The sequence below is a fragment of the Burkholderia sp. Bp9099 genome (assembly GCF_003857805.1).
In the GTDB taxonomy this organism is placed as follows: Bacteria; Pseudomonadota; Gammaproteobacteria; order Burkholderiales; family Burkholderiaceae; genus Burkholderia.
This window is the reverse complement of sequence record NZ_QTPU01000014.1, coordinates 1-112636: the sequence shown is the minus strand read 5'-3', so window position 1 is coordinate 112636 and position 112636 is coordinate 1. Positions and strand designations below refer to the sequence as shown.

108 protein-coding genes and 1 tRNA gene (1 of these 109 cut by a window edge) are annotated in these 112636 nt (G+C 67.4%); 65 read left to right on the top strand and 44 right to left on the bottom strand.

Going from position 1 to position 112636, the window contains the following annotated elements; genetic code table 11:
- Together DIE17_RS18040 and DIE17_RS18035 are read left to right on the top strand one after the other, a co-directional pair.
- Nucleotides 1-240 carry the 3' end of a taurine ABC transporter ATP-binding protein gene (locus DIE17_RS18040; RefSeq protein WP_044846750.1) on the top strand. It extends 558 nt beyond the left edge of the window, so only the last 240 of its 798 coding nucleotides appear in the window; the start codon falls outside the window, past its left edge; its stop codon occupies nt 238-240.
- Nucleotides 240-1205 carry an ABC transporter permease subunit gene (locus DIE17_RS18035; protein ID WP_124520764.1) on the top strand — a complete coding sequence of 322 codons (966 nt, stop codon included), beginning with the start codon at nt 240-242 and terminating at the stop codon, nt 1203-1205. The genes DIE17_RS18040 and DIE17_RS18035 overlap by 1 nt, the downstream gene beginning before the upstream one ends.
- Before the next feature lie 38 nt (nt 1206-1243).
- On the opposite strand, the gene DIE17_RS18030 is transcribed toward DIE17_RS18035, so the two are convergent.
- The 3 genes from DIE17_RS18030 to DIE17_RS18020 form a co-directional block, all read right to left on the bottom strand.
- Nucleotides 1244-1879: a LysE family translocator gene (locus DIE17_RS18030; protein WP_124520685.1), complete on the bottom strand. Its 636-nt coding sequence runs from the start codon at nt 1877-1879 to the stop codon at nt 1244-1246.
- A gap of 64 nt (nt 1880-1943) precedes the next feature.
- Complete coding sequence (ggt, locus tag DIE17_RS18025) at nt 1944-3836, bottom strand: gamma-glutamyltransferase (protein WP_124520687.1); 1893 nt, start codon at nt 3834-3836, stop codon at nt 1944-1946.
- Nucleotides 3837-3907: 71 nt separating this feature from the next.
- Nucleotides 3908-4870 (bottom strand): LysR family transcriptional regulator, encoded by a 963-nt coding sequence (locus tag DIE17_RS18020; protein WP_124486547.1) that lies wholly within the window; start codon nt 4868-4870, stop codon nt 3908-3910.
- Between the two features lie 244 nt (nt 4871-5114).
- Here DIE17_RS18020 and DIE17_RS18015 point away from each other — a divergent pair, with 244 nt between their 5' ends.
- From DIE17_RS18015 to DIE17_RS17975, 9 genes are all read left to right on the top strand, one after another.
- The gene (locus DIE17_RS18015; RefSeq protein ID WP_124520689.1) at nt 5115-7250 is read left to right on the top strand and encodes a 3-hydroxyacyl-CoA dehydrogenase NAD-binding domain-containing protein; all 2136 of its coding nucleotides are present in this window, start codon (nt 5115-5117) and stop codon (nt 7248-7250) included.
- 29 nt (nt 7251-7279) lie between these two features.
- On the top strand, nt 7280-8476 hold the full coding sequence (locus tag DIE17_RS18010; RefSeq protein ID WP_124520691.1) for an acyl-CoA dehydrogenase family protein: 1197 nt from the start codon (nt 7280-7282) through the stop codon (nt 8474-8476).
- 14 nt (nt 8477-8490) lie between these two features.
- Nucleotides 8491-9636 carry an acyl-CoA dehydrogenase family protein gene (locus DIE17_RS18005; RefSeq protein WP_124520693.1) on the top strand — a complete coding sequence of 382 codons (1146 nt, stop codon included), beginning with the start codon at nt 8491-8493 and terminating at the stop codon, nt 9634-9636.
- A gap of 30 nt (nt 9637-9666) precedes the next feature.
- Nucleotides 9667-10872 (top strand): CaiB/BaiF CoA-transferase family protein, encoded by a 1206-nt coding sequence (locus DIE17_RS18000; RefSeq protein WP_124520695.1) that lies wholly within the window; start codon nt 9667-9669, stop codon nt 10870-10872.
- A 97-nt stretch (nt 10873-10969) separates the two neighbouring features.
- On the top strand, nt 10970-11275 hold the full coding sequence (locus tag DIE17_RS17995; protein WP_014895931.1) for a DUF485 domain-containing protein: 306 nt from the start codon (nt 10970-10972) through the stop codon (nt 11273-11275).
- 11 nt (nt 11276-11286) lie between these two features.
- Nucleotides 11287-12972 (top strand): cation acetate symporter, encoded by a 1686-nt coding sequence (locus DIE17_RS17990; RefSeq protein ID WP_124520697.1) that lies wholly within the window; start codon nt 11287-11289, stop codon nt 12970-12972.
- Nucleotides 12973-13333: 361 nt separating this feature from the next.
- On the top strand, nt 13334-14623 hold the full coding sequence (locus tag DIE17_RS17985) for a dicarboxylate/amino acid:cation symporter (RefSeq protein WP_044846742.1): 1290 nt from the start codon (nt 13334-13336) through the stop codon (nt 14621-14623).
- Nucleotides 14624-14627: 4 nt separating this feature from the next.
- On the top strand, nt 14628-16652 hold the full coding sequence (locus DIE17_RS17980) for an ATP-binding protein (protein WP_124486543.1): 2025 nt from the start codon (nt 14628-14630) through the stop codon (nt 16650-16652).
- Between the two features lie 72 nt (nt 16653-16724).
- Nucleotides 16725-18080 carry a sigma-54-dependent transcriptional regulator gene (locus DIE17_RS17975; RefSeq protein WP_044846740.1) on the top strand — a complete coding sequence of 452 codons (1356 nt, stop codon included), beginning with the start codon at nt 16725-16727 and terminating at the stop codon, nt 18078-18080.
- A 103-nt stretch (nt 18081-18183) separates the two neighbouring features.
- On the opposite strand, the gene DIE17_RS17970 is transcribed toward DIE17_RS17975, so the two are convergent.
- On the bottom strand, nt 18184-18720 hold the full coding sequence (locus DIE17_RS17970; protein ID WP_044846739.1) for a peroxiredoxin family protein: 537 nt from the start codon (nt 18718-18720) through the stop codon (nt 18184-18186).
- Nucleotides 18721-18883: 163 nt separating this feature from the next.
- On the opposite strand from DIE17_RS17970, the gene DIE17_RS17965 reads away from it, so the two are divergent.
- Entirely contained in the window at nt 18884-19456 is a 573-nt protein-coding gene (locus DIE17_RS17965) for a hypothetical protein (protein WP_124921197.1), read from the top strand.
- 334 nt (nt 19457-19790) lie between these two features.
- Here DIE17_RS17965 and DIE17_RS17960 read toward each other — a convergent pair whose 3' ends face one another.
- A complete protein-coding gene (locus tag DIE17_RS17960) occupies nt 19791-21455 on the bottom strand; it encodes a YifB family Mg chelatase-like AAA ATPase (RefSeq protein ID WP_124520702.1) in 1665 nt (554 codons plus the stop codon).
- Between the two features lie 288 nt (nt 21456-21743).
- Nucleotides 21744-21995, bottom strand: a complete 252-nt coding sequence (locus tag DIE17_RS17955; protein ID WP_006398174.1) for an accessory factor UbiK family protein — start codon at nt 21993-21995, stop codon at nt 21744-21746.
- Between the two features lie 365 nt (nt 21996-22360).
- On the opposite strand from DIE17_RS17955, the gene DIE17_RS17950 reads away from it, so the two are divergent.
- The 7 genes from DIE17_RS17950 to ptsP (DIE17_RS17920) all read left to right on the top strand — a co-directional run bounded on the left by DIE17_RS17950 (nt 22361) and on the right by ptsP (DIE17_RS17920) (nt 29789).
- A complete protein-coding gene (locus tag DIE17_RS17950; RefSeq protein WP_006398175.1) occupies nt 22361-22699 on the top strand; it encodes a P-II family nitrogen regulator in 339 nt (112 codons plus the stop codon).
- A 33-nt stretch (nt 22700-22732) separates the two neighbouring features.
- The gene (locus tag DIE17_RS17945; RefSeq protein WP_124486541.1) at nt 22733-24250 is read left to right on the top strand and encodes an ammonium transporter; all 1518 of its coding nucleotides are present in this window, start codon (nt 22733-22735) and stop codon (nt 24248-24250) included.
- Between the two features lie 241 nt (nt 24251-24491).
- Nucleotides 24492-25781: a glutamate--cysteine ligase gene (gene gshA / locus DIE17_RS17940; protein ID WP_044848231.1), complete on the top strand. Its 1290-nt coding sequence runs from the start codon at nt 24492-24494 to the stop codon at nt 25779-25781.
- Between the two features lie 25 nt (nt 25782-25806).
- Nucleotides 25807-26763, top strand: coding sequence for a glutathione synthase (gshB, locus tag DIE17_RS17935; protein ID WP_124520704.1), 957 nt, complete (start codon nt 25807-25809; stop codon nt 26761-26763).
- 231 nt (nt 26764-26994) lie between these two features.
- Entirely contained in the window at nt 26995-27465 is a 471-nt protein-coding gene (locus tag DIE17_RS17930; protein ID WP_044848229.1) for a PTS sugar transporter subunit IIA, read from the top strand.
- A 74-nt stretch (nt 27466-27539) separates the two neighbouring features.
- Nucleotides 27540-27809 (top strand): HPr family phosphocarrier protein, encoded by a 270-nt coding sequence (locus DIE17_RS17925; RefSeq protein ID WP_006752075.1) that lies wholly within the window; start codon nt 27540-27542, stop codon nt 27807-27809.
- Between the two features lie 207 nt (nt 27810-28016).
- Nucleotides 28017-29789, top strand: a complete 1773-nt coding sequence (gene ptsP / locus DIE17_RS17920; RefSeq protein WP_044848237.1) for a phosphoenolpyruvate--protein phosphotransferase — start codon at nt 28017-28019, stop codon at nt 29787-29789.
- Between the two features lie 100 nt (nt 29790-29889).
- On the opposite strand, the gene DIE17_RS17915 is transcribed toward ptsP (DIE17_RS17920), so the two are convergent.
- The 3 genes from DIE17_RS17915 to gpmA form a co-directional block, all read right to left on the bottom strand.
- On the bottom strand, nt 29890-30642 hold the full coding sequence (locus DIE17_RS17915; RefSeq protein ID WP_124520706.1) for a HesA/MoeB/ThiF family protein: 753 nt from the start codon (nt 30640-30642) through the stop codon (nt 29890-29892).
- Nucleotides 30643-30774: 132 nt separating this feature from the next.
- Entirely contained in the window at nt 30775-32316 is a 1542-nt protein-coding gene (locus tag DIE17_RS17910) for a S41 family peptidase (protein WP_124486538.1), read from the bottom strand.
- 246 nt (nt 32317-32562) lie between these two features.
- Nucleotides 32563-33309: a 2,3-diphosphoglycerate-dependent phosphoglycerate mutase gene (gpmA, locus tag DIE17_RS17905; protein ID WP_044848226.1), complete on the bottom strand. Its 747-nt coding sequence runs from the start codon at nt 33307-33309 to the stop codon at nt 32563-32565.
- Nucleotides 33310-33445: 136 nt separating this feature from the next.
- Here gpmA and DIE17_RS17900 point away from each other — a divergent pair, with 136 nt between their 5' ends.
- The 5 genes from DIE17_RS17900 (at nt 33446) to DIE17_RS17880 (ending at nt 36371) form a co-directional block, all read left to right on the top strand.
- Nucleotides 33446-33868: a rhodanese-like domain-containing protein gene (locus DIE17_RS17900; RefSeq protein ID WP_050014781.1), complete on the top strand. Its 423-nt coding sequence runs from the start codon at nt 33446-33448 to the stop codon at nt 33866-33868.
- Nucleotides 33865-34125, top strand: a complete 261-nt coding sequence (gene grxC / locus DIE17_RS17895) for a glutaredoxin 3 (protein WP_044848224.1) — start codon at nt 33865-33867, stop codon at nt 34123-34125. The genes DIE17_RS17900 and grxC overlap by 4 nt, the downstream gene beginning before the upstream one ends.
- 107 nt (nt 34126-34232) lie before the next feature.
- Nucleotides 34233-34715 (top strand): protein-export chaperone SecB, encoded by a 483-nt coding sequence (secB, locus tag DIE17_RS17890; protein WP_014895954.1) that lies wholly within the window; start codon nt 34233-34235, stop codon nt 34713-34715.
- Between the two features lie 26 nt (nt 34716-34741).
- Nucleotides 34742-35740, top strand: a complete 999-nt coding sequence (locus tag DIE17_RS17885) for an NAD(P)H-dependent glycerol-3-phosphate dehydrogenase (RefSeq protein WP_044848223.1) — start codon at nt 34742-34744, stop codon at nt 35738-35740.
- A gap of 106 nt (nt 35741-35846) precedes the next feature.
- Nucleotides 35847-36371, top strand: a complete 525-nt coding sequence (locus DIE17_RS17880; protein ID WP_124486536.1) for an O-acetyl-ADP-ribose deacetylase — start codon at nt 35847-35849, stop codon at nt 36369-36371.
- A 24-nt stretch (nt 36372-36395) separates the two neighbouring features.
- Here the strand turns inward: DIE17_RS17880 and trmL are convergent, their stop codons facing one another.
- On the bottom strand, nt 36396-36866 hold the full coding sequence (gene trmL, locus DIE17_RS17875) for a tRNA (uridine(34)/cytosine(34)/5-carboxymethylaminomethyluridine(34)-2'-O)-methyltransferase TrmL (RefSeq protein WP_044848221.1): 471 nt from the start codon (nt 36864-36866) through the stop codon (nt 36396-36398).
- Between the two features lie 106 nt (nt 36867-36972).
- A complete protein-coding gene (locus DIE17_RS17870) occupies nt 36973-37785 on the bottom strand; it encodes a ComF family protein (RefSeq protein ID WP_124520708.1) in 813 nt (270 codons plus the stop codon).
- An 83-nt stretch (nt 37786-37868) separates the two neighbouring features.
- Between DIE17_RS17870 and DIE17_RS17865 the strand changes: the two genes are divergently transcribed.
- The 8 genes from DIE17_RS17865 (at nt 37869) to DIE17_RS17835 (ending at nt 44945) form a co-directional block, all read left to right on the top strand.
- Nucleotides 37869-38834, top strand: coding sequence for a methyltransferase domain-containing protein (locus DIE17_RS17865; protein WP_124520710.1), 966 nt, complete (start codon nt 37869-37871; stop codon nt 38832-38834).
- Nucleotides 38835-39029: 195 nt separating this feature from the next.
- On the top strand, nt 39030-39551 hold the full coding sequence (locus DIE17_RS17860; protein WP_044848219.1) for a DUF2244 domain-containing protein: 522 nt from the start codon (nt 39030-39032) through the stop codon (nt 39549-39551).
- Between the two features lie 56 nt (nt 39552-39607).
- The gene (coxB, locus tag DIE17_RS17855) at nt 39608-41203 is read left to right on the top strand and encodes a cytochrome c oxidase subunit II (RefSeq protein WP_124520712.1); all 1596 of its coding nucleotides are present in this window, start codon (nt 39608-39610) and stop codon (nt 41201-41203) included.
- A gap of 43 nt (nt 41204-41246) precedes the next feature.
- On the top strand, nt 41247-42854 hold the full coding sequence (gene ctaD, locus DIE17_RS17850) for a cytochrome c oxidase subunit I (protein WP_044848217.1): 1608 nt from the start codon (nt 41247-41249) through the stop codon (nt 42852-42854).
- Between the two features lie 91 nt (nt 42855-42945).
- Nucleotides 42946-43086, top strand: a complete 141-nt coding sequence (locus tag DIE17_RS37470) for a cytochrome oxidase small assembly protein (RefSeq protein WP_027789063.1) — start codon at nt 42946-42948, stop codon at nt 43084-43086.
- 37 nt (nt 43087-43123) lie between these two features.
- Nucleotides 43124-43732 (top strand): cytochrome c oxidase assembly protein, encoded by a 609-nt coding sequence (locus DIE17_RS17845; RefSeq protein WP_044848216.1) that lies wholly within the window; start codon nt 43124-43126, stop codon nt 43730-43732.
- Between the two features lie 16 nt (nt 43733-43748).
- Nucleotides 43749-43949 (top strand): DUF2970 domain-containing protein, encoded by a 201-nt coding sequence (locus DIE17_RS17840; RefSeq protein WP_006760730.1) that lies wholly within the window; start codon nt 43749-43751, stop codon nt 43947-43949.
- Nucleotides 43950-44087: 138 nt separating this feature from the next.
- Nucleotides 44088-44945 (top strand): cytochrome c oxidase subunit 3, encoded by an 858-nt coding sequence (locus DIE17_RS17835; protein ID WP_044848214.1) that lies wholly within the window; start codon nt 44088-44090, stop codon nt 44943-44945.
- A 186-nt stretch (nt 44946-45131) separates the two neighbouring features.
- Here the strand turns inward: DIE17_RS17835 and DIE17_RS17830 are convergent, their stop codons facing one another.
- The gene (locus tag DIE17_RS17830) at nt 45132-45341 is read right to left on the bottom strand and encodes a twin transmembrane helix small protein (RefSeq protein ID WP_044848213.1); all 210 of its coding nucleotides are present in this window, start codon (nt 45339-45341) and stop codon (nt 45132-45134) included.
- An 84-nt stretch (nt 45342-45425) separates the two neighbouring features.
- Between DIE17_RS17830 and DIE17_RS17825 the strand changes: the two genes are divergently transcribed.
- The 5 genes from DIE17_RS17825 (at nt 45426) to DIE17_RS17805 (ending at nt 49510) form a co-directional block, all read left to right on the top strand.
- Nucleotides 45426-46136: an SURF1 family protein gene (locus tag DIE17_RS17825; RefSeq protein WP_260426278.1), complete on the top strand. Its 711-nt coding sequence runs from the start codon at nt 45426-45428 to the stop codon at nt 46134-46136.
- A 62-nt stretch (nt 46137-46198) separates the two neighbouring features.
- Nucleotides 46199-46825, top strand: a complete 627-nt coding sequence (locus DIE17_RS17820) for an SCO family protein (protein WP_124486530.1) — start codon at nt 46199-46201, stop codon at nt 46823-46825.
- A gap of 25 nt (nt 46826-46850) precedes the next feature.
- Nucleotides 46851-47963, top strand: coding sequence for a heme A synthase (locus tag DIE17_RS17815; RefSeq protein ID WP_124486529.1), 1113 nt, complete (start codon nt 46851-46853; stop codon nt 47961-47963).
- 8 nt (nt 47964-47971) lie between these two features.
- On the top strand, nt 47972-48874 hold the full coding sequence (gene cyoE, locus DIE17_RS17810) for a heme o synthase (protein ID WP_124520716.1): 903 nt from the start codon (nt 47972-47974) through the stop codon (nt 48872-48874).
- A gap of 18 nt (nt 48875-48892) precedes the next feature.
- Complete coding sequence (locus DIE17_RS17805) at nt 48893-49510, top strand: SCO family protein (RefSeq protein WP_124486528.1); 618 nt, start codon at nt 48893-48895, stop codon at nt 49508-49510.
- A gap of 158 nt (nt 49511-49668) precedes the next feature.
- Here the strand turns inward: DIE17_RS17805 and DIE17_RS17800 are convergent, their stop codons facing one another.
- Entirely contained in the window at nt 49669-49959 is a 291-nt protein-coding gene (locus DIE17_RS17800; protein ID WP_044848209.1) for a YciI family protein, read from the bottom strand.
- A gap of 245 nt (nt 49960-50204) precedes the next feature.
- Between DIE17_RS17800 and DIE17_RS17795 the strand changes: the two genes are divergently transcribed.
- From DIE17_RS17795 to DIE17_RS17785, 3 genes are all read left to right on the top strand, one after another.
- On the top strand, nt 50205-51020 hold the full coding sequence (locus tag DIE17_RS17795; RefSeq protein WP_044848208.1) for a MetQ/NlpA family ABC transporter substrate-binding protein: 816 nt from the start codon (nt 50205-50207) through the stop codon (nt 51018-51020).
- Nucleotides 51021-51457: 437 nt separating this feature from the next.
- Nucleotides 51458-51913, top strand: a complete 456-nt coding sequence (locus DIE17_RS17790) for an STM2901 family protein (RefSeq protein WP_124520718.1) — start codon at nt 51458-51460, stop codon at nt 51911-51913.
- Nucleotides 51907-52239 carry a DUF1493 family protein gene (locus DIE17_RS17785; RefSeq protein ID WP_124520720.1) on the top strand — a complete coding sequence of 111 codons (333 nt, stop codon included), beginning with the start codon at nt 51907-51909 and terminating at the stop codon, nt 52237-52239. Before DIE17_RS17790 ends, DIE17_RS17785 begins: the two co-directional genes overlap by 7 nt.
- Before the next feature lie 100 nt (nt 52240-52339).
- Here the strand turns inward: DIE17_RS17785 and DIE17_RS17780 are convergent, their stop codons facing one another.
- A complete protein-coding gene (locus DIE17_RS17780) occupies nt 52340-52648 on the bottom strand; it encodes a VF_A0006 family four-cysteine protein (protein ID WP_124520722.1) in 309 nt (102 codons plus the stop codon).
- A gap of 318 nt (nt 52649-52966) precedes the next feature.
- Between DIE17_RS17780 and imuA the strand changes: the two genes are divergently transcribed.
- The 8 genes from imuA (at nt 52967) to nagE (ending at nt 66016) form a co-directional block, all read left to right on the top strand.
- Nucleotides 52967-53674, top strand: coding sequence for a translesion DNA synthesis-associated protein ImuA (gene imuA / locus DIE17_RS17775; RefSeq protein ID WP_124486526.1), 708 nt, complete (start codon nt 52967-52969; stop codon nt 53672-53674).
- Complete coding sequence (locus DIE17_RS17770) at nt 53607-55103, top strand: Y-family DNA polymerase (RefSeq protein ID WP_124520724.1); 1497 nt, start codon at nt 53607-53609, stop codon at nt 55101-55103. Before imuA ends, DIE17_RS17770 begins: the two co-directional genes overlap by 68 nt.
- A gap of 6 nt (nt 55104-55109) precedes the next feature.
- Nucleotides 55110-58325: an error-prone DNA polymerase gene (locus DIE17_RS17765; protein WP_124520726.1), complete on the top strand. Its 3216-nt coding sequence runs from the start codon at nt 55110-55112 to the stop codon at nt 58323-58325.
- A gap of 306 nt (nt 58326-58631) precedes the next feature.
- On the top strand, nt 58632-59366 hold the full coding sequence (locus tag DIE17_RS17760; protein WP_124486523.1) for a GntR family transcriptional regulator: 735 nt from the start codon (nt 58632-58634) through the stop codon (nt 59364-59366).
- A 97-nt stretch (nt 59367-59463) separates the two neighbouring features.
- Entirely contained in the window at nt 59464-60567 is a 1104-nt protein-coding gene (nagA, locus tag DIE17_RS17755; protein WP_124486522.1) for an N-acetylglucosamine-6-phosphate deacetylase, read from the top strand.
- Nucleotides 60560-61567 carry an SIS domain-containing protein gene (locus DIE17_RS17750; RefSeq protein ID WP_124520766.1) on the top strand — a complete coding sequence of 336 codons (1008 nt, stop codon included), beginning with the start codon at nt 60560-60562 and terminating at the stop codon, nt 61565-61567. Before nagA ends, DIE17_RS17750 begins: the two co-directional genes overlap by 8 nt.
- 15 nt (nt 61568-61582) lie before the next feature.
- The gene (gene ptsP / locus DIE17_RS17745) at nt 61583-64165 is read left to right on the top strand and encodes a phosphoenolpyruvate--protein phosphotransferase (protein WP_124520728.1); all 2583 of its coding nucleotides are present in this window, start codon (nt 61583-61585) and stop codon (nt 64163-64165) included.
- An 87-nt stretch (nt 64166-64252) separates the two neighbouring features.
- On the top strand, nt 64253-66016 hold the full coding sequence (nagE, locus tag DIE17_RS17740; protein ID WP_124520730.1) for an N-acetylglucosamine-specific PTS transporter subunit IIBC: 1764 nt from the start codon (nt 64253-64255) through the stop codon (nt 66014-66016).
- 259 nt (nt 66017-66275) lie between these two features.
- On the opposite strand, the gene cydX is transcribed toward nagE, so the two are convergent.
- The 5 genes from cydX to rpoH all read right to left on the bottom strand — a co-directional run bounded on the left by cydX (nt 66276) and on the right by rpoH (nt 70732).
- Nucleotides 66276-66398, bottom strand: coding sequence for a cytochrome bd-I oxidase subunit CydX (gene cydX, locus DIE17_RS17735; RefSeq protein ID WP_006483737.1), 123 nt, complete (start codon nt 66396-66398; stop codon nt 66276-66278).
- A 54-nt stretch (nt 66399-66452) separates the two neighbouring features.
- A complete protein-coding gene (gene cydB / locus DIE17_RS17730; protein ID WP_044847487.1) occupies nt 66453-67589 on the bottom strand; it encodes a cytochrome d ubiquinol oxidase subunit II in 1137 nt (378 codons plus the stop codon).
- 31 nt (nt 67590-67620) lie between these two features.
- Nucleotides 67621-69201 carry a cytochrome ubiquinol oxidase subunit I gene (locus DIE17_RS17725; RefSeq protein ID WP_044847486.1) on the bottom strand — a complete coding sequence of 527 codons (1581 nt, stop codon included), beginning with the start codon at nt 69199-69201 and terminating at the stop codon, nt 67621-67623.
- Entirely contained in the window at nt 69191-69466 is a 276-nt protein-coding gene (gene cydP, locus DIE17_RS17720; RefSeq protein WP_124486518.1) for a cytochrome oxidase putative small subunit CydP, read from the bottom strand. Before cydP ends, DIE17_RS17725 begins: the two co-directional genes overlap by 11 nt.
- A 330-nt stretch (nt 69467-69796) precedes the next feature.
- Entirely contained in the window at nt 69797-70732 is a 936-nt protein-coding gene (rpoH, locus tag DIE17_RS17715) for an RNA polymerase sigma factor RpoH (RefSeq protein WP_044847484.1), read from the bottom strand.
- Between the two features lie 361 nt (nt 70733-71093).
- Between rpoH and DIE17_RS17710 the strand changes: the two genes are divergently transcribed.
- Together DIE17_RS17710 and DIE17_RS17705 are read left to right on the top strand one after the other, a co-directional pair.
- Entirely contained in the window at nt 71094-71663 is a 570-nt protein-coding gene (locus DIE17_RS17710; RefSeq protein ID WP_124520732.1) for an acyloxyacyl hydrolase, read from the top strand.
- A 45-nt stretch (nt 71664-71708) separates the two neighbouring features.
- On the top strand, nt 71709-72092 hold the full coding sequence (locus tag DIE17_RS17705) for a nuclear transport factor 2 family protein (protein ID WP_124520734.1): 384 nt from the start codon (nt 71709-71711) through the stop codon (nt 72090-72092).
- A 142-nt stretch (nt 72093-72234) separates the two neighbouring features.
- Here the strand turns inward: DIE17_RS17705 and leuA are convergent, their stop codons facing one another.
- Both leuA and ybiB read right to left on the bottom strand, forming a co-directional pair.
- Entirely contained in the window at nt 72235-73881 is a 1647-nt protein-coding gene (leuA, locus tag DIE17_RS17700; protein WP_124486516.1) for a 2-isopropylmalate synthase, read from the bottom strand.
- Nucleotides 73882-74276: 395 nt separating this feature from the next.
- Complete coding sequence (gene ybiB / locus DIE17_RS17695) at nt 74277-75251, bottom strand: DNA-binding protein YbiB (RefSeq protein WP_124520736.1); 975 nt, start codon at nt 75249-75251, stop codon at nt 74277-74279.
- A gap of 197 nt (nt 75252-75448) precedes the next feature.
- Here ybiB and maiA point away from each other — a divergent pair, with 197 nt between their 5' ends.
- Entirely contained in the window at nt 75449-76093 is a 645-nt protein-coding gene (maiA, locus tag DIE17_RS17690) for a maleylacetoacetate isomerase (RefSeq protein WP_044847479.1), read from the top strand.
- A gap of 104 nt (nt 76094-76197) precedes the next feature.
- Here maiA and ftsY read toward each other — a convergent pair whose 3' ends face one another.
- Nucleotides 76198-77364 (bottom strand): signal recognition particle-docking protein FtsY, encoded by a 1167-nt coding sequence (ftsY, locus tag DIE17_RS17685; protein WP_124520738.1) that lies wholly within the window; start codon nt 77362-77364, stop codon nt 76198-76200.
- A gap of 202 nt (nt 77365-77566) precedes the next feature.
- Here ftsY and rsmD point away from each other — a divergent pair, with 202 nt between their 5' ends.
- The 3 genes from rsmD (at nt 77567) to DIE17_RS17670 (ending at nt 79116) form a co-directional block, all read left to right on the top strand.
- A complete protein-coding gene (gene rsmD / locus DIE17_RS17680; protein ID WP_124520740.1) occupies nt 77567-78181 on the top strand; it encodes a 16S rRNA (guanine(966)-N(2))-methyltransferase RsmD in 615 nt (204 codons plus the stop codon).
- A 111-nt stretch (nt 78182-78292) separates the two neighbouring features.
- Nucleotides 78293-78790 carry a pantetheine-phosphate adenylyltransferase gene (coaD, locus tag DIE17_RS17675; RefSeq protein ID WP_044847476.1) on the top strand — a complete coding sequence of 166 codons (498 nt, stop codon included), beginning with the start codon at nt 78293-78295 and terminating at the stop codon, nt 78788-78790.
- 59 nt (nt 78791-78849) lie between these two features.
- Nucleotides 78850-79116 (top strand): YfhL family 4Fe-4S dicluster ferredoxin, encoded by a 267-nt coding sequence (locus DIE17_RS17670; RefSeq protein ID WP_124520742.1) that lies wholly within the window; start codon nt 78850-78852, stop codon nt 79114-79116.
- 88 nt (nt 79117-79204) lie between these two features.
- Here the strand turns inward: DIE17_RS17670 and hisC are convergent, their stop codons facing one another.
- From hisC to DIE17_RS17630, 8 genes are all read right to left on the bottom strand, one after another.
- Nucleotides 79205-80272: a histidinol-phosphate transaminase gene (gene hisC, locus DIE17_RS17665; RefSeq protein WP_124520744.1), complete on the bottom strand. Its 1068-nt coding sequence runs from the start codon at nt 80270-80272 to the stop codon at nt 79205-79207.
- Nucleotides 80273-80402: 130 nt separating this feature from the next.
- Nucleotides 80403-81002 carry an aminoacyl-tRNA hydrolase gene (pth, locus tag DIE17_RS17660; protein WP_044847473.1) on the bottom strand — a complete coding sequence of 200 codons (600 nt, stop codon included), beginning with the start codon at nt 81000-81002 and terminating at the stop codon, nt 80403-80405.
- Nucleotides 81003-81121: 119 nt separating this feature from the next.
- On the bottom strand, nt 81122-81730 hold the full coding sequence (locus DIE17_RS17655) for a 50S ribosomal protein L25/general stress protein Ctc (protein WP_044847489.1): 609 nt from the start codon (nt 81728-81730) through the stop codon (nt 81122-81124).
- 162 nt (nt 81731-81892) lie between these two features.
- Entirely contained in the window at nt 81893-82855 is a 963-nt protein-coding gene (locus DIE17_RS17650) for a ribose-phosphate pyrophosphokinase (protein ID WP_044847472.1), read from the bottom strand.
- A 44-nt stretch (nt 82856-82899) separates the two neighbouring features.
- A tRNA-Gln gene (locus tag DIE17_RS17645) sits at nt 82900-82976 on the bottom strand.
- 53 nt (nt 82977-83029) lie between these two features.
- Nucleotides 83030-83911, bottom strand: coding sequence for a 4-(cytidine 5'-diphospho)-2-C-methyl-D-erythritol kinase (ispE, locus tag DIE17_RS17640; protein WP_124520746.1), 882 nt, complete (start codon nt 83909-83911; stop codon nt 83030-83032).
- Nucleotides 83912-83938: 27 nt separating this feature from the next.
- Nucleotides 83939-84559, bottom strand: a complete 621-nt coding sequence (gene lolB, locus DIE17_RS17635; protein WP_124486509.1) for a lipoprotein insertase outer membrane protein LolB — start codon at nt 84557-84559, stop codon at nt 83939-83941.
- A complete protein-coding gene (locus DIE17_RS17630; RefSeq protein ID WP_124486508.1) occupies nt 84559-86382 on the bottom strand; it encodes a tetratricopeptide repeat protein in 1824 nt (607 codons plus the stop codon). Before DIE17_RS17630 ends, lolB begins: the two co-directional genes overlap by 1 nt.
- 86 nt (nt 86383-86468) lie before the next feature.
- Here DIE17_RS17630 and mutM point away from each other — a divergent pair, with 86 nt between their 5' ends.
- Both mutM and mutY read left to right on the top strand, forming a co-directional pair.
- The gene (mutM, locus tag DIE17_RS17625; protein ID WP_044847468.1) at nt 86469-87296 is read left to right on the top strand and encodes a bifunctional DNA-formamidopyrimidine glycosylase/DNA-(apurinic or apyrimidinic site) lyase; all 828 of its coding nucleotides are present in this window, start codon (nt 86469-86471) and stop codon (nt 87294-87296) included.
- 37 nt (nt 87297-87333) lie between these two features.
- On the top strand, nt 87334-88440 hold the full coding sequence (gene mutY / locus DIE17_RS17620; protein WP_124486507.1) for an A/G-specific adenine glycosylase: 1107 nt from the start codon (nt 87334-87336) through the stop codon (nt 88438-88440).
- Nucleotides 88441-88560: 120 nt separating this feature from the next.
- Here the strand turns inward: mutY and DIE17_RS17615 are convergent, their stop codons facing one another.
- The 11 genes from DIE17_RS17615 to kdsD all read right to left on the bottom strand — a co-directional run bounded on the left by DIE17_RS17615 (nt 88561) and on the right by kdsD (nt 97792).
- On the bottom strand, nt 88561-89196 hold the full coding sequence (locus tag DIE17_RS17615; RefSeq protein ID WP_124486506.1) for an LON peptidase substrate-binding domain-containing protein: 636 nt from the start codon (nt 89194-89196) through the stop codon (nt 88561-88563).
- A gap of 26 nt (nt 89197-89222) precedes the next feature.
- Nucleotides 89223-90131 (bottom strand): RNase adapter RapZ, encoded by a 909-nt coding sequence (gene rapZ, locus DIE17_RS17610; protein WP_124520748.1) that lies wholly within the window; start codon nt 90129-90131, stop codon nt 89223-89225.
- Nucleotides 90132-90206: 75 nt separating this feature from the next.
- Nucleotides 90207-91175: an HPr(Ser) kinase/phosphatase gene (hprK, locus tag DIE17_RS17605; protein WP_006483133.1), complete on the bottom strand. Its 969-nt coding sequence runs from the start codon at nt 91173-91175 to the stop codon at nt 90207-90209.
- A gap of 129 nt (nt 91176-91304) precedes the next feature.
- Nucleotides 91305-91844: a PTS sugar transporter subunit IIA gene (locus DIE17_RS17600; protein WP_044847464.1), complete on the bottom strand. Its 540-nt coding sequence runs from the start codon at nt 91842-91844 to the stop codon at nt 91305-91307.
- 169 nt (nt 91845-92013) lie between these two features.
- On the bottom strand, nt 92014-92373 hold the full coding sequence (hpf, locus tag DIE17_RS17595) for a ribosome hibernation-promoting factor, HPF/YfiA family (RefSeq protein WP_006477786.1): 360 nt from the start codon (nt 92371-92373) through the stop codon (nt 92014-92016).
- 159 nt (nt 92374-92532) lie between these two features.
- Nucleotides 92533-94038, bottom strand: a complete 1506-nt coding sequence (locus DIE17_RS17590) for an RNA polymerase factor sigma-54 (protein WP_124921196.1) — start codon at nt 94036-94038, stop codon at nt 92533-92535.
- 157 nt (nt 94039-94195) lie between these two features.
- The gene (gene lptB, locus DIE17_RS17585; RefSeq protein ID WP_124486505.1) at nt 94196-94972 is read right to left on the bottom strand and encodes an LPS export ABC transporter ATP-binding protein; all 777 of its coding nucleotides are present in this window, start codon (nt 94970-94972) and stop codon (nt 94196-94198) included.
- Nucleotides 94969-95634 (bottom strand): lipopolysaccharide transport periplasmic protein LptA, encoded by a 666-nt coding sequence (gene lptA / locus DIE17_RS17580; RefSeq protein WP_044847461.1) that lies wholly within the window; start codon nt 95632-95634, stop codon nt 94969-94971. Before lptA ends, lptB begins: the two co-directional genes overlap by 4 nt.
- Nucleotides 95635-95654: 20 nt before the next feature.
- On the bottom strand, nt 95655-96269 hold the full coding sequence (gene lptC, locus DIE17_RS17575; RefSeq protein ID WP_044847460.1) for an LPS export ABC transporter periplasmic protein LptC: 615 nt from the start codon (nt 96267-96269) through the stop codon (nt 95655-95657).
- A gap of 3 nt (nt 96270-96272) precedes the next feature.
- Nucleotides 96273-96809: a KdsC family phosphatase gene (locus DIE17_RS17570; protein ID WP_044847459.1), complete on the bottom strand. Its 537-nt coding sequence runs from the start codon at nt 96807-96809 to the stop codon at nt 96273-96275.
- Complete coding sequence (gene kdsD / locus DIE17_RS17565) at nt 96809-97792, bottom strand: arabinose 5-phosphate isomerase KdsD (RefSeq protein ID WP_124520750.1); 984 nt, start codon at nt 97790-97792, stop codon at nt 96809-96811. The genes DIE17_RS17570 and kdsD overlap by 1 nt, the downstream gene beginning before the upstream one ends.
- A gap of 125 nt (nt 97793-97917) precedes the next feature.
- Between kdsD and DIE17_RS17560 the strand changes: the two genes are divergently transcribed.
- The 5 genes from DIE17_RS17560 to purU all read left to right on the top strand — a co-directional run bounded on the left by DIE17_RS17560 (nt 97918) and on the right by purU (nt 103066).
- Nucleotides 97918-99924, top strand: a complete 2007-nt coding sequence (locus DIE17_RS17560) for a monovalent cation:proton antiporter family protein (protein WP_124520752.1) — start codon at nt 97918-97920, stop codon at nt 99922-99924.
- Nucleotides 99925-100002: 78 nt separating this feature from the next.
- Nucleotides 100003-100569 carry an adenine phosphoribosyltransferase gene (locus DIE17_RS17555; protein ID WP_124486502.1) on the top strand — a complete coding sequence of 189 codons (567 nt, stop codon included), beginning with the start codon at nt 100003-100005 and terminating at the stop codon, nt 100567-100569.
- Between the two features lie 33 nt (nt 100570-100602).
- Nucleotides 100603-101217, top strand: a complete 615-nt coding sequence (locus tag DIE17_RS17550) for a LysE family translocator (RefSeq protein WP_044847456.1) — start codon at nt 100603-100605, stop codon at nt 101215-101217.
- Nucleotides 101218-101222: 5 nt separating this feature from the next.
- Complete coding sequence (locus DIE17_RS17545) at nt 101223-102080, top strand: NUDIX hydrolase family protein (RefSeq protein ID WP_124520754.1); 858 nt, start codon at nt 101223-101225, stop codon at nt 102078-102080.
- Nucleotides 102081-102181: 101 nt separating this feature from the next.
- Nucleotides 102182-103066, top strand: coding sequence for a formyltetrahydrofolate deformylase (gene purU, locus DIE17_RS17540; protein WP_124520756.1), 885 nt, complete (start codon nt 102182-102184; stop codon nt 103064-103066).
- Between the two features lie 138 nt (nt 103067-103204).
- Here purU and DIE17_RS17535 read toward each other — a convergent pair whose 3' ends face one another.
- Together DIE17_RS17535 and uvrA are read right to left on the bottom strand one after the other, a co-directional pair.
- The gene (locus DIE17_RS17535; RefSeq protein ID WP_044847453.1) at nt 103205-104287 is read right to left on the bottom strand and encodes an AI-2E family transporter; all 1083 of its coding nucleotides are present in this window, start codon (nt 104285-104287) and stop codon (nt 103205-103207) included.
- Nucleotides 104288-104542: 255 nt separating this feature from the next.
- Entirely contained in the window at nt 104543-107428 is a 2886-nt protein-coding gene (uvrA, locus tag DIE17_RS17530; RefSeq protein ID WP_044847452.1) for an excinuclease ABC subunit UvrA, read from the bottom strand.
- Nucleotides 107429-107706: 278 nt separating this feature from the next.
- On the opposite strand from uvrA, the gene DIE17_RS17520 reads away from it, so the two are divergent.
- Nucleotides 107707-108894: an MFS transporter gene (locus tag DIE17_RS17520; protein WP_044847451.1), complete on the top strand. Its 1188-nt coding sequence runs from the start codon at nt 107707-107709 to the stop codon at nt 108892-108894.
- A 103-nt stretch (nt 108895-108997) separates the two neighbouring features.
- Nucleotides 108998-109546 (top strand): single-stranded DNA-binding protein, encoded by a 549-nt coding sequence (locus DIE17_RS17515; RefSeq protein WP_124486498.1) that lies wholly within the window; start codon nt 108998-109000, stop codon nt 109544-109546.
- 458 nt (nt 109547-110004) lie between these two features.
- Here the strand turns inward: DIE17_RS17515 and DIE17_RS17510 are convergent, their stop codons facing one another.
- Nucleotides 110005-110229 carry a hypothetical protein gene (locus DIE17_RS17510; RefSeq protein WP_044847449.1) on the bottom strand — a complete coding sequence of 75 codons (225 nt, stop codon included), beginning with the start codon at nt 110227-110229 and terminating at the stop codon, nt 110005-110007.
- Between the two features lie 240 nt (nt 110230-110469).
- Between DIE17_RS17510 and DIE17_RS17505 the strand changes: the two genes are divergently transcribed.
- The gene (locus tag DIE17_RS17505) at nt 110470-111234 is read left to right on the top strand and encodes a ParA family protein (protein WP_044847448.1); all 765 of its coding nucleotides are present in this window, start codon (nt 110470-110472) and stop codon (nt 111232-111234) included.
- A gap of 460 nt (nt 111235-111694) precedes the next feature.
- A complete protein-coding gene (phaP, locus tag DIE17_RS17500; RefSeq protein WP_124486497.1) occupies nt 111695-112276 on the top strand; it encodes a TIGR01841 family phasin in 582 nt (193 codons plus the stop codon).
- Nucleotides 112277-112636 lie beyond the last annotated feature (360 nt).

Genomic DNA, 112636 nt, shown 5'->3' with positions numbered 1-112636 from the left:
GGCAAGACGGTGTTCTTCATCACGCACGACGTCGAGGAGGCGCTGTTCCTCGCGACGCGTCTCGTCGTGATGACGCCCGGCCCCGGCCGGATCGCGGAGACGTTCGAGCTGCCGTTCGCGCGGCGCTACGTCGAATCGCGCGATGCGCGCGCGGTGAAGTCGTCGCCGGAATTCATCGCGTGGCGCGAGCGGCTGATCGCGTATCTGCATCGCGACGAGGCGGTGGCGGAGCGCGCGTGATGCATGAGTTCGCGCGACGGGGCGCGTCCGTCGGGCGCGGCCGGATCAGTACTTTGCACAGGCAGGTCGACATGAGCACGCAGGAATCGTTGGCAGCCGATCGAGCAGCCTCGGAGTTCGGGCAGGATCAACGCGCGACGCGACAGCGTCACGCGGTGCGTCCGGCTCGCGCATCGCATCGCTACCGGTTGCCGGGGCAGGGGCGGACGGCCGCGCTCAGCGCGGCGACGGTCGCGGCGCTGGCCGTGCTGTGGTGGGTCGCGACGCACCGGCAGTGGTTGCCGCCGTTGTTCCTGCCCGCACCGGAAGCGGTGTGGGCCGCGTTCGTCGACGCGTGGCATGGCCGCATCCAGGGCGGCCTGCCGTTGTCGGAGCATTTGTTGTGGAGCGCCGCGCGCGTGTTCGGCGCCTTCGTGTTCGCCACTGCGATCGGCGTGCCGGCCGGCATCCTGATGGGCGTGAGCCGCATCGCGCGCGGCGTGCTCGATCCGCTGCTGGAGTTCTACCGGCCGCTGCCGCCGCTCGCGTATCTGCCGCTCGTCGTGATCTGGTTCGGCATCGACGAGACGGCGAAGCTCGTCGTGATCTTCCTCGCATGCTTCGCGCCGATCGCGATGGCCGCCCGTGCCGGCGTGCGCGCGGCAACCGTCGAGCAGATCAACGCCGCGTATTCGCTCGGCGGCAGCTTCCCGCAGATCGTGCGCCATGTCGTGCTGCCGGCCGCGCTGCCGGAAATCCTCACCGGCTTGCGGATCGCGATCGGGTTCGGCTGGACGACGCTGGTCGCGGCCGAGATGGTCGCCGCGACGGCCGGGCTCGGGCAGATGGTGCTCAACGCATCGAGCTTCCTGCGCACGGACATCGTTGTGATGGGGATTCTGATCATCGGCGCGATCGCGTGGCTGTTCGATCTCGCGATGCGATGGGTCGAGCGGCGGGTGGTGCCGTGGAAGGGGCGGGGGTGAGCGGAGGGGTGTTGCGACGCGGCGAGGTCGTCGTCGCATCAGGTCGCGGTGCCGCGTCGATAGAGGCTGAGGGCGACCGCCAGCCCGGCCAGCATGCCGGCGCAGCCGCGATTGAGCCATTTCAGGGCTTTGCCGGACATGACCTTCATCGCGTGATAGCCACTTGCCGCGTAAATTCCCATCAACAGGACGTCGATCATGGCCGTCAGGATCGCCAGCGTTGCGTACTGGGCCGAGACGTTCGATTGGGGCTGGATGAACTGCGGCAGGAATGCCGAAAAGAACAGCAAGCCCTTTGGATTTGACAGTGCAACAAGCAGCGAGCGCTTGAATGCGGAGCGGCCGTCGCGTGCGCCGTCCGCTTGCACGGCGTCGGCCGACGGCAGGGACATAGGGGCACGCCAGAGCACCCAGGCGAGGTAGAGCAGGTACGCGGCGCCCGCCCACTTCAGCATGACGAACAGGTGTTCCGACGCTTGCATGAGTGCGCCGAGCCCACATCCGACCGCGCCGATCAGAATCAGGTCGGACAGCGCGGCGCCAGCGATGCCGTAAGCCGCGATGCGCATGCCGCGTGTGGCGCCGTTGTTCAGCGCCAGCAGCATCGTCGGGCCGGGCGTGACCGTGACGGCGGATACGGTGATGACATACAGCAAGAGTGTCGTCGAATTCACGTCGCGGCTCCTCGAGGGCAGAGGGTGCCAGTCTACGCGAGATCGAGGCGCCAGCCTGCCGGCGTCATTCGCCCATCGCGACGCCTTCCCGCCGCGGGTCGGCCCCGCCGAACCACACCGTCTGCCCCTGCACGTTCAGCCGCTGGATCCCCTGCAGTCCCGAATTCATCTCGACGACCCGCACGTCGTGCCCGCGCCCTTTCAACCCGTCGACGAGCGCGTCCGACACGCGGCCGCGTTCGAGCTGCGTCGGCCCGTTCATCGACCCGACGTTCGGCAGCGCGATCGCCTGCTGCATCGTCATCCCCCAGTCCATCACGCCGATCATCGTCTTCGCGACGTGGTTGATGATCGCGGGGCCGCCGGCCGAGCCGACGATCATCGTCACCTGCTTCGTCTTCTGGTCGAACACGAGCTCGGGCGACATCGACGAGCGCGGCCGCTTGCCTGGCTGCACGCGGTTCGCGACCGGCCGCCCGTTCTCGTTCGACACGAACGAGAAATCGGTCAACTGGTTGTTCAACATGAACCCGCGCACCATCAGCCGCGAACCGAACGCGTCCTCGACGCTGGTCGTCATCGACAGCGCCTGGCCGTAGCGGTCGACGATCGCGATGTCGGACGTCGACGGCAATTCGGGGCTGCGGTCGTCGGCCAGCGCGAGCGTCGCGCCCTGCGGCGTGCCGGCCTGCGCGACGCCCATGCTGGTGTCGCCGATCAGGCGCGCGCGCTGCGCGAGATAGGTCCGGTCGACGAGGCTCGCCCAGCTGCCGCCCGGCAGCGGCGCGAAATCCGGATCGGCGACGTAGCGCGCACGGTCCGCATACGCGAGGCGTCCCGCTTCGCTGAACAGGTGCGCGGCGAACGGCGTCGGCTCGTAGCCGACTTCGTTGCGCACCGGCTTCTGCGCGCCGATTTGCTGCCAGTCGGGCATCGCCTCGAGGATGCCGAGCATCTGCGCGATCGCGAGGCCGCCCGACGACGGCGGCGGCATCCCGCACACCACCGAGCGCCGGTAGTCGGTGCACAGCGGCGCCCGCACCTTCGCCTTGTAGCGCGCGAGATCCTGCAGCGACAGCAGGCCCGGATTGGTCGGGTGCTTGCGCACCTTCGTGACGATGTCGCGCGCGATCGCGCCGGTGTAGAACGCATTCGCGCCGCGATCGGCAACCTGGCGCAGCACGGTCGCGAGCGCGGGGTTTTTCAGCACCGTGCCGGCCCCCTTCGGCGTGCCGTCCTTGTTGTAGAAGTACGCACGCGCGGCCGGGTCGTTCATCAGGTACTTGTCGTTCGCGATCAGCATCGCGAGGCGCGGGCTGATCGTGAAGCCGTGCTCGGCGAGCCGGATCGCGGGCTGGAACAGCCGGCGCCACGGCAGCTTGCCGTGCGCGCGGTGCGCGGCGTCGAGCATCCGCAGCACGCCCGGCGTGCCGACCGAACGGCCGCCCACGACACCTTCGTAGAAGCCCATCGGCTGGCCGGTCGGGCCGTAGAACAGCCGGTCGGTCGCGGCGGCCGGCGCGGTCTCGCGGCCGTCGTACGCCTGCGTCGCACGGCCGTCGAAGTACAGCATGAACGCGCCGCCACCGAGCCCCGACGATTGCGGCTCGACGAGCGCGAGCACCATCTGCGTGGCGATCGCCGCGTCGATCGCGGTGCCGCCGGCCTTCAGCATCTCGTAGCCGGCCTGCGTGGCGAGCGGGTTCGCGGCCGCGATCATGAAGCGCTGCGAGGTCCAGCCCGGCTTGTCGGTCCAGCCGGACGCCAGTTCGGGCGCGTGAACGCCGGGCAGCGGCACCGCGGCGCCGGACGCGGCAGCGACCGGGACGACGGCGCCCGACGGCGCGGACGGCGCGGACGGCGATGTGCAGCCGGCGCCGAACGTGACGAGCGCGACGAGCGCGAGCGTGGCGACGAGCGTCCGGGGACGCGAATGCGGACGGATCCGGTCGAACATTGAAACCCTCGGCGACAGTGAATTCGAAGGAGGCGGCGTGTGCGCGGCACGCGCTCCGCACGGACGGCGCGCTATTGTCGCCGTGCGGCCGGCGGATTGTCATCCGACAGGAAACCCTGACGCATCCCGCCGGGCCCGCCCCGGCCGGCCTTTCCGGCCTGTTCGAGGATGAACTCTATGAACGTCGCGGTCGCACGCGTGTGGTGCCGGTTCGGCATGTAGAGCATGTACATGTGCGTGCCGAAGATGCTGAGACGATACGCGTCGAGCGACGTGACGACCGTGCCGCGCCGCATGTCGTCCTGCATCACGTAGTCGGGCACGATGCCGACGCCGATTCCGGCGAGGATCGCCTGGCGCAGGAACAGGAAGTTCTCCGAAATCAGCGTGGGCTCGAGCAGCACCTCGTGGCGCTCGTCGCCGAGGTACGCGGCGATCCGCAGCTGCCGCCCCAGCACCGTCGCGGTGACGACCGGCGCGGCGGCCAGCGCGCCGAGGCTCGCGGGCATGCCGTGCGCGGCCGCGAACGCGGGCGACGCGCACGCGACGTAGCGCACCGCGCCCATGTCGCGCGCGACGAGGTTCTGCGGCGGCTCGGACATCACGCGAATCGCGATGTCGACTTCGTCGCGCATCAGGTCCTCCACGCGATTCTCGAACACCACGTCGAGCACGATGCCCGGATGCAGCCGCTTGAACGCGAGCAGCCAGTCGGACATCACCATCTGCCCGTAGCCGCTCGGCACCGACAGCCGCACGCGGCCCTGCAGGTCCTGGCCGAGCGTCGTCACCGATTCCTGCGCGGCGAGCAGCTCGTTGCGGATGCGCCGGCCGTGCTCGTACAGCTTCAGCCCGATTTCGGTCGGCTCGATGCGGCGCGTCGTGCGGCGCACGAGCTGCTGGCCGATCGAGCGCTCGAGCTGGTTCAGCCGATAGCTGACGTTCGCGCGGCTCATCTTGAGCCGCTGCGCGGCCTTGCTCAGGTTGCCCGCGTCGAGGATCTCGACGAGCAGCGTCAGCGCGTTCAGGTCCATGCCCGGTGTCTCCTGATCCGTCCCGCTTAAGGACCCGAAGCGGTCCGAAAGCATTCAATGTCAAGCCAGACTTGACAGCTTGTAAAGCCGGGCGGGAATTGTCAATGAATCTCGATCAATCGAGAATCGAGTCATGCCCGGCACATGCGCCGGATCGTTTCCCGCCGCGCGGGATCGGGAAGCGGCGCCGCTCGCCGGCCTGGCGACCGGTCCCGCCCGCATGGCGCACCGCAATGGAGACACGATGAATTCAACCGCTTCCCCCGAACCCGCCCAGACCGGCGCCGTCACGCGCGAACGGCGCGACAAGGTGCTCGTCGTCACGATCGACCATCCGCCCGTCAACGCGCTGTCCGCCGATGTGCGGCGCGGCCTTGCCGACGCGCTCGACGCCGCGCAGGCCGACGCCGCGATCCGCGCGGTGCTGATCGTCGGCGCCGGCCGCAACTTCATCGCGGGCGCCGACATCCGCGAATTCGGCAAGCCGCCCGTGCCGCCGTCGCTGCCCGACGTCTGCGAGCGGATCGAGTCGAGTGCGAAGCCGGTCGTGGTGGCGCTGCACGGCGCGACGCTCGGCGGCGGCCTCGAAGTCGCGCTCGCCGCGCATTACCGGCTCGCGGTGCCCGGCGCGAAGCTCGGGTTGCCCGAAGTCACGCTCGGCCTGCTGCCCGGCGCGGGCGGCACGCAGCGCGCGCCGCGCCTGATCGGCGCCCAGGCCGCGCTCGACCTGATGCTGACGGGGCGTCACGCGAGCGCCGACGAAGCGCTCGCGCTCGGCCTCGTCGATCGCGTCGCGCACAGCGACGACACGCTCGCCGAAGGCCTCGCCTATGCGCAGGAACTCGTGTCGCTCGGCGCGCCGGCTCGGCGCACGCGCGATGCGCAGGGCCTCGCCGACCGCGCGGCCGCGCAGGCCGCGATCGACGCGGCGCGCGCCGAGTTGCCGAAGAAGTCGCGCGGCCTGTTCTCGCCGGCGAAGATCGTCGACGCGGTCGAGGCCGCGCTCACGCTGTCGTTCGACGCGGGGATGAAGCTCGAACGCAGCCTGTTCCTGCAGTGCCTCGACAGCCCGCAGCGCGCGGGCCTCGTGCACGCGTTCTTCGCGGAACGCGAGGCCGCGAAGGCGCCCGAGGCGCGCCGCGCGAGCGCGCGCCCGGTCGAGCGGATCGGCGTGGTCGGCGGCGGCACGATGGGCGCGGGCATCGCGGTCGCGGCACTCGACGCCGGGTTGCCGGTGACGATGATCGAACGCGACGAAGCGTCGCTCGCGCGCGGCCGCGCGCATGTCGAGAAGGTATACGACGGGCTCGTCGCGAAGGGGCGGATGACGCCGGCCGCGCACGCGGCGCGCCTCGCGCGCTTCAAGGGCAGCACGTCGTACGACGCGCTCGCGCAGGCCGACGTCGTGATCGAGGCGGTGTTCGAGGACATGGCCGTGAAAAAGGCAGTGTTCGCCGAGCTCGCGCGCGCGTGCAAGCCGGGCGCGATGCTCGCGACCAACACGTCGTATCTCGACATCGACGAGCTGGCCGCCGGCACCGACCGGCCGGCCGACGTGATCGGCCTGCATTTCTTCTCGCCGGCGAACGTGATGAAGCTGCTCGAGATCGTCGTGCCGGCGCGCGTCGCCGATGACGTCGTCGCGACCGCGTTCGCGCTGGCCAAACAGCTGAAAAAGACGCCGGTGCGCGCCGGCGTGTGCGACGGCTTCATCGGCAACCGGATCCTCGCCGTCTATCGCACCGCGGCCGACTACCTGATGGAGGACGGCGCATCGCCGTACCAGATCGATCGCGTAGTGCGCGAATTCGGCTTCCCGATGGGGCCGTTCCAGGTCGTCGACCTCGCGGGCGGCGACATCGGCTGGGCGACCCGCAAGCGCCGCGCGGCCACGCGCGACCCGCGCGCGCGCTACGTGGAGATTTCCGACCGGCTGTGCGAGCGCGGCTGGTTCGGCCAGAAGACGGGGCGCGGCTACTACCTGTATCCGGACGGCGCGCGCGTCGGCACGCCGGACCCCGAAGTCGAGGCAATCGTCGCCGACGAACGCGCGAAGAAGGGCATCGCACCGCGCACGTTCACCGACGACGAGATCCTGCGCCGCTACCTTGCCGCGATGATCAACGAAGGCGCGAACGTCGTGCACGAGAAGATCGCGCTGCGCCCGCTCGACGTCGACGCGGTGTTCCTGTACGGCTACGGCTTCCCGCGCCATCGCGGCGGCCCGATGCACTACGCGGACACGGTCGGCCTCGCGAACGTGCTCGCCGACATCCGCGCGTTCGCGCAGGAGGATCCGCTGTTCTGGAAACCGTCGCCGCTGCTCGTCGAGCTGGTCGGGCGCGGCGCGGATTTCGCGAGTCTGAACCGTATCGACTGAACGCCCACCGCATTCGCAACGGACCCACGATGGACCTCAATTTCACTCCCGAAGAGGAAGCGTTCCGCACCGAAGTGCAGCGCTTCCTCGCCGCCGAACTGCCCGCGCGCACCGCGCGCAAGGTGAAGGGCGGCCTGCACCTGACGCGCGACGACATGCGCGAATGGCACGCAATCCTGAACGCCCGCGGCTGGCTCGCGAGCCACTGGCCGCGCGAATACGGCGGCCCCGGCTGGAGCGTCGCGCAGAAGTTCCTGTTCGACAACGAATGCGCGCTCGCCGGTGCGCCGCGCATCGTGCCGTTCGGCGTCAACATGCTTGGGCCCGTGCTGATCAGGTACGGCAGCGAAGCGCAGCAGCGCCACTGGCTGCCGCGCATTCTCGACGGCACCGACTGGTGGTGCCAGGGCTATTCGGAGCCGGGCGCCGGTTCCGACCTCGCATCGGTGAAGACGAGCGCGGTGCGCGATGGCGATCACTACGTCGTGAACGGCCAGAAGACTTGGACCACGCTCGGCCACTACGCGAACATGATCTTCTGCCTCGTGCGCACCGCGACCGACGTGCGCAAGCAGGAGGGCATCAGCTTCCTGCTGATCGACATGAACACGCCGGGCGTCGAGGTGCGCCCGATCATCACGCTCGACGGCGAGCACGAAGTGAACGAAGTGTTCTTCACCGACGTGCGCGTGCCCGTGGCGAACCTCGTCGGCGAAGAAAACCGCGGCTGGACCTGCGCGAAATACCTGCTCACGTACGAGCGCACCAACATCGCCGGGATCGGCTTCTCGACGGCCGCGCTCGAGCGGCTGCGCGCGGTGGCCGCGAAGGTCACGAAGAACGGCCGGCCGCTCGCCGACGATCCGTTCTTCGCGGCGCGCATCGCGCGCGTCGAGATCGAACTCGAGAACATGCGCACGACCAACCTGCGCGTGCTCGCCGCGGTCGCGGGCGGCGGCGTGCCGGGCGCGGAAAGCTCGATGCTGAAGATCCGCGGCACGCAGATCCGCCAGGAGATCACCGCGCTGATGCGCCGCGCGATGGGGCCGTACGCGCAGCCGTTCGTCGACGCAGCGCTCGATGCCGATTACGACGGCGAGCCGGTCGGCCCGGATGAGGCCGCGAGCGCCGCGCAGCAGTACTTCAACAATCGCAAGCTGTCGATCTTCGGCGGCTCGAACGAGATCCAGAAGAACATCATCGCGAAGATGATGCTCGGGCTGTAACGAGGGACGCGACGATGGATTTCCAGCACACAGAAGACCGCCGGATGCTGGCGGACACGTTGAACCGCTTCATCGCCGAACGGTATGCGTTCCCGGTGCGCGACCGCATCGCGCAGTCGGTCGAAGGCTTCGATCGCGCGATGTGGCGGCGCTTCGCCGAACTCGGCGCGGTCGGCGCGCTGTTTGCCGAAGCCGACGGCGGCTTCGGCGGCGCGGGTTTCGACATCGCCGTGGTGTTCGAATGCCTCGGCCGCGGGCTCGTGGTCGAGCCGTTCCTCGGCACGCTGCTCGCGGGTCGCGCGCTGGCGCTGGCCGGCGGCGACGCGCATCGCGCGCGGCTGGCCGCGCTGATCGACGGCAGCGCGAGCGCCGCGTTCGCGCACGACGAGCCGGGCTCGCACTACGAACTGACGACCGTGCGCACGCGCGCCGAGCGTGCCGGCGACGGCTGGGTGCTGACGGGCGCGAAAGGCGTCGTCGACCAGGCCGCGCAGGCGGCGTTCTTCGTCGTCAGCGCGCGCGTGTCCGGTCAGGACGACGACGCGGCCGGCATCGGCCTGTTCGTCGTGCCGGCCGACGCGCCGGGCGTGTCGCTGCGGGACTACAAGAAGATCGACGGCGGCCGCGCGGCCGAGATGCGCTTCGAGCGCGTCGTGCTGCCGGGCGATGCGGCGCTCGGCGTGCCGGAAACGCAAGACGACGAAGCAGGCGCCGCATTGCTCGAACGCGTGCTCGGCTACGGGCTGCTCGCGCTGTCGGCGGAGGCGCTCGGCGCGATGGACGTCGCGAAGGAAGCGACGCTCGACTACCTGCGCACGCGCAAGCAGTTCGGCATGCCGATCGGCAGCTTCCAGGCGCTGCAGCACCGGATGGCCGACCTGCTGCTCGAAGTCGAGCAGGCGCGCTCGGCGGTGATCAACGCGGCCGCGCAGCTCGATGCGCCGCGCGCGGTGCGCGAACGCGCGCTCGCGGCGGCCAAGTACACCATCGGCCGGATCGGCACGCTGGTCGCCGAGGAGAGCATCCAGTTGCACGGCGGGATCGGGATGACGTGGGAGCTGCCGCTGTCGCATTACGCGAAGCGGCTCGTGATGATCGATCACCAGCTCGGCGACGAGGATCACCATCTCGCGCGCTACATCGCGCTGTCGAAACAATAAAGACGAACGACGCGAATGGAGGAGACAAGGATGACGAACGAATCGCGCGCGTTGCCCCTGGCCGGCGTGAAGGTGCTCGATTTCTCGCGCGTGCTGGCAGGCCCGTGGTGCGCGATGGTGCTTGCCGATTTCGGCGCGGAAGTGATCAAGGTCGAGCATCCGGCGCGCGGCGACGACACGCGCGACTGGGGCTTGCGGATCGGCGACACCGAAACGACCTACTTCAACAGCGTGAACCGAAGCAAGCGCTCGATCTGTCTCGACCTGCAGACCGACGAAGGGCGGCGGCTCGCGCGCGAGCTGGCCGCGCAGGCCGACGTGGTGCTGCACAACTTCAAGTTCGGCGGCGCGGAAAAACTCGGGCTCGGCTACGACGCGCTGGCCGCGCTCAATCCCCGGCTCGTGCATTGCGCGATTTCCGGCTACGACCGCTCGGGCCCGGAAGCCGCGCGGCCCGGCTACGACCTCGTCGTGCAGGGCGAGGCCGGGCTGATGGCGCTGAACGGCGAGGCCGGCCAGCCACCGCTGAAATTCGGTGTCGCGGCGGTCGACTTGTTCACCGGCATGTATTCGGCGCAGGCGGTCCTCGCCGCGCTGTACGAGCGTCATGCGACGGGGCGCGGGCGGCGCATCGAGATGGCGCTGTTCGACTGCGGGCTGATGATCACCGCGTACTACGGGCTCGATGCGCTGCTGATGGGCGAGGATCCGCCGCGCTACGGCAATGCGCATCCGTCGATCGTGCCGTATGGCGTGTTCGACGCGGCCGACGGCCCGCTCGTGATCACGGTCGGCAACAACACGCAGTTCGCGCGTTTCTGCGATGCGATCGAGCGGCCCGACCTCGCCGCGGACGAACGCTACAAGACCAATCTCGGCCGCTCGGAGAACCGCGCCGCGCTGCTGCCGGAGATTCGCGGCGAACTTGCGCGGCGGCCGCGCGCGACGCTGCTCGCGGCGCTCGCCGCCGGCGGCATTCCGTGCGGCGAAGTGCTCGGGCTGCACGAGGCGCTGACCTCCGAGCGCGCGACCCGGGCGGGGCTCGTCACGCGGCAGCCGCACCCGGTCGCGGGCGGCGTCGACGTGCTGGCGCCGCCGTATCGCTTCGACGGTGCGCGGCTGCCGGTGCGCGGCGCGCCGCCGGTGCTCGGCGCGGATACGGAAGACGTGCTCGGCGGCTGGCTCGGGATGTCGGCGGACGAGGTCGCGCGACTGCGCGCGGATCGCGTCGTGTAACGCATTGACGTGCCGCCACGGCGCGGGCGGATCGATGGGCGCGCCGGCCATCCACAAGACACTTCTCGCGAAACGACGAGGAGACATTGGAGACACCATGGAGCTTTCCGTCATCGAATCGGTCACGGCGCGCCGTGACTACCAGCAGCTCGTGCGCGCACGGCGCCGCTTCAGCTTCACGCTCACGGCACTGATGATCGCCACGTACTACGGCTTCATCCTGCTCGTCGCGCTCGCGCCGCACGTGCTTGCGGCGCCGCTGTACCGCGGCGCGACGACCACGGTCGGGATCGCCGCGGGCGTCGCGATCATCCTGGTCGCGATCGGGCTGACCGCGTGCTACGTGCTGCGCGCGAACCGTGCGTTCGACCGCCGCGTCGACGCGATCCTGCAGCGTTCGTGACGGAGGCCGACATGCGACGCACTTCGAGCGCGCTCGGCGCGCTGGCCGTTCTCGTTTCCTCCACCGCGCACGCGACCGGCGTCGCGGGCCCGATGCCCGACAAGGTCGAGCTGAACCCGGTGGCGATCGCGATGTTCTTCGCGTTCGTGTTCGCGACGCTCGCGCTCACGCGCTGGGCCGCGCGCCGCACGCGTTCGACGCGCGACTTCTACACGGCCGGCGGCGGTATCACCGGGCTGCAGAACGGGCTCGCGATCGCGGGCGACTACATGTCGGCCGCGTCGTTCCTCGGGCTCTCCGGGATGGTGTTCATGTTCGGCTTCGACGGGCTGATCTACTCGATCGGCTTCCTGGTCGGCTGGCCGTTCGTGATGTTCCTGATCGCCGAGCCGCTGCGCAATCTCGGCAAGTTCACGTTCGTCGACGTGGTCGCGTACCGCTTCGCACAGCGGCCGATCCGGCTCCTGACGTCCGCGAACGCGCTGACGATCGTCGTGCTGTACCTGGTCGTGCAGATGGTCGGCGCGGGCAAGCTGATCCAGCTGCTGTTCGGGCTATCGTACGGCACGGCCGAGCTGATCGTCGGCGTGCTGATGGTCGTCTACGTGTTCTTCGGCGGGATGACCGCGACCACCTGGGTGCAGGTGATCAAGGCCGTGCTGCTGCTGTGCGGCGCGACGCTGCTCGTCCTGCTCGCGCTCGCCGAATTCGGCTTCAGCGTCGATGAGATGTTCCGTCGCGCGGTGGCCGTGCATCCGGGCGCGCTGTCGATCATGGGGCCCGGCAAGCTGATCCGCGATCCGGCCAACGCGCTGTCGCTCGGCATCGCGCTGATGTTCGGCACGGCCGGCTTCCCGCACATCCTGATGCGCTTCTTCACGGTGCCGAACGCGAAGGAAGCGCGCAAGTCGGTGCTCTACGCGACCGGCTTCATCGGCTATTTCTATCTGCTGACGTTTGTGATCGGTTTCTCGGCGATCGTGCTGCTCGCGCAGCATCCGGAATTCTTCCGGCTCGGCGCGAACGGCACGTTCAACCTGACGCACGACCTGCTCGGCGGCTCGAACATGGTCGCGGTGAAGCTCGCGCAGGCGGTCGGCGGCAACTGGTTCTACGGCTTCATCGCGGCCGTCACGTTCGCGACGATCCTCGCGGTGGTCGCCGGGCTGACGCTCGCCGGCGCGACCACGATCTCGCACGACCTGTATGCGCAGATGTGGGCGCGCGGCAAGCCCGACGAGCGGCTGGAAATGCGCATCTCGCGCGCGGCGACGATCGGCTTGTCCGCGGTCGCGATCGCGCTGTCGATCCTGTTCGAGCACGTCAACGTCGCGTTCATGGTCGGCCTCGTCGCGGCGGTGGCCGCCAGCGCCAATTTCCCGGTGCTCGCGATGTCGATCTTCTGGCGCGGGATGACGACGCGCGGCGCGGTGCTCGGCGGCGGCCTCGGCCTCGCGTCGGCGGTGGCGCTGACGGTGCTGTCGAAGTCGGTGTGGGTCGACGTGCTGCACCACGCGCACGCGCCGGTGTTTCTCGACAACCCGGCGCTCGTGTCGGTGCCGCTCGCGTTCGTCGGGATCGTCGTCGGCTCGTTCGCGGACCGCGGCGAGCGCGCGCGTCGCGAGCGCGACGCGTTCGCGCAGCAGGAGTTCTATGCGCAGACGGGCGTGCTGGCCGGTGAAGCCGTGCAGCATTGATTCGTCATATGAAACAATCGCTCCGTCCGGATCGCCGGACGGATATTTTCCGGAAATCCGGAATCCCGGATTTCCTTGCCTGCCGCATTATGAGAAATACAATGAAAACAACGGCTTGAGGGGCTCCGGAAACCTGGCATCGACCTTGCGATATAAAGCGCACGGCCATCCCCCGGCCGAACTACTACAGCAAGCAAGGAGACAACCGATGACCAATGCCTTCCTCCCCCTCCGGATGTCCTGAGGCATCGCTTGTTGCGGCACGGCAGCCGCGCGGGCGAATGCCTCCTCCCCTGAGACATTCGCCTGCGCGCGTGACGCCGTTTCCACCGGCTCATCATCTACTTCAGCAGGAACCATCGTGAAGAAGAAACCCTTCTACAAAGTGCTCTATGTGCAGGTGATCTTCGCCATCATCGTCGGCGTGATCCTCGGCCACTTCTATCCGTCGCTCGCCACCGAGATGAAACCGCTCGGCGACGGCTTCATCAAGCTGATCAAGATGGTGATCGGACCGATCATCTTCTGTACGGTCGTCACCGGCATCGCCGGCATGGAGGACATGAAGAAGGTCGGCCGCGTCGGCGGCAAGGCGCTGCTGTACTTCGAGATCGTGTCGACCTTCGCGCTGCTGCTCGGCCTCGCGGCCACGCACATCCTGCGTCCCGGCGTCGGCTTCAACATCGATCCGGCGACGCTGAACGGCAAGGAAGTCGCGTCGTACGCGGCGAAGGCGCACGGGCAGTCGACGGTCGACTTCCTGATGCACATCATCCCGAACACGATGGTCGACGCGTTCGCGCAGGGTGAAATCCTGCAGATCCTGCTGATCGCGCTGCTGTTCGGCAGCGTGCTCGCGCACCTCGGCGAACGAGGCAAGGTCGTGACCGACTTCATCGACGGCCTCACGCGCGTGCTGTTCGGCATCGTGCACATCGTCACGAAGCTGGCGCCGATCGGCGCGTTCGGCGCGATGGCGTTCACGATCGGCAAGTACGGCGTCGGCTCGCTGGTGCCGCTGCTCAAGCTGATCGGCACGTTCTACCTGACGTCGGTCGTGTTCGTGCTGGTCGTGCTCGGCGCGATCGCGCGCTTCACGGGCTTCTCGATCATCCGCTTCGTGTCGTACATCAAGGAAGAGCTGCTGATCGTGCTCGGCACGAGCTCGTCGGAAGCCGCGCTGCCGCAACTGATGGAAAAGCTCGAGAAGGCCGGCTGCTCGCGTTCGGTCGTCGGCCTCGTCGTGCCGACCGGCTATTCGTTCAACCTCGACGGCACCAACATCTACATGACGATGGCCGTGCTGTTCATCGCGCAGGCGACGAACATCGAACTGACGTGGATGCAGCAGCTCACGCTGCTCGCGGTCGCGATGCTGACGTCGAAGGGCGCGAGCGGCGTCACGGGCGCGGGCTTCATCACGCTCGCCGCGACGCTCGCCGTCGTGCCGACGATCCCGCTGTCGGGCATGGTGCTGATCCTCGGCATCGACCGCTTCATGAGCGAATGCCGCGCGCTGACCAACATCGTCGGCAATGGCGTCGCGACGGTCGTCGTGTCGGCCTGGGAGAAGGAACTCGACCGCAACAAGCTGCGCCAGGCGCTGAAGGGCGGCGGCGAGGTCACGCCGACCGAGACGGCCGGCGTCTGACGTCATGAAGGAGCAGGCGGCGGCACCGCCCGCGGGCGGTGCGCCGCGCGGCGGCCGGGGCAGCGACGAGGCGCCCTATGACACAATAGGCGATCCGCATCGCCAGGAAGTCACGTCCGTGAAGCGCCGCCTGCTCATCCTCGTCGTGCTTGCCGCCGCGCTCGCGGCGGCGTGCGCGCTGACGTGGACCATCACGTGGCAGCGCGGCGTCGCCGAGCTGCAGCGCAACGCTGCGGTGCGGGTCGACCGCACCACCAACGCGCTCAAGAGCACGCTCGACCGCTACGAATCGCTGCCTTATCTGCTCGGCAGCCATCCGTACGTGCTGGACCTGCTCGCCGAGCCGAAGCGCGCCGATTTCACCGCGCGCGCGAACCGCTATCTCGAAGACCTCAACGAACACGCGCACGCAACCGTCACCTACGTGATCGGCGCGGACGGCCTGTGCGTCGCCGCCAGCAACTGGCGCGCGCCGGACAGCTTCGTCGGGACCGGCTACCAGTTTCGTCCATATTTCATCGACGCGATGAACGGCCGGGTCGGCCGCTTCTTCGCGATCGGCACGATCTCCCGCGACCCCGGCTACTACATCTCGCAGCCGGTGTGGCGCGACGGCAGGATCGCGGGCGTCGTCGTCGTGAAGCTCAATCTCGAATGGTTCCAGGGCGCCGACGCGTCCGAGCCGCTCGTCGTCGCGGACGATCACGGCGTCGTGTTCCTGTCGTCCGTGCCCGCCTGGAAGTACCACACGCTGCATCCGCTGACGGGGCCCGTCGCCGCGTCGATCTACGAGACGCGCCAGTACGCGCAGCAGCCCGTCACGCCGCTGCCGCTGCGCGTCGAGCAGGTGCTCGGCGCCGATGCGGAGATCGTGCGCCTCGGTGCGGCCGGCGTAGGCCCCGGCCTGCGCGCGCCGCGTTTCCTCGCCAGCAAGCGGCGGATCGGCGAGCCCGACTGGCTGCTCGTCACGCTCGCGCCGATCGCGCCCATCGACGCCGACGCGCGCAACGCGACGATCGTCACGGGCTTCGGCTTCGTGTCGGTCGCGTTGCTCGCGTTCTACTGGCGCATGCGCCGCGCGCGCGTGCGCGAGATGATCCGCGGCCGCGCGCTGCTGCAGCAGGCGTATGCGGAGCTGAACCGGCGCGTCGAGGAACGCACGGCCGACCTGTCGGAAGCGAACGAGCAATTGCAGAAGGAAGTCGGCGACCGGATCCGCGCGGAGCAGGAATTGCGCGCCGCGCACGACGAACTGATCCAGGCGAGCAAGCTCGCCGCGCTCGGCCAGATGGCGGCCGGCATCACGCATGAACTGAACCAGCCGCTCGCGGCGTTGCGCAGCTTCTCGGACAACACGCGCGTGCTGCTCGATCGCGGCGAGCAGGCGGCCGCGCGCGAGAACCTCGAGGCGATCGCCGCGCTGACCGAGCGGATGGGCAAGATCACCAACCAGCTGAAGCTGTTCGTCGGCCGCGCGAAGCCGCGCAACGAACAGGCGCTCGTCGTGCGCGCGCTGCGCAGCGTGCTGTCGCTGCTCGGCGACCGGCTGCGCGGCGTCGCGCTCACGCTGACGCTGCAGGATGCGACGGTGTCGCCCGCGCAGGATGCGCCGCTCGACCTGGCGCGCGACTATCCGGAACTCGTCGCCCGCTGCGAGGACCTGCGCCTCGAGCAGGTGCTGATCAACCTGCTCGGCAACGCGCTCGACGCGGTCGCGGGCGTCGCCGCGCCGGCGATCGAAGTGACGATCGCGGTGTCGGTCGCGACGCTCGCGGTCGAGGTGCGCGACAACGGCTCCGGCATCGCGCCCGAGCTGCTGCCGCGACTGTTCGAACCGTTCTTCACGACCAAGGAAATGGGGCGCGGGCTCGGGCTCGGGCTCGCGATCTCGTCGTCGATCGCGAGCGACGCGGGCGGCGCGCTGACCGCGCGCAATGCGCCGTCCGGCGGCGCGCTGTTCGTCTTGACGCTGCGGCGCGCGCGCACGCATCATCCGGACGCCGTGTCCGAGCCGGCGGGCTCGCGCTAGGCACCGCACGACCGCATCAACGAGAGCCGCGCGCACCACCGCCGCGCGGTCTGTCAGGAGCAAGTGACTACGATGGCCAACCGGCTGCAAGTGATCTATATCGAAGACGATGCGCTCGTTCGCCGGGCGAGCGTGCAGAGCCTCCAGCTCGCCGGGTTCGACGTCGTCGGGTTCGAATCGGCCGAGGCGGCCGACAAGGCGATCGTCGCGGAAACCGCGGGCGCGATCGTCAGCGACATCCGGCTGCCCGGCGCAAGCGGGCTCGACCTGCTCGCGCAGTGCCGCGAGCGCGTACCCGACGTGCCCGTGATCCTCGTCACCGGCCACGGCGACATCTCGATGGCCGTGCAGGCGATGCGCGACGGCGCGTACGACTTCATCGAAAAGCCGTTCGCGGCCGAGCGGCTGATCGAGACGGTCCGCCGCGCGCTCGAGCGGCGCGAGCTCGTGCTCGAGAACCATGCGCTGCGGCGCGAGCTGGCCGGCCAGAACATCGTCGCGCCGCGCATCATCGGCCGCAGTCCGGCGATCGAACAGGTGCGCAAGCTGATCGCGAATGTCGCGCCCACCGACGCATCGGTGCTGATCAACGGCGACACGGGCGCCGGCAAGGAACTGATCGCGCGCAGCCTGCACGAGCTGTCGCCGCGCCGCGACAAGCCGTTCATCGCGGTGAACTGCGGCGCGCTGCCCGAGCCGATGTTCGAGTCGGAGATGTTCGGCTACGAGCCCGGCGCGTTCACCGGCGCCGCGAAGCGCCGCGTCGGCAAGCTCGAATATGCGTCCGGCGGCACGCTGTTCCTCGACGAAATCGAAAGCATGCCGCTCGCGCTGCAGGTGAAGCTCCTGCGCGTGCTGCAGGACGGCGTGCTCGAGCGGCTCGGCTCGAATCAGCCGATCCGCGTGAACTGCCGCGTCGTCGCGGCCGCGAAAGGCGACATGAGCGAACTCGTCGCGGCCGGCACGTTCCGGCGCGACCTGCTGTACCGGCTCAACGTCGTGACGATCGCGCTGCCGCCGCTCGCCGAGCGCCGCGAGGACATCGTGCCGCTGTTCGAGCACTTCATGCTCGACGCGGCCGTGCGCTACGGGCGGCCGGCCCCCGTGCTGACCGACCGGCAGCGCGCGAGCCTGATGCAGCGCGACTGGCCCGGCAACGTGCGCGAGCTGCGCAACGCGGCCGACCGCTTCGTGCTCGGCGTCGCCGACATGCCGCAGGAAGCCGGTGCGAGCGGCGACGATGCCGAGAGCGACCAGACGCTGAAGGAGCGCATCGAGCAGTTCGAGCGCGCGGTGATCGCCGAGGCGCTGAACCAGACGGGCGGTGCGGTCGCCGCGACGGCCGACCGGCTGCATGTCGGCAAGGCGACGCTGTACGAGAAGATGAAGCGCTACGGGCTGTCGGCGAAAGGCGAAACCGAGCGCTGAAAAAGAGACGGACCGCGGAACCGGGCTGGCCGGTCGTGCGATCCGTCATGTGGAGCAGGGCGCGGCGGGCGGCCCTGCGCGTCGTGTCGTGCGGAGGCGGCGCTCAGGCCGCGTTGCCGTCGAGCGCCTTCTTGAGCAGCGCGTCGAGTTCCGCGAATTGCGGGGCGCCGACGTAGCGCTTCAGGATCTTGCCGTCCTTGTCGACGACGAAGGTTGTCGGCGTAAGCTGCACGTTGCCGAACTGCTTCGCGACGCTGCCGTCGTCGAGTGCGACCTTGAACGGCAGCTGGCGCGTCTGCGCATAGTTCGCGACGTACATCGGCGGATCGTAGTTCATCGCGACCGCGACGAACTCCAGCCCCTGACCCTTGAAGCGATTGTAGGTATCGACCATCTGCGGCATTTCCTGCATGCAGGTCGCGCAGCTCGTCGCCCAGAAGTTCACGAGGTAGACCTTGCCCTTCAGGTCGCCGGCCGTCGACACCTTCTGACCGGACAGCAGCGTGAACGTGGCGTCCGGCACGGTGGACTTGCCGTTGAACGCGAAGAAGCCGGCAACGGCGATGGCCGCGACGACGACGGCCGCGACGATATAGCGGGCGGGGCCGGTGCGGCGCTGGGCGGGAGGCGTGGTGTTCATCTGCGGTGCTCTCGGAGTCGGTCGATGACGCGGATCGATGCAAAGGACGTCGAAATTCGGCGATTATTTTAGCGCGAATGCGGCGCACGCACCGGCGGCCGCCACACATCCCGGGTGTCGGCTTCGTCGGATAATGGGCCTTTTGCCTGTCCCCATCACTGCCATGCCGAAGGAAGTCATCGATTCGTTGTGCCCCCTTTTTCGTCCGCTGCGACACTTCGCCGCGCTCGCGTGCGTGAGCGCGGCGCTGGCCGCGTGCTCGCCGTCATATTACTGGCGTACGCTGCACAACGACGCCGGCTACACGATCGACCTGCCGGCGAAGCCGACCGTCGAGAACCAGCCGGTGGCGGTCGGCGGCGCGTCGATGCCGATGCGGATGCAGGCCGCGCACGTCGACGGCGCGGTGTTCGCGGTCGGCACGCTGACGCTGCCCGACGACCGCGACGACACGCGCCGCGCGGCGCTCGAGTTCCTGCGTTCCGGGCTGTCGCGCAATCTCGAAGGCGTGCCGCAGACGGCCTCGGTGCCGGTGCCGCTCGCGGCCGGCGGCGCGGTGAACGGGCTCGAGCTGCGCATCGCGGGTGCGGCGAGCGGCGGCGACCGCTCGCGCAAGACGATCGTCGCGCGGCTCGTGGCGCGCGGCCGGCACGCGTACCAGGCCGTTGCGATCGCCGACGGGCCGCTCGCGCAGGAGCAACTGGACCAGTTTTTCGGCTCGTTCAAGCTCGACTGAACAGCGGCCGGCGAGGGCGCTCAGACACTTCATGACAATTGAAAGTTCATTCGCAGCTTTCGACGCTAATCGCCGGATTTTGCGGGGATTTTTCGGCTATCCACAGCGCATGTGGATAACTTTGTTGAAAAGTTGACCGAATCGCCCGCAAAGCCGCGCCGGACGGCCTTCCGGCGCATTTGACGGTTGGCCATTCATTTCGGAAAAATCAATAAAAACAAAGGGATACGAATCTCGCGACGAAGAGGTGCCCGCGCCGGGTGATCAGGGGCCGGATTCGTGAAATTGTGCATAAGTCAAGTCTTGACAGTCATATTTTGTCCTCCGCGAGCATTCACAGCGCCGTGAGCGCACGCCGGTAGCGGATCGCCTCGGCGATCTGCGCGGCCGTCGGCAATGGGTCACCGGCCAGGTCGGCGATCGTCCGTGCGACCTTCAACACGCGGAAATACGCGCGTGCCGACCAGCCGAAGCGCTCGCCGGCCTCGCGCAGCAGCCGCTCACCATCGTCGGTCGGCCGAGACAGGTCGTCGGTCTCGCGCCCGCTCAGCATGTGATTGGTCTTGCCCTGCCGGTCGAGCTGCAGCGCACGCGCCCGGGCGACCCGCGCGGCGACCGCGGTGCTCGGCTCGCCGGGCGCCGTCGCGCGCGACGCGAGTTCGGCCGGCGATAGCGCGGGCAGGTCGATCTGGATGTCGATGCGGTCGAGCAACGGCCCCGACAGCTTGCGCAGATAGCGCGTGGCGAGCTCCGGGGTGCAGCGGCAGCGCCCGGACGGATCGCCGTGCCAGCCGCACGGGCACGGATTCATCGCGGCGATCAGCTGGCACGCGGCGGGGAAGTCGGCCTGCTGCGCCGCGCGCGAGATCGTGATGCGGCCGACTTCCAGCGGCTCGCGCAGCATCTCCAGCACGTGCCGGTCGAATTCGGGCAACTCGTCGAGAAACAGTACGCCGAGGTGCGCGAGCGTGATCTCGCCCGGCTGCGGCGGGTTGCGGCCGCCAACCAGCGCGGCGGCGCTCGACGAGTGGTGCGGCGCGCGGAACGGGCGCCGCCGCCAGTGCGCGGGCGAGAAGCCGATGCGGCTCGCGGAAAGGAGCGCGGCCGACGCCAGCGCCTCGTCGTCGGTCAGCGGCGGCAGGAGGCCGGGCAGGCGCGCGGCGAGCATCGACTTGCCGGCGCCGGGCGGCCCGATCATCAGCATGTGGTGCCCGCCCGCGGCGGCGACTTCGAGCGCGCGCCGGGCGCCGCGCTGGCCGACGACGTCCGCGAGATCGGGGGCGGCAGGCGCCGGCACGCCGTCGAGGCCGGGCGCCTCGACCGGCGCGAGCCGGGCATCCGGCGCACCGGCCAGGTGCGCGCACAGCGCGGGCAGGTCGGGCGCGCCGAACACGGTGACACCCGGCACCAGCGCGGCCTCGGCCGCGCTGTCGAGCGGCAGGTACAGCTCGGGCGGACGGGCTGCGGCCGCCGGCCCGCACGGCGCGACGGCCGCGGCGCGAGACCCGAAGCCCGCGCCGGTCCCCGCGGCGGCGGGCCCGAAGCCGGATCCGGTCTCCGTGGCGCAGGACTCGAAGCCCGCTCCAGTCGCCGCGGCGCGCCAGTCCCGTGCCGCGCCGCACGCCATCGCGAACGCGCCCCGCATCGGCCGCAGCGCGCCGGTCAGCGACAGTTCGCCCGCGAATTCGCGGCCGGCCAGCGCGTCGGCCGGGAGCTGGCCGTTCGCGGCGAGGATGCCGAGCGCGATCGGCAGGTCGAAGCGGCCGGACTCCTTCGGCAGGTCGGCCGGCGCGAGATTGACGGTGATGCGCCTGACGGGGAAGTCGAATCCGCAGTTCTGCAGCGCGGCGCGCACGCGCTCGCGGCTTTCGCGGACTTCGAGATCGGGCAGGCCGACGATCGAGAACGACGGCAATCCGTTGGCAAGATGGACTTCGACGGTGACGTCCGGCGCGCGGCCGGCCGCCGGCGCGCGACTGCGCACCACGGCGAGCGACATGGCGAGGCTCCTTTAAATGAATCGGACGGGCAGCGGCCATTCGGGCCGCATGCCTCGGGAATCGGAGGAATCGGTGCGCGCTTGCCGGCGTGGCGCGGAAAAGAACGAGGAACGACGAACAGCGAAGCGCTACAAACAGCGAAGAGCGAAGAGCGAAGAGCGAAGAGCGAAGAACAGCGAAGAGCGGGAATTGCGAGGAACGACGGAACGACTGACCGGCCGACTTCGGATGTCAGGCGCGGGCCGCACGAGGCGGCCCGCGCCCGGACCTGTCGGTCGGGTTGGGCGTCAGGCCTGGGACGCTGCGAGCTTCTGCTCGAGTTCCGCGACGCGCTTCTCGAGTTCCTCGAGACGCACGCGGGTGCGGGCGAGCACCTGTGCCTGCGTGTCGAACTCCTCGCGCGTGACGAGATCGAGCTTCGAGAAGCCTTGCGACAGCATGGCCTTCACGTTGCGCTCGACATCCTTGGCCGGCGAGTTTTTCAGCAGGTCGCTGACGCGCGACTGCAGGTCGTTGAAAACATCGCTGGGTTGCTTCATGAGATTTCCTTCCTTGCACAAAAAGTGTGCATCTTCAGTTGCGTACGTGCCCATGATGCACGCATGACCGGAAATGGTGCGCGCGTGGCGCGAATTCCGGGCATGGCGCCCGCATGGGTGAATGGCCCGGAGATCCGGGACGTGCGTGCACTCTAGCAATGATCCTTTCGGCGCGCCAGCAAACCTGGGCCACGTTGGCCATTCGGCCGGGCTTCCGCATCTTTCCGTACCTTTCAGCACCCGATGCAACCCCGTTTCGGAGCCATTCGAGGCGGTGCTCGCGCGAACATGGCATGCGAGTTGCTGAGGAGAGACGGTCACACCATTCCAACCAATTCGACGGGATCAACCTGCGAGAGGACTCCATGAAACTGATTACCGCAATCATCAAGCCGTTCAAGCTCGATGAGACGCGCGAAGCGCTCTCCGCGCTCGGCGTCTCGGGCATCACGGTCACTGAGGTGAAAGGGTTCGGGCGCCAGAAGGGGCACACCGAGCTGTACCGGGGCGCCGAGTACGTGGTCGATTTCCTGCCGAAGATGAAGATCGAGGCGGCCGTGTCCGACGATCTCGTCGACCAGGCGGTCGAGGCGATCGAGCGTGCAGCCCGCACCGGCAAGATCGGCGACGGAAAGATCTTCGTCACGCCGATCGAGCAAGTGATCCGGATCCGGACCGGGGAGACCGGCGCAGACGCGCTGTAACAGACCAAGACAAGCGACAAGAGGAAACCCGAGATGCGCAAACTTCTGATGTCCCTGCTGATGGCTGGCTCGCTGATCGCGGCTGGCGTCGGTCCCGCGCTCGCCGACGACGCGGCCTCCGCCGCGGCAGCGTCCGCGCCCGCCGCCACGGCGTCCGATGCATCGGCAGCCGCGGCTCCCGCCGCTTCGGCGCCGGCCGCCACCGACGCATCGGCACCTGCCGCTGCCGCCGCACCCGCTTCGGGCGCCGCCTCCGACGCATCGGCCGCCGCCGCCGCGTCCGCGCCGGCCGCACCCGCCGCGCCGACCGAGCCGTTCTCCGTCGATTCGTCGAAGATCAGTGCCGGCGACACCGCGTGGATGCTGACGTCCACCGCGCTCGTGCTGTTCATGACGATCCCCGGCCTCGCACTGTTCTACGCGGGCATGGTCCGCAAGAAGAACGTGCTCGCGACCGTGATGCAGAGCTTCGCGATCACCGCCGCGATCACGGTGCTGTGGACGGTGGTGGGCTACAGCCTCGCGTTCACGCCGGGCAACGGCTTCATCGGCGGCCTGTCGCGCGTGTTCCTGCACGGCATGAACTACATCAAGGGCGACAAGGCGACCACGCTGACCGTCAGCCATCTCGCGACGACGATTCCGGAATCGGTCTACTTCGTCTACCAGATGACGTTCGCGATCATCACGCCGGCGCTGATCTGCGGCGCGTTCGCCGATCGCATGAAGTTCTCGGCGATGCTCGTGTTCATGACGCTCTGGTCGCTGATCGTCTATGTGCCGATCGCGCACATGGTGTGGGAGCCGACCGGCTGGCTGTCGGCCGACGGCGTGCTCGACTTCGCGGGCGGCACGGTGGTGCACATCAACGCCGGTATCGCGGGCCTCGTGTCGTGCCTCGTGCTCGGCAAGCGCGTCGGCTACGGCCGCGAATCGATGGCGCCGCACAACCTGGTGCTGACGATGATCGGCGGCTCGATGCTGTGGGTCGGCTGGTTCGGCTTCAACGCGGGCTCCGCGGTCGCGGCCGACGGCCGTGCCGGCTTCGCGATGCTGACCACGCAAGTGGCGACCGCCTGCGCGGCGCTCGGCTGGATGTTTGCGGAATGGGTCGCGAAGGGCAAGCCGTCGGTGCTCGGCATCGTGTCGGGCGCGGTCGCGGGTCTCGTGGCGATCACGCCGGCTGCCGGCTTCGTCGGCGTCGCCGGTGCGCTCGTGATCGGCATCGCGGCGGGCGTGATCTGCTTCTGGTCGGCCACGTGGCTCAAGTCGAAGCTCGGCTACGACGATTCGCTCGACGCGTTCGGCGTGCACGGCATTGGCGGGATTCTCGGCGCGCTGCTGACGGGCGTGTTCGCGGTCAAGGACATCGGCGGCGCCGACGGCAGCCTGCTGCTGCAGGCGAAGGGCGTGCTGATCACGCTGGTCTACAGCGGCGTGCTGAGCTTCGTGCTGCTGAAGCTGATCGACCTGACGATTGGCCTGCGCGTGTCCGAAGAGGAAGAGCGCGAGGGCCTCGACGTGATCCTGCACGGCGAACATGTCGAATAAGTCACAAGGATGACGGCGGGCCGCCGCGCAGACGGCGCCCGCCACGAATGAGCGCAGCGACTTCGGCCCGCCACCCGGCGGGCTTTTTTTCTCCTGCCGCGTGCTGCCGTAGCGCATAACCCTTCAGGCTATCGGGTCAATAGCCGAAAACTTCCTCCATATCCTTGTGAAGCCGGGAACAATCCCCAAATGGGCAAGGCAATTGCTCTACAATCTTCATTCTCCCGCTCGCGAGTGATTCATGGTTCCCCACCTCGTTACCGCGTTGAACGGTCCGCTGCTCGAGCTCGAGCAGAAGATCCTCGACGCGACGCCTGCGATCGAACGCTGGTTCAGGCTCGAATGGCAGGAACACACCCCGCCGTTCTATTGTTCGGTGGACCTGCGCAACGCCGGTTTCAAGCTGGCGCCCGTCGACGCGAACCTGTTCCCCGGCGCGTTCAATAATCTGCCGTCCGAAGTGCTGCCGCTCGCCGTCCAGGCCGCGATGGCGGCGATCGAGAAGATCTGCCCGGACGCGAAGAACCTGCTCGTGATTCCCGAGCTGCCGACCCGCAACGCGTTCTACCTGGAAAACGTCGCGCGGCTCGCGACGATCATGCGCCAGGCCGGCCTGAACGTGCGCTTCGGCTCGCTCGACCCGAGCATCACCGACATGACGCCGATCACGCTGGCCGACGGCCAGAAGATCGTGCTCGAACCGCTCGAGCGTTCGCAGCGCCGCCTCGGCCTGAAGAATTTCGATCCGTGCTCGATCCTGCTGAACAACGACCTGTCGGCCGGGATTCCCGCCGTGCTGGAGAACCTGCACGAGCAGTACCTGCTGCCGCCGCTGCACGCGGGCTGGGCCGTGCGCCGCAAGTCGACGCACTTCTCGTGCTACGACGACGTCGCGAAGAAGTTCGCGAAGATGGTCGGCGTCGATCCGTGGATGGTGAATCCGTATTTCGCGCACGTCGAAGGCGTCGACTGGCAGGCGCATGAAGGCGAGCAGGCGCTCGCCGACGCGATCGACGGCGTGCTGAAGAAGATCGCGCGCAAGTATCGCGAATACGGCATCAGCGAAAAGCCGTACGTCGTCGTGAAGGCCGACGCGGGCACCGCCGGGCGCGGCGTGATGACCGTGCACGACGCGGCCGAGATCGGCCGCATGTCGAAGGCCGAGCGCGCGCAGATGGCCGAGTCGAAGGCCGGCCTCGCGGTGCGCGACGTGATCGTCCAGGAAGGCGTGTACACGTTCGAGCGCGTCGGCGACGAAGTGGCCGAGCCGGTCGTGTACATGATCGACCGCTACGTGGTCGGCGGTTTCTACCGCACGCACGGCGGCCGCGAGCGCGACCAGAACCTGAACGCGCCCGGCATGCACTACGTGCCGCTCGGCTTCGAGCACACCGCGCTGCCGGATGCCGGCGCGAAGCCGGGCGCCGCGCCGCCGAACCGTTTCTACATGTACGGCGTCGTCGCGCGCCTGTCGCTGATCGCGTCGTCGATCGAACTGGAAAAGACCGATCCCGAAGCCATCCAGGTGTAACGGCTTCGCTACGTACAGGACCCGCATGGACATTCTCTTTATCGCCGACCCGCTCGAGCGCTTCAAGATCTACAAGGATTCGACCTACGCGATGATGGCGGAGGCCGCGCGGCGCGGGCATGCGGTGTACGCGTGCCAGCCGCACCAGCTCGCATGGACGGGCTCGGGCGTCGAGGCTGACGTGCAGCGCGTGACGATCGTCGGCGACACGGCCGACCTGCATCGCCATCCGTGGTTCGAGGCGGCCGCGCACGAATCGCGTCAGCTGACGTCGTTCGGCGCGGTGCTGATGCGCAAGGATCCGCCGTTCGACATGGAATACGTGACGGCCACCTGGATGCTCGAGCTTGCCGAACGGGCGGGCGCGCGCGTGTTCAACAAGCCCCAGTCGATCCGCGATCACTCGGAGAAGCTCGCGATCGGCGAGTTTCCGCAGTTCGTCGCGCCGACGCTCGTCACGCGCGACGCCGCGCGCCTGCGAGCGTTCCATGCCGAGCATGGCGACGTGATCGTGAAGCCGCTCGACGGCATGGGCGGGATGGGCGTATTCCGCGTGAAGGCCGACGGGATGAATCTCGGCGCGATCATCGAGATGCTCGGCCACGACGGCACGCGCTCGCTGATGATCCAGAAGTTCATTCCCGAGATCACGGCGGGCGACAAGCGCATTCTGCTGATCGCCGGCGAGCCGGTGCCGTATTCGCTCGCGCGGATTCCGCAGGGCAGCGAGGTGCGCGGCAATCTCGCCGCGGGCGGGCTCGGCGTCGCGCAGCCGCTGACGCCGCGCGACCGCGAGATCGCCGCGACGCTCGGGCCGGTGCTCGCCGCGCGCGGGCTGCTGCTGGTCGGGCTCGACGCGATCGGCGACTGGCTGACCGAGGTGAACGTGACGAGCCCGACGTGCTTCCGCGAAATCATGGAGCAGACGGGTTTCGACGTCGCCGCGATGTTCATCGACGCGCTGGAGCGGGCGGCCGCGTAGCCCGCTTTCCGCGCAAGCCCGGCGGCGGCCGCGCAGGCCCCCCGTCGCCGGAGCGGTTCGACCGGCCTGCTACAATGCCCGCTTGCCCGGTGCCGCGACCAGCGCGCCGAAGGCCCGGCGGTCGGGCCGAAACCGTTGCAAGGCTGAACATGAAACGTTTCCCATACTCGCTATGCTCGTTGCCCCGCTGCGGGGCGTCGGCCCGCCAAGGGCGGCCGGGGGCAGTCTGACATGGCCGGGATTCTGATCATCGCGCACGCGCCGCTCGCCACCGCGCTGCGGGACTGCATCGCGCACATCTACGGCGGCGTGCCCGCGCGCATCGGCTGCATCGACGTGCTGGCGGACAGCGACCCGACCCAGGTGATGGCGTTCGCGCACGCGGAGCTCGCGCGGCTCAGGGAAGAGAACGGCGTCGTCGTGCTGACCGACATGTACGGCGCGACGCCCGCGAACATCGCGGGCCAGCTCGCGAAGCTCGACAACGTGCGCGTGCTGGCGGGCGTGAACCTGCCGATGCTGGTGCGCGCCGTCTGCTACCGTACCGTGCCGCTCGACAAGCTCGTCGACAAGGCGCTGTCCGGCGGCGCGAAGGGCGTCCACGAGGTGTCTGCCGGCACGCCGCCGCCGCCTTCGGAAACCGGCTGCGGCCAGTGCGCGCCGATTCCGCCCGAGCCGCAACCGCGCACCGAATCGCACTGACCGTCCCGTTTTCCGTTTTAGACCGACCCGCCGACGCACGTCGCCGGCGGCCTCGACCGACCCGACCGAGAACCATGCTTCAACAAGAAACCACCATCGTCAACAAATTGGGGCTCCATGCGCGCGCATCGGCCAAGCTTACGCAACTGGCCGGCAACTTCCAGTCGGAAGTCTGGATGACGCGCAACGGACGCAAGATCAACGCGAAAAGCATCATGGGCGTGATGATGCTCGCGGCGGGCATCGGCAGCAGCGTGACGATCGAGACCGAAGGTCCGGACGAGCGCGAGGCGATGGACGCGTTGCTCAAGCTGATCGCGGACAAGTTCGGCGAAGGTCAGTGATCCGGGGCCTGCCCCGCGATCGTTGCCGTTTCGAAGCAGAATGCCGCGTATGTCGCGGCATTTTTTTCGTCCGTAGCATTGATGCGGAAATCGCAATGCTGCGCTGCATGCAGCCAGCACGGAGGTGCGGAATTTATAATCGCTAACCGGGGTCATAAGCGCATCGCAGCAGTGTGCCGCGGCTTTACATGTACAGAGGAGGTGCGCGTGTCCTTCACGCTGCATGGCATTCCCGTCTCACGTGGTATCGCGATCGGGCGAGCGTATCTGATCGCGCCGGCGGCGCTCGACGTCGCCCATTACCTGGTCGAGGCGAACCAGATCGACGCCGAGGTCGAGCGTTTCAGCACGGCGCGCGAGGTCGTGCATCGCGAACTCGAGGCGCTGCGCGCCGACCTGACCGACGACACCCCGACCGAAGTGGGCGCGTTCATCGACGTCCACGCGATGATCCTGAGCGACGCGATGCTCGTGCAGGAAACCATCGACCTGGTCCGCACGCGACGCTACAACGTCGAATGGGCGCTGACCGAGCAGCTCGAGCTGCTCACGCGCCACTTCGACGATATCGAGGATGAATACCTGCGCGAGCGCAAGGCCGACATCGAGCAGGTGGTCGAGCGCGTGCTGAAGGCGCTCGCCGGTGCGCCGTCGGCGTCGCAGGCGCTCGATCGCGCGGCCAAGAACGGTACGAACGAGATGATCGTCGTCGCGCACGACATCGCGCCGGCCGACATGATGCAGTTCAAGACGCAGTCGTTCCAGGCGTTCGTCACCGACCTCGGCGGCCGCACGTCGCACACGGCGATCGTCGCGCGCAGCCTCGGCATTCCGGCCGCGGTCGGCGTCCAGCATGCGAGTTCGCTGATCCGCCAGGACGACCTGATCATCGTCGACGGCGACCAGGGGATCGTGATCGTCGATCCCGCGCCGATCGTCCTCGAGGAATATTCGTACCGCCAGTCCGAGAAGCTGCTCGAACAGCGCAAGCTGCAGCGCCTGAAGTTCTCGCCGACGCAAACCCTGTGCGGCACGAAGATCGACCTCTACGCGAACATCGAGCTGCCCGACGACGCGAAGGCGGCGGTCGAGGCCGGCGCGGTCGGCGTCGGGCTGTTCCGCTCCGAGTTCCTGTTCATGCATCAGAAGGAGATGCCCGAGGAGGAGGAGCAGTTCGCCGCGTACAAGCGCGCGGTCGAGTGGATGAAGGGCATGCCGGTGACGATCCGCACGATCGACGTCGGCGCGGACAAGCCGCTCGAGGCGCTCGACGAAGGCTACGAGACGGCGCCGAACCCGGCGCTCGGCCTGCGTGCGATCCGCTGGAGCCTGTCCGAGCCGCAGATGTTCCTCACGCAGCTGCGCGCGATCCTGCGCGCGTCCGCGTTCGGGCAGGTGAAGATACTGATCCCGATGCTCGCGCACGCGCAGGAGATCGACCAGACGCTCGACCTGATCCGCGAGGCGAAGCGCCAGCTCGACGACGCGGGGCTCGCATACGATCCGAACGTGCGCGTCGGCGCGATGATCGAGATCCCGGCCGCGGCGATCGCGCTGCCGCTGTTCCTGAAGCGCTTCGATTTCCTGTCGATCGGCACGAACGACCTGATCCAGTACACGCTCGCGATCGACCGCGCGGACAACGCGGTCGCCCACCTGTACGACCCGCTGCATCCGGCGGTGCTGCACCTGATCGCCTATACGCTGCGCGAAGCGAAGCGTGCAGGCGTGTCGGTGTCGGTGTGCGGGGAGATGGCGGGCGATCCGGCGCTCACGCGCCTGCTGCTCGGGATGGGGCTCACCGAGTTCTCGATGCACCCGAGCCAGTTGCTGGTCGTGAAGCAGGAGATCCTGCGCGCGCACCTGAAGGCGCTCGAGAAGCCGACGGCCGACGTGCTGGCCGCGTTCGAGCCGGAGGAAGTGCAGGCGGCGCTCAAGCGCCTGTCGGTCGCGGAACCGCGCGCGGACGCGGCCGCCTAGGCGGCGCGGACTGCGCGGCGAAACCGTCGCGCGCGTCGCGAAGGTAGCGAAACGTCGCGCATGCGCCGCCCGGCGCATGCGTTTATGCATCCCGCGCGCGTCAGTGCCGGCCCTGGCACACGGGGCAGTCGGCCTGGCGCGCGATCTTCATCGTCGCCCATTCCATCCGCAGCGAATCGAGCATCATCAGCCGCCCGTTGAGCGTCGTGCCGATCGCGCCGATCACGCGCAGCGCTTCGGCGGCCTGCATCGCGCCGATGATCCCGACCGTCGGCGCGAACACGCCCATCGTCGCGCACGCGACTTCCTCGAACGGCTGGTCCTCCGGAAACACGCACGCGTAACAGGGCGCGGCCGGGTCGCGGAAGTCGAAGGTGCTGATCTGGCCGTCGAAGCGCAGCGCGGCGCCCGACACGAGCGGCACGCCGTGCGCGACGCACGCGCGGTTGATCGCATGCCGCGTCGCGAAGTTGTCGGTGCAGTCGAGCACGACGGTCGCCTGCGGCACGTGCGCGTCGAGCCATGCATCGTCGACGCGCGCCGCGACCGCATGCACGGTCACTTCCGGGTTCAGCTGCCCGAGCGTGTCGCGCCCCGATTCGACCTTGCTGCGGCCGACCGAGGCCGTCACGTGCAGGATCTGTCGCTGCAGGTTCGTGAGGTCGACCGTGTCGGCGTCGACGAGCGTGATCGTGCCGACCCCGGACGCCGCGAGATACATCGCGGCCGGCGAGCCGAGACCGCCGGCACCGACGACGATCGCATGCGCGTCGAGGAAGCGCTGCTGCGCCTCGATGCCGATTTCGTCGACGAGGATGTGGCGGGAGTAGCGGAGGAGTTGATCGTCGTTCATGGGAGAGGTCGGGTGAGGCATGCCGCCGGCGGCGGCGCGGACGCCTCTGCGTCCATCTGCGTATTCTAGGCGCACATGAAAAACGGGCCATCGCGGTCTTCCCGCGATGGCCCGTCGGATGCCGGCCGGCGCTTACTGCGGCGCCGACGCGGGCTTCGGTGCGGCGGCCTTCGTGCCCGACGCCTTCGCGGGGGACGCGGCCTTGGTCGCAGGGCTCTTCGTCGTGCTCTCGGCGAGCAGCGACTTCGATTCCTGCACCGCCTTGCCCTCGAGCTTGTTGAGCGCCTGCTGCATCATGAAGTCGTCGGCGCTGCCGAACTCGATCGGCTTGCGATCGCGGTCCTTCTGGCGTTGCTCCGGCGTCTTCTTGTCGTTCTGCTCCTCGAGGACGCGCAGCTGATCCATCCGGCGCTGCTCGCGCTCTTCCTGTTCCTTCTTCTCATTCGGATCCTGCGTGTTCGCGAGGTGGTTCGTGTAGTCGACCTCGCGCGTCACGAGCACGTCGTCCGGATCGCCGTCCGCATACTGATCGACCGGCACGTCGGGCGTGATGCCCTTGTTCTGGATCGAACGGCCGCTCGGCGTGTAGTAGTAGGCGGTCGTCAGGCGCAGCGCGGTGTCGGCCGTCATCGGACGGACCGTCTGCACCGAGCCCTTGCCGAACGTCGTCTTGCCCATGATCTGCGCGCGCTTCGAATCCTGCAGCGCGCCGGCGACGATCTCCGACGCGGACGCCGAGTAAGCGTTCGTCAGCACGACCATCGGCACGGTCTTGAAGATCGGCGGCAGGCTCTTCAGCGGATCGCCGTCGAAGGACGGCAGGCGGTAGTTGTCGTAGGTGTCGCGGTAGACCTGCTTCGAATCCGGGATCTGGCCGTTGGTCGACACGACGACGGAGTCGGGCGGCAGGAACGCGCCGGCGACGCCGACCGCGCTCTGCAGCAGGCCGCCGCCGTTGTTGCGCAGGTCGACGATCAGGCCCTTCAGGTTCGGCTGCTGGCGCGCGATGTCCTGCAGCTTCGCGGCGAGATCGGGCGTCGTGCGCTCCTGGAAGCTCGTGATCCGGATATATGCGTAGCCCGGGTCGAGCAGCTTCATCTTCACGCTCTGGACCCTGATGATCGCGCGCGTGACCGTGATCGGGAACGTGCGGTCGTCGCTCTTGCGGAAGATCGTCAGCGTGACCTTGGTGCCCGGCTCGCCGCGCATCTGCTTGACGGCCTTGTCGAGCGTCATGCCGCGCACCGGCTTGTCGTTGATGCGCGTGATCAGGTCGCCCGGACGGATGCCGGCGCGGAACGCGGGCGTATCTTCGATCGGCGAGATCACCTTGACGAGGCCGTCTTCCTGCGAGATCTCGATGCCGAGGCCCGCGAAGCGGCCCTTGGTCTGCTCCTGCAGCTCGTCGTAGTCGGTCTTGTCGAGGAACGACGAGTGCGGGTCGAGGCTCGACACCATGCCCTTGATCGCCGCCGTCAGCAGCTTCTTGTCGTCGACCGGCTCGACGTACTCGCGCTTGATCTGGCCGAACACTTCCGCGAACAGGCGGAGCTGGTCGAGGGGAAGCGGTGCCGTGGCGGTCTGCTCGGCCGATGCCGAAACCTGCAGCGTGGCGAATACGCCCGTGGCGAGGCCCGCGGCAATCAGGCCGATGTTCTTCAATTTCATTCGCATAGAGAGTCTGGTGCGGTCGGGAAGCGCGTGGCGGTAGCGGGGATGTAGCGGACAAGTATAACTGTTCGCCCGATTGCTCAGTGGACCGGTGCGAAATGGTCCGGGAGCCCGGTCCCGGCGGGGGCGCCGGATGCGCAGCGGATTCGAAAGCGGGTTCGACAGCACCGGGGCCGCGAAGGTTCGCGCCCGCGCGCCGGAGCGGCCGGGCAGGCCGCGCGCGAGGCGGCCCGCCCGGCACGACGGGTATCAGCCCGCCTTGCCCTGCTTCGCGACGGCGGCCTGCGCCTTCGCGATCGCGTCCTGGTCGCCCAGGTAGTAGTGCGTGATCGGCTTCAGGTTCTCGTCGAGCTCATACACGAGCGGCACGCCGTTCGGGATGTTCAGGCCGACGATGTCGCTGTCCGAGATGCCGTCGAGGTACTTGATCAGCGCGCGCAGCGAGTTGCCGTGCGCGGCGATCAGCACCTGCTTGCCCGCACGGACGGCCGGCGCGATCGACTCGTTCCACAGCGGCAGCACGCGCGCGACCGTGTCCTTCAGGCATTCGGTGAGCGGCAGCTGCTCGCGCGGCACCTTCGCGTAGCGCGGGTCGTCGAACGGCGCGCGCTCGTCGGTCGGCTCGAGCGCCGGCGGCGGCGTGTCGTAGCTGCGGCGCCACACGAGCACCTGCTCGTCGCCGAACTTGGCGGCCGTTTCCGCCTTGTTCAGGCCCGACAGCGCGCCGTAGTGGCGCTCGTTCAGGCGCCACGAGTGGACGACCGGCAGGTACATCAGGTCCATCTTGTCCTGCACGTGCCACAGCGTGCGGATCGCGCGCTTGAGCACCGACGTGTAGGCGATGTCGAACGTGTAGCCGGCCTCCTTGAGCAATTCGCCGGCCTGGTAGGCCTCGTTGCGACCCTGTTCGGTCAGGTCGACGTCGACCCAGCCGGTGAAGCGGTTTTCCTTGTTCCACGTCGATTCGCCGTGGCGGATGAGAACGAGTTTGTACATGGATCTTGCGGTCGGTAGTGATAGGGAAGCGGGGCGCGTCGCGCGGTACCCGGCCCGGGTCCGCCATCGCGCAAGGCGGTTATTTTATAATGGCGCGATTGTCCTCATCCGATTTCTCTTTTTCCGGCGGCATTCCGTGACGTTCTTTACCAATTACACGAACCTGGCCCTTATCGCGATCCTTCTGGTTTCCGGCGGCCTGCTCGCATGGCCGGCCCTGCGCCGCGGCCGCGGCGGCCTGTCGGCCGCGGAGGCGACGCAGCTCATCAATCGCCGCAACGCGGTCGTGATCGACCTGCGTACCGCGTCCGACTTCGCCGCCGGCCACCTGCCGTCGGCGCGCCAGGTCGCCGCCGGCGAGATCGGCGCGAAAATTGCGCAGGTCGCGAAAAACAAGAGCACCCCCGTGCTGCTCGTCTGCCAGAACGGCCAGCAGTCGCAGAAGGCGGCGCGCGAGGTCGAGGCGGCAGGCTATGCCGAGGTACACGTGCTCGAGGGCGGCGTCGCCGCCTGGCAGCAGGCCGGGATGCCGGTCGTCAAACAAGGAGTGGCGAAGTGAGCAAGGTTTTGATGTACAGCACGCAGGTGTGTCCGTATTGCATTCAGGCCGAGCGCCTGCTGAAGCTGCGCGGCGTGGAGCAGATCGAAAAGGTGCTGATCGACCGCGATCCGGCCCGCCGTGAGGAAATGATGACGCGCACCGGCCGTCGCACGGTCCCGCAAATCTACATAGGCGACACGCACGTCGGCGGCTACGACGATCTGTCGAAGCTCGACCGCGAAGGCGGGCTCGTGCCGCTTCTGCAAGCGGCCTGATTAGGGCAGAATGGCCGCCGGCCGCGCCGCGGCATGAGCGCGCAGGATTCAACCGAGGCGGCCGGCGTGAAGCCGGGCCGCCGCGTCACCACTTTTAGGGAAACACCATGTCCGACGTCGAAAACCAACCGTTCTTCAACATCCAGCGCGTCTACCTGAAGGATATGTCGCTCGAGCAGCCGAATTCGCCGGCGATCTTCCTCGAGCAGGACATGCCGTCGGTTGAAGTCGAAGTCGACGTCAAGGCCGAACGTCTCGCGGAAAGCGTCTTCGAAGTCGTCGTGTCGGGCACCGTCACCGCGAAGGTGAAGGACAAGGTCGCGTTCCTGATCGAAGCGAAGCAGGCCGGCATTTTCGACATTCGCAACATTCCCGACGAACAGCTCGACCCGCTCGTCGGCATCGCCTGCCCGACGATCCTGTTCCCGTACCTGCGCTCGAACATCGCCGACGCGATCACGCGTGCGGGCTTCCCGCCGATCCACCTGGCGGAAATCAACTTCCAGGCGCTGTACGAGCAGCGTCTCGCTCAGCTTCAGCAGCAGCAGGCCGGTGCGGCAGGCGCGCCGAACGGCACGACGCTGAACTGACGTTTCACTCCGGACCGGTGCTGGGTATGAAAGTAGCCGTTCTCGGCGCCGGTGCCTGGGGCACCGCGCTCGCGGGCCATCTGGCCGCGCGGCACGATACGCTTCTCTGGGCGCGCGACGCCGCGCTGATCGCCGGGCTGCAGGCCCGGCACGAAAATTCCCGCTATCTGGACGGCATCGCGCTGCCCGATGCGCTGCGCTACGACGCCGATCTCGGCGCGGCGCTCGCGCACGGCGCCGCGGACGACGCACTGTGCGTGATCGCAGCACCCGTGGCCGGGCTGCGCACGCTGTTCGGCGCGATGCGCGACGCGGGCTGCGTGCCCGCGCATGTCGTGTGGGTCTGCAAGGGCTTCGAGGCCGACACGCATCTGCTGCCGCACCAGGTGATCGCGGCCGAGCTGCCGGGGCAGCACAGCAACGGCGTGCTGTCGGGGCCGAGCTTCGCCCGCGAGGTCGGGCTCGCGCTGCCCGTCGCGCTGACGGTCGCGAGCACGTCCGCCGAATGCCGCGAGCGCACGCTGGCCGCGTTCCATCACGGCGCGATGCGGATCTATACGGGTGACGACGTGGTCGGCGTCGAGGTCGGCGGCGCGGTGAAGAACGTGCTGGCGATCGCGACCGGCATCGCCGACGGCCTCGGCCTCGGGCTGAACGCGCGCGCCGCGCTGGTCACGCGCGGTCTCGCCGAAATGTCGCGGCTCGGCGTCGCGCTCGGCGGCCGCGCGGAGACCTTCACGGGCCTCACGGGCCTCGGCGACCTGATCCTCACCGCGACGGGCGACCTGTCGCGCAATCGCACGGTCGGCCTGCAGCTGGCGGCCGGCCGCTCGCTGAACGACATCCTCGGCGCGCTCGGCCATGTGGCCGAAGGCGTGCGCTGCGCACAGGCCGTGCTCGCGCTCGCGCGCGCGCAGGCGATCGAAATGCCGATCACCGAAGCCGTGTGCGGTGTGCTGTTCGACGGCGTCGCACCGCGCGATGCGGTCAGCGGCCTGCTGCGGCGCGACGCGCGCGCCGAATAACGCCGACGAATCACACCGATTTTTTGCGGCCGGGCCCGCTCGCGCAAAGCGGGCGGCGCCAAAGCGCACTACGCTTGAACCGTCTCCGGCGTTTCGGGAGGGTGTCATGCTGCAGATCGGTTCCACCACGCTCGACGCGCAACGCGTCGACATCACGACGCTCGACGTCGACGTGATCGTCAATGCTGCGAACGGTTCGCTGCTCGGCGGCGGCGGGGTCGACGGCGCGATCCATCGCGCGGCCGGCCCGGGCCTGCTCGCCGAGTGCCGCACGCTCGGCGGCTGCGAGACCGGCGACGCGAAGCTCACGCGTGGCCACGGGCTGCCGGCCCGGTACGTGATTCATGCGGTCGGCCCGGTGTGGCACGGCGGCGGGCGCGGCGAGCCCGAGTTGCTCGCGGCATGCTACCGGCGTGCGATCGAGCTGGCCGAGGAGGTTGCGGCAACCTCGATCGCATTCCCGGCGATCAGCTGCGGCGTGTACCGCTATCCGGCCGAGGAGGCCGTCGACATCGCGGTCGGCACGGTCGCCGAAATGCTGCCGCAGGCGCCGAACCTCGCACGCGTGGTGTTTGCGTGCTTTTCATCCGACATCTACGACCTGTATCGCGCGCGGCTCGCGCGTATCTAGCGCGTGAGCGGATCCGGCCGCGCGTCAGGCGCCGCCTTCGAAGCCGGCCTGGCGCCACGCCTCGAACACGACCACCGCCACCGTGTTCGACAGGTTCAGGCTGCGGTTGCCCGGCCGCATCGGCAGGCGTACGCGCTGTTCGTTCGCGAAGCGTTCGAGCACCTCGGCCGGCAGGCCGCGTGTTTCCGAGCCGAACACGAACCAGTCGCCCGGCACGAATGCATGGTCATGGAAGCGGCCCGAGCCACGGGTCGTGAACGCGAACATCCGCGCGGGATCGGGTGCTTCGGTCGCGACGAACGCGTCCCAGTCGCGATGCACGCGCATTTCCGCGTACTCGTGATAGTCGAGGCCCGCGCGGCGCATCTTCGCGTCGTCGAGCGGAAAGCCGAGCGGCTCGATCAAATGCAGGCGCGCGCCGGTATTGGCACACAGGCGGATCACGTTGCCGGTGTTCGGCGGAATTTCGGGGGCGACGAGGACGACGTTGAACATGGTTGGGTCTGGCTGGGCCGGCCGGGACGGAGCGACGTGCACTCGTCCTGGCCGGCCGGTTCGTGACGGCCGGCGCCGCGCGCGGGCGGCCGGCCTCTCTATCTAATTAATCCCTGGCGGTGCGCAGCGCAACCAGATTCGTCACGCGTGCGGCGCCCGCCGCCTTCAATGCCTGCGCGGCCGCCGCGAGCGTCGCGCCGGACGTCATCACGTCGTCGACGAGTGCCACGTGGCGGCCGGTGAGGTCGCCCGCCACCGCGAACGCCGCGCGCACGTTGTCGCGCCGCGCGCGCCGGTCGAGCCGCGACTGCGGCGCGGTTTCGGCCACGCGTGCCAGCAGCGCCGCGTCGGCGCGCACGCCGAGCCGGCGCGCGAGCGGCCGCGCGATCGCCCACGCCTGGTTGTAGCCGCGCGCGACGAGCCGACCGTGCGACACCGGCACCGGTGCGATCACGTCGAAGCCGCCGGTGGCGCGCAGCGCGTCCGTGTCGTCGATCCGCTGTGCGAGCCGGGCCGCGAATTCCGCGCCGAGCGCGAGCCGCGCATGAAACTTCAGGCCGCGCGCGAGCCCGTCGAGCGGGGCGCGGTAATCGGCGAGCGCGAGCGTCGCATCGAACGGCGGCGGCGTCGCGCGGCATGCTTCGCACCGGTACGCGGACGCGGAACCGGCGCCGCCGTGCCCGCCGCGGGCTGCGCGCGGCCGCGGCCGCCCGACGCCCAGCGGCACGGCGCAGACGTCGCAGCGCAGCCGCGCTTCGTTCCAGTACGCGGCGTCGCAGGCGCTGCAAATCACCGGATGTGACAAATTGCCGCACAGCGCGCACCGATTCGGCAAGGCGAGTGCGACGACGCGCACGGCCAGCGCGCGAACCTGCGACAAAACGACGCGCATCGGGCGCGGGGCGGAACTGCGATCCATCGCGAACACTCCTGGCGGCCCCGCCTCGATGAAGGCTGCGAGGCGAGCGAGTATACTTCGGGCTCTTCGCCAGTGTGCCCGACATGTCCCCAGCTTCGACTTCAACCGGCCGTCCGGCCAATGACGCCCGGCGTCTGCGGCGGATCTTCGATCGCCGCGCCGCCACGTTCGACGCGGTCGCGTTCCTGCCGCGCGAGATCGCGCAGCGGATGAACGAGCGCCTCGAATACATCAAGGTGAGCCCCGCGGCCGTGCTCGACGCAGGCTGCGGCCCGGGCGACGACCTGCCGGCGCTGCGCGCGCGCTTTCCCGAAGCCCCGGTGTTCGGCGTCGACCTGTCCGGCGCGATGCTCGCACGGGCGGGCCAGCGCGAGGTCGAGCAGGCGAGCTGGCGCCGCTGGCTGCCCGCGTCGCTCGGCCGGGCGCTGGGCCAGCGCGGCCCGCGCGTCGCGCAGGCCGACTTCTCGGTGCTGCCGTTCGCGGCCGGCGCGTTCGACCTGATCTGGTCGAATCTCGCGCTGCACTGGCATTCGCGTCCCGATACGGTGTTCCCTGAATGGCAGCGCGTGCTGCGCGTGAACGGCCTGCTGATGTTCAGCACGCTCGGCCCCGACACGCTGCGCGAGCTGCGCGCGGCCTGCGCGGACGCCGAAGCGGCGCTCGGCATCGCGCCGCCGGCCGCGCGCGTCGTCGATTTCGTCGACATGCACGACCTCGGCGACATGCTCGTCGAGAGCGGCTTCGAGATTCCGGTGATGGACCAGGAAGTGCTGACCGTCACGTACAAGACCCCCGATTCCCTGCTGGCCGACGTGCGCCGCTGGGGCGCCTATCCGTTCGACCGCGCGGTGCCGCAGCATGCGGCGCGGCGCTTTCGCGCGGCGCTCGGCGACGCGCTGGAAGCGCGCCGGCGCGCGGACGGCACGATTGCCCTGACGTTCGAGGTGATCTACGGCCACGCATGGAAGGCCGTGCCGCGCACGACCCCCGAGGGGCACGGCATCGTGCGCATCGAAGATATCGGCAAGGGGCGTCCGAAGAATCGGTAAAGCGGTAAAGAGGGGTTTTGTTATGTCTGAAATTAGCGGCGCAAAGCGGGGTCGAATAGACGCCAAAAACGGCCGGGAAGCTTGTGGCGCTTGGCTCGCGGGCCGATAGCCGCTTGCTTGTGGATGCCATTGAACCCGCCTATAATGCGTCAGCTTGTCGTCCCGGGGTCCCCGCAATACGGGCCGACGAGTCCGATGCAGGCATGCATCGCATGCCATTCGCGTGAGGCGGCGATGGAAGCAGCAAGGGTGTCGGCGGAGACGAACGATGAACCGGTCCTCGAAGACTGGCTCATGAAACGCAACTGTTCGGTGTCGCCGCGCCAGTTCGTGCTGTTTTACGCGTCGCTCGCGGGCTTCTCGCTGGTGATCGCGGCAGTGCTGATGTGGCGGGGGGCCTGGCTCGTCATGCCCTTCACGGGAATCGAATTGCTGGCGGTCGGCGTCGCGTTTGCGATCCATGCCCGTCATGCGGTCGATTACGAGCGCATCAGGCTGTTTCCGCACCGGCTCGTGATCGAGCGGATGGATGCGGAGCGGCTCACGCAGATCGAATTCAATCCGCGCTGGGTGCGGGTCGAGCCGGGTGCGACGCCACGCGATCCGATTCGACTGGTATCGCGCGGGCAGACCGTCGTAATCGGGCAGCATCTCGCGCAGCACAAGCGTGCGCAGTTCGCCGACGAACTGCGCGTGTCGCTCAGGCGCTGCGGCTGACGAGGCGCGGGCACCGGCCGGAACAGGCCGGCGCCTTGCGACGGGGGAGGGTTTGAATGGAAATTTTGGGTAAGGATGCTATGAAAACAATCAAGCGAGCCCTCACGGGCGTGCTGGCATGCAGCGGATTGCTCTTTGCCGGCGCGGCTCTGGCGGTCGGTGATAGCCCGGGCGGCCCCCGCGTCAACGAGATCAACTTTCAGCCGCCTGTCACGAAGATCGCCGAGGAGCTCTACGATCTCCACACGATGATGCTGATCCTGTGTACGGTGATCTTCGTCGGCGTGTTCGGCGTGATGTTCTATTCGATCTTCGCGCACCGCAAATCCAAAGGCCACAAGGCCGCCAATTTCCATGAAAGCACGACCGTCGAAATCATCTGGACGATCGTGCCGTTCATCATCGTCGTGCTGATGGCGCTGCCGGCCACGAAGGCCGTCGTCGCGATGAAGGACACGACCAACGCCGATCTCACGATCAAGGTCACCGGCTACCAGTGGAAGTGGGGCTACGACTACGTGAAGGGTCCGGGCGAGGGCATCAGCTTCCTGTCGACGCTCAGCACCCCGCGTGACGAAGTGATGGGCAAGAAGCCGATCACCGAGACCTACCTGCAGGAAGTCGACAACCCGCTCGTCGTGCCGGTCAACAAGAAGATCCGCATCATCACGACCGCGAACGACGTCGTTCACTCGTGGTACGTGCCGGCGTTCGGCGTGAAGCAGGATGCGATCCCCGGCTTCGTGCGCGATACGTGGTTCAAGGCCGACAAGGTCGGCACGTTCCGCGGCTTCTGTACCGAACTGTGCGGCAAGGAACACGCGTTCATGCCGGTCGTGGTCGTGGTGCTGTCGGACGACGACTACGCGAAGTGGGTGAGCGCGCAGAAGGCCAAGCTGGCCGGCGCATCGGTCGATCCGAACAAGGTTTACACGATGGCCGAACTCGTCGCGCACGGCGAGGAAGTCTACAAGGCGAACTGCGCGGCCTGCCACCAGGTGAACGGCAAGGGCCTCGGCGCCTTCCCGGCGATGGACGGCAGCCCGATCGTGAACGGCCCGATCGCCGGCCACGTCGAGCGCGTGCTGCACGGCAAGGGTGCGATGCCGTCGTGGGCGTCGCTGTCGGACCTCGACATCGCATCGGTCATCACGTACGAGCGCAACTCGTGGGGCAACCACAAGAACGACCTGCTGCAGCCGAAGCAAGTGACCGACGCGCGCAACGGCAAGATGCCGGAAGACGTGGCGGGCGCCGCGGCGCCGGCCGAAGCGGCCTCGGCACCGGCGCAAGCCGCGTCGGGTGCGGCCGAGCAACCGGCGGCAGCGTCGGCATCGGCGGCTGTGTCGACGATCTACTTCGAAACGGGCAAGAGCGTGCTGCCGGCCGACGCGAAGGCGGCGATCGCCGCAGCGGCCGACTATGCGAAGGCACATCCGGACGCGAAGCTCGCGCTGTCGGGTTTCACCGACAAGACGGGCTCGGCCGACGCGAACGCCGAACTGGCCAAGCATCGTGCACAGGCCGTGCGCGACGCGCTGAAGGCAGCAGGCGTGGCGGAAGACCACATTATTCTCAAAAAGCCGGAAACGATCACGGGCGGGGCTGACGCGAAGGAAGCCCGGCGGGTCGAGATCGGGCCGGCGGCTTGACGTGTCGCTGAGTTAGTCGACGTATTCGCATTAGGAGATTCTCATGTCTAGCATCGGGCACGACGTAGCCGCGGACCACGCGCACGACGACCACGCGCACGAAATGCCGCACGGCTGGCGGCGCTGGCTGTTCGCCACCAACCACAAGGACATCGGTACGCTGTACCTGCTGTTCTCGTTCATCATGTTCCTGTCGGGCGGCGTGATGGCACTCGGCATCCGTGCCGAGCTGTTCGAGCCGGGCCTGCAGATCATGCGTCCGGAGTTCTTCAACGAACTCACGACGATGCACGGCCTGATCATGGTGTTCGGCGCGATCATGCCGGCGTTCGTCGGCTTCGCGAACTGGATGATTCCGCTGCAGATCGGCGCGTCCGACATGGCGTTCGCGCGGATGAACAACTTCAGCTTCTGGCTGCTGCCGGTCGCGGCCGTGCTGCTGGTCGGTTCGTTCTTCGCGCCGGGCGGCGCGACGGCCGCCGGCTGGACGCTGTACGCACCGCTGTCGACGCAGATGGGCCCGGGCATGGACTTCGCGATCTTCGCGGTCCACATCATGGGCGCGTCGTCGATCATGGGCGGGATCAACATCGTCGTGACGATCCTGAACATGCGCGCACCGGGCATGACGCTGATGAAGATGCCGATGTTCGCATGGACCTGGCTGATCACCGCGTACCTGCTGATCGCCGTGATGCCGGTTCTGGCAGGCGCGATCACGATGGTGCTGTTCGACCGCCACTTCGGCACGTCGTTCTTCAACGCGGCAGGCGGCGGCGACCCGGTGATGTACCAGCACATCTTCTGGTTCTTCGGCCACCCCGAGGTGTACATCATGATTCTGCCGGCGTTCGGGATCGTGTCGCAGGTGATCCCGGCGTTCGCACGCAAGACGCTGTTCGGCTATAGCTCGATGGTGTACGCGACGGCGTCGATCGCGATCCTGTCGTTCATGGTCTGGGCGCACCACATGTTCGCGACGGGCATGCCGGTCACCGGTCAGCTGTTCTTCATGTACGCGACGATGCTGATCGCGGTGCCGACGGGCGTGAAGGTGTTCAACTGGCTCGCGACGATGTGGCGCGGCTCGATGACGTTCGAGACCCCGATGCTGTTCGCGATCGGCTTCCTGTTCGTGTTCACGTTCGGCGGCCTGACGGGCCTGATGCTGGCGATGGCGCCGCTCGACATCCAGTACCACGGCACCTACTTCGTGGTGGCGCACTTCCACTACGTGCTGGTGGCAGGCTCCCTGTTCGCGCTGTTCTCGGGCTGGTACTACTGGGCGCCGAAGTGGACGGGCTGGATGTACAACGAGACGCGCGGCAAGATCCACTTCTGGTCGTCGATGATCTTCTTCAACCTGACGTTCTTCCCGATGCACTTCGTCGGTCTCGCGGGCATGCCGCGTCGTTATGCGGACTACCCGGCGCAGTTCACGGACTTCAACCAGGTGGCGACGATCGGCGCATTCGGCTTCGGCCTCGCGCAGGTGTACTTCCTGTTCGCGGTCGCGCTGCCGGCCTACCGTGGCGGCGGCGACCTGGAAAAGGCGTCGGACAAGCCGTGGGATGGCGCGACGGGCCTCGAGTGGACGGTGCCGAGCCCGGCTCCCTTCCACACGTTCGAGCAACCGCCGCACGTCGAATAAGTTTCACCCGGCGTTCCGCCGCTGCCTGCCGCGCAGGCAGGCGCGGCGGGCGCCGAATCGATGTTTCAGCGAAGTTTCAGCGAAGTTTCAGATGAACCGGAATCCACAACAAAGACGAACGCCCGAGCAGATTCGCGCGGGCAACAAGCGGCTCGGCCTCATCCTGCTCGTCATCGCCGCCGTTTTTTTTGTGGGTGTCGTGATCAAGCAGTGGTGGCTGTCCACTCACTGATATGCAGTAACTGACGCAGTAGCGAGGAAGTCGTCGTATGTCGAAGCCGGAAGAGGGCGCCGTCGATCGCGCATTCAATCGTTCGATGCTGGTGAAGCTCTTCGTCGTGGCCGGACTGATGTTCGGCTTCGGCTTCGCGCTGATTCCGATGTATCGCGCGATCTGCCAGATCACCGGCATCAACAACCTGGTGCAGCGCGATGTCAGCGAACGCGAGGTGAAGAACTCGCAGGTCGACATGAGCCGCACGGTGTCGGTCGAGTTCGATGCGAATGCGCGCGGCCCGCTCGGTTTCAAGCCGGAGCGCAACAGCCTCGACGTGCATCCGGGCGAACTGACGACGATCGTATACGACGTGACCAACGGGCAGGGCCGGCCGGTGGTGGCGCAGGCGATTCCGAGCTACGCGCCGAAGCAGGCGACGGAGTTCTTCAAGAAGATCGAGTGTTTTTGCTTCACGCAGCAGACGCTGGCTGCGAACGAGTCGCGCAAGATGCAGGTGGTGTTCGTGATCGATCCGAAGCTGCCGAAGGACGTGAAGACGATCACGCTGTCGTACACGTTCTTCGAGCTGAACACGCCGGCCGCGCCGGCGCCGGCACCGCGCAAGACGGCGGCGCAGGGCGACGCGAAGCCGGACGCATGACGACGGAGACGGGGCAGTGACAGAGACCAAGCGGAGCGGGTCGTTCGGCCAGGCGTTGCGAGCGGTGTTGTGGTCGTTCTTCGGGGTGCGCAAGCGGCGCGACCTGGAGGCCGACGCGACGCAGCTCAATCCGCTGCACGTGCTGATCGTCGCGTTGATCGCGGCCGGTGTGTTCATCGGCGTGCTGATCCTGATCGTGCGTGCGGTCGTGGGCTGAGGCTCGCGGCCACGAAAGAATGCAGTGCGTAGCGCCCGGGCGCTGCGTGCGGGAAAGAGCGGCGGCGGTCGTGCCGTGCAAGAAATAAAGCCGGAGCGGTTTCCGGTACACAAATTGGACTGAAGTGGAGAATCAAGCATGAGCGGTCAAAACCAGACCCCGTACTATTTCGTGCCGCATCCGTCGCAGCATCCGATCAGCGCGGCCTGCGGCCTGCTGGTCATGCTCGCGTCGGTGGCGCTGTGGATCAACGGTCACGACTGGGCTCCGTACACGGCGCTGCTTGGCCTGCTGTGGTTGCTCTTCACGCTGTACCACTGGTTCGGCGATTCGATCGCCGAGTCGGAAGGCGGTCATTACGGCAAGAACGTCGACAAGTCGTACCGCTGGAGCATGAGCTGGTTCATCTTCTCCGAAGTCATGTTCTTCGGCGCATTCTTCGGCGCGCTGTTCTACGCGCGTGAAATCGCGCTGCACCAGCTCGGCAGCCTCGACTACAAGCTGATCTGGCCGGATTTCTCCGCCGTGTGGCCGAACGAAGGCCCGGCCGCGCTCGCCGGTCACTTCAAGACGATGGGCCCGTGGCCGATCCCGACGCTGAACACGGCGCTGCTGCTGTCGTCGGGCGCGACGCTGACGGTGTCGCACCACGCGCTGCGCGACAATCATCGCAACAAGGCGATCGCGTGGCTGGCCGCGACGCTCGTGCTCGGCGTCTGCTTCCTGTTCACGCAGGGCTTCGAGTACTACCACGCGTACAACGAACTGAACCTGACGCTGAACTCGGGCGTGTACGGCTCGACGTTCTTCCTGCTGACGGGCTTCCACGGCTTCCACGTGTTCCTCGGCGGCACGATGCTCGCGGTGGTGCTGGTGCGGATGATCCGCGGCCACTTCAAGCCTGATCACCACTTCGCATTCGAAGGCGCCGCGTGGTACTGGCACTTCGTCGACGTCGTCTGGCTCGGCCTGTACGTCGTCGTCTACTGGCTGTAAATGCAACAACGGCCCGCGCAGCGATGCGCGGGCCGTTTTCATTGGCGGGGACGGGGCAGCGGCCGGCTGCTTGCGCTCAACGCCAATCCGGCGCCGCCGCGACTCAGTCAGGCGGCGCTTTTGCTTGGTAGCTCCGCTGTGCGGCGAAATGTCACAGCGATTACAGAGGCCGGCGCGGTGAAGGCATCAACGCCCGATCGGCAGGCCGGTCGAATGGATCCAGCCCATCCAGTTCGCGAACAGGATGAACAGGAACAGCGAGATCGACAGCCCGACACGGGTGGCAAGCGACCACACCATGCGTTTCGTATGGCCGCGGTCTTGCATCATGAAGTAGAGCGCCGAGCCCATGCTGGCGACGATGAGGACGAAGGCGATGGGAACGAGGATGTGCATGACACGAACCGGACGACGGCAATTCGAAAGGAAGAGGATAATTATCGCACTTCGCTTTCGCGAATGCGCCTCGCGGGTGGCCCGATGAAGATCCGCTGGCTGCCTGCGCTGCTGATTCTCGTCGTCGTCGCGGTCACGATTCGCCTCGGGTTCTGGCAGCGCGACCGCGCGCACCAGAAGGAAGCGCTGCAGGCGAACGTCGTGCGTTACGAGCACGCGGTGCCCGTCGACGTCGGTGCGCAGCCGATTCCGCTCGCGTCGATCGAGTTCCACCGCGTGCGGGCGAAGGGCCGCTTCCTGCCGGAGCAGGCGGTGTTCCTCGACAATCGGCCGTATAACGACCAGCCGGGTTTTTACGTCGTGATGCCGTTTAAACTCACGGGCGGCGGCGTCGTGCTGGTGAACCGCGGCTGGCTGCCGCGCAACATCGCCGATCGCACGGCGATCGAGCCGTTCCCGACGCCCGGCGGCGAGATCGAGATCGAAGGCATCGCGCGCGCCGACGCGTCGCGCGCGTTCGAACTCGGCGAAGGCGGCTCGGCCGCGCACCAGAAGATCCGGCAGAACCTGGACGTCGCCGCGTATGCGAAGGAAACGGGGCTGCCGCTGCAGCCGTTCGTGATCCAGCAGACGAGCGACGACGGCGACAAGCTCGTGCGCGACTGGCCGGCGGCGACGACCGGCGTCGAGCGCAATTACGGTTACATGTTTCAGTGGTGGGCTATGGCGGCGGTCGCGCTCGGCTTTGGCCTGTACGCCGCGCGGCGTGCGGCGAAGAAGTCGGCCGGCGCGTGAGCGCCATGGCAGGACGCGGCGCACGCGCGCCGCGGGTTCGTTTCGAGAGGTCTGATTTGTCCATGCAATCTTCCCGTCAGGGTCCGGCCGCCGCGCCGATCTCGCCCGCCGCCCGCAAGCGCGGCCGCTGGATGCTCGTGCTGCTGGGTCTCGTGTGCGCGGCGCCGATCATCGCGTCGTACTTCACCTATTACGTGATCAAGCCGAAGGGCGGCTCGACCAACTACGGCACGCTGATCGAGCCGCAGCGGCCGATCCCGGCCGACCTGCAGGTCACCGACGAAACCGGCAAGACGGTGCCGCTGTCGTCGCTGCGCGGCGTGTGGCTGTTCGTGATGACCGACCGCAGCGCGTGCGACGATGCATGCGCGCAAAAGCTCTACTTCATGCGCCAGATCCGCGTCACGCAGGCGGGCGAGCGGCACCGGATCACGATGGTGTGGCTGCGCAGCGATGCGGGCGCGATTCCGCAGAAGGTTCTGGAAGCCTATCCGGACACGCGCCGGCTGGTCGCCGATCCGGCCGCGGTGGCTGCATGGCTGCCGGCCGACGCCGGCACGAAGGACAGCGACCACCTCTACATGGTCGATCCGAACGGCAACCTGATGATGCGTTTCCCGAAGGACCCGAATCCCAGCAAGATCAAGTCGGACGTGACCAAGCTGCTGAAGTGGTCGAGCATCGGCTAAGGCGAGACGACGAGGCAACCATTCGATGTCGTATCTACTGCAACTCGGCCTGATCGGCCTCTGCATCGCGCTGCTGCCGCTGTCGTACGTGTGGGTGAAGGCCGACGACGACAAGTTCCGCAAGCTGGTGTGGATCACCACGTTCCTGACCCTCGACCTGGTGATGTTCGGCGGCTTCACGCGGCTGACCGATTCGGGCCTCGGCTGCCCCGACTGGCCCGGCTGCTACGGCACGTCGTCGCCGTTCATCGCGCACGCCGCGATCACGGCCGCGCACCAGGCAATGCCGACCGGCCCCGTCAGCATGACGAAGGCATGGATCGAGATGATCCACCGCTATTTCGCGATGGCGATCGGCGTGCTGATCATCGCGCAGGTCGTGATCGCCTGGTCCGCGCGGCTGCGCCGCCGCCCGCTGCACGTGTCGCCGTGGTGGCCGACGAGCCTCTTGCTGCTGATCGTCGTGCAGGGCGTGTTCGGCGCGTGGACGGTCACGATGAAGCTGCAGCCGGTGATCGTCACGACCCACCTGCTGCTCGGCCTCATGCTACTCGGCACGCTCGGCTGGCTCGCGGCGCGGCAGACGCCGCTGCCGTCGCATGACCCGGAGGCCGGCCGCTACCGCGCGGCCGCGCTCGCGGCGCTGGTGCTGCTGGTCGTGCAGATCGCGCTCGGCGGCTGGGTGAGCACCAACTACGCGGTGCTCGCGTGTACCGACTTCCCGACCTGCAACGGCCAGTGGATTCCGCCGATGAACTTCGGCCAGGGCTTCCATCTGTGGCGCGCGCTCGGCATGACGAAGGACGGCGACGCGATCACGCAGGACGCGCTGGTCGCGATCCACTGGACCCACCGCACGTTCGCGTTCGTCGTCGTCGCATACCTGGTCGCGTTCGCGCTGAGGATGCGCCGCTTCGAGTCGCTGCGCCGGCCCGCGAACGGCGTGCTGCTGGTGGTCCTGCTGCAGTTCCTGACGGGCCTGACCAACATCGTGCTGCAGTGGCCGCTGCCGGTCGCCGTCGCGCACAACGGCGGTGCCGCGATCCTGCTGCTGCTCGTCGTCATGTTAAACTTTCGCATCCTTTCAAGCCGCCCCGGCCGTGTCGTGCAGCCCGCGCGCGACGCCGCCCCGGCGTGACCGTCCCCATGCAAAGCACCCTTTCCCAATCGCCCGGTAGCCGGTTCTCGCAGTACATGGCGCTGACGAAGCCGCGTGTCACGCAGCTCGCGGTGTTCTGCGCGGTGATCGGCATGTTTCTCGCGACGCCGGGCATGGTGCCGTGGCATGTGCTGATCGGCGGCACGGTCGGCATCTGGCTGCTGGCCGGCGCCGCGTTCGCGATCAACTGCCTCGTCGAGCAGAAGATCGACGCGATGATGCGCCGTACCGCGTGGCGTCCGTCCGCGCGCGGCGAGATCACGACTCCGCAGATCCTGCTGTTCTCGGCCGTGCTGGGCAGCGTCGGCGCATGGACGCTCTATACCTTCACGAACCCGCTGACGATGTGGCTGACGATCGCGACGTTCGTCGGCTACGCGGTGATCTACACGCTGCTGCTCAAGCCGATGACGCCGCAGAACATCGTGATCGGCGGCGCATCGGGCGCGATGCCGCCGGCGCTCGGCTGGGCCGCGGTCACCGGCGCGGTGCCCGGCGACGCGTGGATCCTCGTGCTGATCATCTTCGTGTGGACGCCGCCGCATTTCTGGGTGCTGGCGCTCTATCGCCGCAAGGACTACGAAAACGCGGGCCTGCCGATGCTGCCCGTCACGCACGGCGAGAAGTTCACGCGGCTGCACATCCTGCTGTACACGGTGATCCTGTTCGCGGTCACGCTGATGCCGTTCATCTCCGCGATGAGCGGCGCCGTCTACCTGACGAGCGCGGTGCTGCTCGGCGCGGTGTTCCTCGCGTATGCGTGGAAGATCCATCGCGACTATTCGGACGAACTCGCCCGCAAGGCTTTCCGTTACTCGATCGTCTACCTGTCGCTGCTGTTCGCCGCGCTGCTCGTCGATCACTATGCGCGCCCGCTGCTCGGCGTGTAACCGCACGGTTTGAACGCAATGCTCCATTCATGGTTCGGGCGCCGCGCGCGCCAAGGCTGGATGCTCGCGTGCGCATTCGCGGCAGCCACGCTGCTCGCCGGCTGCGACAACGCGCCGAAATTCCAGAATCTCGACATCACCGGCAACACGCAGTTCGGCAGCGATTTCTCGCTGCCGGATACGGCGGGCAAGGTGCGCACGCTCGGCGACTTCAAGGGCCGGGCGGTCGTGGTGTTCTTCGGCTATACGCACTGCCCGGACGTATGTCCGACGACGATGGCCGAACTGTCCGAAGCGCTGAAGCAGCTCGGCCCCGATGCCGCGAAGCGTGTGCAGGTGCTGTTCGTCACCATCGATCCGGAGCGTGACACGCCCGCGCTGCTCGGCCAGTACGTGCCTGCGTTCGATCCGTCGTTCATCGGCCTGCGGCCGGCCGACGAGGCGCAGCTCAAGAAGGTTACAAAGGATTTCCGCGTGTACTACGCGAAGGTGCCCGGCAAGACGCCCGGCAGCTACACGATGGATCACACCGCCGCGAGCTACGTGTTCGATCGCGACGGCAAGCTGCGCCTGTTCGTGCGCGACGGCCAGGGCCCCGGCCCGTGGGTCCACGACCTGAAGCTGCTGGTCGACTGAACGGCGTACGCCGCAGGTTCGCCCGGGCGCTCGCCTGGCGCTACGCGTGACGGCCGCGACGCGCCGTCACGCATTCCTCCTTCTCCCCCTCGATCTGCATGCGCCGCCTCGCGGGGCGGCTGCGTATGAACATTCGGGCGCTGATGCGCTTGCGCGCGTTACGGCAGCGCCGGCACGTTGAAGCCTTGCGCGGCACGCGTGATCCGGAATTCCGTCACGCGATACGTCGCGAGCCCTTCGGTCACGAACGGATCGGTCTCGAGGATCGCGTCCAGTTCGTCGCGGTCGATGCGGGCAGCGAGGATCACGCCGCCTTCGCGCGGTACCTTCGGCCCCGCCGCGATGAAGATGCCGCGCTCGAACAGCGGCTGAAGATACGCGCGGTGGCGTTCGAGTGCATCGTCGATGCGCTCGAGCGATGCGTTGTAATGGATGTCGATGACGTACATGGATCGCCCTGGAATTGTCGCCGGCGCGTGGTGTGCCGGTCGGCCGGTCTTTTTAGCACAGCGGCCGTTCCCTGTCGTGCCGGCCGTCGTCGCGCATCGTCCACCAGCACCGCCGCGGTGCATACCCATATGAGCGGGATGTATTTCACTTCCGGCCGATCCTGTGACACCATTTGCCCCTTCCTGCGAGTCCGGGGATACCCGTATCGCGCCCCATTTTCAGTTAGCAAGAAAGCGAGAAACAGATGAAGCGTCGCAGTCTCCTGAAGGTATTTTCCGTGCTGGCCACCGGTGCCGCGCTGACGCTGTCGGCGGGCGCGCACGCCGAGGACAAGGTCATCAAGGTCGGCACGGTGGCCGGCCCGGATGCGGAAGTTTGGCAGGTCGTGCAGAAGGTCGCGAAGGAGAAGGAAGGCCTGAACGTGAAGGTCATCGAGTTCAACGACTACGTGCAGCCGAACGCGGCGCTCGACTCGGGCGACCTCGACGCGAACAGCTTCCAGCACCAGCCCTACCTCGACAGCCAGGTGAAGCAGCGCGGCTACAAGATCGTCAGCGCGGGCCTGACCTACATCTCGCCGATCGGCGTGTACTCGAAGAAGTTCAAGGCGCTGAAGGACCTGCCGCAAGGCGCGAAGCTCGCGGTGCCGAACGATCCGTCGAACGAGAACCGCGCGCTGCTGCTGCTGCAGACGCAAGGCGTGATCAAGCTGAAGACGGGCGCCGGCACGGGCGGCAACAACGCGACGGTGCTCGACATCGCCGAGAACCCGAAGAAGCTGAAGATTTCCGAGCTCGACGCCGCGCAACTGCCGCGCGTGCTGTCGGACGTCGACGCCGCCGTGATCAACACGAACTACGCGCTCGCCGCGAACCTGCAGCCGACCAAGGACGCGATCGCGCTCGAATCGCTGACGAGCCCGTATGCGAACCTGATCGCCGTGCGCGCGAAGGACAAGGATCAGCCGTGGGTGAAGAAGCTGGTCAAGGCGTACCAGTCGGCGGAAGTGCGGGAGTTCATCAAGAAGCAGTTCAAGGGCTCGATGGTCGCGTCGTTCTGAACGCGATCGATTGACCGAACGAAGGCCTGCATGTGCGCAGGCCTTTTTTGTTTGTGCGGTGAGGGATGTTCTATTGACGCTGCGCAGGCGCCGCCTCGCTGGCTTTAACATGCCCGAGATTCGCCAGCGCAGGGAAGATCACACAACGCAATTGCTGCGTACTCGCTGGTAAGCGCCGTCTGGTAACGGTCTGTTACGTTGCCATCGAGCCGGTGCGTCGTTGCTCGAGTGCGGAACCGGTATGCCTTTTCTCGAGCCGGTATCCCGCTGTGCCCCGTCATTGCTCACGTCGAGCCGCATGACAAAAGTTTCGCGGGATATTCCACCGTCGTTGCATAGAGAGCGGCCGGAAGATCGGCAGGAATTTGTCCGCTCGGTAGCCATATGTCTTCGTTAGACTGAAAAACAGTTCTGGAAATTACACGCGAGGATATTGAATGGGGGCGGCCGAAAAGTTGGGCGGCGTTTACTATTATTATGGAATGGATAATCTGACTGCCGGGGAATTGTTCTTCTGGATAATGGTCGACGAATCCATGAATCAGTTGGGTGTCGACGATGCGGTGTCGGTTGGCATGCTTCTGCTTGGTAAAAACAATTTATCGACCCGTGTGAAACCCGGCGGAGCAATAAAAGGGACCTCGCGTGCAAGCCAGTTTTCGAGAAGGGTTTTTCAGAAGGCGCAGTTTCCGTTTGGTCTTAAGTTGCCCACCCTGGTGGGCGGGCCGGTGAAGGATCTGAAAGTCAGGATGGTGAGGAACATCGGCACTTTTGTGGGGAGAACGATACCCGTCGCAGGCTGGGTAATTCTCGCGAGTGACATTTGTATTATCGCTCATAAGGCAGCTAATCATTACAATAGGGTCGCGAGGGAGGGTGACAGGTTATGGTAGACATTGAGGATGAAGTAGTTGACTTCGTGAAGAAGAGGATTGGCTTCTCCATGTTGTCGAGGAATGTGGATATAACCGAAAATACCGATCTGGATGTTGACCTGGGCTTTGATGTTGCTGAAGTCGGAGAAATGATGAAGGAGTATTCGGAGGAGTTTGGTGTCGATATGAGTAGATTCGACATTAAAAAATATTACCCCGAAGAGGACTCTTCATTTCTTGACTTGATCAATCCGTTCAAGAAAAGAGTCGTTCATCATGTTCCGGACCTGAACGTCCGAATGTTGATTGCATCGGCCAAGGCTGGGCACTGGCTCTACAACTGACTGCTCACCGCTTTGCATTTGTCTGCGTCCGGGCGGCGGCATCGCGCCGACTCCTTTAGATGCGCTGCAGGCCCAGCGCCGGCTGACGCGCGCTACTCCCTCACATCTCGCCGCGCCGCGAGCAGATCGCCATGATCTGCTGGATCGCGTAGTTGTCGCGCACGCCCGGCAGCGACTGCACGACGCACTCGTGGAAGCGCCGCTCGCGCGGCAGCAGCATCGCGTTGTTGCGGTACAGCGCGTCGCACGAGCGCTGGATCAGCTGCGCGGCCACGCCGTTGCGGCTCTCACGCAGCGCGCCCAGCATGCAGTCGTCGTATTGCGCGTAGCCGTCGGTCAGTGCGAATGCCGCACCCGGCAGCGCCAGCGCGATGGCCGCGCATGCGATCGCACGGATCCCCCGTTTCATAGGCCCTCCGATGGTGTGGATCGGGTCGGCGGACAGCATAACGTAAAGCGGAAAGGGCGGCTGACGCGGTGCGGCGGGATCGGCGCGCCGGCGTCGCTTCGGAGCCGAGTTGCGGCGGGCGGTCGTTCCGCCCCGTCGGGTCGCGCGGTGGAAGCGGGCGACACGCGCCCGCCACGCCCGGGGCGGCTCGCCGTCACATGACGGGGGCGCCGGCTTTTCCTGCGCTTTTCATCTGACAAAACCCCCGTTTCGTACTAGTACTGTGCGACATGAACGCATTGCCATATACTGTATATCCATACAGTTGTGGGTGGCGTCATGCTCGCATCCTCCATTTCTCCCGAATCCCTTCATCCATCGCTCTGGCGCGGCTCGCAACTCGCGCGCGGCGGTGCGCGCACGATCGACACGGGTTTCGCGTCGCTGTCCGCCGAGCTGCCGGGCGGCGGCTGGCCGGTCGGCGGGCTCGTCGAACTGCTGGCCGCCCAGCCGGGCTGCGGCGAGATGCGGCTGCTCGCGCCGGCGCTCGCGCGCACCGTCAGCGCGCGGCGGCCGCTCGCGCTCGTCGCGCCGCCGCAGTCGCCGCATGCGACCGCGCTGGCCGCGCTCGGCGTGCCGGCCGACGCGCTGCTGTGGCTGCGCGCCGGCAGCCGTACCGATGCGTTGTGGGCCGCCGAGCAGGCGCTCAGGACCGGCTGCTGCGGTGCGCTGCTGCTCTGGCAGGACGCGCGGCCCGATGCGCTGCGCCGCCTGCATCTCGCTGCCGCGCGCACCGGCGACACGCTGTTCGTGATGCTGCGCCCGCTGTCGGCGGCCAAACAGCCGTCGCCGGCCGTGCTGCGCGTCGCGCTGCATCCGGTGCCGGGCGGCGTGTCGCTCGACATCGTCAAGCGTCGCGGGCCCGCGCGCGGCGAGCCGCTCGCGCTCGATTTGCCGTCGCCCATCGTGGAGAGCCGCTATGCGCGTCTTGCTCGGCATCCATCTGCCGCGCCTGCCGCTCGACGTGTGCGCCCCGCCGCCGTCTGACGGCGCGACGGACGACGCAAACGACGCAGGCTGCGCGGTGCTCGAGCAGGGTGTCGTGCTGATTGCCGACCCGCCCGCGCGCCGGCAGGGCGTGCGCGCGGGCATGAAGCGCGGCGGCGTGCTGACGCTTTCGCCCGACACGCGGCTCGTCGAACGCGATCCCGCCCGCGAGGCCGATGCGCTGCGCGCGGTCGCGCTCGCGTTGCTGCGCTTCTCGCCGTGCGTCGCGCTCGACGACGAAGCGACGCTGATCGTCGACGTCGGTCCGAGCCTGCGCCTGTTCGGCGGCCTGCCGTCGCTGTGCCGCCAGGTGCGCGCGACGCTCGCGGCGCTCGGCTATGCGGCGCGCCTGTCCGCCGCGCCGACCGGGCGCGGCGCGTGGCTGCTCGCGCGCACGTCGGCGCGTGCGCGCAGCCGGCGCCGCGTGGCCGGGCCGGCTTCGCTCGTTCGTACGCTCGATCGCTTGCCGTGCGTGCTGCTGCCCGACGCGCGCCCGTATGCGGGCTGGTTCGACGGCCTCGGCTGCCGCACGCTCGCCGATCTGCGCCGCCTGCCGCGCGCGGGGCTGCAGCGGCGCTGCGGTCCCGCGCTGCTGGCCGCGCTCGATCGTGCGTACGGCGATGCGGTCGAGCCGCTCGCGTGGATGGCGGTGCCGCCCGTGTTCGACGTGCGGCTCGAATTGCCGGAGCGCGTCGAATACGCGGAAGCCGTGCTGTTCGCCGCGCGGCGGCTCGTCGTGCAGCTCTGCGGGTGGCTGGCCGCGCGGCAGCTGTCGCTGGCCGCGATGACGCTCGATCTCGAGCACGAGCGCGGCCGCCAGGCGGTGCCGCCGACGCCGCTCGAACTCGCGTTCGCCGCGCCCGTGCGCGACGAGACGCACTTCATGCGGCTGCTCGGCGAGCGGCTCGCACGCGTCGAGTTGCCGGCCGCGGTGATCGCGGTGCGGCTGAAGGCCACGCGCGTCGAATCGGTCGCACCGCCGGCCGACGATCTCTTCCCCGAGCCGGGCGGCACGCGCGAGACGCGCGCGCGGCTGTTCGAACTGCTGGTCGCGCGGCTCGGCGCGGATAACGTGCTGCGCGCGGCGCCGGTGGCCGACTATCGGCCCGAGGCCGCGAACCGCTGGCTGCCGCTCGATGCACCGGCGGGCAAGCCGGCTGACGGACTGCCGGCTGCGCCGCCGCGTCCCGCGTGGCTGCTGGCCGAGCCGCTGCCGCTGCTGATGCGCGGGGAACGGCCGGTATTTCATACGCCGCTGAGAATGATGTCGTCACCCGAACGGATCGAGGCAGGGTGGTTCGACGGTCAGCACGTGGCGCGCGATTATTGCGTCGCGCAGGACGAAGAGGGCGCGTGCTATTGGGTGTTCAGGGAGCGGACGGGGAGCGAGGCCGAACCGCACTGGTTCCTGCACGGCCTGTTCGGGTGAGCGGCGATGGTTGCGGAATTCGGTTTGCTGCCCGATTACGCGGAGTTGTTCTGCCGCTCGAACTTCTCGTTTCTGCATGGCGCGTCGCATGCGGAGGAACTGGTCGAGCGCGCGGTGGAACTCGGCTATCGAGGGATCGCGATCACCGACGAATGCTCGCTCGCCGGCGCGCCGCGCATGCATGTCGCGGCAAAAGCGCAAGGGCTGCCGCTCGTCATCGGTTCGTATTTCGACGTCACGCCGGATGAAGTCGCCCCGGGTCACGATCCGGGCCCCGGTGCGTTCGGACTCGTGTTGCTGGCGCAGAACCGCGAGGGCTACGGCAACCTGTCCGAGCTGATTTCATGGCGGCGGATGGAGGCGCCGAAGGGAACCTACCGGCTGACGTCGAGGATGTTGTCGAGGCCGCCGGAGGCTTTCGCTCATCTGCGCGGCATGCCCGACTGTTTCGCGATTCTCGTGCCCGCGTATCCGGTGCGTGCGGAGGTACTCGATGCGCAGGTCGCATGGTTTCGCGCGACCTTCGGCGAGCGTGCGCGGCTCGGGCTCGTGCAGTTGCAGCGCGCGCTGGACGGCCCGCAGCGCGACGAGATTCGGGACGCAGGCGAGCGGCGCGGCGTACCTGTCGTCGCGCTCGGCGACGTGACGATGCATCGGCGCTCATGCAAGCCGCTGCAGGACGTGATGACGGCGATCCGCGTCGGGATGCCGGTGTCGGAATGCGGCTATGCGCTCGCGCCGAATGCGGAGCAGCATCTGCGTGCGCGCGGGCGGATTGCGAAACTGTTTGCGCCGGACGAGATCGCGGAGACCTGCGCGATTCTCGATGCGTGCGATTTCGAACTCGACTCGCTGCGCTACGAGTATCCGGACGAGATCGTGCCTGAAGGTCATACGCCGACGAGCTATCTGGAACAGGAAACCCTGGCGGGCGCGCGCCGTCGCTATGCCGGGGAGCCGCCGGCTCATGTCATGGAGCGGATCGGCTACGAGTTGACGCTGATCGCGAAGCTGAGCTACGAACCGTTCTTCCTGACGGTGTACGACATCGTCAAGTTCGCACGTAGCCAGAACATCCTGTGCCAGGGGCGCGGCTCTGCGGCGAACTCGGTCGTCTGCTATTGCCTCGGCATCACCGAAGTCGATCCCGACCAGAGCACGATGCTGTTCGAGCGCTTCATCAGCGAGAAACGTGGCGAGCCGCCCGATATCGACGTCGACTTCGAGCATCAGCGCCGGGAAGAAGTCATTCAGCATATCTACGAAAAATACGGCAAGCATCGCGCCGCACTCGCGGCGGCCGTTTCGACGTATCGCCCGCGCGGCGTGCTGCGGGAAATCGGCAAGGCGCTCGGCGTCGATCCGATGCTGGTCGATCGCGTCGCGAAGGGGCATCGCTGGTTCGACGGCAGCCGCGACCTGCTGCAGCAATTCGCGTCGACCGGGCTCGATCCGGCCACGCCGATCATTCGCGCATGGGCCGAACTCGCGGGGCGCTTGCTCAACTTTCCGCGCCACCTGTCGCAGCATTCGGGCGGCTTCGTGATCAGCCGCGGCAAGCTCACGCGGCTCGTGCCGGTAGAAAACGCGGCGATGGACGGGCGGCGCGTCATTCAGTGGGACAAGGATGATCTCGAATCGCTCAAGCTGATGAAGGTCGACGTGCTCGCGCTCGGCATGCTGTCGGCGCTGCATCGCGCGTTCGACATGCGCACCGCATGGCGCGGGCCAGAGGAGGACGGCGAGCCATTCACGCTGAAGCATATTCCGCAGGATGACGAAGCAACTTACGACATGATCTGCCGTGCCGATACGGTCGGCGTGTTCCAGATCGAATCGCGTGCGCAGATGTCGATGCTGCCGCGGCTGAAGCCGCGCAACTACTACGACCTCGTCGTGCAGGTGTCGATCGTGCGGCCGGGGCCGATCCAGGGCGGCGCCGTGCATCCGTATCTGAAGCGGCGCAGGATCGTGGCCGGCGAAGAGGAGGGGGAAGTCACGTATCCGAGCGAGGCGCTCAAGGAAGTGCTCGTTCGCACGCTCGGCGTGCCGATCTTCCAGGAACAGGTGATGCAGATCGCGATGGTCGCGGCCGGATTCACGCCAGGCGAGGCCGACCAGTTGCGTCGCGCGATGGCGGCGTGGAAGCGCAGGGGCGATCTCGACCCGTATCACGACAAGATCGTCGACGGAATGCTCGAACGCGGCTACACGCGCGAATTCGCCGAGCAGATCTTCGAGCAGATCAAGGGCTTCGGCGAATACGGCTTCCCCGAGAGCCACGCGGCCAGCTTCGCGAAACTCGCGTACGCGAGCAGCTGGCTCAAATGCCACGAACCCGCGATCTTCGTCGCGTCGTTGCTGAACAGCCAGCCGATGGGGTTCTACGCGCCCGCGCAGCTCGTGCAGGACGCGAAGCGCCACGGCGTGAAGGTGTTTCCGGCCGACGTCACGCGCAGCGGCTGGGAAGCGTCGCTCGAAGCGCTGCCCGGCCAGCCGCCGCCGCACGGCCAGCCCGCGGTGCGGCTCGGCCTGTCGCTGGTGCGCGGTCTCGGCGAGGCCGCCGCGCGGCGCATCGAGGCCGCGCGCGCGGCCGGCCCGTTCGAGAACGTCGACGCGCTCGCGGGCCGCGCGCAGCTCGAACGGCGCGATCTCGAAGCGCTCGCCGCCGCGAACGCGCTCGCGACGCTCGCCGGCCATCGCCGCGATGCATTATGGCAAGCCGTCGCCGCAGCCCCCGAACGCGACCTGCTCGCCGCCGCGCCGATCGACGAAACGGAGCAGCCCGTGCTCGGCGCGCCGTCGGAAGCCGACGACATCCTCGCCGACTATCACACCACCGGCCTCACGCTGAACCGCCACCCGGTCGCGCTGCTGCGGCCCGCGTTGCGCGCGCAGCGGCTGTCGTCCGCGGCCGAGTTGCGCGACCGTCCCGACGGCCGGCTCGCGCGCGCGTGCGGGCTCGTGATCGCGCGGCAGATGCCGGGCACCGCGAAGGGCGTGATGTTCATGACGCTCGAGGACGAGACGGGCTGCGTGAACGTGATCGTGCGGCCCGAACTGCTCGCGCGGCAGCGCCGCGAAACGCTCGATTCGCGGCTGCTCGCGGCGTCGGGCGTGTGGCAGGTCGTCAGCGACGTGCGGCACCTCGTCGCGCAGCATTTCGAGGACCTGACGCCGCTGCTCGGCGGCCTGCGCACGTCGAGCCGCGAGTTCCACTGACGCGGCGCGCCGGCACGCCGCCGGATGCATACCAGTCGACCGAACTGGTTCTATTCAGGTATCGATTCCAGCGCCCAAAACCCGTCAAATCTGGCACCGGAACTGTCCCCTTGCATACCAATCCGGGTAAATCCCTATTCTGCATCATGTTGTAAACAAAGGATTTCCCGCTACTAAACCGCTTGCCTGGCAAGGCTTCCGGCGATTTTCACCTCTCTAATACCAGTTCGTTGACTGGTATTATGGTGGTTATATAATGCGTTCACTTTCGACGGTCCGAGATCGTCGTCCGACACCCGGAGGCACATGGAAACCGGCTGGTCCGAACTGGCGCCCGATCCCCTCGACGACACGCCGCTGTATCTGCAGCTCGCCCGCAACCTGGCGCGCGCGATTCACGCCGGCGCGTGGCGCGCCGGCGAGGCGCTGCCGTCGGAGCGGCTGCTGTCGGGGTCGGTCGGCGTGTCGCGGATCACGGCCCGCCGCGCGCTCGCGCTGCTGGTGGAGCAGGGGCTGATCAAGCGGGTGCGCGGGGCGGGCAGCTTCATCACGCCGCGCGTCGCCGATCCGCTGTCGCGTCTCGTCGGCTTCACCGCGAAGATGCAGCAGCGCGGTTTCGTGCCCGATTCGGTGTGGCTGTCGCGCACGCTGCGCGCCGCGCGCCGCGACGAGATCACGCGTCTCGGCCTCGCGCCGGGCGCGACGGTCGCGCGGCTGGAGCGGTTGCGCCGCGCGGACGGCATCGTGATGGCCGTCGAGCATTCGACGCTGCCGGCCGCGGCGGTGCCGGATCCGCAGGCGCTCGGCGCGTCGCTGTACGAATACCTCGACGCCCGCGGGATGACCGTCGTGCGCGCGCTGCAGCACTTTCGCGCGTCGAACGCGACGCACGACATCGCGAAGTGGATGGCGGTGAAGCCGGGCTCGGCCCTGCTCGTGATCACGCGCATCGGCTACGGCGTCGACCAGCGCGCGATCGAAGTGACCGAAACGTATTGCCGCGACGACTATTACGACTTCGTCGCCGAACTGAAACGCTGACGCGCGAGACTGCCCGCGCGCCACGTGCAATGAAGCACAACGCATTTGCAAATCGCGACGCGGATGTCCGCGTCACCAGATCATCAAGAGAAACGTCATGCTGACTGGAAACATCCTCACCCCCGACGGCTGGATTCACGGCTCGCTCGACAGCGAGAACGGCCGCATCACCACGCTCGACGGCACGCCCGCCGATCCCGCGAAGAACGACGCGCCGTACATCCTGCCCGGCTTCATCGACCTGCACGTGCACGGCGGCGGCGGCGCCGACGTGATGGAAGGCGGCGACGCGATCGAGACGATCGCGCGCACGCACGCGCAGTTCGGCACGACGAGCCTGCTCGCGACGACGATGACCGCGCCGCGCGACGAACTGATGCAGGTCGTCGCGAACCTCGGCACCGTCGCCCGCACCCGCACGCAGGGTGGCGCGCGCGTGCTCGGCGTGCACCTCGAAGGGCCGTACATCAACCCCGGCAAGCTCGGCGCGCAGCCGGACGCGGCCGTGTCGGCCGTGCTCGACGAAGTGCTGACGTACCTGTCGATCGCGCCGATCCGCGTCGTCACGCTCGCGCCGGAAATCGCCGGCCACATCGAGATCATCGGCGAGATGGCCGCGCGCGGCGTGCGCGTGCAGCTCGGCCACTCGCTCGCGACCTACGACGACGCCGTCGCCGCGCTCAAGCACGGCGCGTGTGGTTTCACGCACCTGTTCAACGCGATGTCGCCGCTGCATCACCGCAACCCGGGCCTCGTCGGCGCCGCGCTCGCGCATGCCGAGTACGCGGAAATCATCCCCGACCTGCTGCACGTGCATCCGGGCGCGATTCGTGCCGCGCTGCGCGCGATTCCGCGCCTGTACGTCGTGACCGACAGCACGTCCGCCACCGGCATGCCCGACGGCGAATACCGGCTCGGCAGCCAGCACGTGACCAAGTGCCTCGGCGGCGTGCGGCTCGCCGACGGCACGCTCGCCGGCTCCACACTGACGATGGACCAGGCGCTGCGCAACCTCGTGTCGCTCGGCCTGCCGATCGCCGACGTGTCGAACCGGATGTCGCGCTATGCGGCCGACTACCTCGGCGTCACCGATCGCGGCCGCCTCGAGCGCGGCGCATGGGCCGACCTCGTCGTGTTCGATCGCGACCTGAACCTCACCGCGACCTACGTCGAAGGAGAATCGATTGTCGAATATGCTTAAGGAAGCGCGCGAGTCCGCCCAGGTCGTCGCCGCGCAACTCGCCGACACCACGCGCGTCGAAACGCTCGCCGCGCAACTGCTCGATCACCCGCCGGCCGTCGCGCTGACGGTCGCGCGCGGCAGCTCGGATCACGCCGCCAGCTATTTCGCGAGCCTGACGATGAGCCGCCTCGGCGTGCCCGTCGCGTCGCTGCCGATGTCGGTCGCGACGCTGCAGCAGGCGCCGCTGAAGGTGCAGGACCAGCTCGCGCTCGCATTCTCCCAGTCGGGCAAGAGCCCCGATCTCGTCAACACGATGGCCGCGCTGCGCGAAGCCGGCGCGCGCACCGTCGCCGCCGTCAACGTGCTGCCGTCGCCGCTCGCCGACGCGTGCGAGCACCAGCTGCCGCTCCTGGCCGGCCCCGAGCTGTCGGTCGCCGCGACCAAGAGCTACATCGCGATGCTGTCGCTGTCCGCGCAGATCGTCGCGTACTGGCAGCGCGACGCCGCGCTGATGATGGCATTGCGCGGCCTGCCCGACGTGCTCGCGCAGGCCGGCCGCCTCGACTGGTCGCCGGCCGTCGCCGCGCTCGCGGGCATCGAGCGGATGATCGTGATCGGCCGCGGCCTCGGGCTTGCGATCGCGCAGGAAGCCGCGCTGAAGCTGAAGGAAACCTCCGGCATCCAGGCCGAGGCATTCTCGAGCGCCGAAGTCCGGCACGGCCCGATGGAGCTGATCGACCGCGACTATCCGCTGCTCGTGTTCGCGCCGCCGGGGCCCGAGCAGGCCGGGCTGCTGCAGCTCGCGCAGGACATGCGCGCACGCGGCGCGGCCGTGCTGCTCGCGGCGCCCGCCGGCACGCCCGGCGCGACCTTGCCGCTCGCGCAGTCCGCCCATTCGGCGCTCGACCCGATCGCCGCCATTCTTTCGTTCTACGTGATGGCGGCGGATCTCGCCGTCGCGCGCGGCCGCAATCCCGACACGCCGCGCCACCTGAACAAAGTCACCGAAACGCACTGATAGCCGAGACAGCCGATGAGACGCGCCGAGGAGTCCCAGTTGAAGAGTTCCACCCATGATCAGATCGTCCTGCTCAGCCCCCTGACCGGGCCGATCGTCGCGCTGGCCGATGTGCCCGATCCGGTGTTCTCCGGCGGGATGTTCGGCGACGGCATCGGCATCGACCCGCTCGCGGGCCAGCTCGTCGCCCCGTGCGCCGGCGTCGTGTCGCATCTCGCGCGCACCGGCCATGCGGTGACGATCACGACGCCGCAAGGCGCGGAAGTGCTGCTGCATATCGGCATCGACACCGTCGAGCTGAACGGGCAGGGCTTCACCGCCCACGTCGAAGCCGGCGCACGCGTCGACGCGGGCGACCTGCTGATCGAGTTCGACCAGGACGCGGTCGCGCGCAGCGCGCATTCGCTGGTTTCGGTGATCGCGATCGCGAACTCCGACGCGTTCGACGTCGTCGAGCGCGCGAGCGGTTTCGCGACGGCCGGCGAGACGCCGATCCTGACGCTGCGCGGCAAGGGCGAAGCGGCCGCGCAGGCGGCGCAGGCCGGCGCCGCGGCGATGAACGAAGTGCGTCGCGAACTCGTGCTGACGCAGCCGGGCGGCCTGCATGCCCGGCCGGCCGCACGCGCACGCGAATCCGTGCGCGGCTTCGACGCGACGGTCGACGTGCAGTTCGACGGCCGCAAGGCGTCGATCGCGAGCGTCGTGGGCCTGCTCGCCCTTGGTGCCGGCGAAGGCGCGACGATCGAGCTGATCGGCCGCGGCGCGCACGCGCAGCAGGCCGTCGACGCGGTCGAGCACGAGCTGCTGCGCGAAGCGCACGGCGAAGTCGAGGAGAAGCCGGCGCGGCTGCGTTCGCCCGCACCGCAGCCGATCGTGCACGACACCGGCGCGACACTCGACCCGAACACGCTCGCGGGCGTGTGCGCGGCGCCCGGCATCGCGGTCGGCACGCTGGTGCGTCTCGACGATGTGGAGATCGTGCCGCCCGAACAGGCGAGCGGCACGCCCGCATCGGAAAGCCGCCGGCTCGACCAGGCGCTGACGGCGGTCGACGCCGAACTCGACGAAACGGTGCGCAACGCATCGGCGCGCGGCGCGGTCGGCGAGGCGGGGATCTTCGCGGTGCATCGCGTGCTGCTCGAAGACCCGACGCTGGTCGACGCGGCGCGCGACCAGATCAGCCTCGGCAAGAGCGCGGGCTTCGCGTGGCGCGCGACGATCCGCGCGCAGATCGACACGCTGTCGAAGCTCGACGATGCGCTGCTTGCCGAGCGCGCGGCCGACCTGCGCGACATCGAGAAGCGCGTGCTGCGCGCGCTCGGCCACACGAGCGGCGCGACCCGCACGCTGCCCGCCGAGGCCGTGCTCGCCGCCGAGGAATTCACGCCGTCGGACCTGTCGTCGCTCGATCGCCAGCGCGTGACCGCGCTCGTGATGGCGCGCGGCGGCGCGACGTCGCATGCGGCGATCATCGCGCGCCAGCTCGGCATTCCGGCGCTCGTCGCGGTCGGCGACGCGCTGTATGCGATTCCCGACGGCACGCAGGTCGTCGTCGATGCGAGCGCGGGCCGTCTCGAACATGCACCGACCGCACTCGACGTCGAACGCGCGCGCCACGAGCGCCAGCGCCTGGACGGCGTGCGCGAGGCGAACCGGAAGCTGGCCGGCGCCGCCGCCGCGACGGTCGACGGCCGCGCCATCGAGGTCGCCGCGAACATCGCGACGCTCGACGACGCGAACACCGCGGTCGACAACGGCGCGGACGCGGTCGGCCTGCTGCGCACCGAGCTGATGTTCATCCATCGCCAGGCCGCGCCGAGCGTCGTCGAGCACCAGCAGAGCTACCAGTCGATCGTCGATGCGCTGCAGGGCCGCACGGCGATCATCCGCACGCTCGACGTCGGCGCCGACAAGGAAGTCGACTACCTGACGCTGCCGCCCGAGCCGAACCCGGCGCTTGGCCTGCGCGGCATCCGCCTCGCGCAGGTGCGCCCCGATCTGCTCGACGATCAGCTGCAGGGCCTGCTCGCGGTGAAGCCGTTCGGCGCGGTGCGCATCCTGCTGCCGATGGTGACGGATGCCGGGGAACTCGTGCGGCTGCGCCAGCGCATCGACGAATTCGCGCGGGCGCAGGGCCGCACCGAGCCGATCGAGGTCGGCGTGATGATCGAGGTGCCGTCGGCGGCGCTGCTCGCCGACCAGCTCGCGCAGCACGCGGATTTCCTGTCGATCGGCACCAACGACCTGACGCAGTACACGCTCGCGATGGACCGCTGCCAGGCCGATCTGGCCGCGCAGTCCGACGGCCTGCATCCGGCCGTGCTGCGCCTGATCGACATCGCGGTGCGCGGCGCCGCGAAGCACGGCAAATGGGTCGGCGTGTGCGGCGCGCTGGGCGGCGATCCGCTCGCGGTGCCGATTCTCGTCGGCCTCGGCGTGACCGAACTGTCGGTCGACCCGGTGTCGGTGCCGGGCATCAAGGCGCGCGTGCGCCGTCTCGATTACCAGCTGTGTCGCCAGCGTGCGCAGGATCTGCTCGCACTCGACTCGGCACAGGCGGTAAGGGCAGCAAGCCGCGAGGTCTGGCCGCTCGACTGAACGTCGACGGCGGGCGCGCGACCCGTTTCACTACGCAAGCAATTAGGTCAACGACGCTTAATGACGAGACATGGATTGGAGGATTGAATGGACGGGAATCCGTTTCTGAAGATACAGGGCCTGGGCCGGGCGCTGATGCTGCCGATCGCGGTGTTGCCGGTCGCCGGCATCCTGCTGCGGCTCGGGCAGCCGGACGTGTTCAACATCAAGATGATCGCCGACGCCGGCGGCGCGATCTTCGACAACCTGCCGCTCCTGTTCGCGATCGGCGTGGCGGTCGGTTTCGCGAAGGACAACAACGGCGTGGCGGCACTCGCGGGCGCGATCGGCTACCTGATCGAAACCGCGATCATGAAGGACATCGATCCCAAGCTGAACATGGGCGTGCTGTCCGGGATCATCGCGGGTGTCGTTGCGGGCCTGCTGTACAACCGCTACAAGGACATCAAGCTGCCCGACTACCTCGCGTTCTTCGGCGGCAAGCGGTTCGTGCCGATCATCACCGGGCTCGTGTGCGTGGTACTCGGCATCGTGTTCGGATACGTGTGGCAGCCGGTCCAGCATCTGATCGACGCGGCCGGCCAGTGGCTGACGACGGCGGGCGCGATCGGTGCGTTCGTGTTCGGCTTCCTGAACCGCCTGCTGCTCGTCACGGGCCTGCACCACATCATCAACTCGCTCGCATGGTTCGTGTTCGGCAACTTCACGCCGCCGGCCGGCGGCGAGCTCGTGCACGGCGACCTGCACCGCTTCTTCGCGGGCGATCCGACCGCGGGCACCTTCATGGCCGGCTTCTTCCCGATCATGATGTTCGGCCTGCCGGCCGCGTGTCTCGCGATGCTGCACGAAGCGCCGAAGGAGCGCCGCGCGATGGTCGGCGGCCTGCTGTTCTCGATGGCGCTCACGTCGTTCCTGACCGGCGTGACCGAGCCGATCGAATTCAGCTTCATGTTCCTCGCGCCGGTGCTGTACGTGATCCACGCGGTACTCACCGGGCTGTCGCTCGCGATCTGCCAGATCCTCGGCGTGAAGCTCGGCTTCACGTTCTCGGCCGGCGCGATCGACTACGTGCTGAACTACGGGCTGTCGACGAAGGGCTGGATCGCGGTGCCGCTCGGCATTGCGTACGGCGTCGCGTACTACGGGCTGTTCCGTTTCTTCATCCGCAAGTTCAACATGGCGACGCCCGGTCGCGAGCCGGCCTCGGCCGACTCGGCAACCGAGTCGTTCGCGTCGGGCGGTTTCGTCGCACCGGCGGCCGGTGCCGCGGCGGCAGCGCCGCGTGCGCAGCGCTACATCGCCGCGCTCGGCGGCGCGGGCAACCTGACGGTCGTCGACGCCTGCACGACGCGCCTGCGCCTGAGCGTCGTCGATCCGGAGAAGGTGTCGGAGCCGGAACTGAAGTCGATCGGCGCGCGCGGCGTGCTCAAGCGCGGCGGCAACAGCGTGCAGGTGATCATCGGGCCGGAGGCGGACATCATCGCCGACGAGATGCGTTCGGCGATCGGCAGCGGTGCGGCCGGTGCCGCGGCGGCGGCGGCGGTCGCGCCCGCGCAGCCGGTCATGGGCGCTGCGGCCGGTCCGCTCGATCCCGATCCGCTGCGTTGGCTTGCGGTGTTCGGCGGCGCGACCAACGTCGCATCGCTCGACGCGATCGCGACCACGCGCCTGCGCGTCGTCGTGCGCGACGCAGCGGCGGTCGATCGCGATCGGCTCGGCGCGCTCGATGTCGCATGGGTGGCGCCGGACACGTTCCACATCGTCTGCGGCAACGCGGCGGCGCGCTATGCGGAACAGCTCGGCGCGCGCCTGCCGTCGACGGGCGGTGGTGCGGCCGTGCAACCGGCATGATCTGACGAGACCGGCCCGATCCGCCTCGCGGATGCGGGCCGCCGGTCGGTAAAACGAAAACGGCTTGCGACGCGTGTGTCGCAAGCCGTTTTTCTTTGTCGGCGCGCGGGCGCGATGCGTGCATCGGCATCGCGCTCAATTGGCTTCGACGTGCCGCGCGTGCCGAACGAATGTCCGGACGAAAAAAAACCTCGCACGTAGCGAGGTTCGTTCCCGACGGCGGGCGGCGGGGCGATCAGCCGCCGCCGCGCCGGAGCGGTCAGTCGCGGCGTGCGCGCACCGGCGCTTCCTGCGGCTTCTGCCGCGCTTCGAGCCACATCGCGTTGACGATGCCGAACGACAGCGCGACGCCGATACCGAGAATCCAGCTGAAGTACCACATGATCCGACTCCTTGCGAAACGGTGGGCGAGGGCGCGTGCGCGCCCCGGCCGGGTTCAATACATCGAGTGCTTGTTCTCTTCGAGCGACTGGTGCGTGACCTTGCCGCGCATCACGCGGTACACCCAGCTCGTATAGAGCAGGACGATCGGCAGGAACACGATCACCGCGAACAGCATCACCTGCAGCGTCATGTGGCTCGACGTCGAATCCCACACGGTCAGGCTGCTGCGCGGGTCGAGCGACGACGGCATGATGAACGGGAACATCGAGAAACCCGCGGTCAGGATCACGCCGGCGATCATCAGGCCGGTGCAGAAGAACGCCGTCTTTTCCTGCTTCGAGCCGGCGAGCAGCAGTGCGAGCAGGCCGCCCGCGATCCCGACGACCGGCGCCGCGATCATCCACGGATACTCGCCGTAATTCGCGAGCCACAGGCCCGAGCCGGCCGCCACGTCCTTCAGCAGCGGGTTCGCGACCGTGTCGGTCGGCGCGGCGTGCGTGATGTGGAAGCCGCCGATGGTCGACGCGATCAGCACGCCGGCCAGCACGAACAGCACGACCGCGACGAGCGCCGACACCCGCAGCGCGATCGACGCGCGGCGTGCGATCACGCCGTCGGTCTTCATCTTGATGAATGCCGCACCGTGCGCGACCAGCATCGTGAGGCTGACGAGCCCGCAGAGCAGCGCGAACGGGTTCAGCAGCGCCCAGAAGCCGCCGTAGTAGGTGACGCGCAGGTCGCTGTCGAACTTGAACGGCACGCCCTGCAGCAGGTTGCCGAACGCGACGCCGAACACCAGCGCGGGCACGAAACCGCCGACGAACAGGCCCCAGTCCCAGCCCGCGCGCCAGCGCGGGTCGGGCCGCTTGCTGCGATAGTCGAAGCCGACCGGCCGGAAGAACAGCGCGAACAGCACGAGCAGCATCGCGAAGTAGAAGCCGGAGAACGACGCGGCATAGACGAGCGGCCAGGCGGCGAACATCGCGCCGCCGGCCGTGATCAGCCACACCTGGTTGCCTTCCCACGTCGCACCGACCGTGTTGACGATGATGCGGCGCTCCTCGTCGGTCTTGCCGAGGAACGGCAGCAGCGCGGTCGCGCCCATGTCGAAGCCGTCGGTGACGGCGAAGCCGATCAGCAGCACGCCGACGAGCAGCCACCAGATCAGCTTGAGAGTTGCATAGTCCATAGCGATTCCTTGTTCCGTTGCGGGGGCGTGCTCAAACCGCGGCACGCTCGCCGGCTGCGGCGAGTTCGTGGTGATAGCGGCCGGTATGCAGCGACGACGGGCCGAGCCGCGCGTACTTGAACATCAGCTTGATCTCGATGACGAACAGTGCCGTGTAGAACGCGATGAAACCGGCGAGGCTCAGGTACAGGTCCGTCGACGTCAGGCTGGACGCGGACAGATGCGTCGGCAGGATGCCCGCGATCGTCCACGGCTGGCGACCGAGCTCGGCGACGACCCAGCCGAATTCCGCGGCGAGCCACGGCAGCGGGATCGCCCACACCGCATAGCGCAGGAACCAGCGGCGGTTGTCCTGCAGCAGCTCGCGGCGCGCGCAGAACCAGAACGCGGCGACGAAGGTCGCGAGGAACAGGAAGCCGAGGAACACCATGATCCGGAACGAGAAGAACACGGGCGCGACCGGCGGAATGGTCTTCTTCGCGGCGGCCTTGATCTGATCCGGCGTCGCATCGGTCACGTTCGGCGTGAACTGCTTGAGCATCAACCCGTAGCCGAGATACTGCTTGTGCTGGTCGAACAATGCGCGGGTCGCGTCGCTCGTGTCGCCCTGCTTGATCTTCTGCAATGCGCCGTACGCGACCATCCCGCTCTGGATGTGCTCCTCGCTGCGCTTCGCGAGCTCGCGCAGGCCGATCACCGGCTCGTCGATCGAGCGCGTCGCGATCAGGCCGAGCGCGTACGGGATCTTGATCGCGTAGTCGGTGCGCTCTTCCTTCTGGTTCGGAATGCCGATCAGCGTGAACGACGCCGGCGCCGGCTGGGTTTCCCATTCCGATTCGATCGCGGCGAGCTTCATCTTCTGTACTTCGCCGGTCGTATAGCCCGACTCGTCGCCAAGCACGATCACGCAAAGCGTCGACGCGAGACCGAAGCCGGCCGCGACCGCGAACGAGCGCAGCGCGAAGTCGGTGTCGCGCTTCTTCAGCAGGTACCACGACGAGATACCGAGCACGAACATCGCGGCCGTCACGTAGCCGGCCGACACGGTGTGCACGAACTTCACCTGCGCGACCGGGTTGAACAGCACGTCGAACAGGTTCGTCAACTCCATGCGCATCGTCTGATAGTTGAACTCGGCGCCGACCGGGTTGTTCATCCAGCCGTTCGCGACGAGGATCCACAGCGCGGACAGGTTCGAGCCCAGCGCGACGAGGAACGTGACCATCAGGTGCTTGACCTTCGACAGACGGTTCCAGCCGAAGAAGAACAGGCCGACGAACGTCGATTCGAGGAAGAACGCCATCAGGCCCTCGACCGCGAGCGGCACGCCGAAGATGTCGCCGACATAGTGCGAGTAGTACGACCAGTTCGTGCCGAACTGGAATTCGAGCGTGATGCCGGTCGTCACGCCCATCGCGAAGTTGATCCCGAACAACTTGCCCCAGAACTGCGTCATGTCCTTGTAGACCTGTTTGCCGGTCATCACGTAGACGGCTTCCATGATGACGAGCAGCCAGGACAGGCCGAGCGTCAGCGGCACGAACAGGAAGTGGTAGAGCGCCGTGATGCCGAACTGCAGACGCGACAGATCGACGACTTCGCTACTTATCATGGTGGTCTCCCTCGGTAGATGCAGGCGCCGGCACCGAGAGCAGCTTCTCGGCGACGACGGCAGGCGGCAGCGACATGTGCTCGGCCTGCGGATGATTGAAGAATGCGTATTTGAGCGACATCAGGAGGATCAGCTTGACGATCAGCACCAGCGTGATGTCGCGCATGAGGGTCGGCCCGCGCGCCCACGCGGCGATGCGTGCGCGCCAGCCGCTGCCTGTGGCCTGCGGGGGACGCGGCGCAGGCGCTTTATTGATCGAGATCAAGGTGATTATCCTGAATCGATTTACATCGGTTTTGGGGCGACTTTACGTCGGATTTATGACGGCAGTTAAGCTGTTTTAATCCTTTTGAGCCGACATGCCAATTTTAAAATGCCGGCTTTCCGATGCCGAGTGCGGCGATGCGGCAGACCGTCGCGAAGCGCGTGCCGAAACTTGAGGCAGATCAAGGTTATGCGGAAGGGGCCGGAATTCGCCCGATACCCGATCAACAAGGTCGATTAATCAGACACGATCGAGGCTAAAAACGACAGACGAAAAAAAACCGCTGCCGGGCGGGCAGCGGTTTTGGGTGAAGCGCTCTAAATTGCGGATTCAGGCGTATTCGGCAAGTGCGGTGCGCATCTTCTTCATGGCGCTCGCTTCGATCTGGCGGATGCGTTCCGCCGATACGCCGAACTCGGCCGCGAGATCGTGCAGCGTCGAGCCGCCCGAGCCGTCGTCGTCGACGTTCAGCCAGCGCGCCTCGATGATCCGGCGGCTGCGGGCGTCGAGCGCCTCGAGCGCCTGCGCGATGCCGTCCGTCTGCAGCATGTCGCGCTGACGCGCGGCGAGCACGGCGGTTGGCTCGTTGTGCGAATCGGCCAGGTAGGCGATCGGCGCGTACGACTCCTCGCCGTCTTCCACTTGGCCCTCGAGTGCGATGTCGCCGCCCGACAGGCGCGTTTCCATTTCGGTCACGTCTTCGCGCTTGACGTTGAGCTCCTGCGCGAGGCCGTCGATTTCCTCGGGCGTCATCGCCTGCATGCTCTTCTTGTGGCTGCGCAGGTTGAAGAACAGCTTGCGCTGCGCCTTCGTCGTCGCGACCTTCACCATCCGCCAGTTGCGCAGGATGTACTCGTGGATCTCGGCCTTGATCCAGTGGATCGCGTACGACACCAGACGCACGTTTTGCGCCGGGTCGAAACGCTTCACCGCCTTCATCAGGCCGATGTTGCCTTCCTGGATCAGGTCGCCGTGCGGCAGGCCGTAGCCGAGATAGTTGCGCGCGATCGACACGACGAGCCGCAGGTGCGACAGCACGAGGCGGCGTGCCGAGTCGAGGTTGTTGTCTTCGCGGAATTCGGTCGCGTACTGGCGTTCCTCTTCGGCGCTCAGCAGCGGGATCCGGTTGACGGCCTGGATATACGCGTCGATGTTGCCAAGCTGGCCCGGCAACATCGATTGAGTCGCGAGCGCCAGCGAGCCTGCCGATTCGGCCTTGGCCGGCGTCGGGCTCAGGGTATTCGGAAGGGTCAGGGCGTGGCTCACTAAAAAACTCCTTTGGAATCAGGGACAAACCCCTGGTCTCGGATGAGATTCCGGGGCCCATCTTAGCACTCCCGTAATCCGAGTGCTAATTCCTTAGAGGGCACGGGGGCATCCGAGTTCCCAGTTTTCTATCGAACTTGTCGAGTCGATAGTCTAATTTGCGACCGGGCTGGCGGAGGGAAGTTCCGTAAGCCATTGTTTCTGATGGTAATCAGTAGACGATTTCGATTTTTGTAGTTTTGGAAGCAAACAATTTCGCTTCGCGATGCCGATCCGAAAAGTCCTTTACCATACCATTCAGTTCGCTCGGGCCCGGCCGCTGCGGCAAGGCTCCATTCAACCCACAAAGTTGGAGTGTCAGATGAACAATAAGAAGAATCGCCGGCCCCATAGTCGGCTTGCGCTGCACGCGTTGCTGGCGGCGTCGCTGCTGGGCGGATCGGGTGCCGCGTTCGCGGATCGATGGGGAATCCAGGCCGGCGGCGGGTTTTCCGATCGCCACGGGATCGACAAGGGCGATCTCGGCGTCGTATGGGATCCGGGCTGGAACTGGTGGGAAATCGGCGGCTGGCACTTCGCGTTCGTGGTGGAAGGGCACGCCGGCTACTGGCATACGGGCGGCAATGTTCATGGCAGCATCGGCGAATTCGGCGCGCAGCCGATGTTCCGCTTCATCAAGAGCGCGGGCCAGGTGCGTCCGTTCATCGAGGCCGGTGCCGGCATCCGCTTCCTGACTTCCCCGACGATCTCCAACAATCTGTCGCTGGCGACGTCGTTCCAGTTCGTGGACGTCGCCGGCGTTGGCGCCCAGTTCGGAGAACGGCAACAGTATCAGGTCGGTTACCGTTTTCAACATGTGTCTAACGCGGGTATCAAAGAGCCGAATCCTGGTATAAATTTCCACCAGTTCTACGTGCAGTACAACTTCTGATCCGCACGCCGGCGCACGGCGGGCGCGTTGCCGAGGAGTCAGGCGATGGCGAAGGTGGTCGATGCGGTTCGCGCGCTCGAGCGCGATCGGTTCCGGGCGATGGTCGACGGAGACGGCGAGGCGCTCGACGCGCAATTGTCGGACAAGGTGTTCTTCGTGCACACCAACGGCAAACGCGAAACCAAGCAGCAGTTCATCGACGCCATCGTCGCCGGCCGCCGCCGCTATCGCCAGATCGAAATCCAGTCGCAGGACCTGCTGCCCGTCGGCGACGCGACCTGCGTCGTCACCGGGCGCGCGTTGATCGAGATGGAAACGAACAACGGCGGGCTGGTGTTTCCGATCGCCTATACGGCCGTCCACACGCATGAGCAGGGCCACTGGCGCCTGCTCGCGTGGCAGGCGACGCGGTGCGCGACCGAGACATGAGCGCGCCTGGCGCTCCTTTTCATGTCCCGACCGAAGCGGCCTTCTGGGCCGCTTTTCATTGGCCCGTGCGGCGCGGATCGCGCGGCGCACGGGCGGTCACGCACCGCTCGCTGACGTTCGAACCCTGAAGCGAAGCCTGCCGTCAGGCCGCCGCACGGCGGTCGGCGCAATGCCAGGCCGAGCGGTTGATCGCGCTGACGACCGCATCGAGCGCGGCGCTCGCCGCGTCGTCGTGCACCCCGACACCATGCCGCAGCGGCGCGTCGCCGACCCGGCAGCCGACCGATACCGCGATCCGGCCGTCCGTCGTGCGCGCGTGCTCGCACGAGGCGACGTCGATCGTCGCGCCGGCTGCCGTCGCGAAGGCCGCGGCCATGCGCTGCACGGCGTCTTCGGGCGTCGCATCGGCCGGCGGCGCGCTCGCGATGTCGCGGTTCTGCCAGCGCGCCCCGTTGCCGTGGCGCGCGGCCGGGCCGTCGGTCTCGAAGAATTCGCGCGCGAACAGCGCACAGATCGCGTCGCCGGTCACTTCCTCGCCGGATGCGTCGGCGAGCGTCTGCACCGCGTGGCTGAATTCGATCTGCACGCGGCGCGTCGGCGTGAAGCCCATCCCGCGTTCGAGCAGGAACGTCGCGCCGCCCTTGCCGGACTGGCTGTTCACGCGGATCACCGCGTCATAGCTGCGGCCGAGGTCGGCCGGGTCGATCGGCAGGTACGGCACTTCCCACACCGCGTCCGGGCGCTGCTGCGCGAAGCCCTTGCGGATCGCGTCCTGGTGCGAGCCGGAGAACGCGGTGAACACGAGGTCGCCCGCGTACGGATGGCGCGGATGCACCGGAATCTGGTTGCAGCGCTCGACCACGCGGCGCACCGCGTCGATGTCGGAGAAATCGAGGCCCGGGTCGATACCCTGCGTATAGAGGTTCAGCGCGAGCGTGACGAGGTCGACGTTGCCGGTGCGCTCGCCGTTGCCGAACAGGCAGCCCTCGATGCGGTCGGCGCCCGCGAGCAGCGCGAGTTCGGCGGCGGCGACCGCGGTGCCGCGATCGTTGTGCGGATGCACGGACAGCACGATGCTGTCGCGATACGCGAGGTTGCGGTCCATCCACTCGATCTGGTCGGCGAACACGTTCGGGCTCGCGGCTTCGACGGTCGCCGGCAGGTTGACGATCATCTTGTGATCGCGGGTCGGACGCCACGCCTGCGCGACCGCGTCGCATACTTCGCGCGCGAACGTCAGCTCGGTCATGCTGAAGGTTTCAGGAGAGTACTGATAGGTCCAGTGCGTGTCCCGGCGGGCCGCCGCGTGTTCCTTGATGAGTCGCGTGCCCTCGACCGCGAGCGCCTTCACGTCGTCCTTCGACATCCCGAACACGATGCGCCGGAACGACGGGCAGATCGCGTTGTACAGGTGCACGATCGCGCGCGGCACGCCGTCGAGCGCGTCGAAGGTGCGCGCGATCAGGTCTTCGCGCGACTGCACGAGCACTTCGATCGTCACGTCGTCGGGGATCCGCTTCTCGTCGATCAGCTTGCGGACGAAATCGAAGTCGGTCTGCGACGCCGACGGAAACCCGACTTCGATCTCCTTGAAACCGATCGCGACCAGCATGTCGAAGAACTCCAGCTTCTGTTCGATGCTCATCGGCTCGATCAGCGACTGGTTGCCGTCGCGCAGGTCGGTGCTCATCCAGACCGGCGCACGCTCGATGGTGCGGGTCGGCCAGCGGCGGCCATTGATGCGGACGGGTTCGAACGGACGATACTTGTCTTGCGGGTTGCGCTTCATCTTCTGGACCTCGGGTCTCAAGTCGCGAGCGAAGACGGGCGGCATGGGCGACGGTAGGCGCTGCCTCGCACCGTGGCGCCGGAAACGCGCTGCGGATGCGGATGATCTTCGCGAATCGACCGACGGATAGACGGACGAATGCTGACGACTTCGGGTTGTAAAAACTGCGAGAAGGGTGCTGCGAGGAACTGCAGGGAGGGACCGTGCGGACAGCACACGGCGCTAAGACAGCCTTAGGCTAGTCGTAGCGATAGCGACCGCGCTAGGCGGCCGGAGGTAATTCGGAGGGTGTTCGGAAAGGAACGCATGGCGACAACTCTATGCCAGGATGCGGGTGCGTGTCAAATGGTCGGTTGAAAAGGCCGGCGCGACAGCACGCCGGCCCGGGATGCCGGTCAGGGTGCGATCCGGGCGATCCGCACGATCGTGTCGACCTGCCGCGCAAGCGCGTCCGGCACCGGAACTTCGCCGCGCAGCACGGCGTCCGTCCACGCGGCCGTGGTCGCCGCGTCGCGCGATTCGGGCAGCGCGACGGGCGGTGCGTCGCTCGACGAGCGCTCGGGCTCGATCAGCGTGTCGCACATGCCGTCGTGCAGCCAGTCGACCTGCACCTGGCGCCGCGTGTCGGCCACCGCTTCGCCTTCGGTGCCGCGCGCGAGCAGCGCACCGCCGCGCGCGGCGTCCGGATGATCGCGGAACAGTTGCGCGAGGCTGTCGCGGTACGGCGGATGCGTGTAGTTGACGAGCCGCAGCCCGGCCGGCGCGAACGGCTGCAGGATCTTCACGAGCGTGTGCGTGGAGTTGCGCACGCCGAGCACGCCGCGCAGCGCCAGCAGACGCGCGATGCGCGGCGCCAGCGCGTCGATCGGCGCAAACGCGACGCGGCGCTCCGCGAGCATGTCCTCGATCGCGTCGTGCGACTTCGACGGCGCGATCGACAGCGCCGAGAAGATCTCCCCGCTCGTCACGCGGCCCGGATCGCGTTCGACGCCGTGCACGAGCACCGGCACGCCTTCGCGCGCGAGCAGCAGCGCGAGCAGCGGCACCAGGTTCGGCTGCTTGCGCGCGCCGTTGTAGCTCGGGATCGACACCGGGCGGAAGGCGGCGTCCTGCACGTGCACCGGTTCGAACGACGCCTGCGCGGCGGCGAGCATCGCGGACAGTTCGTCGGCGCTTTCGCCCTTCAGGCGATACGCGATCAGGATCGCGCCGAGTTCGACGTCCGACACGCGCGCGTCGAGCATCGCGCGATAGAGCTCGAACGTGTCTTCGGCGGACAGCGCGCGTGCGCCGTTCGGGCCGCGGCCGATTTCCTTGATGAAGCGGGCGCAGGGGAACGGCGAGGCGGCGGAGTCGTGGGGAGCGGTCATCGGGGCGTGGGGCGGGCGGCCGGCATCGGGCCGCGCGGTGAGCGGTAAGGAATGCCCCGAGTATCGCATGGGCGCGGCTCGCCCAAGCGCGGCTGCGCGCCACCGCCGCGCGGCGCGCTAAACTCGGGTTCCCGGCGGTGCCGTGCGTGCGCTGCAGGCGCCGTTACCGGCCGAATACGACCAACAGAGAGACACCCATGAAGCTTTACAGCTATTTCCGCAGTTCCGCGTCGTACCGCGTGCGGATCGCCCTGAACCTGAAGCAGCTGCCGTTCGACACGGTCCCCGTGCACATGCTGCGCGACGGCGGCGAGCAACTGAAGGACGCGTATCGCGCGGTGAATCCGGATGCCGTCGTGCCGACGCTGATCGACGGCGATGCCACGCTGCAGCAATCGCTCGCGATCATCGAATATCTCGAGGAAACGCATCCCGAACCCGCGCTGCTGCCGAAGGCGCCGGTCGACCGCGCGTATGTGCGGGCGATCGCGCTGCAGGTCGCGTGCGAGATCCATCCGCTGAACAACCTGCGCGTGCTGAAATACCTGAAGCACACGCTGAAGGTGCCGGAGGAAGCGAAGAACGAATGGTACCGGCACTGGATCGAGGCGGGTTTCGCGTCGCTCGAGACGCGCCTCGCGAGCGATCCGCGCACCGGCAAGCTGTGCTTCGGCGACACGCCGACGCTCGCCGATATCTGCATCGTGCCGCAGGTGTTCAACGCGAACCGTTTCTCGATCGACACGACGCGCTTTCCGACGATCCAGCGGATCGCAGATCATGCGTCGACGCTCGATGCGTTCAAGGCCGCCGAGCCTGGCGTGCAGCCCGACGCCGAATGACATCGAATGACGTCGCGGGGCCGCCGGCTTCCGGCTGACGGCTTCCGGCCGCGCATGTAAAAAGGGCGCCCGAAGGCGCCCCGTGCGATGCGGGCCGGCGGCGTTCAGCCGAGCAGCGCGTCCGCGAATTCCACTGCGTTGAACGGCTGCAGGTCCTCGACCTTCTCGCCGACGCCGATGAAGTAGACGGGCACCGGGCGCTGCCGCGCGATCGCGGCGAGGATCCCGCCCTTGGCGGTGCCGTCGAGCTTCGTGACGATCAGGCCCGTGAGGCCGAGCGCTTCGTCGAAGGCCTTCACCTGCGTGAGCGCGTTCTGGCCCGTGTTCGCGTCGATCACGAGCAGCACCTCGTGCGGCGCGCCGTCGTGCGCCTTCGAGATCACGCGCTTCACCTTCTTCAGCTCTTCCATCAGGTGCAGCTGCGTCGGCAGGCGGCCGGCCGTGTCGGCCATCATCACGTCGATCTTGCGGGCGCGCGCGGCGCTGACCGCGTCGAAGATCACCGCGGCCGGATCGCCGCTTTCCTGCTGGACGACCGTCACGTTGTTGCGCTCGCCCCAGACCGCCAGCTGTTCGCGCGCGGCCGCGCGGAACGTGTCGCCCGCGGCCAGCAGCACCGACTGGTCGAAGCTCTGCAGGTGCTTCGCGAGCTTGCCGATGCTGGTGGTCTTGCCCGCGCCGTTCACGCCCGTGATCATCATCACGAGCGGTTGCGCGCGACCGAGCATCAGCGACTTCTCGAGCGGCGTCAGCAGTTCGACGAGCAGGTCGTGCAGCGCGCCCTTCACCTGCTGCGGATCGGTCAGCCGGCCCGCGCGCACCTTCTCGCGCAGCGCGCCGAGCAGGTACTCGGTCGCGTCGACGCCGGCGTCGGACATCAGCAGCGCGGCTTCGAGCTCCTCGTACAGATCCTCGTCGATCTTCGTGTTGACGAACACGCCGGTGATGCTCGAGCCCGTCTTCGCGAGCCCCGACTTCAGGCGCGCGAGCCACGACTTCTTCGCGGACGCGTCCTGCGTCGGCGGCGGCACGATCTCGACCGCCTCGACGACTTCGTCGCTGCCGTCGTTGGTCGGCGTGACCGTCATCACGACGGCCGGCGCGGCCTGTCGCGGTTGCGCGGGCGCTTGCGGTGCTTCGACCGCCCGGCGGGGCTCGGGGGCGGGCGCGGGCGCGTCGGACGGCTCGTCCGGTTGCGGCGCGTCGGCTGATTGCGATTCCGCGGAGTCGGGCTCCTGCGTTTTCTTGAATCGTTTGAAGAAGCTGAACATGGTCTGACGTCGGGAAGAGGGCGGGGCGCCGCCAGGGCGGAGCGCCGGAGAGGCCGGCGCGCGTGCGCACGACGGCCGAAACCGTGCATTTTATCAGTGCGGCGAGGCACTCGCGTCAGTCGGTGCCGCCGCTGTGGTAACGTGCGCCTGTTTGGCGGTGCGCCCGCGTGCGCACCCGTTCCCTCCGTTGTCGATATTCCGTATGTCCCGTTCCTCTTCCGGCCGCCCGGCGGCCCCCGCCGGCCGCGGCAAGCCGCACACGATCCGCATCATCGGCGGTGACTGGAAACGCACGCCGCTCGCCGTGCTCGATCTCGACGGCCTGCGGCCGACGCCCGATCGCGTGCGCGAGACCCTGTTCAACTGGCTCGGCCAGGATCTCGAAGGCCGGCGCTGCCTCGACCTGTTCGCGGGCACCGGCGCGCTCGGCTTCGAGGCCGCGTCGCGCGGCGCGACGAGCGTCGTGATGGTCGAGCGCCACCCGCGCGCGGCGCAGCAGCTGCGCGCGATCAAGGACAAGCTCGGCGCACGCTCGGTCGAGGTCGCGGAAGCCGACGCGCTGCGGCTCGCGGCCGGGCTGACCCCGGGCGCGTTCGACGTCGTGTTCCTCGATCCGCCGTTCGGCGAGCCGGCCGTGCTCGACCGCTCGATCGCGCTGGCGGCGCCGCTCGTCTCGCCGGATGGTGCGCTGTACGTCGAAACGGGGGCGGAGCTCGACCCGGCCGCGCACGACGCACTGGCCGGCTGGCAGATGGTGAAGCACGGCAAGGCCGGTGCGGTTCACTATCATTTGCTGCGGCGCGAAAATGATGAATAATGCGCGTTCCATACGAGGCGGCGCGCGGCAAAGGCGACGCATGCCCATCTCGGCAGTGGCGTGCGCGTCGCACGGCTGCCACCCCGTTTGCGTGATGACAGGAGGAGCGACATGGTAGTCGCCGTGTATCCCGGTACGTTCGATCCGCTGACGCGCGGGCACGAAGACCTCGTGCGGCGTGCGTCGAGCATTTTTGATACGCTGGTGGTGGGTGTCGCCGACAGCCGCGCGAAGAAGCCGTTCTTCTCGCTGGAAGAACGTCTGACGATTGCGAACGAGGTGCTCGGTCATTATCCGAACGTGAAGGTCATGAGTTTCACGGGCCTCCTGAAGGATTTCGTCCGCATCAACAACGCGCGCGTGATCGTGCGCGGCCTGCGTGCCGTGTCCGATTTCGAATACGAGTTCCAGATGGCGGGGATGAACCGCTATCTGTTGCCCGACGTCGAGACGATGTTCATGACGCCGTCCGATCAGTACCAGTTCATCTCGGGGACGATCGTGCGCGAAATCGCGCAGTTGGGCGGCGATGTCAGCAAGTTCGTGTTCCCGTCCGTCGAGAAGTGGCTGACCGAGAAAGTCACTGCGATGGGAGGCCCGGCCGCGTGACGCGGCGCCGGCCGGTTTCGTCGTGAAGCCGGCCGCCGGCCTGAAGAAGTGAGATCAGTATGTCTTTGATGATTACCGACGAGTGCATCAATTGCGACGTGTGCGAGCCCGAGTGCCCGAACGGCGCGATTTCGATGGGCCCGGATATCTACGTGATCGACCCGAACAAGTGCACCGAGTGCGTCGGCCATTTCGACGAGCCGCAGTGCCAGCAGGTGTGTCCGGTCGAATGCATTCCGCGCGATCCGCAGCACGACGAATCGCACGCGCAGTTGATGGCGAAGTATCACGCGTTGACCGCCGCGAAGGGCGACGACGTGCGGTGACGCCCTGCTGACGTCGCGCGTCTCGACGTCACGATTTCCTCGGCCGGCGCCGTTCGGCGCCGGTTCCGTTTCAGCTTCCGCTACCGTTTCAGCCGATCAGCTCGCGCAATGCCGCGACGAGCGCGTCGCATTCGGCGTCGGTACCGACGGTGATGCGCAAGTGCTGGTCGATGCGCGGCGCCCGGAAGTGCCGCACGAAAATTTCCCGATCCTTTAGCTGTGCCGCGATCGTGCCCGCATCGTGCGCGGGATGGCGCGCGAACACGAAGTTCGCGGCCGACGGCACGACGTCGAAACCGAGCGCCTCGAGCGCGTGCGTGAGCCGCGTGCGGCTGTCGATCACGCGCCGGCAGGTCGCGCCGAAATAGTCGGTATCTTCGTATGCCGCCTGCGCCGCGGCCTGCGCGAGCCGGTCGAGCGGATAGGAATTGAAGCTGTCCTTCACGCGGTTCAGTGCGTCGATCAACGCGGCATCGCCAAACGCGAAGCCGACGCGCATGCCCGCGAGCGAGCGCGCCTTCGACGTCGTGTGCACGACGAGCAGGTTCGGATGGCGGTCGATCAGCGTGATCGCGGATTGCGCGCCGAAATCGACATACGCCTCGTCTATCAGCACGACAGACGACGGGTTCGCGGCCGCGATCCGCTCGATGTCCGCGAGCGGCAGCGCGCGCCCGGTCGGCGCGTTCGGGTTCGGGAACAGCACGCCGCCCGCGTCGTCGAGATAGTCTTCGACCCGGATCGAGAAGTCGTCCGCGAGCGGCACGATCGCAGTCTCTACGCCATACAGGCGCGCGTAGGTCGGGTAGAAGCTGTACGAGATGTCGGGAAAGCGCAGCGGCCGGTCATGCTTGAGCAGGGCCTGGAATGCGTGCGCGAGCACTTCGTCGGAGCCGTTGCCGACGAAGACCTGTTCGGGCTTGATGCGGTGATGGGCCGCTACCGTCTCGCGCAGTGCGCGCGCGAGCGGATCGGGGTAGCGGCGCAGTGTGTCGCCGGTATCGCCGAGTTCGCGTGCGATCGCCGCGACGACGCGCGGCGAAGGCGGATAGGGATTCTCGTTGGTGTTCAGCTTGACGGGGTGTGCGAGCGCGGGCTGTTCGCCCGGCACGTAAGGCACGAGTTGCTGAACGACGTCGCTCCAGTAACGGCTCACCGCTTGGCTCCTGACGGGCAAAAACGACCAGATTACCGCATGTGGGCGTTGCAGTGCGCAATTGCGCGGCAGGACGGGGCTGCCCGGCGCAACCGGGCGGCACATTGCACCGCACCGGTGCAGCGCGGGTTCAGTTGCGATGCAGCTGCATCGTCGCGCGGTCGAGTTCGCCCTTGACGACCATCGGCATCACGGCGAGCGCGCGTTCGATCGATGCGTCGATCACGTCCTGCTCCTCGCGGCGCGGCGGCTTCAGCACGAAGTTCGCGACGTCGGGTTTCGCGCCGGCGCGCGCGCCTTCCGGAATCAGGTCGCGCGGATGGCCGATGCCGATGCGCAGGCGCCAGTACTGTTGCGACGACAGATGCGCGGAGATGTCCTTCAGGCCGTTGTGGCCGCCGCTGCCGCCGCCGAGCTTCAGCTTCACGGTGCCGGGCGGCAGATCGAGTTCGTCGTGGGCGACGAGGATCTGGTCGGGCAGGATCTTGAAGAAATTCGCGAGCGCGACGACTGACTGGCCGGAGCGGTTCATGTAGGTTTGCGGCTCCAGCAGGTGGACTTCCTCGCCGTGCAGGCGCGCTTTTGCGTAGAAGCCGTGAAAGCGGCGCTCGTCGCGCAGCGTCGTGCCGGCTTCGCGGGCGAGCTGGTCGATCAGCCAGAAGCCGGCGTTGTGGCGCGTCGCGGTGTATTCCGCCCCGGGATTGCCGAGGCCGACGATCAGTTTGATCATGACGTTTCGTAGGCGGCAGCGCCCGCCTGGGCGCAGAAAAAGAAAAACCCGCCGGGCAAGCCGCGGCGGGTTGCATCGACCGTTTCGCGAAACGGATCGAATGGCGCGTGGGCAGCCGCTTAGGCAGCCGGCGTTTCGCCTTCGCCTGCTGCGTCCGACACGGCACCAGCCGGGACCGTCGCCGATGCGACAACCGGGTTTTCCGCGTCGACGTGCGCGACCAGCGTCACGCCCTTCGGCAGTGCGATGTCCTTCGCGTGCAGCGACTGACCTGCTTCGATCTTCGACAGATCGACTTCGAGGAATTCCGGCAGAGCCGACGGCAGGCACTCGACTTCGATTTCCGTCGCGACGTGCGAGACGATTGCGCTCGACAGCTTCACTGCCGGGCTGACTTCAGCGTTCAGGAAGTGCAGCGGCACCTTCGTGTGCAGCTTCTTCTTCGCGTCGACGCGCTGGAAGTCCACGTGCAGCACGAGTTGCTTGAACGGGTGGTATTGCACGTCGCGCAGCAGAACCTGTTGCGACTGGCCAGCGACTTCCAGGTCGAGGATCGACGAGTGGAAGGCTTCCTTCTTCAGGGCGTGCCACAGCGCGTTGTGATCCAGTTCGATCTTTTGCGGGGCTGCTTCGCCACCGTAGACGATACCCGTGGTCTTACCGGCGTTGCGCAGGCGGCGGCTCGCACCCGTACCTTGCTGTTGGCGCTCGAAAGCGACGACTTTCATGTGATTCTCCATTTGCTGCCCGCGACCAGGCAGTAAAACGGGGCCGGCGAAATGGCGGCCCCCGATGAAACGGACGGGGTTTCGTCTATCCCGTCCGATTGTGCAAAAAGCGAAGCGTTGCCGCTTCGCTTTCTGCGCATGCTATATCGTGTCGTTCCGCGATCAGGATTCCGCGAACAGCGACATCACCGAGTCGCCGCGGCGAATCCGCGAGAACGTTTCTGCCAGCAGGCTCGCGCTCGTCAGCGAGCGGATCTTCGAGCAGGACAGCGACTCGGCCGACAGCGGGATCGTATCGGTGACGACCAGCTCGTCGAGTGCCGATGCGGCGATACGCTCGGCGGCACCACCCGACAGAACGGGGTGCGTCGCGTACGCGAACACCTGCTTCGCACCGCGATCCTTCAGCACTTGCGCGGCCTTGCAGAGCGTGCCGGCCGTATCGACCATGTCGTCCATGATCACGCAGGTGCGGCCTTCGACTTCACCGATGATGTTCATCACTTCGGCGACGTTCGCCTTCGGGCGACGCTTGTCGATGATCGCGAGATCGCAGTTGAGTTGCTTCGCGAGTGCCCGGGCGCGGACCACGCCGCCGACGTCCGGCGACACGACGAGCAGATCCGAGTAGTTCTGCTTGCGCAGGTCACCCAGCAGGATCGGCGTTGCGTAGATGTTGTCGACCGGGATGTCGAAGAAGCCTTGAATTTGGTCGGCGTGCAGATCCATCGTGATGATCCGCTCGACGCCGGCGATTTCCAGCATGTTCGCGACGATCTTCGCCGAGATCGCGACGCGCGCCGAACGCGGGCGGCGGTCCTGGCGGGCATAGCCGAAGTAGGGGATGGCAGCGGTGATCCGGCCGGCGGATGCGCGCTTGAGCGCATCGACCATGATCATCAGTTCCATCAGGTTGTCGTTGGCCGGCGCGCACGTGGATTGCAGGACGAAGACGTCCTTGCCGCGCACGTTTTCCTGGATCTCGACCTGGATCTCACCGTCGGAGAAACGGCTGACCATTGCTTTGCCGAGGGGGATTCCAAGGATATTGACGACTTCCTGGGCGAGCGCGGGATTCGCGTTGCCAGTAAAGACCATCAAGCCATCATGGCTGTGGCTGCTCATCGTGCACCTGCTTCAGGCTTAGGCGGGAAATGCGGGAAAATTTTTGGCAGGGGAGGAAGGACTCGAACCCTCGCATGCCGGAATCAAAATCCGGTGCCTTGACCAACTTGGCGACTCCCCTACACTCAACTGATAACTTCACCGGACTTGTAGGCCATCCGGCAAAGCAAAACTTCATGACGCGAAAGCGAAGAGCGGATGCTCGTTCAGGCTCTCGGCAACTGCACCGTTCCAACCGGTGGGCAGCCTGGCTTGCGCCGCTTCTGCCTCGTGCTTGCTATGAAACGCTGCAAACACGCTTGCTCCGGAGCCGGTCATCCTCGCGGGGGTCACATTATACAACCATTTGACCACCTGCGCAACTTCCGCGTACTTACTTGTCACAACTTGCTGCATATCGTTCCGGCCGAAGCTATCTGGCCATCCCGCATCGCTGTTTTGCTGTGCAAGAAAGTCTGTAATTGTGACTCGCTTTGTATCTCTTGTCAACAACTCGTCTGAAAAAATTTCAGCGGTGGGGACATGAACTCGCGGCGTCACAACCAAAAACCAGCGAGTCGGCAATTCTACCTCAGCTAATTCTTCTCCGATACCCTCTGCGAACGCATTTTTTCCAAAAACAAAAAACGGAACGTCGGCACCGAGTTTCACCGCGAGCGACTGGAGTTCCGCGCGCGGCAGGTTCAGTTGCCACAGACGGTTCAGCGCGAGCAGCGTCGTTGCCGCATCGGAGCTGCCGCCGCCGAGGCCCGCGCCCATCGGCAGGCGCTTGTCGATCTCGATGTCGACGCCGGCCGCGGTGCCCGTGTGCGTTTTCAGCAGGTTGGCCGCGCGCACGACGAGATCGCTTTCCTCGGGCACGCCCGGCACGTCGGTGACGCGTGCGACGCGACCGTCGTCGCGCAGCGTGAAATGCAGCGTGTCGCCCCAGTTCAGCAGCTGGAACACGCTCTGCAGATCGTGATAGCCGTTCGGGCGGCGGCCGGTGATGTGCAGGAACAGGTTGAGTTTCGCGGGCGCAAGGCAGTTGCGCAGCGAGCGGATCGAATCGGTCATGCGTATGTCGGGGCTAGGTTCACGTGCTTACTGGTCGAGCACGAGCTTGATGTCGAGCGGCGGCGTCGCGCGCACGAGGTTGACGCGTTTGACGCCCGTGGCCGGTGCGTCCGCGTAGGCGAGATAGTCGATCGTCCAGCCGTCCTGGCGGATCTGCTTGACGTGCGTCGTGTCGGCCGGGTCGCGCACCGTCTGCGCGGGCGTCGCGGGCGCGGGCGTCGGCAGCAGCCAGTAGCGCAGGCCCGCCAGCGGCAGCGAGAAGCCGAGCGTGTTCTGCATCAGCTCGCCGACGTCCGTCGCGTATTGCGGCTGGCGGTTCGGCAGTTCGAGCGACGCGGCCTGCGGTGTCGATTTCACGACCGCGAGCGTCTGGCCGAGCGGGCTGCGCAGCTCCAGCGACACGTCGTCGCCGTACTCCTGCCAGTCGAAGTTGCCGTACACGTTCTGCGGTCGGCCGAGGCGATCGTTGTACTGCACCGCGAAACGGCCGTGGTACGCGTGCGTCGCGGCCGTTTGCAGCACGGCGCCCGCCGGCGCATTCGCCGCCGGCGGCGTGCTCGCGCAGCCGGCGAGCGCGAGCGCGGCGCCGGCCGCGGCCAGCGTGCGCAGCGCGCGGGAAGACAGGGAAAGCATCGGGAACATCCGCATCAGAGGCCGTTGATCTGCAGGCGCTTGAGCGTCTGCACGAGCGTGTCGTTGTCGGGCTCGAGCTTCTGCGCGGCACGCCACGCGGTGCGCGCGTCGTCCTGCGCGCCGCTCTTCCACAGCACTTCGCCGAGGTGCGCGCCGATCTCGGCGTTCGGCTGCAGCTCGTACGCGCGCCGCAGCACCTTCGCCGCGCCGGCCGCGTCGCCCATCCGGTACTTCACCCAGCCGAGGCTGTCCATGATGTACGCGTCGTTCGGCGCGAGCGACAGCGCCTTGTCGATCAGCTTGCTGGCTTCGGGCAGGCGCTGGTTGCGATCGGCCAGCGAATAGCCGAGCGCGTTGTACGCCTGCGGGTTGTCGGGCTGCGTGCGCATCAGCTCGCGCAGCTGCTTTTCCATTGCCGCGTAGTGGCCCGTCTTCTCGGCGGCCATCGCGTAGTCGTAGCGCAGGTCGGGATCGTCCGGGAAGTCCTGGACTGCCTGCGCGAGTCGCGCCTCGGCTTCCGGATAGCGCTTCGCGGTAAACAGGATCGACGCGTCGGTGCGTGCGACCACGGCCGCATCGCGCGGATCGCTGATCGGCAGGTCGTCGAGCACCTTGCGGGCCTCGTCGGTCTTGCCCTGTTTCTGCAGGAGCTGCGCGCGCGTGATCTGCGCGGGCAGGTAGTGCTGGCTCGTCTGGTCGACCTTGTCGAGCCATTGCGACGCCTGCGCGTCATTGCCCTGTTCGATCGAGATCTGCGCGAGGTAGATGTAGCCCTGGCCGACGTCGAGGTTCGGCTGCTTGTTGCCGAGCTGCACGTACTGCTTCAGGTATGCGTTCGCGTCGTCGAGTTTCTTCTGCTGGATCTTGATCAGCGCGAGCGCCATCAGCGGCGTCGGGTCCTTCGCGTCGAGCTTGCGCATCGTCTCGAACTGCTTCTGCGCGTCGTCGAGGCGGTCGTCGGCGAGGTAGAGCTGCGACAGTGCGAGGCGCGCATCGCGCGACTTCGGATTCTGCTGAACATATTTCTCGAACGACGTGATGCCGGCTGCGCGCTCGGCAGGCCCCATCTGCGACAGCATCAGCGCCGCCGGCAGATAGTCGGGGCGGATCTGCAGCGCCTGCTTCAGCGACTGCGCGGCGCCTTCCTTGTCGTCGACCGCGAGCTGCTGCCGCGCGATCGCGAGCTGCGCCTCGGGACGGTTCATGTCGTTCTTCAGCATGTCCTTCAGCACCGCGAGGCCGCCGACGCGGTCCGCGCCGCGCACCAGCAGCGCCTGCAGCGCGAGGATCGCGGGGCCGCGCGTTTCGCCGGTCGCGCGGGCCAGTTCGCGCGCGAGCATCGGCTGCGCGTCGGCCGGCTTGCCGGCGAGCACCAGCAGCGCGGCGTCGACTTGCGATGCGCGGTTCGAATCCGGTGCGTACTGGCGCCAGAGATTGGCCGCGGACAGCGCGTCGGCCGGGCTTTGCGCGCCGAGCGCGATCTCGGTCGCACGCTGCGCCATGCGCGGATCGCGCGTGTCGCGGGCGAGCGCGAGGTAGGTCTGGTAGGCCGGCGCCGGCTGGTTGCGCTGAAGCGCGACTTCGGCGGCCAGTACCTGGTAGACGATCTGGCTCGTCAGCGGCACGCCCGGGAGATTCTTCTGCTCGTCCGGCATCACGTGCTCGAACGCGCCCTGCGGCTCCGCGTCGTCCGATGCCGGATCCTGCGCGTGAGCCGGGATGGCGGTGAGGGTCCAGGCGGCGAACAGCGCGGCGCCGAGCGCACGGCGGACCGGGAAGGCACGCACGCCGCGCTCGGCGGCGGGGCGCTTCAGAAGCAGCTTCGAGGGCAGGGTCATGGAAATCCGTTCGATGTTTCAACCGATTGTAACGCGCTCGCTACAATACACGCACGATCGTGAATCGAGTTTCAGACCCGTAGAACATGCCAGAGTTGCCAGAAGTCGAAGTCACGCGCCGGGGCATCGAGCCCTTTGTCGCGGGCCGCCGCGTCGAGCGTGTCGACGTCCGTACCGCGATGCTGCGCTGGCCCGTGCCGGCGGGGCTCGCCGAGCAGTTGCGCGCGCGCGAGGTGCTCGCCGTCGAGCGTCGCGGCAAGTATCTGCTGTTCGAGGTCGACGCAGGCTGGTTCATCGTCCATCTCGGGATGACGGGCACGCTGCGCGTGCTGCCCGCGGCCGGCGTGCCGGTGGCTGCGAAACACGACCACATCGACTGGATCTTCGACGAATTCGTGCTGCGGTTCCGCGATCCGCGCCGTTTCGGCGCCGTGCTGTGGCACCCGCGCGAAGCCGGCGACGTGCATGCGCATCCGCTGCTCGCGAGCCTCGGCGTCGAGCCGTTCTCGCCGGCGTTCACCGGCGCGCTGCTGCACGCACGCACGCGCGGCCGCACGGTGTCGGTCAAACAGGCGCTGCTCGCGGGCGACATGGTCGTCGGCGTCGGCAACATCTATGCGTCGGAGAGCCTGTTTCGCGCGGGCATCCGGCCGACGACCGCGGCCGGCAAGGTGTCGCTGCCGCGCTATGAGCGGCTGGCCGACGCGGTGCGCGCGACGCTCGCCGACGCGATCGAGCGCGGCGGCAGTACGCTGCGCGATTTCGTCGGCAGCAACGGCGAAAGCGGCTATTTCCAGCTCGACTGCTTCGTCTACGACCGTGCGGGGCTGCCTTGCCGCGTCTGCGGCACGCCGATCCGCCAGATCGTGCAGGGTCAGCGTTCGACTTATTACTGCCCGACCTGCCAGCGTTGAGCCCCGCGTTGCAACCTTTTTCCGAAGATTCGAACACTTGAAGCCGCCCCGCATCGCCCCCGCTCCGTTCCCCGTCACGCCGCTGCATCGCACGTTCGCCACGCGACTGATCGCCTGGCAGCGCGAGCACGGCCGCCACGACCTGCCGTGGCAGAACACCCGCGATCCCTACTGGATCTGGCTGTCGGAAATCATGCTGCAGCAGACGCAGGTCTCGACCGTCGTCCCGTATTACACGCGCTTTCTCGAGCGCTTTCCCGACGTCGCTGCGCTCGCGGCCGCGCCGTCCGACGACGTGATGGCGCTGTGGGCCGGGCTCGGCTACTACTCGCGCGCGCGCAATCTGCACCGCTGCGCGCAGGTCGTCGTCGCCGAGCATGGCGGCGTATTCCCGTCGACGCCGGAAGCGCTCGCCGAACTGCCCGGCATCGGCCGTTCGACGGCCGCGGCGATCGCGTCGTTCGCATACGGTGCACGCGCGACGATCCTCGACGGCAACGTGAAGCGCGTGCTGGCGCGCGTGTTCGGCGTCGAGGGCTTTCCGGGCGAGAAGCGCGTCGAGAACGACATGTGGGCGCTGGCCGAATCGCTGCTGCCGGATGCCGCGAACGCGGCCGACGTGAGTGCCTATACGCAGGGGCTGATGGATCTCGGCGCGACGCTGTGCGTGCGCGGCAAGCCGGATTGCGCGCGCTGCCCGTTCGCGGGCGACTGCGTCGCGCAATCCACGGGCCGCCAGCGCGAACTGCCGGCCGCGCGGCCGAAGAAGGCCGTACCGACGCGCAAGACCTGGATGCTCGTGCTGCGCGACGGCGACGCCGTGCTGCTCGAACGGCGTCCGCCGGCCGGCATCTGGGGCGGCCTGTGGTGCCTGCCGCAGGCGGACGGCGACGCGGCGCTCGCGGAACTCGCGCGTGGCTTCGGCGGCGGCGGCCCGGTGCCGCTCGCGCCGTTCACGCACACGTTCACGCATTTCCGGCTCGAGATCGAGCCGCGGCTGAGCGACATGACGAACGGCGGCCTTCCGCTTGCGCATGCACGGGATGCCGAGACGGCGTGGGTGCCGCTCGCCGGGCTCGATGCGTACGGCGTGCCGGCGCCCGTGCGCAAGCTGCTCGATGCGCTGAGCGGGTCGTTGCTGTAACGATGGGGAAAGGGCGCGGCGCGGGCCGTGCTTACGGAAGTGCCGCGCCGACGCGGTCGGCTCGCCCGTCAGGATGATCCGCCCGGCGACGCCGGTGCGACGCGGCTGGCCGGCCGCGCCTTACAGCCAGCCGTGCCGGTCGAGCACGTGGTGCACGGCGTCGATCCGCGCGCCGACATCCGGAAACTCCATCAGCTTCTGCCGTGCGCGCAGGTCGAGCGGCAGCAGTTCCGCGAGTCGGTTCGACACCCAGCTCGGGTCGTCGAGGCGGAACGGTTCGCCGAACGGCATCTTGTCCGGTTCGGACTTCTTCAGCGCTTCGATGATGCGCTCGAGCACCTCGGCGCACGAGCCGAATTGTGCGAGCGCCTGTTCGCCTTCGAGCGGGATGTCGTCGGGCAGCGGCTCCGCGATCCCGACCAGCAGCCCGTTGCTTTCGACGCGATACGACAGCAACTCGAATCGCTGCGTGCCGATCGCCTGCAGGTACAGCATCCCGAATTCGCCGGTGTCGCACTCGGTGATGCGCGCCATGCAGCCGATCGTCTCGGGCACCGACACGGCGCCGTCCTGCGCGACTTCGGGCCCGCTCTTCAGGAGGCACACGCCGAACGGCGCGTCGTCGCGCAGGCACGCGCGCGACATGTCGAGATAGCGCGCCTCGAATACCTTGAGCGGCAGCAAGCCACCGGGGAACAGCACCGTATGCAGCGGAAACAGCGGTAGGTCGATCAGGGTGGTCGATAGGGTGGACATGGCGCGCCGGCGAGAGGGCGGTGTCGCTAAGGTCGTTCGACCTCGGTGACGAGCCGCGACGACGCGTCGACATCCACCGGCGCGTCACGATGCCGCACGATCACGTTCGCATCGTGCGCGAGGCGCGCGGCGAGCGTTTCCGCGATGAACACCGAGCGATGCTGACCGCCCGTGCAGCCGATGGCGACGGTCAGGTAGCTGCGGTTGTCTTCACGAAAGTGCGGCAGCCATTTCATCAGGAACGCATGGATGTCGTCGATCATCTGGTGGACGATCGGCAGTGCGTCGAGAAAGGCGATGACCGGCTGGTCCAGCCCGGTGAGCGGGCGCAGCTCATGGTCGTAGTACGGGTTCGGCAGCGCGCGTACGTCGAACATCAGGTCGGCATCGAGCGGCACGCCGCGCTTGAAGCCGAATGACTCGAACATCACCATCAGGTCGTTGTTCTTCTGCTCGATGAAGCGCTTGACCCACGTGCGCAGCACGTTCGCGCGCAGCGTGCTCGTATCGATCTGGTGGCCGAATTCTGCGAGCGGCGCGACCAGCTCGCGTTCGCGCTCGATCGCTTCCTCGAGCGACGACAGCAGTCCGACGTTCGCGTCGTGCGACGGCGAGCCGGACAGCGGGTGGCGCCGGCGCGTTTCGGAGAAGCGCTGGATCAGCGCCTGCGTGCTTGCGTTGAGGAACAGCACGCGGACATCGTGCTCGAGCGACAGCGAGCGGATCAGGCCGGGCATTTCGTCCAGCGATGCGCTCGAACGCGCATCGATCGCGACCGCGAGCCGGTGCTGGCCGCCGTCGGCCAGGTAGCGGGCGAGTTCGGGGAGCACGTGCGGCGGCAGGTTGTCGACGCAGTAGTAGCCTGCGTCTTCGAGCGCGTTCAGCGCGACGGACTTGCCTGAGCCGGAGATGCCGGTGATGAGGACGATGCGCATGGGAAGCAGAGAATCCTGACGTTTCATCATAGCACCGGCTCGACGCGTCGGCGCTGCGAGGCCGGCGCCGGGCGGTTACACGAGCTTGCCGGGGAACTGGCTGTCGGGATCCTGCATCGCGAGTCGTTGCCGATCCATGAAATCGCGCAACGTGTCGATGCCGCGCAACTGCAGGATCGTGTTCCGCACGGCCGCCTCGACCAGCACCGCGAGGTTGCGGCCGGCCGCGACCTGGATCGTGACCTTGCTGATCGGCAGACCGAGCACGTCGACCGTCTGGCTTTCCAGCGGCAGCCGCTGGAATTCGCCGTCCGGGCGGCGCACGAGCTGGACGATCAGCTTCAGCTTCATTTTCCGGCGCACCGCGGTTTCGCCGAAGATCGTCTTGATGTCGAGCAGGCCGAGGCCGCGCACTTCGAGCAGGTTCTGCAGCAGCGGCGGGCAGCGGCCTTCGACGAAATCGGGGCCAAGTCGGACGAAGTCGACCGCGTCGTCGGCGACGAGGCCGTGGCCGCGGCTGATGAGTTCGAGGCCGAGTTCGCTCTTGCCGAGCCCGGAGTCGCCGGTGAGCAGCACGCCCATCCCGAGGATGTCGAGGAACACGCCGTGCAGTGTCGCGCGCGGCGCGAGGATGCGCGACATGTAGAGCCGCAGGCTGTCGATCACGGCGGCCGCCGACATCGGCGTCGTGAACAGCGGCGTGGACGAGCGCGTGCAGCGCAGCACGAGCTCGGGCGGCGCGGCGGCGCCGCCGGCGACGACGAGGAACGGCGGTTCGAGCGCGATCAGCTCGGCCATGTGGCGCGAACGGTCTTCGTCGGTCTGCCGCTGGTAGTAGTCGATTTCGGCTTCGCCGAGCACCTGGATCCGGTTCGGGTGGATCAGGTTCAGGTGGCCGACGAGGTCGGCGCTCGACGTCGCGTTGCCGACGGTGTCGGCCGAAAAACCGCGCTCCCAGCCTTCATGCCCCGTCAGCCAGCTCAGTTTCAGCGTGGCCGCGTTGTCGTCGAAGATGCTCTGGGCGTTGATGCTGGACGTATCCATGACTCTCGTCACTCCAATGAGCCGGTGCATGCGCGCGGCGACGGGCGTCGCCATGCCGGACCGGCGCCGGGCGGCCCTGGTCGGCGGCGTGTGCCGCCTCGTTCGGGAAAATAATCCGCCCGGATCAACTCAAGGTTGCCACTGAGTGAGCAGGCGATGCAACTCGGCGAGATCCGTTTCGTTGTGCAGACGCTCTCGCGCGTCGCGATCGGACAGCAGTTGCGCGATTTCCGACAGGATCTCGAGGTGCTGCTGGGTGGCTTGCTCGGGGACGAGCAGGAAAATCAGGAGACCGACCGGCTGGCCGTCGGGCGCTTCGAACGGGATCGCGTCGGCGAGCCGCACGAAGGCGGCGAGCGGATGCTTGAGCCCCTTGATGCGCCCGTGCGGAATCGCGACGCCTTCGCCGAGCCCGGTCGAGCCGAGGCGCTCGCGCGCGAACAGGTTGTCCGTGACGGTGCTGCGGGCGATGCCGTTCTGATTCTCGAACATCAGCCCGGCTTGTTCGAAGACGCGTTTCTTGCTGGTGACGGAGAGGTCGATGACGACGTTCTCTATGGGCAGGATTTTGGCTAGGCGATTCATGTTGGCAGGCGATTGGGCGGCCTGGGGTCTCCTTGCGGCGGCAGACTGATTTTCCATGTTCGGCGATATCAAGGCGTTCGGCATCGGAAACCTGCACGACAGCTACCGCACCCAACGCCCCCCGGCGATAACCGGAACATTATAGAGCACAGCCGCGTGCGTGGCGCGGCATGGACGGACCGGTCGCACCACTGCCGCGTGGACGCAAAAAAAACGCCCGGCGAACCGGGCGGCGTGTGTGTTGCGGTGAACGTTATTGCGGCGGCAGTTCGATCTGGTCGATCGACGGCTGCAGCTTGATCGGGTCGTGCGCATGGGTCTGCAGACGCTCCATGTGCTTGACGACCTGGCGATCCAGCTTGTCGATCAGCAGATCGATCGCAGCGTACAGGTTGCCGTTTGCGCTTTCGACGAAGATGTCCTTGCCCTTCAGATGCAGGTTGATTTCCGCGCGCTGCTGCTTGTCCTTTTCCTTGTGATTGTCGACCGAGAGGATCACAGTGCCATCGATCACCTGATCGCTATGCCGTAGCACCCGGTCCAGCTTGGTGATCACGTATTCGCGAATTGCAGGCGTGACTTCGAGATGATGTCCACTGATCTTCAGGTTCATAGTGCTTCTCCAAGCGAGTGACCACCCGGCCGCATCGAGGCGGCGCTCCGGTCGACTTGCCCCTGCCGCATGGCGCGGCAAATTCGCGGACAAGTCGCCCGGCCTGTTCCCCGAGTGCGCGGTGGCCGGAACACGCCTGCCGCCGGGCAGGCAGCAGGCTTAAAGAGACTTGCGCAGATTCACTGCCGGGATCTTGAGGGCTTCGCGGTACTTGGCAACCGTGCGGCGCGCAACCACGAATCCCTGTTCTGCCAGCAGCTCGGCAATGCGGCTGTCCGAAAGTGGCGATTTGGGGTCTTCAGCTCCTATCAGTTGCTTGATCAGGGCTCGGATGGCGGTCGACGATGCGGCGCCTCCGGTGTCGGTCGAAACGTGTGATCCGAAGAAGTACTTGAATTCCAGCGTCCCGAACGGGGTCAGCATGTACTTCCCGGTTGTCACACGGCTGACAGTCGACTCGTGTAGGCCCAGCGTATCAGCTATTTCCCGCAAAACCAAGGGGCGCATGGCAATTTCGCCATGCGCAAAGAAGTTCTTCTGACGTTCGACAATAGCCTGCGCGACACGCAGGATCGTGTCGAATCGCTGCTGGATGTTCTTGATCAGCCAGCGTGCTTCCTGGAGCTGTTGTTTCAACGATCCGGCCGACGGGTCGCCGCGGCTGTTGCGCAGGATGTTCGCGTACAGGTTGTTGATCCGCAGGCGCGGCATCACTTCCGGATTGAGTTCCGCGAGCCAGCCCTGGCCGGCCTTCTTCACGATGATGTCGGGCACGACGTAGTCGGCCTCGGCCTTGCCGTAGGCAGCGCCGGGGAACGGCTCCAGCGAGCGGATCAGCGCGTGCGCGTCGCGTAGCGCGTCGTCGCTCGCCTTCAGCTGCTTGCGCAGCCGCGTGAAGTCGCGCGCGGCGAGCAGTTCGAGGTGCTGCGACACGATCTCCAGCGCGAGCGTGCGGGTGGGGGACGGATCGAGGCGCAGCAACTGCAGCTTCAGGCATTCGGACGCCGAGCGGGCCCCGACCCCGGCAGGATCGAAACTGTGCAGCAGCGCGAGCGCCGCATTCAGTTCGTCGCAGTCGATTTCCAGTTCGGGCGGCAGGTCGGCGAGCACTTCGTCGAGCGTGGCGGTCAGGTAGCCGTCGTCGTCGAGCGATTCGATCAGGAACATCACGAGCGCGCGGTCGCGCGGCCCGGCCTGCGTGACGCGCAATTGCGCGGACAGGTGGTCGCGCAGCGACGTCGCGGCTTCCTGCACCTGCAGCGGCGGGAGATCGTCATCGTCCGAGGCGCCGCTCGAGCGGCCGAACTCGTCGAGATTCCACTGCGGGCCGTCGCCGGCGTCGCCCGATGCGTATCCGTCGTATTCGTCGGCGCCGGCCGGCTCGTCGCGCTCGGCGCGTTCGCTCGACTGGCTGCCGCCGTTCGTGATGCCCGGTTCGGTGTTCTGTCCGGGCGGCGTCTGCGCGATCAGCGATCCGTCCGCCGCGACGCGCAGCGGGCTCGCGATCCATTCGTCGTCGTTCTCGAGCAGCGGATTCTGCGCGACGGCCATCGCGACTTCCTGCTGCAGTTCGAGCGTCGACAGCTGCAGGAGCCGGATCGACTGCTGCAGTTGCGGTGTCAGCGCCAGGTGTTGCGACAGGCGGAGTTGAAGGCTGGCTTTCATGGCAGAGAGGGAGTCATACCGGCAGTTTGCCACGACCCAGGCGCCTTGAGCCATCCGCGATTACGCGCGGCGCGGCGCCCGGCCGCGGCGGGGCCGCAGGACACGCGGGCGCGCCCCGCGCGGCGATGCCGGGCGGGGGCGGCCAGCCACGGGGGATTTACATGCGGAAGTGTTCGCCGAGGTACACGCGGCGCACGCTTTCGTTTTCGATGATTTCGCTCGGCGCGCCGGCGGCGAGCACCGAACCGTCGCTGATGATGTAAGCGTGGTCGCAGATGCCGAGCGTTTCGCGGACGTTGTGATCGGTAATCAACACGCCGATGTTGCGCTGCTTCAGGAACTTGACGATCTTCTGGATCTCGAGCACCGCGATCGGGTCGACGCCGGCGAACGGCTCGTCGAGCAGGATGAAGTTCGGATTGGTCGCGAGCGCGCGCGCGATCTCGACGCGACGGCGTTCGCCGCCCGACAGCGACAGCGCCGGGTTCTCGCGCAGGTGGCCGATCTGCAGTTCGTCGAGCAGCGCCTCGGTGCGCGACGCGATCGCGTCCTTCGACAGCCGCTTGCCGTCTTCGCCGTGCTGCAGCTCGAGCACCGCGCGGATGTTTTCCTCGACGGTCAGCTTGCGGAACACCGACGCTTCCTGCGGCAGGTACGACAGGCCGAGCGACGCGCGCTTGTGGATCGGCAGCAGGCCGATCGAGCTGCCGTTCAGCGAGATTTCGCCCGCATCCGTCGGCACGAGGCCGACGATCATGTAGAACGACGTCGTCTTGCCGGCGCCGTTCGGGCCGAGCAGGCCGACGACCTCGCCGCTCTTCACGTCGAGCGACACGTCCTTGACGACGGTGCGCGAGCCGTAGCGTTTCTTCAGGTTGCGCACGACGAGCGAGCTCGTCGTGCCGGCCGGCTGGCGGTTCGGAAGCGCGTTCATTGGGCCGGCGCTCCCTGGATCGTGGTCGACGGCGACAGCTTCGCCGGCGCGCCGTTCAGCTGCCCGGGGCCGCCGTTCTTCGGCGACAGCATCGCGCGCACGCGGCCGTTCGGGTTGCCCGGCGCCGCGACGTCCTTGCCGCCCTTCGCGGTGTAGAAGTCGCGCTGGCCGTCGTACGTGATCACGCTGCCGTGCACGGTGTCGGCGATCGTCGACGTGCCCTGCAGGCGGCGCACGGTCGCGGCGGTCGTCAGCGTCGTCAGGTCCTGCTTGCCGTCGTAGTCGATGCGCTCGGCGTCGCCGTCGATGTATTCGTCGAGGCCTTCGCGCTTCTGGCGGAACGTCGCGTGCTTCTTGCCGCTGCCGAACGACGTCGCGTACTGATAGCCTTCCGGATCCTGGCGCACTTCGACGCGGTCGCCCTTGATGATGATCGTGCCCTTCGTGATCACGACGTTGCCGGTCGCGACCGTCACCTGCTTCAGGTCGTCATAGGTCAGGTTGTCCGCCTCGACGTTGATCGGCTTGTTCTGGTCGGCCTTCTCGGCATGGGCGAGCGGCGCCAGCCCGACGAGCGGGAGCGCCACGAGCGTCGCGGCGAGCGCGGCGCGGACGGCGCGCGCAGCGCCGCCGGAATTCTGTCGAGGGAACGGTTCGTTCATGCAGTCACGTGAGGGATGCGTCACCTGGATTGACCTTTCGAGCCGCCGGACGTGTCCGCCGCGGCGATCGTGCCGCGCACGTTGCCGTAAAGCTCGATGACCCGGGTGACGTTGTTGTACTTCATGCCGTCGGTCGCGTTGACGAGCGACAGGCCGCGCTGAAGTTTAACCGGCTTTTCGGTCTGGATCACATCGTCATTGACGAAGATCCGGAAATGCTGGGAATCGGCCTGCATCTGCGGATCGCCGCCGCCGGCCACGCGCAGGATGCGCGCATCGTCGTACAAGTCGACGATCGACACGTCGCCGTTGACGGTGCCGCGCTTCGCGGTGGTCGTCACGACCGGCTTGCCGGGCTGGAACGCGCGCATGGCCGGATCGGTCAGGTCGCTGTTGTCGGTGTCTTCGTAATGGATCAGCTTCGCGGCCGTCAGCCGGTATTGCGTCGAGCCGGACTGGTCGAGCTCGGTGACGGAAAAGTTGTCCGCGAAATAATCGGGCGTGTGGCGCTTCGGCCGCACGGCGCCCTCGCCGGGCGGCGGCAGCGTCGCCTGCAGCAGCCACCACGTGATGCCCGCGAGCGCGGCGACCGCGACGAGCGGCAGCAGCTGGGTCCAGCGGAAATGCGTGTTCATCCGTCAGGCTCCACAGGCAGCCGCAAGCAGCGCGTCGTAGCGGCGCTGCGCGCGCAGGATCGCGTCGCAGACCTCGCGCACCGCGCCGTGGCCCCCGCGGGCCTCGGCCACCCAGTGCGCACGCGCGATCACCTCGGGGTGCGCGTTGGCCGGTGCCGTCGCGAAGCCGCAGCGCAGCATCACCGGCAGGTCGGGCCAGTCGTCGCCCATGTAGCCGCAGGCGTCGGCGGTGATGCCGAGCGATGCGATCAGGTCGGCGAACACGGCGAGCTTGTTCTCGACGCCCTGGAACAGGTGCGCGATCTTCATTTCCTTCGCGCGTGCCGCGACGATTTCCGAGCGGCGGCCGGTGATGATCGCGGTTGCGATGCCGGCTTCGCCGAGCAGCTTCACGCCGTGGCCATCGAGCGAATTGAATGACTTCATCGCGTCGCCGGCCGCGGTAAATAGCAGCCCGCCGTCGGTCAGCACGCCGTCGACGTCGAAAATCATCAGCTTCACGCGGCTCGCGCGTTCGGCCGCAGTCAGCGCTGCGCTCATCAGATCACCTTCTTCGAAAACAGGTCGTGCATGTTCAGCGCGCCGATCAGCGCGCCGTCGGCATCGACCACCAGCATCTGGTTGATCCGGTGGCGCTCCATCAGTTCCACGGCCTCGACCGCGAGATGGTCGGGGCCGATCGTGCGCGGCTCGCGCGTCATCACGTCGACGATCGGCAGCGTGCGGAAATCGCCGTCGCGCGCGAGCACACGGCGCAGGTCGCCGTCGGTGAAGATGCCGGCCACGCGGCCGTCGGGCTCGACCACGGCGGTCATGCCCAGCCGCTTCGCGGTGATCCGGAACAGGGCGTCCGACAGCGTCGCGTCGAGCCCGACGCGCGGCACGTCGTCGCCCGAGCGCATCACGTCGCGCACGTGGGTGAGCAGGCGCCGGCCGAGCGCGCCGCCCGGATGCGAGCGCGCGAAATCCTCGGAACCGAAGCCGCGCGCGTCGAGCACCGCGACGGCGAGCGCGTCGCCGAGCGCGAGCGCGGCGGTCGTGCTCGCGGTGGGGGCGAGGTTCAGCGGGCAGGCTTCCTTCGACACCGCGGCGTTCAGGTTCACGTCGGCGAGCGTGCCGAGGCTCGATTCCGCGCGGCCCGTGATCGCGATCAGCTTCGCGCCGATCCGCTTCACGAGCGGCAAGATCGCGACGAGTTCTTCCGATTCGCCGGAATAGGAGATGCCGATGAAGACGTCGTCCGACGTGACCATGCCGAGGTCGCCGTGGCTGGCCTCGGCCGGGTGGACGAAGAAGGCCGGCGTGCCGGTGCTGGCGAGCGTGGCCGCGATCTTGCGGGCGATATGCCCCGATTTGCCGATGCCGGATACCACGACGCGGCCGCGGCAGCCGAGCAGCAGCGCGACGGCCTGAACGAAGTCGCCGTCGAGCTGGTCGCGCAGCGCGCGCACGGCGTCCGCCTCGATGTCAAGCACGTCGCGGGCGAGCGCGAGCGCCCGATCATCATTGATTTTCGCTATCATGCGCGGAGTATAGCAAAGGCGTTTGTTCGCCGCGCCGCGCCTTCGGACTCGTCCGATGCCGCTTGCCTACCGCCACCACCTGCGCCCGCCTTGCCGTGGCCCCGACGAACGAGGACGCTTCGCCCGTGATTTCCCCGCTCGAAATGACCCTGCTGCTGCTGCTGGCCTCGGTAGTGGGCGTCGTCGTATTTCGCTCGCTGAACCTGCCGCCGATGCTCGGCTACCTGACCGTCGGCATCCTGGTCGGCCCGCACGCGTTCGGCATTGCCGCGGACCTCGAACGGGCCGAGCATCTCGCGGAATTCGGCGTAGTGTTCCTGATGTTCTCGATCGGCCTCGAATTCTCGCTCGCGAAGCTGCGGGCGATGCAGCGGCTCGTGTTCGGGCTCGGGCTGCTGCAGGTGGTCGCGACCCTCGCGCTCGCGGTTGTGCTCGGCGCGCTGTTCGAGCGCTGGGTGCACATCACGTGGCAGGGCAGCGTCGCGCTCGGCGGCGCGCTCGCGATGTCGTCGACGGCGATCGTGTCGAAGATGCTCGCCGAGCGGCTCGAGATCGAGACCGCGCACGGCCGCAACATCTTCGGCGTGCTGCTGTTCCAGGATCTCGCGGTGGTGCCGCTGCTGATCGTGATCGCCGCGTTCGGCGCCGAGTCGTCGAAGGATCTCGCGCTCACGCTCGGGTTCGCGGCCGTCAAGATCGTGATCGCGCTCGCGCTGCTGCTGATCGTCGGCCAGCGTTTCATGACGCGCTGGCTCAACGTCGTCGCGCGGCGCCGCTCGCAGGAACTGTTCGTGCTGAACCTGCTGCTCGTCACGCTCGGCGCCGCGTTCATCACCGACCGCTTCGGCCTGTCGCTCGCGCTCGGCGCGTTCATCGCGGGGATGCTGATCTCCGAGACGCCGTTCCGGCATCAGGTGGAAGAGGACATCAAGCCGTTCCGCGACGTGCTGCTCGGCCTGTTCTTCGTGACGACCGGGATGCTGCTCGATCCGCGCGTGATCTGGGAGCATCCGTTGCTGGTGCTCGGCTTCTTCGTCGGACAGATCCTGTTCAAGGCGACGATGATCGCGGGGCTCGCGCGGCTGTTCGGCGCGACGCCGGGCGTCGCGATGCGCACCGGCATCGGCCTCGCGCAGGCCGGCGAATTCGGCTTCGTGCTGCTGAACCTGATCCTCGACCGGCATCTCGTCGATTCGACGCTGCTGCAGGCGATCCTCGCGTCGATGCTGCTGTCGATGCTCGCCGCGCCGTTCCTGATCCAGAACGCCGACCGGATCGTGATGCGGCTGTCGTCGACGGAATGGATGCAGCAGTCGCTGCAGATGACGCGGATCGCGACGCAAAGCCTCAAGCAGCGCGGCCACGTGATCATCTGCGGCTACGGCCGCGCGGGGCAGAACCTGGCGCGCATGCTCGAGCAGGAAGGCATTTCGTATGTCGCGCTCGACCTCGACCCCGATCGCGTGAGCGCGGCCGCGACGGCCGGCGAATCGGTCGTGTTCGGCGACGCGGCGCGCCGCGAGTCGCTGCTCGCGGCCGGTATCCATCGCGCGGCGGCCGTCGCGATCACGTATGCGAACACGCCGTCGGCGCTGCGCGTGCTGCACCACGTGCACGAGCTCGAGCCGACGCTGCCGGCGATCGTGCGCACGGTCGACGATGCCGATCTCGAGAAGCTGCTCGCGGCCGGCGCGACCGAGGTGATTCCGGAGATCGTCGAGGGCAGCCTGATGCTCGCGTCGCACACGCTGGTGCTGGTCGGCGTGCCGATGCGCAAGGTCGTGCGGCGCGTCGAGGAGATGCGCGACGAGCGCTACAGCCTGCTGCGCGGCTATTTCCGCGGCGCCGACGACACGGACGACGACGATCACGAGCAGGTGCGGCTACAATCGGTGCCGGTCGACGCGCGCGCGGATGCGGTCGGGCGCTCGCTGGAGGAGCTCGGGCTGTATGCGCTCGGGCTGGAAGTCACGGCGATCCGCCGGCACGGCATCCGCGGCGTCGAACCCGACCCGCAGACCAAGCTGCGCGCGAGCGACATCGTCGTGCTGCGCGGGCTGCCCGAAGCGCTCGCGCTCGCGGAGGAACGGCTGTCGCGGCATCGGCGCGAGCCGCCGGCCGCGCTCGCCTGAGTCGCGCTTCGATAACCTGACCCGTATTTATTCGAAACGGTGCCCGATCTTCGCGCACCGTTTTTTTCGGAGAGTTTCATGCCGCATTCGTCGCCGGGCGCACCGCTCGATCCGGTCGCCTTCATCCACAGCCAGATCCGCACCGTGCCCGACTGGCCGCAGCCGGGCGTGCAGTTCCGCGACATCACGACGCTGCTGCAGAGCCCGAAGGCGCTGCGCATCCTCGTCGACCTGTTCGTCGAACGCTATGTCGATGCGAAGCTCGACTACGTCGCGGGGCTCGACGCGCGCGGCTTCATCATCGCGCCGATCGTCGCGTACGAGCTGAGCGTCGGCTTCGTGCCGATCCGCAAGCTCGGCAAGCTGCCGTACAAGACGCGCTCGGAATCGTACGACCTCGAATACGGCAGCGCGACCGTCGAGATCCACGAAGACGCGTGCCGCCCCGGCGACCGCGTGATCATCATGGACGACCTGATCGCGACCGGCGGCACGATGATGGCGGGGCGCAACCTGCTGCAGCGGCTCGGTGCGGTCGTCGTCGAAGGCGCGGCGATCATCGACCTGCCCGATCTCGGCGGCTCGACGCTGCTGCGCAACGCGGGGCTGCCCGTCTATACCGTCACCGAATTCGCCGGCCACTGAACCACCGGAGCCGGCCCACGCCGCGAGGTCACGATGCCCAACTTCATGCTGTTTCTCGCCACGTCGATCGCGATCACGTTCGCGCCGGGTCCCGACAACCTGCAGGTGCTCGCGCGCGGCATCTCGCAGGGCCGCGCGGCCGGCTTCGTCGCCGCGCTCGGCTTCACGGCCGGAATCCTGTTCCATACGACGCTCGCGGCGCTCGGCGTCGCGGCGGTGCTGCGCTCGTCGCCGGTCGCGTTCCAGACGCTGAAGCTCGCAGGCGCCGCGTACCTCGTGTGGATCGGCATCAAGGCGCTGCGCAGCCAGGGCCTCGCGAACGCGCACGAGCGCCCGCCGCAGCCGCTTGGCGCGATCTTCCGGCAGAGCGTGATCGGCAACCTGATGAACCCGAAGGTCACGTTGTTCTTCGTCGTGTTCCTGCCGCAGTTCGTCGATCCGCACGGCGTGCAGGGCGTGACGCTGCAGATGTTCGAGCTCGGCGCGCTGTTCATGCTGCAGACGGCCGCGATCTTCTCGCTGTTCGGCGTCGGCGCGGGGGCGATCGGCACATGGCTGAAGCGCCGCCCGAAGGCCGGTGTGTGGCTGGACCGGATCGCCGGCGCGACCTTCATCGCGATCGGCATCCGCGTCGCGCTGAAGGACTGAGCCCGATGACGTTTCCGTGCATTGCGGCCGCGCGCCGCTTCGATCCGGCCGCGCACCTGCGTTTCGAGATCGCCGGCGTGGCCGTGGGCTGGGTGCGCCGCCAGGACGTCGCGAAGCTCGCGCGCTGGCCCGACGTGTTCGAGCTGACGGACGCGCGCGTCGTGCTGTCGGCGCGCTATGACACGGTCGACGCGCGCAGCATGGCGCTCGCGAGCGCGATCGGCGCGCTGGCGGCCGAAGGCGCGATTCCCGGCTGGCGCGACGAGATCTATGCGATCCGCAACCGCTTCGACGATCCGCCGCTCGCGTACATCGAGCGCGCCGCGTCGCGCTTCTTCGGCACGCAGACTTATGCGGTGCACCTGAACGGCATCGTAGAATATGAGGCTGCGCCGGGTTCGGCGGCCGCGCCGCAGATGTGGCTCGGCCGCCGCAGCGCGACCAAGGCCACCGACCCCGGCATGCTCGACAACGTCGTCGCGGGCGGCATCGGCTGGGGCCTGGGCGTTCACGAGACGCTCACGAAGGAATGCTGGGAAGAGGCCGGCATGCCGGCCGAACTGGCGGCGCGTGCGATCGCGGGCCGCGCGGTGCAGGTACTGTGTTCGCTGCCGGAAGGCACGCAGTCCGAACTGATCTTCGTGTACGACCTGCCGCTGCCGCGCGACTTCGCGCCGCACAACCAGGACGGCGAAGTGGCCGAGCACCTGCTGGCCGGCGTGCCCGAGGTGATCGGCTGGCTGCGCGAAGGCCGCGCGACGATGGATGCGAGCCTCGCGATGCTCGACACGCTGCTGCGCCACCGCTGGCTCGCGGCGGCCGACGCGGCGGGCATCGACGCGCTGTTCGCGCCGGCCGCCTGACGCGCCACTGACGCGCCACCTGCCTGCCCGGGCTTGGGCCCCAGGGTAAGGCCGGACGAACGGCCTATTTGACGAATACCGAAACGAAGGGAGTAGCGGTCATGTCGACCGATCACAGCTTTATCTTGAAACTGTCGTGCCCCGACCGGCATGGCATCGTCCACGCGGTCTCGGGCTTCCTGTTCGAGCGTGCCAACAACATCCTCGATTCGGCGCAGTTCGGCGACAGCCGCACCGGCGAGTTCTTCATGCGCGTGCACTTCGTGCAGGACGGCGAGGGCGCGGATGCCGCGTCGGCGCTCGACACGCTTCGCAAGGAATTCGCGCCGCTCGCCGAGCAGTTCGGGATGCGCTGGGAAATGCACGACGCGGCCGTGAAGCCGCGCGTCGTGATCATGGTGTCGAAGATCGGCCACTGCCTGAACGACCTGCTGTTCCGCTACCGCACCGGCCAGCTGCCGATCGAGATTCCGGCGATCGTGTCGAACCACAAGGAGTTCTACCAGCTCGCCGCGAGCTACAACATCCCGTTCCATCATTTCCCGCTCGTCGGCGGTTCGTCCGATGCGGCGAAGGCCGCGCAGGAAGCGCGGGTGCTGGAAGTGATCGACGAACACCAGGCCGATCTCGTCGTGCTCGCGCGCTACATGCAGATCCTGTCGCCGAACATGTGCCAGCAGCTCGCCGGCCGCGCGATCAACATCCACCATTCGTTCCTGCCGAGCTTCAAGGGCGCGAAGCCGTACTACCAGGCGTTCGACCGCGGCGTGAAGCTGATCGGCGCGACCGCGCACTACGTGACGACCGACCTCGACGAAGGCCCGATCATCGAGCAGGAAGTCGAGCGCGTCGACCACAGCATGACGCCCGACCAGCTCACCGCGATCGGCCGCGACGTCGAGTGCGTGACGCTCGCGCGTGCGGTGAAGTGGCACGTCGAGCACCGGATCGTGCTGAACGGGACGAAGACCGTCGTGTTCCGCTGATCGGCTGATCGGTGATGCGCGCCGGCCGGCCTGCGCAGGCCGTCGGTTGCCGCAAACAAGAACGCCGCGCCCTTGACGGGGAGCGGCGTTTTTTTATCGCGTGATGCGCGGGGATCGGGTTGCGTCGGGTACGGCGCGTCAGATCAGCCGCAGCATGTACAGCTCGCGCTTCATGTACGCATAGAAGATCGGCGCGGCGATCACGCCCGGCAGCCCGAACGCGGCTTCCATGATCAGCATCGCGAGCAGCAGCTCCCACGCGCGCGACTCGATCTGGCCGCCGATGATCTTCGCGTTCAGGAAGTACTCGAGCTTGTGGATCACGACGAGGAACGCGAGCGACGCGATCGCGGTGCCCATGCTGACCGACAGCGACACCGCGACGATCAGCGTGTTCGAGATCAGGTTGCCGATCACCGGCAGCAGGCCGACGATGAACGTGACGAGCACCAGTGTTTTCGACAGCGGCAGCCGCTGGTGGAAGATCGGCAGCGCGACGAGCAGGTAGATGCCGGTAAAGGTCGCGTTGATCGCCGAGATCTTGATCTGCGCGAACACGATCCGGCGGAACGATTCGGCGAAGCGCGACACGCGCGTGACGAGCGCGGTCGACAGCGGCCGACGCACCTTGCCGTGCTCGACGCCGATCGCGATCATCGCGCCGATGATCATCCCGAACACCACGTGGCCGAAGCCGCGCGCGACGCTCTTGCCGCCTTGCTGGAGCTGGTCCATGTGCGAGTGCATCAGCAGCGCCGCCTTGGTCTTCATCTGTTCGACGTCGACCGGCAGCAGGTTCGCGATCCAGGCCGGCGTGCGGGCGCGCGTCTGCTCGACGATCTGCATCAGCTGGCCAAGGAGACTCTGCAGGTTCGGCACCGTGTGCTCGAAGTGGTCGATGATGCCGATCGTCAGGCCCGTGAGCCCGCCGACGATCGCGATCGACAGCAGCACGACGGCGACCCAGCGCGCGCGCATGCTCGTGGTGTGGCGTTCGATCACCGGGGCGATCGTATGGATCAGCTGATAGACCAGCATGCCGGCCAGCAGCCCGCCCAGCAGCTTGAGTTCGATGACGAGCACCATCGCGACGAGGGCGAACAGGTAGCTGCCGATCTCGATCGCCGACAGCTTCGGCAGGCTGAAGTCGCTCGTCAGCCGCACGCTGCGCAGGTGCGGCTCGCGGTTCTGCGCGTCGCGCGACTCTTGTTGCTTCTCCATCATGGATTCCTGTCGTTCGTGTGCCGTGCCGCGCGGTGGGCGACACGGCGGCGATCGCCCGGCGCCGCACCGGATTGGTGCGGATGGCGAACCTTACGACCGTAAAGTATAGCTTCCATTATGGTCTGCCACGGGGCTGTTTGGCTCGTGGTGTAAACGCAGAGGGGAAAACCGCAGAAGGGAAAACGAGGAGGCCGGCGCCGCCCCGCTGCCGGGCGCGCGCGGCCGGGCAGCCGCGCGCGGGAACGGAAAGTGTCAGCCGGCCGCCGCCTTGCGGGCCGGGCGCTTGAGCAGCGGCGCGAGGTACTTGCCGGTGAAGCTCGCCTTGGTCTTCGCGACCTGCTCGGGCGTGCCCTGCGCGATGATCTGGCCGCCGCCGGCCCCGCCTTCGGGGCCGAGGTCGATCACCCAGTCGGCCGTCTTGATCACATCGAGGTTGTGCTCGATGATCACGACCGTATTGCCCTGGTCGCGCAGCCGGTGGATCACCTCGAGCAGCAGCGCGATGTCGTGGAAGTGCAGGCCGGTGGTCGGCTCGTCGAGGATGTACAGCGTGCGGCCCGTGTCGCGCTTCGACAGTTCCAGCGACAGCTTCACGCGCTGCGCCTCGCCGCCCGACAGCGTCGTGGCCGACTGGCCGAGGCGGATGTAGCCGAGGCCGACGTCGAGCAGCGTCTTCAGCTTGCGGGCGATCACCGGCACCGCGCTGAAGAACTCGTACGCGTGCTCCACCGTCATGTCGAGCACTTCGCTGATGTTCTTGCCCTTGTACTGCACTTCGAGCGTTTCGCGGTTGTAGCGCTTGCCGTGGCACACGTCGCACGGCACGTAGACGTCCGGCAGGAAGTGCATCTCGACCTTCAGCACGCCGTCGCCCTGGCACGACTCGCAGCGGCCGCCCTTCACGTTGAACGAGAAGCGGCCCGGATCGTAGCCGCGCTCCTTCGCGGTCGGCACGCCCGAGAACAACTCGCGGATCGGCGTGAACAGGCCCGTGTAGGTGGCCGGGTTCGAGCGCGGCGTGCGGCCGATCGGCGACTGGTCGACGTTGATCACCTTGTCGAAGTGCTCGAGGCCCTCGATCGCCTCGTGCGGCGCCGGCTCGGCCGACGAGCCGTACAGGTGGCGCGCGACCGCGTGATACAGCGTGTCGTTGATCAGCGTCGACTTGCCGGAGCCCGACACGCCGGTGATGCAGGTCAGCAGGCCAACCGGCAGTTCGAGATCGACGTGCTTCAGGTTGTTGCCGTGCGCGTCGACGATGCGCAGCATCCGCTCGGGATCGGGCGCGAGCCGCTCGTCCGGGTATTCGATCGTGCGCTTGCCGACCAGATACTGGCCCGTCAGCGACTGCGGGTTCGACTGCACCTGCTTCGGCGTGCCTTCAGCCACGATCACGCCGCCGTGCTCGCCGGCGCCCGGGCCCATGTCGACGACGTAGTCGGCCGTGCGGATCATGTCCTCGTCGTGCTCGACGACGATCACCGAGTTGCCGAGGTCGCGCAGGTGCTTGAGCGTCGCGATCAGGCGGTCGTTGTCGCGCTGGTGCAGGCCGATCGACGGCTCGTCGAGCACGTACATCACGCCGGTCAGGCCCGAGCCGATCTGCGATGCGAGCCGGATCCGCTGCGCCTCGCCGCCGGACAGCGTTTCAGCGCTGCGCTCGAGCGACAGGTAGTCGAGGCCGACGTTGTTCAGGAAGGTCAGGCGCGCGACGATTTCCTTGATCACCTTGTCGGCGATCTCGCGCTTCGCGCCGTCGAGCGACAGGCCGTCGAAATAGCCGAGCGCGTCGCGCAGCGGCCAGCCGCTGATTTCATAGATGCCGCGCGCGTAGTCGCCGGTGCCGACCCGCACGTGGCGCGCCTCGCGGCGCAGCCGCGTGCCGTCGCACGACGGGCACGGCTGGTTGTTCTGGTATTTCGCGAGCTCTTCGCGCACCGCGACCGAATCGGTCTCGCGGTAGCGGCGCTCGAGGTTCGGGATGATCCCTTCGAACACGTGCTCGCGGATCGTCGTGCGGCCACGCTCGTTGATGTACGAGAACGGGATCGTCTGCTTGCCCGAGCCGAACAGCAGCACCTTGCGGATCTTTTCCGGCAGGTCCTCGAACGCGGCGTCGATGTCGAATTCGTAGAACGCCGCGAGGCTCTGCAGCATCTGGAAGTAGAACTGGTTGCGGCGATCCCAGCCCTTCACGGCGCCCGCGGCGAGCGACAGCGACGGGTGCGCGACGACCCGCTTCGGGTCGAAGAACGTGATCTGGCCGAGGCCGTCGCATTCCGGGCACGCGCCCATCGGGTTGTTGAACGAGAACAGGCGCGGCTCGAGCTCCTGCAGCGAGTACGAGCAGATCGGGCACGCGAACTTCGAGCTGAACAGGTGTTCGTGGTCGGTATCCATCTCCAGCGCGATCGCGCGGCCGTCGGCGAGGCGCAGCGCGGTCTCGAACGATTCCGCGAGGCGCTGCTTCATGTCCGGCCGCACCTTGAGACGATCGACGACGACGTCGATCGTGTGCTTGTCGTTCTTCTTGAGCTTCGGCAGCGACTCGACCTCGTAGATCTTCGCGACGCCTTCGTTCGCGGTGCCGCCGCCCGAGCGCACGCGAAAGCGCACGAAGCCCTGCGCCTGCATGTCCTCGAACAGCTCGGCGTGCTCGCCCTTGCGGTTCGCGACGACCGGCGCGAGGATCATCAGCTTGGTTTCCTCGGGCAGCGCGAGCGCCGCGTCGACCATCTGCGACACGCTCTGCGCCTCGAGCGGGATGTCGTGGTCGGGGCAGTACGGCGTGCCGACCCGTGCGAACAAAAGTCGCAGGTAGTCGTGGATTTCGGTGACCGTGCCGACGGTCGAACGCGGGTTGTGGGACGTCGCCTTCTGCTCGATCGAGATCGCGGGCGACAGGCCCTCGATCAGGTCGACGTCGGGTTTCTCCATCAGCTGCAGGAACTGGCGGGCGTACGCGGACAGGCTCTCGACGTAGCGGCGCTGGCCTTCGGCATAAAGGGTGTCGAACGCGAGCGACGACTTGCCCGACCCGGACAACCCGGTAATCACGATCAGCTTGTGGCGCGGCAGGTCGAGATTGACGTTTTTCAGGTTGTGGGTGCGTGCCCCACGGATACGGATCTGTTCCATGAACCTGGCGAAAATGGAGGGAACCAAACCTGCTACTATAACGGCTTTTCGAGGCCGTCGTTGGGGGCCCCCAGCCTTTGCAGCAGCTGGCAGCAAGGCGGTGTCCACGCCGGGAAGGCGGCCGCGCCGCACGGCGCGAGGCGGCCCGCAGGCTGCCTGCCCGACGTCCCGGAAAGCGGCCCCGGAAAGCGCGCCTGCCAGGCCTGCCGGGCCGGTGGCCCTGATCTTCCGCCGCCCGCCGCCGGGCGGACATTCCGATCATTCGAAATTCATTCCCGATGTCCAATCCGTCCGCCACGTCTTCCCGCATGAGTGCGCCCGAACTGCGCGCGACCACGTCGCTCGCGGCGATCTTCGCGCTGCGCATGCTCGGCCTGTTCATGATCATGCCGGTGTTCTCGGTCTACGCGAAAACCATCCCGGGCGGCGACAACGTGCTGCTCGTCGGCATCGCGCTCGGGGCGTACGGCGTCACGCAGTCGCTGCTGTACATCTTCTACGGGTGGGCGTCGGACAAGTTCGGCCGCAAGCCCGTGATCGCCACCGGCCTGCTGATCTTCGCGCTCGGCAGCTTCGTCGCCGCGTTCGCGCACGACATCACGTGGATCATCGTCGGCCGCGTGATCCAGGGGATGGGCGCCGTGTCGTCCGCGGTGCTCGCGTTCATCGCCGACCTGACCTCCGAGCAGAACCGCACGAAGGCGATGGCGATGGTCGGCGGCTCGATCGGCGTGTCGTTCGCGGTCGCGATCGTCGGCGCGCCGATCGTGTTCCACTGGGTCGGGATGAGCGGGCTGTTCGCGATCGTCGGCGTGCTGTCGATCCTCGCGATCGGGGTCGTCGTGTGGATCGTGCCCGACGCGGCGAAGCCCGTGCACGTGCCGGCGCCGTTCGGCGAGGTGCTGCACAACGGCGAGCTGCTGCGCCTGAACTTCGGCGTGCTCGTGCTGCACGCGACGCAGACGGCGCTGTTCCTCGTCGTGCCGCGCCTCTTGGTCGACGGCGGGCTGCCGGTCGCCGCGCACTGGAAGGTCTACCTGCCGGTGATGGGGCTCGCGTTCGTGATGATGGTCCCGGCGATCATCGTCGCGGAAAAACGGGGCAAGATGAAGCCGGTGCTGCTCGGCGGCATTCTGGCTATCCTGATCGGCCAATTGTTGCTCGGCAGCGCTCCGCATACCATCCTGATTGTGGCGGCGATCCTGTTCGTGTACTTCCTGGGTTTCAACATCCTGGAAGCGTCGCAGCCGTCGCTCGTGTCGAAGCTCGCGCCCGGTTCGCGCAAGGGCGCGGCCACGGGCGTCTACAACACCACGCAATCGATCGGGCTCGCGCTCGGCGGCATCGTGGGCGGCTGGCTGCTGAAGCACGGCGGCGCGAACACCGTCTTCTACGCGTGCTCGGGGCTCGTGGCGGCGTGGCTTATAATCGCGGCCAGCATGAAAGCGCCGCCGCGCAAGGCCTGAACCTTCTTTTCGGGCAGGCACCGGCGGCGCTCGCCGGCTTGCCCGGCGGGCCGCTCCGACGACATTCGCGGGCGGCCCGGCATCGAATTTACTGGAGAAACACATGGCATCCGTCAACAAGGTCATCCTCGTCGGCAATCTCGGCGCCGATCCTGAAGTCCGTTACCTGCCGAGCGGCGACGCGGTTGCGAACATCCGTCTCGCGACGACCGATCGCTACAAGGACAAGGCAAGCGGCGATTTCAAGGAAATGACCGAGTGGCACCGCGTCGCGTTCTTCGGCCGTCTCGCCGAAATCGTCAGCGAGTACCTGAAGAAGGGTTCGTCGGTCTATATCGAAGGCCGCATCCGCACGCGCAAGTGGCAGGGCCAGGACGGCCAGGATCGCTACTCGACCGAAATCGTCGCCGACCAGATGCAGATGCTCGGCGGCCGCGGCGGTTCGGGCGGCGGCGGTGGCGGCGGTGACGAAGGCGGTTACGGCGGCGGCTACGGTGGTGGTGGCGGCGGCCGCGGCGGCGAACAGATGGAACGCGGCGGCGGCGGTCGTGCCGGCGGCGCGCCGCGCGGCGGTGCAGGCGGCGGCCAGAGCCGTCCGAGCGCGCCGGCAGGCGGCGGCTTCGACGAGATGGACGACGATATTCCGTTCTAAGCGGAACGCCGGTTCCCGATGTAAAGAGGGGCCCGAATCTCCACGCTGAATCACTGGTTCAGCCTGGATCTTCGGGTCCTTTTTTCGTTTACGCGTTTTTTGGGCTTTGGGCGGAACGTGCCCGATCGGGCGTGAGGAGCGTCGTGGTGGCGTCGTGCAAGGCGGGGAGAAGCCGCTGGCGCCGGCCGCGTCGGATGGGCGAGACTTGAGAATGGACTCCCCCGTCAGCGGACGTTCGTCGTCGCGGGCGCGATGGCCCTGACGTCTGTTGTGCTTACGTGGCGAGCATGCCGACCGCAAACTTCAACCGACGCAACCGCGCCGGTGAGCAGGTTTCCTGAAGCCTGCAACGGCGCATTCCCGACATGGGGGCCGTGGCATTCACGCCCGAGTCGCCTGCTTCGGACGGTGCGGACCATGACAAGAGCGGCGCCGTGGCCGCCGCAGAACAGAACCGCTTACGCTTCCGTGACGATCGCGACCAGATTGCTGACGCGCTCGACGGATTTTCCACCCTTCGGCCAGCGGACCAGCGCGTCGCTACCGTTGATCGACAGGATCACGCCATCGCTGCGGTCCACGGCACCCGTGAACGTGACACGGTTTACTTTTGCCGACGGCGAAAACGAAGCCGCGCTGCGGCCCGGCAGCAGATCCATCAGGAACGAAAATACGGGGTACACGACTGCTCCTTCGCAAGCTTGAACTACGGGTTTTCCCTAGTTTAACAGTTCGGATGTTGCGTCGCAACATTAGCCCTTGTGCCCGTTCCTCGTGCGCGCGTCTTCCGTCGTGATTTCCAGTCGTTCGTCGCGCCGCTCAGCAAATCTCCCGGGCGGTTCGTGTATCTGATCGATGTCACGCGGCCGCCACGATTGACCGGCTAAGCTCGATTTTTCGACGTTTCGATCGAAGGAGACACAATGCGGCGGGTCGTATTCAACCAGAAGGGCGGGGTGGGCAAGTCGACGATCGTCTGCAACCTGGCGGCGATCAGCGCGAGCGAAGGGCTGCGCACGCTCGTCATCGACCTCGACGCGCAGGCGAATTCCACGCACTACCTGCTCGGCGACCGGGCCACCGACGCGCATCCCGGCGTCGCCGAATTCTTCGAGACCGCGCTGACCTTCAACTTCCGGCCGGTCGACGTCGCATCGTTCATCCATCCGACGCCGTTCGACGGGCTCGACGTGATGCCCGCGCATCCGGACCTCGACACGCTGCACGGCAAGCTCGAGTCGCGCTACAAGATCTACAAGCTGCGCGACGCGCTCAACGAGCTCGACACCTACGATGCCGTCTACATCGACACGCCGCCCGCACTGAACTTCTACACGCGCTCGGCGCTGATCGCGGTCGAGCGCTGCCTGATTCCGTTCGATTGCGACGACTTCTCGCGCCGCGCGCTGTACACGCTGCTCGAGAACGTGAAGGAAATCCAGCAGGACCACAACGCGGCGCTCGAGGTCGAAGGGATCGTCATCAACCAGTTCCAGCCGCGCGCGAGCCTGCCGCAGCGGCTGGTCGACGAACTCGTCGAGGAAGGGCTGCCGGTGCTGGCGTCGCGGCTCTCGGCATCGGTGAAGATCCGCGAATCGCATCAGCAGTCGACGCCGGTGATCCATCTCGAGCCGGCACACAAGCTCGCGCAGGAGTTTCGCGCGCTGCATCGCGAACTGGTCGGGTGAGAGTGTCGGCGCTGGCCCGGCTCGGCGGTTTATATACGATCATTGAATTCGTCATTAATAATCCCGGTAACGATTTCAAAATAAATCTGGAAAAACGATTACAGGGGAATCTGCCCTATTTTCCAATGCGCACCTGTTTTTCAAATAACCGGAATAATGACGGGGTAAATGTTACGGACGTCGCGGTGCGCCATGCCGTAAAAAAGTAAAAATCATTTCGGGACAAGGCGTTGCGACGTGGCCCCATTGTGTGCGGGCGCAGATGCGAGGAGATCAACCCGATCGATAAGGGTTTTTACCTACCATTAATGCCATTTAATTGACAATTAATCCATCTAGAATGGCAATCTTCAACTCCCCGCAGTCAATCGTGCCTGCGGGTTGTGAATAAGGAAGCGGACCTCGATCTGGCTTCCATTTTTTTCGTTCGTCTCTCGCATTGCTAACAGGAGCGTGCCCGATGTCCGTATTTGCCCCCGAAAAATTCGCCGCCGATTATCAGTCCGGAATTGCCGCCTGGTTCGCGATTGCGCGTCCGGCAATCAATGGTTTCGAGGCCGTCGTCGAACTCAACCTGCAAGCGGCCAAGACGGCGCTCGACGAATACGAGGACAAGCTGAAGAACGCGTTCAACGCGAGCAACCCGGCTGCGGGCTTCGCGCAGCAAGTCGCCGCACCGCAGGAAGCTGCCGGCAAGGCCGTCGCGTACGGTCGCCATCTGTTCGACATCGCGGTGTCGACGCAGGCCGAGTGGGCGAAGGTCGCGCAGGCGCAATACGAGCAGACCGACAAGCGCGTGAAGGAGGTGGTCGGCGAGCTGACGAAGCATGCGCCGGCCGGTTCGGGCGCGGTGGTCGCCGCGCTGAATTCGGCGCTGTCCGCGGCGACTGCCGCGGCAGACTCCGTGCGCGCAGCGACGGGGCAGGCAATCGAAGCCGCACAAAGCGGTTTCGACGCGGTCAGCGAAACGGCGACGCGCGGTGCCAAGCAGACGGCGGCTGCCGCACGCAAGGAAGCCGCTTCGCGCGAATCGGCTGCATGAGCGCGTGTCGCGCGCAGGCGCGACACCATTGATCGAACGGCGCCGGCGGGCGCCGGCCGCCGCGTGTGCCGCGTGGTGGCCGGCGGCGTCCGGCTCGCCGCAACGTGTCCGGGCCCGGCTGGAGCGGGCGAATGGGCGGCGCGCATGAAAGCGCGAGCCCTGAGCCGCATCGCGGGTCGTATGGCGCTCAAGCGCCGACGTCGGCCGCCGTGCCGCCCGGCCCCGGCACGCGATACAGCATGCAACACGGATCGACCCACTGATTTCGATGCAGGAACAAAACATGACGGACGTAGTGATCGTATCGGCCGCGCGGACCGCGGTCGGCAAATTCGGCGGCTCGCTCGCGAAGATCGCGGC

Bases quoted from the DNA above. Each gene is read 5' to 3' on its own strand.
- gshB (WP_124520704.1), top strand. From the start codon at position 25,807: ATGGACATTCTCTTTATCGCCGACCCGCTCGAGCGCTTCAAGATCTAC.
- lptA (WP_044847461.1), bottom strand. From the start codon at position 95,634: ATGAACGAACCGTTCCCTCGACAGAATTCCGGCGGCGCTGCGCGCGCC.
- DIE17_RS17650 (WP_044847472.1), bottom strand. From the start codon at position 82,855: ATGAGCAGCCACAGCCATGATGGCTTGATGGTCTTTACTGGCAACGCG.
- rapZ (WP_124520748.1), bottom strand. From the start codon at position 90,131: ATGCGCATCGTCCTCATCACCGGCATCTCCGGCTCAGGCAAGTCCGTC.
- DIE17_RS17780 (WP_124520722.1), bottom strand. From the start codon at position 52,648: ATGAAACGGGGGATCCGTGCGATCGCATGCGCGGCCATCGCGCTGGCG.
- ftsY (WP_124520738.1), bottom strand. From the start codon at position 77,364: ATGTTCAGCTTCTTCAAACGATTCAAGAAAACGCAGGAGCCCGACTCC.
- DIE17_RS17770 (WP_124520724.1), top strand. From the start codon at position 53,607: ATGCGCGTCTTGCTCGGCATCCATCTGCCGCGCCTGCCGCTCGACGTG.
- DIE17_RS17965 (WP_124921197.1), top strand. From the start codon at position 18,884: ATGCCGAAGGAAGTCATCGATTCGTTGTGCCCCCTTTTTCGTCCGCTG.
- DIE17_RS17975 (WP_044846740.1), top strand. From the start codon at position 16,725: ATGGCCAACCGGCTGCAAGTGATCTATATCGAAGACGATGCGCTCGTT.
- ptsP (WP_124520728.1), top strand. From the start codon at position 61,583: ATGAGACGCGCCGAGGAGTCCCAGTTGAAGAGTTCCACCCATGATCAG.
- DIE17_RS17790 (WP_124520718.1), top strand. From the start codon at position 51,458: ATGGGGGCGGCCGAAAAGTTGGGCGGCGTTTACTATTATTATGGAATG.
- DIE17_RS17725 (WP_044847486.1), bottom strand. From the start codon at position 69,201: ATGATAAGTAGCGAAGTCGTCGATCTGTCGCGTCTGCAGTTCGGCATC.
- DIE17_RS17515 (WP_124486498.1), top strand. From the start codon at position 108,998: ATGGCATCCGTCAACAAGGTCATCCTCGTCGGCAATCTCGGCGCCGAT.
- DIE17_RS17550 (WP_044847456.1), top strand. From the start codon at position 100,603: ATGCCCAACTTCATGCTGTTTCTCGCCACGTCGATCGCGATCACGTTC.
- lptB (WP_124486505.1), bottom strand. From the start codon at position 94,972: ATGAACGCGCTTCCGAACCGCCAGCCGGCCGGCACGACGAGCTCGCTC.
- DIE17_RS18005 (WP_124520693.1), top strand. From the start codon at position 8,491: ATGGATTTCCAGCACACAGAAGACCGCCGGATGCTGGCGGACACGTTG.
- leuA (WP_124486516.1), bottom strand. From the start codon at position 73,881: ATGAAGCGCAACCCGCAAGACAAGTATCGTCCGTTCGAACCCGTCCGC.
- DIE17_RS18015 (WP_124520689.1), top strand. From the start codon at position 5,115: ATGAATTCAACCGCTTCCCCCGAACCCGCCCAGACCGGCGCCGTCACG.
- DIE17_RS17590 (WP_124921196.1), bottom strand. From the start codon at position 94,038: ATGAAAGCCAGCCTTCAACTCCGCCTGTCGCAACACCTGGCGCTGACA.
- DIE17_RS17885 (WP_044848223.1), top strand. From the start codon at position 34,742: ATGAAAGTAGCCGTTCTCGGCGCCGGTGCCTGGGGCACCGCGCTCGCG.
- secB (WP_014895954.1), top strand. From the start codon at position 34,233: ATGTCCGACGTCGAAAACCAACCGTTCTTCAACATCCAGCGCGTCTAC.
- DIE17_RS17815 (WP_124486529.1), top strand. From the start codon at position 46,851: ATGTCGTATCTACTGCAACTCGGCCTGATCGGCCTCTGCATCGCGCTG.
- DIE17_RS17760 (WP_124486523.1), top strand. From the start codon at position 58,632: ATGGAAACCGGCTGGTCCGAACTGGCGCCCGATCCCCTCGACGACACG.
- DIE17_RS17955 (WP_006398174.1), bottom strand. From the start codon at position 21,995: ATGAAGCAACCCAGCGATGTTTTCAACGACCTGCAGTCGCGCGTCAGC.
- DIE17_RS17845 (WP_044848216.1), top strand. From the start codon at position 43,124: ATGTCGAAGCCGGAAGAGGGCGCCGTCGATCGCGCATTCAATCGTTCG.
- DIE17_RS17835 (WP_044848214.1), top strand. From the start codon at position 44,088: ATGAGCGGTCAAAACCAGACCCCGTACTATTTCGTGCCGCATCCGTCG.
- DIE17_RS17820 (WP_124486530.1), top strand. From the start codon at position 46,199: ATGCAATCTTCCCGTCAGGGTCCGGCCGCCGCGCCGATCTCGCCCGCC.
- DIE17_RS17520 (WP_044847451.1), top strand. From the start codon at position 107,707: ATGTCCAATCCGTCCGCCACGTCTTCCCGCATGAGTGCGCCCGAACTG.
- hpf (WP_006477786.1), bottom strand. From the start codon at position 92,373: ATGAACCTGAAGATCAGTGGACATCATCTCGAAGTCACGCCTGCAATT.
- DIE17_RS17535 (WP_044847453.1), bottom strand. From the start codon at position 104,287: ATGGAGAAGCAACAAGAGTCGCGCGACGCGCAGAACCGCGAGCCGCAC.
- cyoE (WP_124520716.1), top strand. From the start codon at position 47,972: ATGCAAAGCACCCTTTCCCAATCGCCCGGTAGCCGGTTCTCGCAGTAC.
- ybiB (WP_124520736.1), bottom strand. From the start codon at position 75,251: ATGACCGCTCCCCACGACTCCGCCGCCTCGCCGTTCCCCTGCGCCCGC.
- DIE17_RS17615 (WP_124486506.1), bottom strand. From the start codon at position 89,196: ATGTCCACCCTATCGACCACCCTGATCGACCTACCGCTGTTTCCGCTG.
- DIE17_RS17705 (WP_124520734.1), top strand. From the start codon at position 71,709: ATGGCGAAGGTGGTCGATGCGGTTCGCGCGCTCGAGCGCGATCGGTTC.
- uvrA (WP_044847452.1), bottom strand. From the start codon at position 107,428: ATGGAACAGATCCGTATCCGTGGGGCACGCACCCACAACCTGAAAAAC.
- coaD (WP_044847476.1), top strand. From the start codon at position 78,293: ATGGTAGTCGCCGTGTATCCCGGTACGTTCGATCCGCTGACGCGCGGG.
- trmL (WP_044848221.1), bottom strand. From the start codon at position 36,866: ATGTTCAACGTCGTCCTCGTCGCCCCCGAAATTCCGCCGAACACCGGC.
- DIE17_RS17945 (WP_124486541.1), top strand. From the start codon at position 22,733: ATGCGCAAACTTCTGATGTCCCTGCTGATGGCTGGCTCGCTGATCGCG.
- DIE17_RS17910 (WP_124486538.1), bottom strand. From the start codon at position 32,316: ATGCGAATGAAATTGAAGAACATCGGCCTGATTGCCGCGGGCCTCGCC.
- DIE17_RS37470 (WP_027789063.1), top strand. From the start codon at position 42,946: ATGAACCGGAATCCACAACAAAGACGAACGCCCGAGCAGATTCGCGCG.
- DIE17_RS17825 (WP_260426278.1), top strand. From the start codon at position 45,426: ATGAAGATCCGCTGGCTGCCTGCGCTGCTGATTCTCGTCGTCGTCGCG.
- DIE17_RS18020 (WP_124486547.1), bottom strand. From the start codon at position 4,870: ATGGACCTGAACGCGCTGACGCTGCTCGTCGAGATCCTCGACGCGGGC.
- DIE17_RS17800 (WP_044848209.1), bottom strand. From the start codon at position 49,959: ATGTACGTCATCGACATCCATTACAACGCATCGCTCGAGCGCATCGAC.
- DIE17_RS17915 (WP_124520706.1), bottom strand. From the start codon at position 30,642: ATGAACGACGATCAACTCCTCCGCTACTCCCGCCACATCCTCGTCGAC.
- DIE17_RS17860 (WP_044848219.1), top strand. From the start codon at position 39,030: ATGCAGGCATGCATCGCATGCCATTCGCGTGAGGCGGCGATGGAAGCA.
- DIE17_RS17795 (WP_044848208.1), top strand. From the start codon at position 50,205: ATGAAGCGTCGCAGTCTCCTGAAGGTATTTTCCGTGCTGGCCACCGGT.
- lptC (WP_044847460.1), bottom strand. From the start codon at position 96,269: ATGAACACGCATTTCCGCTGGACCCAGCTGCTGCCGCTCGTCGCGGTC.
- DIE17_RS17980 (WP_124486543.1), top strand. From the start codon at position 14,628: ATGAAGGAGCAGGCGGCGGCACCGCCCGCGGGCGGTGCGCCGCGCGGC.
- DIE17_RS17870 (WP_124520708.1), bottom strand. From the start codon at position 37,785: ATGGATCGCAGTTCCGCCCCGCGCCCGATGCGCGTCGTTTTGTCGCAG.
- rsmD (WP_124520740.1), top strand. From the start codon at position 77,567: ATGTCCCGTTCCTCTTCCGGCCGCCCGGCGGCCCCCGCCGGCCGCGGC.
- DIE17_RS17710 (WP_124520732.1), top strand. From the start codon at position 71,094: ATGAACAATAAGAAGAATCGCCGGCCCCATAGTCGGCTTGCGCTGCAC.
- DIE17_RS17805 (WP_124486528.1), top strand. From the start codon at position 48,893: ATGCTCCATTCATGGTTCGGGCGCCGCGCGCGCCAAGGCTGGATGCTC.
- lolB (WP_124486509.1), bottom strand. From the start codon at position 84,559: ATGCGGATGTTCCCGATGCTTTCCCTGTCTTCCCGCGCGCTGCGCACG.
- DIE17_RS17970 (WP_044846739.1), bottom strand. From the start codon at position 18,720: ATGAACACCACGCCTCCCGCCCAGCGCCGCACCGGCCCCGCCCGCTAT.
- DIE17_RS17785 (WP_124520720.1), top strand. From the start codon at position 51,907: ATGGTAGACATTGAGGATGAAGTAGTTGACTTCGTGAAGAAGAGGATT.
- DIE17_RS17505 (WP_044847448.1), top strand. From the start codon at position 110,470: ATGCGGCGGGTCGTATTCAACCAGAAGGGCGGGGTGGGCAAGTCGACG.
- DIE17_RS17990 (WP_124520697.1), top strand. From the start codon at position 11,287: ATGCGACGCACTTCGAGCGCGCTCGGCGCGCTGGCCGTTCTCGTTTCC.
- kdsD (WP_124520750.1), bottom strand. From the start codon at position 97,792: ATGATAGCGAAAATCAATGATGATCGGGCGCTCGCGCTCGCCCGCGAC.
- gshA (WP_044848231.1), top strand. From the start codon at position 24,492: ATGGTTCCCCACCTCGTTACCGCGTTGAACGGTCCGCTGCTCGAGCTC.
- DIE17_RS17950 (WP_006398175.1), top strand. From the start codon at position 22,361: ATGAAACTGATTACCGCAATCATCAAGCCGTTCAAGCTCGATGAGACG.
- DIE17_RS17670 (WP_124520742.1), top strand. From the start codon at position 78,850: ATGTCTTTGATGATTACCGACGAGTGCATCAATTGCGACGTGTGCGAG.
- maiA (WP_044847479.1), top strand. From the start codon at position 75,449: ATGAAGCTTTACAGCTATTTCCGCAGTTCCGCGTCGTACCGCGTGCGG.
- nagE (WP_124520730.1), top strand. From the start codon at position 64,253: ATGGACGGGAATCCGTTTCTGAAGATACAGGGCCTGGGCCGGGCGCTG.
- DIE17_RS18035 (WP_124520764.1), top strand. From the start codon at position 240: ATGCATGAGTTCGCGCGACGGGGCGCGTCCGTCGGGCGCGGCCGGATC.
- phaP (WP_124486497.1), top strand. From the start codon at position 111,695: ATGTCCGTATTTGCCCCCGAAAAATTCGCCGCCGATTATCAGTCCGGA.
- DIE17_RS17545 (WP_124520754.1), top strand. From the start codon at position 101,223: ATGACGTTTCCGTGCATTGCGGCCGCGCGCCGCTTCGATCCGGCCGCG.
- DIE17_RS17865 (WP_124520710.1), top strand. From the start codon at position 37,869: ATGTCCCCAGCTTCGACTTCAACCGGCCGTCCGGCCAATGACGCCCGG.
- DIE17_RS17925 (WP_006752075.1), top strand. From the start codon at position 27,540: ATGCTTCAACAAGAAACCACCATCGTCAACAAATTGGGGCTCCATGCG.
- DIE17_RS17655 (WP_044847489.1), bottom strand. From the start codon at position 81,730: ATGAAAGTCGTCGCTTTCGAGCGCCAACAGCAAGGTACGGGTGCGAGC.
- gpmA (WP_044848226.1), bottom strand. From the start codon at position 33,309: ATGTACAAACTCGTTCTCATCCGCCACGGCGAATCGACGTGGAACAAG.
- DIE17_RS17830 (WP_044848213.1), bottom strand. From the start codon at position 45,341: ATGCACATCCTCGTTCCCATCGCCTTCGTCCTCATCGTCGCCAGCATG.
- ggt (WP_124520687.1), bottom strand. From the start codon at position 3,836: ATGTTCGACCGGATCCGTCCGCATTCGCGTCCCCGGACGCTCGTCGCC.
- nagA (WP_124486522.1), top strand. From the start codon at position 59,464: ATGCTGACTGGAAACATCCTCACCCCCGACGGCTGGATTCACGGCTCG.
- DIE17_RS18010 (WP_124520691.1), top strand. From the start codon at position 7,280: ATGGACCTCAATTTCACTCCCGAAGAGGAAGCGTTCCGCACCGAAGTG.
- DIE17_RS17570 (WP_044847459.1), bottom strand. From the start codon at position 96,809: ATGAGCGCAGCGCTGACTGCGGCCGAACGCGCGAGCCGCGTGAAGCTG.
- cydX (WP_006483737.1), bottom strand. From the start codon at position 66,398: ATGTGGTACTTCAGCTGGATTCTCGGTATCGGCGTCGCGCTGTCGTTC.
- pth (WP_044847473.1), bottom strand. From the start codon at position 81,002: ATGATCAAACTGATCGTCGGCCTCGGCAATCCCGGGGCGGAATACACC.
- DIE17_RS17880 (WP_124486536.1), top strand. From the start codon at position 35,847: ATGCTGCAGATCGGTTCCACCACGCTCGACGCGCAACGCGTCGACATC.
- coxB (WP_124520712.1), top strand. From the start codon at position 39,608: ATGGAAATTTTGGGTAAGGATGCTATGAAAACAATCAAGCGAGCCCTC.
- DIE17_RS17960 (WP_124520702.1), bottom strand. From the start codon at position 21,455: ATGTCGCTCGCCGTGGTGCGCAGTCGCGCGCCGGCGGCCGGCCGCGCG.
- hprK (WP_006483133.1), bottom strand. From the start codon at position 91,175: ATGGATACGTCCAGCATCAACGCCCAGAGCATCTTCGACGACAACGCG.
- DIE17_RS18000 (WP_124520695.1), top strand. From the start codon at position 9,667: ATGACGAACGAATCGCGCGCGTTGCCCCTGGCCGGCGTGAAGGTGCTC.
- DIE17_RS17630 (WP_124486508.1), bottom strand. From the start codon at position 86,382: ATGACCCTGCCCTCGAAGCTGCTTCTGAAGCGCCCCGCCGCCGAGCGC.
- ispE (WP_124520746.1), bottom strand. From the start codon at position 83,911: ATGACCGATTCGATCCGCTCGCTGCGCAACTGCCTTGCGCCCGCGAAA.
- mutM (WP_044847468.1), top strand. From the start codon at position 86,469: ATGCCAGAGTTGCCAGAAGTCGAAGTCACGCGCCGGGGCATCGAGCCC.
- DIE17_RS17555 (WP_124486502.1), top strand. From the start codon at position 100,003: ATGCCGCATTCGTCGCCGGGCGCACCGCTCGATCCGGTCGCCTTCATC.
- DIE17_RS17765 (WP_124520726.1), top strand. From the start codon at position 55,110: ATGGTTGCGGAATTCGGTTTGCTGCCCGATTACGCGGAGTTGTTCTGC.
- imuA (WP_124486526.1), top strand. From the start codon at position 52,967: ATGCTCGCATCCTCCATTTCTCCCGAATCCCTTCATCCATCGCTCTGG.
- DIE17_RS17750 (WP_124520766.1), top strand. From the start codon at position 60,560: ATGCTTAAGGAAGCGCGCGAGTCCGCCCAGGTCGTCGCCGCGCAACTC.
- cydB (WP_044847487.1), bottom strand. From the start codon at position 67,589: ATGGACTATGCAACTCTCAAGCTGATCTGGTGGCTGCTCGTCGGCGTG.
- purU (WP_124520756.1), top strand. From the start codon at position 102,182: ATGTCGACCGATCACAGCTTTATCTTGAAACTGTCGTGCCCCGACCGG.
- ctaD (WP_044848217.1), top strand. From the start codon at position 41,247: ATGTCTAGCATCGGGCACGACGTAGCCGCGGACCACGCGCACGACGAC.
- DIE17_RS17930 (WP_044848229.1), top strand. From the start codon at position 26,995: ATGGCCGGGATTCTGATCATCGCGCACGCGCCGCTCGCCACCGCGCTG.
- DIE17_RS17600 (WP_044847464.1), bottom strand. From the start codon at position 91,844: ATGCCGAACGCCTTGATATCGCCGAACATGGAAAATCAGTCTGCCGCC.
- DIE17_RS17995 (WP_014895931.1), top strand. From the start codon at position 10,970: ATGGAGCTTTCCGTCATCGAATCGGTCACGGCGCGCCGTGACTACCAG.